Consider the following 112621-nt stretch of genomic DNA (forward strand, 5'->3'; position numbering starts at 1 on the left):
ACACCTCGTTCAACGAGATGTCCCGCATGCAGTTCGACGGTGAGAAGTCCTCCGTGAACGTCGGCGTGACCCAGACCTACGACGAGATCACCCGGCGTCCGCAGACGACCACCGTCAACCGGGCGACCCAGATCGGATCGCAGCTGACCAACCGGACCTACGGTTACGACCCGGCGGGCAACGTCACGAAGATCTCCGACACCCCGTCAGGCGCGCCGGCCGACACCCAATGCTTCGAGTACGACTACCAGCGGCGGATGACCGAAGCGTGGACTCCGTCTTCGAGCGACTGCGCGACGGCCAAGTCGGCTTCCGCGCTCGGCGGCGCCGCGCCGTACTGGAAGTCGTACTCCTTCGACAAGACCGGAAACCGCACCAAGGAGGTCGACCACAAGTCGACCGGTGACGTGACCAGTACCTCCACCTATCCGGCAGCCGGGCCGACCGCCGTCAAGCCGCACGCTTTGCAGAAGGTGGACACGAGCGGCCCGAACGGAACCTCGACGAGCAGCTACACCTACGACCAAGCCGGTTCGATGCTGACGCGGAACGTCGGCGGCGACACGCAGACGTTCACCTACGACCACGAAGGAAGGACCGAAGGCGTCACATCGCCGACGGGGGAGAGCAAGTACATCTACGACGCCGGCGGCAACCGGCTCGTCACCCGCGCACCGACCGGGACCACGCTGACGATCGGCGACCTCGAGCTGGTCACCACCACCGGCACGACCGGTGTTTCGGCGACCCGTTTCTACTCGCACGGCGGAGCACAGGTCGCGGTGCGAGTCGGCGGCTCCGCCCTCAAGTGGATGCTCGGCGATCTCCACGGCACGAACGGCCTGGCGATCTCCGCGGGGACGCTCACTCCCACCCAGCGCTACATGGATCCCTTCGGCAACCCTCGCGGCCCTGCTCCGTCCACCTGGCCGGACAAGCACGGTTTCGTCGGCGGCTACCAGGACGCGACCGGCCTGACCCACCTCGGCGCACGCGAATACGACCCGGCGCTCGGCCGGTTCACCAAGACCGACCCGGTGCTGGATCCAGCGGTCCCGCAGCTGTGGAACCCGTACTCCTACGCGAACAACTCCCCGGCGACGATGACGGACCCGTCCGGCCTGTCGGCCTGCTTCCACATGGGCGAGGACGGCCTGTTCTGCCATGAAGGCACCGAGCAAGCGGCCAAGTGCACGGGTAGTTGCACGGTGATGGCCAGCTCCCCGTCGTCGCCGCAGGGCAGGAAATACGCGGCCGAGCAGCAGGAGAAGGCCAAGCGGGGCTACAACGAGAAGTCTTACAGAGAAGCGCAAGCCGTTGTGAAGAAGTCCAAATGGGACGTCTTCATAGACGCGGCCGGTGAGCTGATCAAGAGCCTCATCGGCTGGGACGACATCATGGGCTGCATCGAGGGCTCGGTCGGCTCGTGCATCAGCACCCTCCTCAACTTCATCCCCTGGGGCAAGATCCTGAAGGTCGGCGAGATCGTCGCCAGCTTCTGGAAGGGCGCGCGGGCACTGGCGACCTTCGGCCGTGAAGTGGAGAAGGCCCAGAAGGTCATCGCCGACACCGAGCGCATCCTGGCCGACGCCGAGATGGCGGCGAACGCGGTGCAAGTAGTCGTCGCCGTAAGCGAGGGTGAGGGCGTCGTCGGTGCGGCCGCCGCGGCCATGGGCGGTGCTGCCGCGGCGAGCGACTCGGGCTGCAACAGCTTCGTCCCCGGTACCCAGGTCCTGATGTCGGATGGCACGACGAAGCCGATCGAAGAGGTGACGCTCGGCGATCAGGTGCAGGCCACAGACCCGGTGACCGGTGAGACCACGGCTCGGAAGGTCGTTGCCACGATCATCGGGCAAGGTCAGAAACATCTGGTCGAGATCGGCATCGCCGGCGGGGCGCCGATCGTGGCCACCGACGGCCACCCGTTCTGGGTCCCCGACCTGCGGAAGTGGGTCCCCGCCGACGAGTTGACGGTCGGAAGCTGGCTACAGACCAGCAGCGGTACCTGGGTACAGGTCACCACGCTTCGCACCTTTGACGCCGTTGCTCGCGTCCACAACCTCACCGTCGACGACGTCCACACGTACTCTGTGCTGGCCGGGCCTACGCCGGTCCTCACGCACAACTGCAACGACTTGGGAAGCTATGCGGACAGGGTTCGCAACAGGCCGGGGGTGAAGTTTGCCGCCGAGTACACATCTCCTTCAGGCGGGAAGTACCGCGGACACAATAGGCACGGCCTTCCGGCAACAGGGCCGTTGGCGGATGCACTCGGACAGACAGGTCATCATGGAGGGTGCGCGGAGGTGCACTGTCTGATCAAGGCGCAGAAGGATGAGGGGCCAGGCGCCATCAGGGGTGGAACCATGCGAACGGTAAAGACGCGGAATAACTCCATGCCGACATCGAATACGGCTGGGCACGGTGACCCGGCTCACCCTTGCGGCCGTTGTGGTCGATTACTGGAATACCTAGGGATCAACTGATGTCCATGATTCGATTCGACTCGCTCAGCAAGGATTTGCTTAGAGCGCTTGCTTTGTCCGGATGGAGCACCGGCAGGAAAGTCGATGCCGGCCAGTGGGTGAAGCCGTTGGAGGATGAAGGGTACCGGGCACACCCCTTGGCTGAAGAAATCCTCGCTGCAGTGGGAGGGCTCTCGGTCGAGCCGGTCAATCGAGTCGGCCCGAACTTTGGCAATGACGAGCCTTATAATTTTGATCCCCTTGCCGCTGGATCAGGGCAACGCGATCTGACGGAAGAAGTAGAGAGTGTCCTCGGCGGGAACTATTTCCCAATCGGTGAATGGCTCAGTTACTCAAGCGTATTCATCGAGGCTGAGGGGAGGGTGGTTGCCGCTGGTATGGGCTGGATTTGGGAGCTCGGTTCCAGTTTTGAGCACTCCCTGGAGCTGGCGGTCTGTGCGAATCGCCCGCTTGTTTGCCTGCACTCTGATCCGGGACTCGATCCTTGGCCGAGGCCCGTTTCTTGTTAGCGAATCTCGGCCGCTTCGAGCATTGTCTGACGGGTTCCTGGTCGGGTTGGCGGCAGCAGGTGACGGCACCGGTGGCCGACACTGACTTTCAAAGAGTTGGGTGCTCGGCGGGCAAGGTGAAGATTCCTTCGGCGACATTGCGGTGTTTGTCAAACAGAACCTCGAACTGTGTAGAGGAATTCCGATCGACAAGAGGCGGCTGATCTGCTGAATCGCAACCTTCCTTGAGTAGCTGTACTCAAGACACTGCGGGGTCCTCAGCGCGACCGTGGTACGCATGACGAAAACTTCCGCAGCGCCTCCCACCACCGTCGCGTTCTTCGTCCAGGCCGCCCTCTCGTTCGGCCTGGCGCTGGTCGCGGTCGTCGTCGGCATCTGGTACCTGCCGGTCGACGGCTGGGTCCGCGGCTTCCTCGCCCTCGGCATGCTCTTCCTGACCACGTCGGCGTTCACGCTCGCCAAGTGCATCCGTGACCGGCAGGACGAGAACGCCGTCGTCAGCAGGGTCGACCAAGCGCGGGTCGACAAGCTCCTGTCCGAGCACGACCCCTTCAAAGCGCCCGCGCTCTAGTCGGGCAAGCGGCGCGGCTACATTCTCGACCATGGTCTTGACCAGGGGGATTCGCCGCGTCCAGGTGAACACATGGGTCCTGCTCGGGGTGGCGGTCGTCTGGCTCGCCTTCAACGTCCGGTGGATCATCAGCTACCGCCAGGGCCAGGTGCTGGAAATCGACGAGGCCGGCTATATCGGCATGGCGCTCAACGACCACTACGCGGCCGTACGTGACGGCGTGCTCGGCTGGATCCAGGCTGTCGAGGCGCCGGGAATCCAGGCTCCTGTCACTCCGGCGTTGACGTCACTGCAGTTCTTCGTGACGGGGACGAGCGTCGTCGCCGCCTTCGCCGTGCCGATGCTGGCCGGTCTGTCGATCATCTTGCTGACGCACGCGGTCGCGAACCGGGTGGCGGGCAGGCCGTTCGCGTGGCTCGCCACGGCGCTGGTCGCCACGATGCCCGGCGTGATCGTCGAGGCCAGGGCCTATCACTTCGGCGCGCCCGCGGCCGCCGTGACGCTGGCGGCCGTCTACTTCCTCATCCGTTCCGAGGGGCTGACGAAGATCAAGCCGACGATCGCCTTCGGTGTCTTCGTCGGGCTGATGCCGCTCACCAGGACGATGATCATCGCGTTCGTGCCCGCGTTGGTGCTCGCCGCGTTCGTCCAGGCCGTACTGGCTCCGGACCGCAAGAAGCGGCTGATCGGGTTCGGGATCGCCGCGGTCGCGGCTGTCGCGGTGGCCGCGATCTGGCTGATCCCCAACGGCGCGCAGGTCTACCGCTATCTGACCGGCTTCGGCTACGGGCCGCAGTCCGCCGAGTACGGGACCGAGGCGGGGATCTTCAACCCCGCAGCCTGGGCGTACCGGCTGCATCTGCTGACCCTTGAGCAGTATCTGCCGCACGTCCTCTTCATCTGTGTCGGGCTCGTCGTTGCCGTCTTCGTCGCGATCCGCAAGCTGCGGGGCGGGCAAGCAAAGGAGACGGCGAAGGCGATGGTCGCTTCGCCGTTGTTCCCGCCCGCGGTGCTCGTGCTGGAAGGCGTGACGGCCTTCGTGACGTCCAAGACCACCGGGAACGGGTTCACGCTCCCGCTGGCCCCGTCGATGACGTTGGTGGCGTTGTGGGGTCTGTATCGCGTGCATGTCCGGCTTCGCAAGGCGCTGCCGGTGGTGGTCGCGGTGATCAGCGTGGTGGCGCTGGTCCCGCAGTTGGACCTGCGGGCGCCGACGGCGCGGCTGTGGGAGGCGGAGCTACCGGTGGTCGGGCGGGTGACCATCACCGACGGCCGGGGTGTTCCGCAGAAGTTCGCGGGACTCGGGGTCGAGTCCGTCGATCCGCAGCCGGTGAGCGCGGAGGACGCGAAGCAGTGGATCGTCGCCGCGGATTGGGCGGCGCAGCAGATCGTCGACCGGCACGCGATCCGCGGCGTGACGGCGTTCGGTTTCCGTGACCGGATCTTCAATACGAACACGGTCCAGCTGGCCGTGCTCCGGAAGCTGGGTTACGGCGTGGCCGTGCCGCAGATCCGGCCGGTCGAGGCGGGGAACTCACGACCGGATTACGAGCGCTGGCTGACGCGATACCAGGACAGCATTTCCGGGGACGCGAGCACCGCCTGCCTGTTGTTCACCGCGACCGGGTTGAACAACGAGTTCCTGCCGAAGGTGGATCCGCCCGCCATGGCCGAGGCGGCCGCCGCCACGGGGTTCACCCCGGTCGCGACGCAGCCCCTACCGAACGGTCGGCTGGTGACCCTTTGGCAGCGGCCGCAGCCGGCCTGCATGCCGTCCTGAGCACGAGGGCGCACCGGCTTCGGCCGGTGCGCCCTCGCCCCACATATGCACAAATCCGAATTACTACGGTCGTGTGACTCCGCTCACCGAACCTGTAGCACTTAGTAACCATCAAGATCAGAGACCAAAGCGAAGAAACCCGAAAAACCCCATGTGCTCCATGCCCACCCGAAAGGTGAGGCACAGGCTCCGTGGGGTTCCAGGGGGCTCGGCCCCCCCCCGGGAATTATGGCGAGAACGCTGCGGCGCAGGCTTTCCCTGCGCACGCGGTGCCCGCGTGCGAGCGGATGACGGGATTCGAACCCGCGACCCTCACCTTGGCAAGGTGATGCGCTACCAGCTGCGCTACATCCGCATGTGACTCACTGGCTTCAACACTCGTTTGAAGCAGTGGGGAAACCATACACCGACCGTCTGTAGCTATTTTGACCCACCCCTACAGGTGCTTCGGCGTCACAGCTGGCGTACAAGGGGTGACGACGGCTGCATACCTCCGTATGGTGTCCCCATTCGACCGAATGGTGAGTCCTTCGGGGAGGAGGTGCCTGGCCGGATGACCGAGCAGGGCACGGTGCCGCTTCAGGCGGCCTCGGAATCCGACGAGCAGGCATTGCTCCAGCGGCTCCGTCATGGGGAGGACGCCGCCTTCGGGGAGCTTTTCGAACTTCACGCCGCGGCGGTGCGGCGGCTGGCGCGCAGTCTCGCCTCCGATCGGTCGGAGGCGGAGGACATCACGGCCGAGACCTTCTTCCGGGTGCTTCAGGCGTTGCGCCGGGGGGCCGGGCCGCGGGACTACGTGCGGGCCTACCTGCTGACGGTGGCTCGACGGGTCTCGTGGGAGTGGCACGGGGCGCGTCGTGACGTGCCGGTGAGCGACGACGAGCTGACCTTCCGGGCCGGGGCGGGGGCGGACACGCACGCCCGTACGGCCGAGCATTCGCTGATCACGACCGCCTTCACGAGCTTGCCCGAGCGCTGGCGTTCGGTGCTGTGGCAGACCGAGGTCGAGGGCGAGCAGCCCGCGATGGTCGCGCCGCATTTCGGGTTGAGCGCGAACGCGACGGCGGCGTTGGCTCGACGGGCGCGGCAGGGGCTGCGTGCGGCGTATCTGCAGGCGCATCTGTCGGTGAACCGCGGGCCGGATTCGTGCCGGGCGGTGGTGGAGAAGCTGGGCGGGTTCACCGCGGGCAGTGTCACCGGGGCCGAGGCGCGCCGGATCAAGACCCACCTGATCGGGTGCCAGTCCTGCCGGGCGACGCACGACGAGCTGCGTGACGTCTGTTCCTCGCTGCGGGCGCACGCCGGTGTGGTGGCGCTGCTGGTGCCGGCGGCCGCCGGTGCCCACGCGAGCGGGGCGCTGTCGGGGCTCGCCGCGTCGGTCAAGGGACTTCTGCTCGGGTCGAAGGTGAAGGTCGGTCTGGCGGTGGCGTCGACGGCCGCCGCGGGCGCTGTCGGCATCGTCGCAGGTCCGGCCGTGTTCGGTACCGACGTCACGCACACGGTCGGGCTGTCCGGGGGTGGGCTGCCGGAGCTGGCGCTGCTGCCGGCGCAGGTCGCCCCGCCCGCCAACGACCAGCCGGTGCAGATCCCGCCGCAGCGGATCGCCGAGGACCGGCTGCACGGCAAGGGTTCCGAGCCGGTCGTGACCGGCCGTGGGCCGAGCGCCGAGCTCGGCGTGGCCGATGTGCCGAGCCTGCCGGGGGTGGGCACGTCGCGGAAGGAGCTGGGCGGCGGTGACGTCGTGCTGCCACCGTCGGAGGGGAAGCCGCTGCAGGAGACCTCGCCGCGGAACGAGGTCCCGGAAACCGGCACGAACCAGACCACCTCGAAGCGGGACGACATCCCGCCGGGGGGATCGCTCAATCCCACCGAAGAGTCGCTGAGCCCGACCACGACGACCTCAAGGGACTCCACGAAGCCTTTGGAGTCGAACACGCCGGAGTCGACGACTGACCCGGAAGGGTCTTCTTCGCCGGTGACAGGCACTCCCGAAAGCACGACAGGGACGCCGTCCGGTGAACCTTCGGAAAACGAACCGAGCCCGGTCAAGCCGACTTCTCACTATCCGGAACCAGGTGTCGACTACCCGACGTGCCCATAACGCCCGAGCGGGCATATCGCCTCCGAACTCTCGCGAATCCGGCCGCCATCACGGTACGGTGGAACTCGCTCACGACGAGCGAGCGGCCGCGCGGGAGGCGACTGAATGAACCGGCTGGTGCACGGCGAGGACGGCCGTGACTGGGTGGTCCGAGCCCAGATGGAATGGCGTGCTCCCGCGACAGCGGACGATTTCGAGCACGATGTGGCGGGCAGCTACGGCCCGGGTATCGCGATGATCGCCGTGACGGCGCTGCTCGCGATCGTGCTCATCATGTGGACACCCGCCGACGTGATGATCCCGTCCTGGGTCCCGCTGGCGCTCTTGCTGATCGTGTTGTTCTTCCCGCTGCGGTGGATTCTGCGCCGCCCGTGGACCGTAGTCGCCGAGACCGAGGGCGATCTGGCGGGGGACAGGCCGTCCGAGCGCTGGGTGGGCACCATCCGCGGCATGTTCACCGTGCGCGGCGAGGTCTCGAAGATCACCAAGACCATCCAGAAGCACTCGCTGCCGGATTTCGACGGCCCGTTGCATCCGGTGGAGTAGTCGCGGCGGCCTGAACGCGCGAGACTGGGACCATGCCCGAGTTACCCGAGGTCGAAGCGCTCGCTCACCACCTGCGTGAACACGCGGTGGGCAAGACGGTCTTCCGTGTCGACGTGTCGTCCCTCAGCGTGCTGAAGACGGCGACACCACCCCTGCCCGAATTGCACGGCCGGGAGGTCACCGGAGCCGGCCGCTTCGGCAAACACCTGGATCTCGTCGCCGGGGATCTCCATCTGGTCGTCCACCTGGCGAGGGCAGGTTGGCTGCGCTGGTCCGACGCGTTGTCGCCGACGCCGCTCAAACCCGGCAAGGGGCCGATCTCGCTGCGCGTCCACCTCGACGCGGCCGCCGGGCCGGGTTTCGACCTCACCGAGGCCGGCACGAAGAAGGGGCTGGCCGTCTGGATCGTGCGTGATCCGGAGAAGGAGGTCGCCAGTATCGCGCGGCTCGGGCCGGACGCGCTCTCGCTGGACCGCGCGGGGCTCGAGAAGCTGTTCGCAGGGCGCACCGAGCGGTTGAAGACGGCGCTGACCGATCAGTCGCTGCTCGCCGGGATCGGCAACGCCTACTCCGACGAGATCATGCATATGGCGAAGCTTTCTCCTTACGCCACAACCGGAAAGCTGTCCGAAGGAGCGCTCGACGGGCTTTCGGAGGCCATCCGCGAGGTGCTGACCAGCGCCGTGACGCGCTCTGTCGGCCAGTCCGCGGCCCGGCTCAAGGGCGAGAAGCGGTCCGGGTTGCGGGTGCACGCGAGGACCGGGCTGCCGTGCCCGGTCTGCGGCGACACGATCCGCGAGATCTCGTTCGCGGACAAGTCGTTCCAGTACTGCCCGACCTGCCAGACCGGCGGGAAGCCCCTCGCCGACCGGCGGATGTCGCGCCTGCTCAAGTGACCCGCCGCCGCGGGGATCAACACAGCGCTGCGGCGACCGCCGGAAGAGGGCTGCTCGGCAGCGGAGCCTCGTGCGCCACGTCCTTGGCCAGGTCGTACACGTTCAGCGCCAGCACGATCTGCTTCGAGCCGTCTTCGGTGCTCATCGAGACGCTGTAGAACCCCGGCCCGGCCCCGGTGTTGCCCCAGACCGTCTTCGTCCCGCCAGGACAGGGCAGGTTGAGCGTCTCGACGCCTGCGCCGTACGCGCCGAACTCGCCGTGCGGCACGAGCTTCTCGAGTTCGGCCTGTTGCGCGGGTTTCAGCAACCGCCCCGCCAGCAGCGCGCGATGGAACGTCGCGAGATCGTCGACGGTCGAGACCATCGCGCCCGCGGTCCAGTCGTACGACGGGCTGAACACGGTCATGTCCTTCGCCGGTTCGCTCAGGTCGTATCCGCGCAGATGCGGTCCGCGCAGGAACGGCGACCGGAGCGGGAAATACGTCTGCCCGAGGCCGAGCGGGTCGAGGATCCGCCGCTGGATCTCCTCGCGGACGTCGTTGCGGGTGACCTTCTCAATCACCTTGCCCAGCAACAGATATCCCGTGTTCGAGTACTCCGTCTTCGCGCCGGGCGTGAACGTGGGCGGGTCGACGAGCGACCGCCGGATCACCTCCGACGGCGTATAGACGTGCGCCCGGTTCCCCTCGACGAGGTACGGGTCGAAGAAGTGCGGATCCAGCGGATCGTGCACGCCGCTCGTGTGGTTCAGCAGCATGCGCAAGGTGATCTTTTCCGGCTCGTAGCCCGGTCCGCGGACGGCACCGGGCAGCCGCCGCTCCACCGGATCGTCGAGGGAAAGCGCGCCTTCGCCCGCCAGCCGCAGCACCACCGTGGCGACGAACGCCTTGGTGTTGCTGGCGATCCGGAAACGGTGGTGCGGCCCCGCGGGCTCCCGCGTGACCGGGTTCGCGTACCCGGCGCCGAAGCGCGAGACCGCCTCACCGTTCCGGATCCAGGCGACCGCGCCCGGGAAACCCCCTTCGGCGACCAGGTGACCGACAGCCGCGCGCACCGGATCCCCGGCCGCGGCCGCCGTCCCCGCCGACGCGCTCGCCAGCAGGACCCCTGCCAGCACACCCGCCGCGAGTTTCCCCGATCCGCGCATTGTGTTCCTCTCCCGGAAGCGATTGCCTGCGGACAGTCTTTCCCGTGCCACGGGGAGTGACCATGGGGGGAACACCCCCGTCTTGGGTAGGGTCGACCCCACCCTCGGTTGTCACAACTCAACGGAAAGTGGGGAGTAAGCCTTGCACCCGGTTGGTCGAGCGCAGAGCATGGACGCCGTGTCCGGGCTCGAGATCGCGCAGATCATCCCTTGGGGTGTGGCGCTGCTGCTCGCGATCCTCGTCGTCGTCCTGCTGATCAAGCTGAGGCGGCCCGCGAGCATCGTGGAGAACGCGGTGCTGCAGGCCGTCCACCGGATGTCGAAGGCGACACCGGACCTCCGCGAGGGGCTCGACGAGCAGGTCGCCGACAAGATCACCAGCCAGCTGCTGGAGATGCTCGACTGTGTCGCCGTCGGCATCACCGACAGCGAAGGCACGCTGCTGTCCTGGGACGGCGAGGCCAACGACCACTACGTCGACCTCGTCGACGCCATCGGCAACGCGATCCGCAAGCACCGCCGCGAGGTCGTCGCACACGACAAGATGCCGTGCAACCACCGCGGCACCTGCCGGATGCGGACAGCGGTGATCGTGCCGCTGATCGTCGAGGGTGAGACCGAGGCGGCGCTGCTGGTCGTCGGGCGCACGCGCGGGCGGCTGGTGCAGATGGCCGACGCGGTCGCGCAGTTCGTCTGCACCCAGTTCGAGCTGGCGCGCCTGGACGAATCGAAGAACCAGCTCCAGCAGGCGGAGATCAAGGCGCTGCGCGCGCAGATCTCGCCGCACTTCGTCTACAACGCGCTCAACACCATCTCGTCGCTGATCCGGACGGACCCGGAGGAAGCGCGAGAGCTGCTTCAGGACTTCGCGGACTTCACGCGCTACTCGTTCAGGACGTCCGGCATGTTCACTTCGCTCGCCGAAGAACTCCGCAACATCGACCGGTACCTGACCATCGAGAACGCCCGCTTCGGCGGACGCCTCGAAGTGCGGATGAAGATCGCGCCCGAGGTGCTTTCGGTGGTCGTCCCGTTCCTGATCATCCAGCCGCTGGTGGAGAACGCCGTCAAACACGGTCTCGCGTCGAAGCCCTCGGGCGGCTGCGTCACGGTGATCGCCGAGGACTACGGCGCCGAGGCGCTGATCAGCGTCGAGGACGACGGCATCGGCATGGAGCCCGCCAAACTCGCCGACCTCCGCAGCCAGCACCGCACGGGCGCGCACGTCGGCCTCGGCAACATCAACCAGCGGATGCAGCAGGTGTTCGGCCGCGACTACGCGCTCATGGTCGAGACTGCGCCCGGCGCCGGCATGAAGGTGACCCTGCGGGTCCCGAAGTTCATGCCCGGCGTGCGGCCGAACCTGCCGGACTTCTCCGCCGACAGCGCCGCCGTCCCGCCGCAGGGCGGTCCGAACGAAGCCAGCGGGGTGACCGGTTCGCGCAGCGGCGTGCTGCCGTCCTGAACGTCGGTAACCTGGCGGTATGAGCGTTGCGGACAAGCTGGCCTCCCGTCTCCCGATGATCGGCGACAGGGGTGAGCGCAAGGACATCGTCGCCGTGGTCAAGCTGCACGGGGTGATCACGCCGACCCCGTCACCCTTGGCCAGAGGGTCGATCAACCTCGCCGCCGTCGAGTCCGCGCTGACCCGCGCTTTCGCGCACGACCGGTTGAAGGCCGTCGCGCTGCAGATCAACTCGCCGGGCGGCGCCCCGACGCAGTCGGGCCTCGTCGCCGAACGGATCCGCCAGCTCGCCGACGAGAAGAACGTGCCGGTCCTGGCCTTCGCCGAGGACGTCGCCGCGTCCGGCGGGTACTGGCTGGCCTGCGCGGCCGACGAGATCTACGCGCACCGGACGTCGATGGTCGGTTCGATCGGCGTGATCAGCGGCGGGTTCGGGTTCACCGGCCTGCTGGAGCGGTTCGGCATCGAGCGGCGGCTGCACACCGCGGGGACGAACAAGTCCCGGCTCGACCCGTTCAGCCCGGAGAAGCCGGAAGACGTCGAGTGGCTGAAGAAGATGCACGGCCAGCTCCACGAGCTGTTCGTCGACTGGGTCACCGAGCGCCGCGGAGACCGGCTGTCCGGCTCCGACGACCTGTTCAACGGCGACGTCTGGCTGGGCGCCCGCGCGGTCGAGCTCGGCCTCGTCGACGGCGTCGGCAGCCTCCGCCAGGTGATCACCGAGCGGTACCCGGACGCCGAGATCGCGATCGCCGAACCGAAGAAGCCGCTGCTGGCGCGGCTCGGCATCGGTGCCCCGGCCGCGGCGAGCGCGCTGCTGGACGCCGTCCAGAGCAAGGCCGCTTGGAGCCGCTTCGGCCTCTGACCCGCGTGAGATGAAAGGGACTTTCATCGCAAAATTTGCGATGAAAGTCCCTTTCATTGCGTCCGGGGCCGGGAGGGATTCACCCGAACGGTGGTAGGCGTAAGTGGTTCAGACCAGGTCTCATATCGGACATACCGATTTGTTGTGAACGGCAACAAACCCTCGACAGTGTTGACGAGGAGGTCCGATGTCCGTTACTTCTTCCCGCCGGGGCCGTTGGAAGGCCGTGCTCGCCGCGGCGCTGATCGCGATCCCGCCGGCCGGCCCGGCGTCCGCCGCCGTCCCGCCCCTGCCGTCCGGCTGGACCACCGTGTTCGCCGACGACTTCACCGGCGCCGCGGGTTCGCTCCCGTCGAACGAGAACTGGATCGTCGACACCGGCCACGGCTACCCCGGCGGCCCGGGCAACTGGGGCACCGGCGAGATCCAGAACTACACGGCCGACCCCGCCAACCTCGCCCAGGACGGTTCCGGCAACCTGCGGATCACGCCGCTGCGTGACGGCGCGGGCAACTGGACGTCGGCACGGATCGAGACACAGCGCACGAACTTCAAGCCGCCGCAGGGTGGCGCGCTGCGGATCGAAGGCCGCATCCAGATGCCGAACGTCACCGGCGCCGCCGCGCTCGGCTACTGGCCCGCCTTCTGGGCGCTGGGTTCGCCGTATCGCGGCAACTACTGGAACTGGCCCGCCGTCGGCGAATTCGACATCATGGAGAACGTCAACGGGATCGACTCGGTCTGGGGCGTCCTGCACTGCGGCGTCAACCCCGGCGGCCCGTGCGACGAGACCACCGGTCTCGTCGGCAGCCGGGCCTGCCCCGGCGCGAGCTGCCAGAGCGCGTTCCACACTTACGCCTTCGAATGGGACACGAGCGTCAGCCCCAACGTTTTCCGCTGGCTGGTGGACGGTCAGCAGTTCCATTCGGTCGCCCAGAACCAGGTCGACGCGACCACCTGGGCGAACATGACCAACCACGCGGGCTACTTCGTGCTGCTCAACCTCGCGATCGGCGGCGCGTTCCCGAACAACAACTCCGGCACCACGACCCCCGGACCAGGGATCGTGCCGGGACACCCGATGCTCGTCGACTACGTCACGGTCCTGACCCGCGGCGCCTGAGCATCGACCTCCAGATGTGACACGGCTAGGCGGTTCGTGTCACCGGAAAAAGATGACGGCACCGGCCACCCCGGGCGCGGGGGTGCCGGTGCCGTCCTTTTCGTTCGACTTTCGTGAAGCGGGCTGGACAAGGAACCCGGCAATGGGCAGGATGCGTCTCACTGTGAGTGCTCACGATGACACCCGGAAGCTCATTGTCCTGGCGGTGGACGATGAGCCCAAAGGGCTAGACGAACTCGTCCACTGTCTCCGGAACAGCCCGCACGTCGCCCTCGTCTATCCGGCGATAGACGCTTCGGAGGCGCTGCGCCTGCTGTCCGCCGACGATCCGAGGCTGGCCGACCGCAAGGCACGGGGCCTGCCGATCGTGGACGCGGTGTTCGCCGACATCGACATGCCCGGTCTGTCCGGCATGGAGATGTCGCGCGTGTTCGCCGCGCTGCGCCCGTCGCCCGCCCTGGTGTTCGTGACCGGGCACGCGGAAGAGGCGGTCAACGCCTTCGACCTCGGCGCACTCGACTACGTGCTGAAGCCGTACCAGCAGGATCGGCTCGACCGCGCGATCACCCGCGTGATCGACAAACTCGCCGCCAACGCCGCCCCGCAGTACGGCCCGGAGGGCGGTCCGGGGCTGGTCAAGAACGACGACGAGGTCATCCCGGTCGAGCTCGCGGGCACCACCAAGCTGATCCCGCGGTCTTCGGTCCGCTGGGTCGAGGCGCAGGGTGACTACGCCCGGTTGTTCACCAACGACGGCAGCCACCTGGTCCGCATCCCGCTCGCGCAGCTCGAAGAACGCTGGGAGAAGGCGGGTTTCGTCCGGATCCACCGGTCGTTCCTGGTCTCGCTGCCGCTGATCACCGAGCTGCGCATGGGCCAGGGCGGCTACCAGGTCGTCATCGGCAACGAGGAGAAGGTGCTGCCGGTGAGCCGCCGCCACACGCGCGCGCTCAAGGACCGGTTGGTCGGCGCCAACCGGTCGACGTAGCAGCGGGACATGACCGACGACTACTACCGGCGGGTCAACGGGGTTCGCGAACCGGACCCGACCCTCGGCAAGGGCAGGAACAGGAAACCGGCGCCGCCCGAGGGGGCCGCCGTCGAGCCGGTGCCCGGCGCGCCCGCCGGTCCGAAGCACGAGCAGGGCAAACCCGAGCACCACGCGAAACCCAAGCGGCAGCGGGTGATCCTCGCCGATCCGCGGCAGGCCACGAGCACCTTGCGGGCCCGGGTCGAACTCGAAGAACAGACCAGCTGGGGAAAACTCCTGGTCCGGGACCTGGTGAAGATCCAGCTGCGGACGGCCTCCCTGCTGGCGCTACTGGTGATGGTCACGCTGTGTTCGCTTCCGGTGCTCTTCTACCTGATCCCGTCATTCGGACGGGTGATCGTCGTGGGCATTCCGTTGCCCTGGTTGATCCTCGGGGTGGCACCTTTTCCCTTCCTGTTCGGCATCGGGCTCTGGTACAACCGGCTTGCCGAACGTCATGAACGCGACTTCGTCGACATGATCGAGAACTGATTGCGGAGCCGCACGTGCGAGGATCGCTGCTGTGCAGCTGAATCCGTGGGCCATGGCCGGCATAGTGCTGGTGGCGGTCCTGACCTTTTACCTGGGGCATCGCTCCTCGAGGTCGGCGGTCAGCACGCACGACTTCCTCGTCGCCCGGCGCACCGTGCGGTCCCGCCGCAACGCCGCGGCGATCTCCGGTGAGTACCTGTCCGCCGCGTCGTTCATGGGCGTCGCCGGCATCGTGCTCAAGGACGGCGCCGACGCGCTGTGGTTCCCGATCGGCTTCACAGCGGGCTATCTCGCGCTGATGCTCTTCGTCGCCGCGCCGCTGCGGCGGTCCGGCGCGTACACGCTGCCGGACTTCGTCGAGATGCGGCTGGGTTCGACGATGCTGCGCCGGGTTTCGACGGCGTTCGTGGTGTTCATCGGGATCCTCTACATGGTCCCGCAGCTCCAGGGCGCCGGCCTGACGCTGGCGACGATCCTGCCCGTCCCCTCCTGGGCGGGCGCGATCCTGGTGACCTGCGTGGTCGGGTTCAACGTTATCGCGGGCGGCATGCGCGCGATAACCGTCGTCCAGGCCTTCCAGTACTGGCTGAAACTGTTCGCCATCGCGGTGCCGACGTTCATCCTGTGCATCGTGTTCCTCGGCGCCGGCCCGCCGGGCAGCGCGCGCCCGCTGGGGCAGCCCGCCCCGCCGACGTTCCCCGAGAACACCACGGTCTCGGTGCAGGCCGATGTCACGCTGAAGGTCACCTCGGTGACCGTGCTCGAGGCGTACGGGCAGGTGGAAGGCGCGCGCGCCAACGGTTTCGCGGTCTGGACGCCGGAGGCCGGGCACAAGGTCGCCAAGGGCACGACGCTGAAGTTCACCGCGGGCACCCCGGTCCCGGTGGTCAGCGACGCGCCTCCGTCCAACGGCGACTGGCTGCGGCCGAGTTCGGGCAGTCTCACCGATCTGCTGCAGGTCTACTCGCTGATCCTCGCGACGTTCCTCGGCACCATGGGCCTGCCGCATGTCCTGGTCCGCTTCTACACCAACCCCGACGGCAAGGCCGCGCGCCGCACGACGGTGCACGTTCTCCTGCTGCTCGGGCTGTTCTACCTGTTCCCGACACTGTTGGGCGCGCTGTCGCGGATGTACGTCCCGGAACTGCTGGTGACCGGGAAGACCGACGCCGCCGTCCTGCTGCTGCCGTCCGCGGTCCTGCCCGGTCTCTGGGGGCAGATCCTGGGCGCGGTGACCGCGGCCGGCGCCTTCGCGGCGTTCCTGTCGAGTTCGTCCGGGCTGCTGGTGAGCGTGGCCGGGGTCGTGTCCACCGACGTGCTGCCCGGCAGGGTCCGCGACTTCCGGGTGGCGACGGCGATCGTGGCGCTGATCCCGTTCGTGCTGGCGATCCTGCTGCCGTCGGAAGACCTCTCGCTTTCGGTCGGGATGTCGTTCGCGCTGGCCGCTTCGACGTTCAGCCCGCTGCTGCTGCTCGGGGTCTGGTGGCGCAAGCTCAGCTGGCCCGGCGCGCTGGCCGGGATGCTCGTCGGCGGCGGCCTGGTGCTGACCGCGCTGGTGGTCAACATCGTCAGCAAGTACACCGGTGGCTGGGCGCCGTGGTTCTCGAACCAGCCCGCGCTGATCACCGTGCCGGCGGCGTTCCTGACCACCTACGTGGTGAGCCGCGCGACCGGCTACGGGCGGCCGGACGACGTCCACGGCGTGATGCTGCGGCTGCACGCGCCCGATCCGCTCGGGTTCATGCGCGATCGCGCGGTCGCCCGGTTCGGGCAGGCCGAAGAGAAGACGCGGACCGCCGGCAAGGGACGCCACCGCAAGTAAACTCACTCTTTCGAGTCGTGACGCTCTACGCAGAGTCGCACCGTTCACTCAAATGGATTGCCCCTCTCGCGCCCCAAGAGGGGCATGATCTTCCGTGACATCGAAATCACCGAATGGTTGAGGTAGATGGGAGGTCCGAAGTGAGTGATACCGAGCAAGGCCTCGGGTCCGATCCGGAATCCGACTGGGAAAAGGTGCAGGCGAGCCCGGAATTCACCGAGCTGCGACGACGGCTCCGGGTATTCGTTTTCCCGGTCTCGGTCCTGTTCCTGCTCTGGTATCTGCTTTACGTGCTCCTCGCCGACTACGCGACCGCGTTCATGGGCACCAAGCTCTTCGGCAACATCACCGTCGGCCTGGTCTTCGGCTTGCTGCAGTTCGTGTCCACCTTCGTCATCACCGGGCTTTATGTCCGGTACGCGAACCGGAAACTCGATCCGCTCGCCGACAAGATCCGGCACGAGGTCGAAGGGACCGAACGGTGAAAACGCTGGCAGCGGGCGTCCAAGGCAGCAATCCGGCGCTCAACATCACCATTTTCGCGGTGTTCGTCGCGATCACACTGGTGATCGTTTTCCGGGCGAGCAGGAATACGAAGACCGCGTCCGACTACTACGCCGCGGGGCGCGCTTTCACCGGCCCGCAGAACGGGATCGCGATCTCGGGCGACTATCTTTCCGCGGCGTCGTTCCTGGGTATCGCCGGGGCGATCGCGATCAACGGGTACGACGGATTCCTCTATTCGATCGGATTCCTCGTCGCCTGGCTGGTGGCGTTGCTGCTGGTCGCGGAACTGCTGCGCAACACCGGCAAGTTCACCATGGGTGACGTCCTGGCGTTCCGGATGAGGCAGCGCCCGGTGCGGGCCGCGGCCGCGATCTCCACCCTCGCCGTCTCGTTCTTCTACCTGCTCGCGCAGATGGCCGGGGCGGGCGGTCTGGTGAACCTGCTGCTCGGCATCGAGGGGAACCTCGGCCAGGACCTGGTGATCGCCGTCGTCGGCGTGATCATGATCCTGTACGTGCTGATCGGCGGGATGAAGGGCACCACCTGGGTCCAGATCATCAAGGCCGTCCTGCTCATCGCGGGCGCGTTCGCGATGACGCTGTGGGTGCTCGGGAAGTACGGCTTCAACCTCTCCGACCTGTTCCAGGCCGCCGTCGACAAGGGCGGCAAGGCCGGGGAAGCGCTGCTCGGACCGGGCAAGCAGTACGGCAAGACCGGCACGACGAAACTCGACTTCCTGTCGCTCGGTATCGCGCTGGTCCTCGGGACCGCGGGCCTGCCGCACGTGCTCATGCGCTTCTACACGGTGCCGACAGCGAAGGACGCGCGTCGTTCGGTGGTGTGGGCGATCGCGCTGATCGGCATCTTCTACCTGTTCACGCTGGTGCTCGGCTACGGCGCGGGCGCGCTCGTCGGCCCGGACGTGATCGCGAAGGCGCCGGGGACGACCAACTCGGCGGCGCCGCTGCTGGCACTCGAACTGGGTGGCCCGGTCCTGCTCGGGTTCATCGCGGCGGTGGCGTTCGCGACGATCCTCGCGGTGGTCGCGGGACTGACGATCACCGCATCGGCGTCCTTCGCGCACGACGTCTACGCCAACGTGATCAAGAAGGGCAAGACCGGCCCGGACAGCGAAGTCCGCGTCGCGCGGATCACCGCACTGGTGATCGGCGCGGTCGCGATCGTCGGCGGCATCCTCGCGAAGAACCAGAACGTGGCGTTCCTGGTGGCGCTCGCGTTCGCGGTGGCGGCGTCGGCGAACCTGCCGACGATCCTCTACTCGCTGTTCTGGAAGCGGTTCAACACCCAGGGCGCGCTCTGGAGCATCTACGGCGGGCTGATCGTGTGCGTCATCTTGATCGTCTTCTCGCCGGCTGTTTCGGGTAAGCCAGTCGATGCGAAGACGGGGAAGAGTGCGTCGATGATCCAGGGCGTCGACTTCCACTGGTTCCCGCTCGACAACCCCGGCATCGTCTCGATCCCGATCGCCTTCTTCCTCGGCTGGCTTGGGACGGTGCTGTCCAAGGAACACAACCAGAAGAAGTACGCCGAGATGGAGGTCCGCTCCCTCACCGGTGCGGGCGCCGAAAAGGCCACCCAACACTGATGTTGTTCTTCACGCGCGCGCAACGGGACGGGATGCGAGGATGGCAGGGTGGTGAGCCCTGCTGACATCCCGACCGTCGCCGTCCGTGACCTGCCCAAGGACGGCGTCGCGCTGCTCGACGTCCGCGAGGACGACGAGTGGGCCGCCGGGCACGTCCCGGGCGCCAAGCACATCCCGATGGGTGAACTGCCCGCGCGCGTGGGCGAACTCGACGATCTGCCCGACGACCAGCCGGTCTACGTGATCTGCCGCAGCGGCGGCCGGTCCGCCCGCGCCGCCGCGTGGCTCAACGCGAGCGGCTGGGACGCGGTGAACGTCGCCGGCGGGATGGGATCCTGGAAGCAGGAGGGGCGCCCGATGGTCGGCGACCATCCCGGCGTCGACCCCGAAGTGCTGTAACCGTGCAGCCAGGCCACTACCCGCCGAGGACCCCGGTACCGCCGGTGCGTCCGGCGCCGATGCAGCAGCCGAGGCCCCAGCCGGCTCGTTATCGCGTCCGCTGGGTCGCTTCGCCGCCTCCCGGTGCCTGGCCGCAGCGGCGCGAACCCGTGGCCGAGCGCTACTCCGGTCCGCCGTCCTATCCGGTCCCGCCGCGCTGGGGCTTCCCGAACCTGGTCTGGCGCCGTCCGACCGCGGTCCCCGGGACGGCGTCCGGCGAAGTCACCGCCGGGGAGCGGCTGCGGGTGATCACGCGCAGCCTCCTGCCGGTGCTGTGGACCTTCGCCGCGCTCGCCGTCGTCGCGGCGGCCTCGGAGATCTGGCGCTACGTGCTGCTCGTGCAGAGCCGTGACTCCGCGTTGTCGACGTCCGTCGTCTCGGTGTCCGACAGCTTCGTGATCACCGCGGGCCTGCTCACGACGATCCTTTCGCTGCTGCCGTCCGGGCTCACCGTGTGGTGGCTGCTCGTGGCCAGGCACGCCGCCGCGGACGCCTCCGGCGAGGTGCCGCCGAGGCCGCTGTGGCAGGTGCTGGTGTTCACGCTGGTGCCGGTGGTGAACCTGGTCATGGTGCTGCCGATCGTCGCCGAACTCGAACACGCCGTCCTGCGCCGGACCCGGGAAACGCGGCCGAAGCCGTCGCGGCTCGTGCTGGTCTGGTGGGGTGTCTGGGCGCTCAACTGGCTGCTGCTCGGGCTCGTCATCGTCTGGCGGTTCCGTGACGGCGTCCAGGCGCTGGCCGACGGGGTCGTGCTGGTCGCGCTGACCGATCTGGCCGCGGCCGGGCTGGCGGTGGTGACGGCGCTGCTCGTGAAGCGCATGTCCGGCCTGCTCGCGCCTGTGGCGGAGAAGCGGCTTCGCCTGCTTCGCGTGCTGAAGGTGGACGGCGCCCCGGACCCGGAACGCCGCGAACGCCCCGCCGCTTCCGTGCGCTGACCTGCTTTGCCACCAACTGTCGAATGCGGATCCACGCACCCTGCCGAAGGCCGATCGGTCGGTAACATGGAGGTATGAACAGCGAGCAGCAGGAGTGTGACCTGCCGGCCGGGGAGACCCGCCGGGCCAGGCCTGCTGTGCTCGGTCTGTACAAGCCGTCCGCCACGAAGGCTGTCACGGGGCGTTTTCACCTGGGGTGAAAACAAGGCTCACCGGTCATGGAATCCGGAGGCCTGGGCCGGTCACGGACGAGACACCGAAGACCTACTCGTTGCCATCGTTCCTGGGGATGCTCGATCTTCCCGCTGACGCGTCCGAGAACGTGAAGGCCACCGCGGAAAGGCTGAAGACGGTCGAGGTGGCCACGGTGGACCGGCGGCATTTCGAGCACATCAAGCCGGTGCACGTCTCCCACTTCACGCTCTACCCCGAAACTGCCGACTGACCTGCTCCAAGTACGTGAAGGACCCCTTCACAGCGCTAGGCGCAATGAAGGGCCCCTTCACGTACCTCAAGCAAACGGGCCCCGGAACCGAGCAGGTCCAGCCTCGTGAGTGGCTAGGGCGGTTAGAACCGTCCTAGCCACTCACGAGGCTTTCAGCGCGTGGTGACGGGGAGCGAGTGCAGGCCTCGGATCACGAACTCCGGCCGCCGTTCCGGTGTCTCCGCGAGCTCCAGACCAGGCAGCTTCGTGGCAAGCGAGGTCAGCGCGGCCGCGATCTCCACCCGCGCGAGCGGGGCCCCGACGCAGTAGTGGATGCCCATGCCGAAGCCGAGATGCGCGTTCGGCGTGCGGCCGATGTCGAGGGTGTCGGGCCGGTCGAACACCTTCGGGTCCCGTGCGGCGGCGCCGAGGAGCGCGCCGATCTTCTCGCCCTCGGCCACCCGGAACCCGGCGATCTCGACGTCGGCGGTCGCCGTCCGCTCGAAGAGCTGCAGCGGCGCGTCGAAGCGGATCAGTTCCTCGACGCACGGCTCCATGAGCTCCGGGGAGGCCACCAGCCGCTCCCACTGGTCCCGATGGGTCAGCAGCGCGCTGACGCCGTTCCCGATCACGTTCACCGTCGCCTCGTGCCCGGCCATCAGCAGCAGGACCGCGGTCGCGACCAGTTCGTCCTCGGTGAGTTCGCTGCGCAGGAGATCGCTGACGATGTCTTCGCCGGGGGAGTTCGCGCGCTGCTTCGCGACGCCACGCAGGTACTCGACGAACTCCGAGGCCGCGGCTTCGGCGGCGTCGCGCTTGTCCTCGGCTAGCCCGTACTCGTACATCTTGACGATGTGGTTCGACAGGGTGACCATGCGCGGCCCGTCCTCGATCGGGACGCCCAGGAGCTCCGCGATGACCGCGACCGGCAGCGGCTGCGCGAGGTGCGCCAGCAGATCGGCCGAGCCGGTCTCGGCGATCTCGGCGGCGAGGCCGTCGACCATGCCGTCCGCGAGTTCGCCGACCATCGGCCGCAGCCGCTGGACGTGCCCGCGCCCGAAAGCGCCCGCGATCACGCGCCGCAGCCGGGTGTGGGCGGGCGGCTCGTTCTCCAGCAGCGAGTTGCGGTGCAGCAGGTTGAACGACGCGAACCGCTCCACCGGCAGCGCGTCCTGCCAGATCCGGCCCAGCCCCCGGTGCCTCAGGACGGCGGCCGACGCCGCGTGCGACACCGCCACGGCGATACCGAGGCCGTCGTGCCGGTGGACTTCGCCGCGCTCGCGGAGTTCGGCGAAGTACGGATACGGATTCGCGAGGAAGGCCGGGTCGGCGAGGTCGAACACGTCCCGACTGTAGCCGCGCCGCGCCGGGAGCCCGTCCCGGCGCGGCGCGAGGGTCACAGATGCAGCCAGAGGCCCAGGTGCAGGCCGATGCCGTGGTGGTGGTGCCCGTGGTGGCCGACGCACAGCAGCAGGCAGTGGCGCGCCTGGTCGGTCGATTCGGACTGTGGCGCGGCCGATGCCGTACCCACGGCGGGCCCGGCCAGCATCAGCCCGAGTGCCACGGGAAACGCGGCCAACGCGGCCCGGCGTTTCGAGGTGCTCATCTGTGATCCCTTCTCCGCACGACGACGCCGGATGGCGCCGAGATCGAGTATTCGGGGAGGTAGGGGGAAAACGGCAGGCTGATCACCCGCGATTAGATCGTCCGGATGATGACAACCATTTTCAGTCACGTTTGCGTGATACACGATCGGCCGCTGAAACCGGCCGATCCGGTCAACCCGGCGGCCGGTGGGGTGTTCATCCGCGATGGTTTCGTTACCAACCCCGCTGAACCTCGGACAGGGCATGGCGTCTCTAGGAATGTCGGAACGCGGTAGCGCGGGACGGCAAGGGGGACTGCCGTGGCCGTCTGGTCCGGAAGTGAAACGAACTCATTCGAACTGGGGTATTTCCATGCGTATTCGTCATGCCGTTTTCGCCGGGGTCACCGCCGCCGCGCTCGCGCTGCTGCCCGCGACCGCTTTCGCCACCGAAGCACCGGTCGAGATGCCGGAGAAGCCGAAGGGCACCAAGTTCTGGGTGTCGCCGAAGACCGTCGAGGTGGGCGGAAAGGTGACCGCGCAGGGCCGCTGCGTCACGCCGCACGGCTTCTCGATCGTCGCGCCGGACGGGTTCACGCAGGTCGCCGACAAGTCGGTCAAGCGTGCCGGTGGCACCGACGTCAAGGTGACCTTCCAGCTGCGGCCGAGCGTCAAGCCCGGCGATCACCTGTTCGTCCTGCTGTGCGACACCGTCGAGCCCGCCGCGACGGTGAAGGTCGTCCCGGCGACGAAGAAGGAGCCGGTCAAGAAGGAAGCACCGAAGCAGGTTTCGAAGGTTCCCGCCGGTGCGCCGCAGACCGGTGGCGGGCCCGTCGACGAGCCGTCTTCGGCCGGTTGGCTGATCGCCGGGCTGGCCGGAGCGGGGGTGGCGGGCGCCGGTGGCGCGGTCCTGATGCGCCGTCGTCCGGCCTCGCGGTCCTGATCGCGCGCGGGAAGGGCGGGGGCCTTACGAGGCGCACGCCCTTCCCGCGATAGCGTTCCGAACCGAGCTTGAGGAGGCTGACGTGGGCAAGGGTTCGCGCAAGAAGGGTCCCAAGACGACCTCGGATCGCAAGCCGAAGGTGCGCGACGTCTTCGTCGGCCAGCCCTTCGAGGGACTCGCGGCGGAGACCGAACTGATCGCGCTGCGCGAGTTCGTCCCGTCGGCGACGGCCGCGCTCACGCTGAAGGGCTCCGGCGAGAAGGTCACCCTCGGCACGGTGCTGCCGATGGCGGCGGCCGCGTTCGTCCGGTCCGACGGCGAGCGCTACGTCGGGATGCAGGTGCAGACCCGGTCCTCGGACATCAGCCGCGACCTCGGCCGCGCGCTCCAGTGGGTGCTCGACGCCAAGGAGGGTGACGTCCTGTCCGTGCCGGACACCACGACGCCGCCCACCGCCGAAGAGAAGGCCCGCCTGCAGGACCTGCTCGAAACGAGCGTCGAACTCGACGCCACGCTCTACAACGACTTCGCCTGGTGGCTGCCCGAGGACGCCGACGCGAGCGGCGACGTCGCGCTGTCCCTCGAGCGCGCGAACGCGGCGATCATGCCGACCGAGCGTCTCGGCGCGGGTGCCTACTGGGTGCTCGCCGGCGAGAAGGCGCACCTGCGCTGGGTCCGCCCCGAACCGGAGAACCTGCTGCTGCAAGCGCTTGCGCGGCTGTCCGCGGCCGGTGAGCTGGGCCTCGGCGAAGGCTCCCGCTACGCCGGTTCGTTCCGCGCGCACGGGCTGCTCGTCCCGGTGTGGGACCTCGACCCCGAGGCCCACGCCCGCGAGTGGGCCGACGCGAAGGACCAGCTCGGCGTCCGGCTCGACGCCGCGCTGAAGTCCCTCGACACCGAGCCGCTCAACGCCACCGAGCGCCGCTCGCGCGACGGCCTGATCGGCCGCCAGCTCACCATCCGCTGACCCGTTCCCCGCGTTTCGTCCTCTGAACGCGGTAGTCGCACGCGCGACCACCGCGTTCAGAGGACGAAGTGCGCGAGGATGGTCGCGTGATTCTTCATATCTGCACCGAGGGCGAGTGGGCCGCCGTGCCCGAAGGCGGCGTCTACACCGCCGCGTCGCTCGACTCCGACGGCTTCATCCACTGCTCGGACCCGGGAACGGCGCATATCCCGGCCAACGCCGTGTTCCCCGGTCGCACCGACCTGGTGCTGCTGGAGATCGACCCGGCGCTCGTCGGCGCGCCCGTCGTCTGGGAGGACGGCGACCCGCCGCATCCGGCGGGTATCCAGTTCCCCCATGTGTACGGTCCGATACCGCGTAACGCCGTGGTGGCCGTGCACGAATTCCCTGTTCAGAGGGATGGTTCGTTCAGAATTCCCGAGTCCGTGTCGAGACGTTGACGACGGCAACGCCTCGGGGGGACGGACGTCTCTCGAACTGGTTCGCGGCAAGAGACAACCTGTGGGGGCGGTCATGCGTTTCGGGAGAGGTGAGCCAGGTGGACCTGGCCGTGTGACCCCGGGAGGAGGCGATACGGTGACCGCTGCCGCGACGGTCATCCCGGGGACGGACGTCTGGGGGGCCGGCGAAAGCCGAGGGAGAGAAGTGCCGGGCGAGCTCACCGACTTCGGCGACTTCGTGCAGGCCAGCCTTCCGGGCCTGCTGAGGTACGGCCACGCCCTCACCGGGAACCCGCACGACGCCGCCGACCTGGTCCAGACCGTGCTGGAGAAGATCGGCTCCCGCTGGTCCTACGTCCAGCACAAGACCGGTGACCCGATGGCCTACATCCGCCGTTCGATGGCCAACGCGCACATCAGCCGCTGGCGCCGGACCAAACGGGAGAGCCTGGTCGCCGACCTGCCGGACACCCAGCCGTACAGTCCGGCGGACCCGTTCGAGCACGAGCCGCTGTGGCAGGCGTTACGGGCGCTGCCGCCGAGGCAACGCGCGGTGATGGTCCTGCGTTACTACGAAGGGCTGTCCGAAGCGGAGATCGCGGATTCGCTCGGCGTCAGCCAGGGCACCGTCAAAAGCCAGGCGAGCAAGGCGATCGCGTCGCTGCGCACGAAGCTCGCCCTGTTCGAGCCCAAGGACGAAGGGAGGGAAGCGGGATGAACATGTCCGAAGAGGACGTGCAGCAGAAGCTGCGCGACCTGTTCTCTGATGAACGGCTGGGCGCGTCTTCCACGCTGAATCCCGAGACGATCGTCGCGGGCGCCCGTCGCCGCCGCCGTCGCCGTCAGCTGATGCAGACGACGAGCGGGATGGCCGCCGCGGTGGTCATGCTGGGCGGCGGACTCACGGTCTTCACGATCCACGACACGGACAACGGCGCGGCCTTCCCCGGCGACCAGCTCACCATGGGAGCGGCCTCGTCGAGCCTGGTGCGGCCGGGACCGGGGACCGCGGTGCCACCGCCGTCCTCGGCGGCGGAGCCACCGGACCCGACGACCGTGCCGCCGCATTCGACGGTCTCCGATGGGCCCGTCAAGCCACCGAAGAGCACCGCCGCCACGAAGCCGCCCGCACCGGGCAAGGTGACCACTGGCGCGCTGCTGACCTCCGCCGGCTTCGGCAAGCTCCGGCTCGGGATGAGCGAGCCCGAGGCGGAAGCCACGGCCGGTCCGCTGCGGGCGAAAGAGGTCCGGGGCGCCTGTACGTACGGCTACGCGGAAGGGGCCGCCGTTCCGGGGCCGACGTCGGTGTCGCTGACCGAGGCCGACGGGATCACCGTCATCAACCCGGCGGGCACGGTGCACACCCCGGAGGGGATCGGCGTCGGCTCGACCGAGGCGGACATCCTCGCCGCCTATCCCGGCAGCACCAAGGACGGCGGCGCCTACGTCGCGCCTGTCAGCGCTGTGAGCGCGTACCGGATCTTCGTGGCCAAGGACGGGTCGGCCGTCAGCATCCTGCTGACCAGCATCAACCAGGACTGCCAGTTCAGCTGAGGCCGAAGTGGCCGCGCGCAAGAGAAAACCCGGGCTGCTCCAAGGGGGAGAGCCCGGGTTTTCCCTGTGGTGGGAGCGTTGGTCAGTGCGTCAGAGCGCGCCGCCCGCGACGGGGGGCATGCTCGAGTCGACGCCGCCGTCACCGATGGATTCGCGGTGCAGGTGGTTCTCCACCTCGAACAGATTGCCGTCGGCGCGCTTGACGATGTTGAGCAGCGTGGACATCTGGGAGATCTCTTCGACCTGCTCCTTGAGGAACCACTGCGTGAACTGCTCGCCGATGTAGTCCTCTTCGGCGCGGGCGGCCTTGGCCAGCTGCTGGATGTCGGTCGCGACGTCCTTCTCCTGCTGCAGCGCGAGCTCGATGAGCTCACGGACGTCGGAGAAGTCGTTGCGCACGTCGCCGGTGCCGGGGATCTCCACGTGGTGGTCGGTGTCCAGCATGTACTGGATCAGCGCCATCCCGTGGTTCCGCTCTTCGACGGACTGCTTGTAGAAGTGCTTCGCGAGCTGCGGCAGGTCCTCGGCGTCGAACCAGACCGCCAGCGCGATGTACTGCTGGGAGGCGTTGAACTCGTTGTGGATCTGCGCCTGCAGCAGTTCGTAGAACTTCGAGCGCGGTTGCTTCTTAGTGAGGGCCATGTGTTCGACGATACGTCATGTCCCTATTCGATTTCCACTTTTACCTGGTGATCTGCCCCCTATTAGGTTACCATTCCCAATACATAGGCCCACCTCAATTAAGTAAGCCTTCCCTAATCAATGGCAATCGATTAGGGAAGGCTTACTTAATTTCTGTTTCAGATGCTTTCGCGCCGGATCGGGCACGACATGCAGCGCGGCCCGCCGCGGCCGGAGCCCAGCTCGGAGCCGGTGATGGCCAGTACCTCGATCCCGGCTTCCGCCAGGCGCGCGTTGGTTTCCACATTACGTTCGTACCCGACGACGACGCCGGGGGCGAGCGCGAGAGTGTTGTTGCCGTCGTCCCATTGCTCGCGTTCCGCGGTGATCGGGTCGAGTCCGGTGTCGATGACGCGAAGCCGCTCGATTCCCATTGCTTCGGCGGCGGCGGTGAGGAATGGGGCCGGGCCTTCCACCTTCACGGAACCGTCGTCGGTGGGCCGCATGGTGAACGCGGTCAGTGAATCGCGGGAAAGCGGGTACATAACTACGGCGTCGGCCGCGACCATCGTGCAGACGGTGTCCAGATGCATCGTCGCGCGGGTCTGCTGGATCGGGACGGCGAGCACGGTGTGCGCGATCCCGTCGGCGAACACCGAACGCGCCAGCGACTCCGCGCCCGCCGCGGTGGTCCGCTCGCCGACGCCGATCGCCAGGACACCCGGCGAGAGCAGCATGACGTCGCCGCCCTCGATCGGCGCCGAATGCGCGCCGTACGCGCGGGACGCGTGGCGGAACCACGGGTGGTAGGCGTAGATCAGGTCCAGCACAGCGGTCTCGCGGACACGGGCGGGCATGGTGAGAGAGGAGACCGCGACCCGGTTGCCGATCCACGCCGACGAGTCGCGGGTGAACAGCAGGTTCGGCAGCGGATCGACGGCGAAGTCGTTCGGGTGGTTCATCAGCCGGACCAGCGAGGCGCCCTCGGCGGCGGGCAGTTCCTCGAAGGTCATCCCCGCCATCAGGACCTCGGCCAGCACCGCGGGCGAGACGCTCGACAGGTGGGAACGGAGCGAATCGGCCAGGTCGGGCCCGAGCCGCCGCTCGTCGACGGCCGCGTGCACGCCGGCCGCGTGGGCACGGGTGTCGCCGAGCGCCGTGCGCAGCGCGTCGGCCAGCAGCAGCACCTCGACACCGCGGCCGCGCAGCACCTCGGCGAACGCGTCGTGCTCCTCCTGCGCGCGGTCCACCCAAGGGATGGAATCGAACAGGAGCTGGTCGTTGTTGCGAGGCGTGAGCCTTTTGAGCTCGTTGCCGGGCCGGTGCAGCAGTACCGCGCGCAGGGGGCCGACTTCGCTGTCAACTCGGGGTGGAGTCGTCTCGTCAATCACGGGTTCACAGTAGCTAGGGAAGCCAGGAAACTCGCCCCTTGAGCAGCGCGTATCCGACGAAGGAAACGAAATCCAGCGCGGTGTGCGCGGCGATCAGCGGCCACAGCCGGTTCGTCTTCTGCCACAGCCTGCCGAACACCAGGCCCATCACCACGTTGCCGACGAAACCGCCGAATCCCTGATACAGGTGATAAGACCCGCGAAGTACGGACGACGCGACCAGTGAGGTGTTCTCGCGCAGCCCGAGCTGCCGCAGCCGGGTCAGCAGATACGCGACGACGAGCACCTCTTCGGCGAACGCGTTCCCGAAGGCCGACAACGTCAGCGTGATCGGGCGCCACCACGTTTCGCCCAAAGTGGACGGTTGTACCGACAGGCTGAACCCGAGGCCGTAGGAGAGGAAGTACAGCCCCAGCCCCGGAATCCCGATCACCGCCGCGAGCAGGAGCCCGTGCAGGACGTCGCGGCCGGGACGTCGCCTGTCGAGCCCGACCTCCGCGAGCTTCATCCCGCCGCGCCACAACAGGTACAGCCCGAGCGCGCCCCAGCCGACCAGCTGGCCCACGCTCAGGAGCTGCTTGAGCAGGTCGACCAGGCTCAGCGTCGCCTGGGGGACGTTGAGCTGGGCCTGTTGCTGCGCCAGCGGGACAGGCTGCAGCAGTGAGTCCACAAGGGACAGCAGGCTGCGCAGCCCGGACAGGCCGAGGGTGATGCCGAAGACGACGACCAGTTCGATGACGATCGCGCGGCGGCGCGCCGGGTCTTCCACGAACTCCGGCAGCGCCGGGCGTTCGGGACGCAGCCAGCTCATCCCGCACAAGCTACCGTCGGGTCATGCCCAGGAGTATCGCGACCAACGAAAACGTCGACCGTGCCGAGCTCGTCGACTTCCTGACCACCCGTCACCGCGCCATCCTGATGACCACCAAGGCCGACGGCGGCCCGCAGCTCTCCCCGGTGACCTGCGGCGTCGACGGCGAAGGCCGTCTCGTCATCGCCACGTACCCGAAGCGCGCGAAGGTCGTCAACGTGCGACGCGAGCCGAAGGTGTCCGCCTGCGTCCTGTCCGACGAGTGGAACGGCCAGTGGGTCCAGTTGAACGGCACCGCCGAGGTGCTCGACCTCCCCGACTCGGTCGAGCCGCTGGTCGACTACTTCCGCGCGATCTCGGGTGAGCACCCCGACTGGGACGAGTACCGCGAAGCGATGGTGAAGCAGGGCAAGAGCATCATCCGCGTCACCATCGACTCGTGGGGGCCGATCGCCAAGGGCGGTTTCCCGGCGGAGCTGGCCTAGCGAGACACAACGAGGTCTCCCCAAGGGCGCCCTGCGCCCGACGGAGACTTCAGTGCGCGTCGAAAGAATACGGGCAGCCGACCAGGCGGCGGATCTCGCCGCTCAGCTGCTGCGGCCCTTCGACCGGACGCGAGAACGCGAGCCGGACGTCGTGGTCGCCGGAGTCAGCCTCGACCCGCAACCGAAGGCCGTAGCGGTCCAGCCCGAGCGGCCGGATCCAGCCGCCGCGCAGTTCGGTGGGCACGTGCTTGGCGAGCTGCTGGACGACGTCGGCGTGGTCGGTCTCCAGATGCCGCAGCCACGCGGCTTCGTAGTCGTGGAACGGGTCCGGCGGCGCGGCGCTGAACATATGCGGCCGGAGCGAGTGCGTGCCCTCGGCGTCCGCGAGCACCAAAGACGCCGGGGTCAGCCTCAGCAGCGTCAGGCCGTGCCCGACGTCCAGCAGCCGCTCGTCCGGCCGGGTTTCGGCGATGGAGACCGCGCGGGCGCGCGCCGAGACCTCGGAGAGCGGGCGAAGCCAGCCGGTGATCCACAGCAGCCCGCGGATGGGTTCACGCAGGTCGACCGGCGCCTGATCGGTCAGTTCGACCATCACCGCGAGTTCGCCGCGTTGCGCTTCGTGCGCGCGTTTCACCAGGTGGTGCTCGTCGGGCAGCAGGATGCTGACGCTGCCGCTCGTGTGCACGTGGTGCAGTTCGGGGATGACGCGGCCGTACTGTCCTGGCTGGTCACGCTGTTCGGCGGTCGGCATGAGCGTCGCCGGCCCGTTGCGGGTGGCGATCGTCTTCGCGCGCTCCGCGGGGTTCGGCGCCGGCGGGCGGCGAATGGACGTGGGTGTGGTCACGGCTCACCTCCTAAGTTAGGTGAGCCTAACCTGATTTACGCGCCGAGCGGAAGTAGCTTCGATCACTTCACCCCGGGCGCGTATACGTTGACCAGGTGGAAGACCACAGAATCCAGGTGCTCGAACCACCCAAAGGGGTTCCGGCGGCGAACATGCCGGCCCTGGTGCCCCTGCTCGACCGTCTCACCGTGACGTACGGAACGACGGGCTTCGCGTCCGGGATGCTCGTCGTGCTGGGCGTCTTCCTGGCGTTTTCGGGACGGTACGGGGTCGCCGTGCCCACCTTCCTGATCACCTTCATGGCAGCGGTCTCGCTCTACTCCGGCTATGTCGTGCTGGCCGGATCTTCGCCGATGCGGAAGCTCACCGCCAACCCGTTCCGCCTGGTGAGCGGGTTGGACGGCGCCGTCGTCGCCGGTTCGCGGGTGAGCGTCCCGCTCGACGGCCGATGGCTCGTCGTCCGGCTGCCCGCCCCGCTCCGCGCGCAACTCGCGGCCCAGCGGCGGCTGTGGGTACTCGGCCCGTTCTTCATGCTTCCCGGGGTCATCGGTCCCCGGCGCGGCAAATTCCGGGACGCCCCCGCGAAGGGCTCGGCGCCGCTGACGGCCGAGCCGGTCACGCCGGGGCGGATGCTCACCTTGCAGCGACGGCTCCTGGCCTCGTACTACTTGCTCGGCGCCGGTCTCACCCTGGTGGCGGCCGCCTTCTCGATCTGGGTCGCCGCCGACTTCCCGGACCGCCACGGCGGTCTCGTGGCGGAAGCGCGGGTAGTGGCCGCCCTGTGCGTCCTCGCGACGCTCGGGCTCGCCATCACGGCACTCGTGGTCGCCCGGCCGTCCCCGGAGCCGCGGTGGACCGAACTCGCCGTCGTCTCCGGACCGGCGTCGGTCAACCTCTTCGGCATGGTCACCGTGAAGGGCCGGACGGTGCTGCCCGACGGCCGTGAGGTCACCGTCCAGGCCGGTGGTTCGGACCCGTCACTGGCCGCCGGCATCGCCGCGACCGGACGGCTCTGGGTGCTCGGTGTGCCGAGGGCGGGGAAGGCGGCGAAGGCCGGAGTGCCCGGTCATGCGGTTTTCGGGCCGGTCAAGTTCAGCTGAGTGAGCGTCGCGTCGCCTCCTCGGTCTCCACGACACCCCGCCGGATCCCTTCCAGCTGCTCACCCAGCTCGCCGATCGTGGTGGTGTCGAGCAGCGAATCGCCCGTGGCGGCCGACAATTCGGCCGCCCTGGCGACCAGACCGTCGAGGCCGAGCGCGCCGGATCGCAGCTGCGCCAACAGCTTCCGTTGCGCGCTCGTAAGCCGCGCGTGCACGTCTTCCTGGGCCTGCACGGCTTCGAGCGACTGCGTCAGGTCGCCGCGGATGTCGTCGTCGGCGGTCTTCAGTTCCTTCCGCAGCCGGGCCTTCTCGGCGGACACCGCGCCGACGTCCACCCGTTTCAACGCCTTCCCGGTGGCGGACGCCCGACCGGCCAGCCGCCGGAGGGTGTCGACGGTTTCCCGCACCACCGGTTCCATGTCGGCCACCCGGTCGGCGAGCGGGCCGGCGTCGAGCGAACCGGAAATCGACCGGAACCCGTCGGCCGCGGCCTCCGCACGCCGCAGCCAGTCCGCCTCGGGGGAGCCCGGTTCGACGTCGGGGAGAGCCCGCTCTTCGGGCTCTGGCGCGGGTTTCGCCCGCGTTGCGGCGGCGACCCCGGCGCGGGCGGCGAGCACGGTCACGCCGATGCCGAGCGCGGCGACCACTGGCAGCTGCACAGCCCAGGCCGCACCCGCCGAAGTCGCCGCGAGGAGCATTCCCCACGGTTCGGCTAGCTCACGGACGAAACGCATATCCGAGGATCTCAGAAATTCGAGATCACGGCGGTGAAGACCTGGTCGATCGAGTCCGGTTTGGATGAGTCGTACCCCACGCCCTGAGTGGTCTCGGCGATCTCCTTGAGCACGTTCAGATCCGCGTCGGAGCCGTAGGCGATGGTGAACATCCGCACCGCCTCACCGCCGCCCTCGGTCCGCAACTGCCCGACGAGGTTCGGCAGATCGATCCCGCCCGGATCCTCGTTGCGGCCGTCCGTGAGCACGACGACGGCGTTGATCGCGTTCGGGTCCAGGTGCTGCTTCATGTACTCGTAGGCCGCGAGCGACGAATCGTAGAGCCCGGTCCCGTTCTGCGGGGTCAGCCCGTTCAGCCGCGACGCCAGCTCCTGCCTGCCCGGTTCACCGCCGATCGGCGAAACCGGCCGGAGTTCGAAGTAGTCCTTGTCGCCGTTCAGTTTCGTCGAGAACATCCACAGCCCGACCTTGTCCGCGTCGCTGAACTGCGGCAACGACGCCACGGCAGCCTGTTTCGCGAGATCCATCTTGTTCTTCCCTGTCCCGCTGACCCCGTCGCCCATCGAACCGGAGACGTCGACGACCAGCAGCACGTTCGCCTTCTTCCGCAGGTCCTTCCACGACTTCAGCACCTCGGTCAGCACCGGCGGGCTCGGCGGGCGGATCAGGTTGAGCTTCGCGTCCGGCTGGGCGCCGTTCTCCGTCGTGGTCTGCGAGCCGGGCTTCCCGTCGAACGTGCGGAAGCCGATGTCGCTGAACTTCTGCTGCGCCTCGGCGCCGCGCAGATGCGCGAGGAAATCCGCCGCGACCTGCTTGTGGAGGTCGTCGGCCCAGTTCAGCACGGTGAACGGGTGATCGGAGTTGAGCGTGCCGTCGCTCGGGTAGATCCCGACGAGCGGCACCTTCGGCGGCGCGTGCTGGCCGCGTTTCGCCGGGTCGTTGGTGGGATTGCCCTGGTTGTAGCCGACGAGCGAGTTCTCCTCGACCGTCACCGCCGAGATGTACGACAGCGCGGCACCGCGATCGTCGGCCTTCTGCAGGTTCGTCAGGAACGTCAGCGTGTTGTCGCCGTAGTGGACGATGGCCTGCTCGACGTTCTGCACGAACGTGCGCGCCTCCGGCTTCGCGAGCGCGTTCGCGGTGAGGTCCGAAGACGTGCCCGTCGCCGCGTAGTAGGCGCCGATGGTGGCGTTGAGGCCGGACGTCGAGATGTTCGGATTCGTCTTGCCCAGCCGGAACTTCCCCCACTCCGGGTGGCCGTACTTCGCCCAGCCCTGCGGATCCGTGGCGAGCGCGGCGAGGTCCTTCCAGCCGATGCCCTTGCCCGGCCAGCCGAGCGCCTCGGCCATCGGTTTCGGCATGGCGACGACCAGCGGCGCGTTCGCGACCGATTCCGGGTCGCCCTCGGGCACCAGCGCGGGGTGGTCGGTGCCGGTGAGGTTCTGGCGCAGCAGGTTCACCCAGCCGGACGCGGCGGGCGTCCAGACGTCCGGCCGCGGGCCGTCCACCGCCTCGTTCCAGCCGCGGGACAGCGCCTGCATCGCGGTTCCGGAGGACTTCGACTGCACGAGCACGTCGACGCAGCGTCCGGCCACCGTGCGGCCGCTGTAGCCCTTGGCGATCTCGGTGACCACCCCGGCCTTCTCCGGTGACGACGACACCTGCAGCTTGACCGCGTCGCCCGTCGTGCACTTCGCTTCCGCGGCCTCCTCGCCGGAGTCGCTCGTGATCGCGCGCAACCCGATGATCAGGCCGATGGCGACCACCGCCGCGGCCACGAACGCCAGGACCTTGCGGCCGCCGCGGGACTGCTGAGGATTCACGACCATGGAGAACCTCCGCCGGTGGGAACACCGATTATCCGGAGGTTTCGCCTCGGCAGGGTCGGCGTTGCCGAACCGTTGCGGCCGTGGCGGTAGTTATCCCGCCACGGCCGCGACGAGGGAAATCAAGCTCCCGGGCCCCGGCCGGACCAGGTCCACGCGTAGCCCGGATCCTCCGAAGCGTCGGCCGCCTCGCCAAGGTCCAGCGGCGCGAAGGTGTCCACCATGACAGCGGTCTCGTCGAAGAACTGGGCCCCGATCGACGCCTCCGCAGCCCCGGGCTGCGGCCCGTGCGTGAAGCCGGACGGGTGCAGCGAAAGCGAGCCGACCTCGATCCCGGAACCCTTGCGCGCCTCGTAGTTCCCACGGACGTAGAACATCAGCTCGTCGGAGTCGACGTTCGCGTGGTTGTACGGCACCGGGATCGACTCGGGGTGGTAATCGACCTTGCGCGGGCAGAACGAGCAGACCACGAAGTTCGGCCCCTCGAACGTCTGGTGCACGGGCGGCGGCTGGTGCACGCGGCCGGTGATCGGCTCGAAGTCGTCGATGTTGAACACCCACGGGTACAGGCAGCCGTCCCAGCCGACGACGTCGAACGGGTGCGTCGCGTAGGTGTAGCGCGTCAGCCCGGAGCGGTGCCGCACGAGGACCTCGACGTCGGTGCCGTCGACGACCAGCGGCTCCGACGGGCCGCGGATGTCGCGTTCGCAGTACGGCGAGTGCTCCAGGAACTGGCCCTTCGCCGACAGGTACCGCTTCGGCGGGCCGATGTGGCCGCGCGCCTCGATGGTCAGCAGCTTGACCCCGCCGCCGTCGTCGTGCGGGAGCACGCGATAGGTGCACGACGTCGGGATGACGAGGTAGTCGCCGTCGCCGATCTCCAGCGAGCCGTAGATCGTCTCGACGGTCGCGCTGCCGCCCTGGACGTAGAAGAGCTCGTCGCCCGCCGCGTTGCGGTACAGCGGCGAAGGGCGCGTCGCGTGGACGAAGCCGATGGTGACATCGGCGTTGCCGAACAACCGACGCCGGTCGGTGACCGCGTCGGCGTCGCCGAACTCGAGGTCGTGGGTCTTGAACGCGCGGGGCTTGAGCGGGTGGTTCGGGGCGATCGGGCCACGCTCGTCCTCGATCGCGACGGCGTCGACGATCGCGGTGGGCAGGCCGCGGTGATAGAGCAGGGCCGAGTCCGCCGAGAAGCCCTCGACACCCATCAGTTCCTCGGCGTACAGGCCCCCGTCGGGCTTGCGGAACGCCGTGTGGCGCTTGTGCGGGATCTCGCCTACCTGCCGGTAGTAAGGCATCGGAATCTCCCCGGAACGTGTCCGTTGTGCGAACGATTTTGTCCTGATGTCGTACGCTACTAGCGTGTCAGTCGTGTCAAGCGCTGTGGAACTCACGCCACCCGGCCCCCGAGGAATTCCTCCCCTGTTCGCGCGGCTCGTCGACGACTCGGCGTTGTTCCCGCCCGGCGAGGCGTCCATGCCCGAAGCGCTGCGTGCGCACTTCGCGTCGAGGTCCGGTGAGCACTCCGGCGTCCTCGGTGTGTTCCTGTGCCAGGCGTCGAGGCTGCCCGAGCTCATCACCGAACTCATCAAGATCAAACCCAAGGAACCGCTGCCGCTGTCGCTGATCATCGACACCGGCCTCGGCGGGGTTCCGAAGGCGATCTCGATCGTCGAGTCGCGCAGCGAGATCCTCGCGCTGCGGATGGTGGAGATGCCGGCGCCGTCGGACGTCGACGAGGTCTGGCTGGAGCGCGTCTCCGAGTTCGTGCCCGAGGACGTCATCCGCGTCGTCGAGCCGCGGCGCGGCGTCGGCTGGCTGGACGGCGTGCGGAAGGTGATCGAGCACGGCAGCTGGCCGAAGATCCGCTGCGGCGGCAAGGCGGGCGAGAACTTCCCCAGCGTCGACGAGGTCGCCGACTTCCTCGCGGTGGTCAGCGGCTCGTCAGGGGCGTCGTTCAAGGCGACGAACAGCCTGCACCGCGCCGTCCGCCACACGGACGAGACCAGCGGCTTCACCCACCACGGCTTTTTGAACCTCATCGTCGCGTCGGCACGCTGCCTCTCGGGCGGCGACGTGCGCGCCGCCCTGGAGTCGACCGACAGCGACGCGCTGGCCGACGAAGCCAAGGGGATGTCGGAGCCGGCCGCGAAGGCCGTTCGCGGGCTCTTCGCGTCCTACGCGGCGGCCTCGTTCGACGAGCCCGTCGCCGACCTGGGAGAACTGGGGTTGCTGTGACCCGCGAAGGGTCGCTGACCCTGGACAGAGGTCTGGCGCTGCTGCAGGCCGTGGCGGACGCCGGTGGTGAGGCGGCGACGATCTCCGAGCTCGCCGTCGCCATCGGCGCGAGCCGGGCCGCCGTCTACCGGCTGCTCGTCCCGCTGTCCGAACGCGGCCTGGTGTGGCGCGACGGGAACAAGGTGCGGCTGGGCGTCGGCCTGCTCCGGCTCGCCGGGCAGGTCCTGCCGCAGCTGCGCGAGGCGGCCAGGCCGGTCCTGCGGGAGCTGGCGGAGAAGGTCGGCGCGACGGCGCACCTGTCGGTCGCGCAGGGAGACCAGGCGCAGGCCGTCGCGGTCGTCGAGCCGTCCTGGACGAGCTTCCACGTCGCGTACCGGGTCGGCACACGCCATCCGCTGTCCTCCGGCGCGGCGGGCAAGGCGATGACGCTGCGCCCCGGCGGCGGCGAAGGCTGGGTGGTCTCGTCCGGGGAACTGGAGGCGGGCGCGTCCGGGGTCGCCGCGCCCGTGCGCGGGGTGCCTGGTTTGAAGGCCAGCCTCGGCGTCGTGTCACTGGAGCCGCTGGACGCCTCTGTGGTCGGCCCCGCTGTCGTGGGGGCCGCCGCCAGGCTGGCCGAGGTGCTGAAGCAGCCCGAGTAGCGCCTCAGCGGGTGCTGAGCAGCGGGCGCACCATGGTCGCCAGCAGGGTGAGGTCGACGGCGAACAGCAGCCGCTCGAACAGCCCGAGCGTGACCTCCTGGTGCGACGGCCCGGTGAGCATCGTCCAGACGAACCCGCCGAGCACGATCACCACGGCGGCGAAACTGGCCACCGAAAGCCGCCGGATCGTCGTGCGGCGCGGCTCCCACGGGCAGCGCGCCCGGCCGGGGCGAGTCAGCACCCAGGCGGCGGCGGGAAGCGCGAGGAAGGCCGTCAGCGCGGCGTAGTTGTGGATCTGCCCGGCCAGCGACCGGGCCTGGCCCTCGGGGTCGACGGGGACCAGCGCGAGGACGAACAGCCCGGCGCACCACACCCCGAGCAGGACGAGCACGGATTCGTACCCGCTGCGGTGCGCCTTCGCGATACCGCCGAGCAGGGCGAGCGAGCCGAACCCCAGCGCCAGGCACATCGCGCCGAACAGCGGCGCCGCCGTCGAACCGGGCGAGAGATAGCCGTAGACGTACTCCGACAGCGTCTGCCAGATCGGGCTGACCTGGCTGGACAGCCTCAGGTGCAGGTCGATCGAGATGGCGACGGCGACGGCCATGCCCAAGATCGCGAGCCTGCCGTGCAGTGGGGAGACGGCACGGGCCGTGAGGATCTTGGGCGAGGTCACGACCGGTTTCTCCAGGCACGTCGGGGCGGGTGTTCACCTTTTCGTTCCCGAAAGGTTACCCGGCGAACCTGTGAAAAAGCCGTGCGCCTCAGAAGGCGAGCTGGGCCAGCGCGAACAGCGAGAACCCGGCGAAGACGAAGCCCGCCACCCGCTGGATGAGCTTCGGGCGGATCCGGCTCCGGACCTTCGCGCCGATGAAGACGGCGAGCCCGGCGACGGCGACCAGCGCGACGAAGGAGCCGAGCGCGACCGCGAACGGGTTGCCGAAGCGGGCCGTGAGACTGGCCGTCGCGAGCTGTGAGGCGTCACCCCACTCCGCGGCGAACAGCACGCCGAACGACGTCAGCGCGGAGCGGAGGAAGGTCGCGGGACCCACTCCGGAGCGCGACGCGTCTTCGCCGCCATCCTGGCCGGGACTGAACCCTTCGCGAAGGAGCATGTACGCGCCGATACCGAACATCGTGGCGACGATCGCGGTCACCAGCGTCCCCGGAAGCAAAGTGAGCACACTGCCGAAGATGGCGGCGATCGCGCATTGCACCGCGAAGGCCGCGGTGACCCCGGCGAATACCGGCCAGGCGCGGAAACGGGTGGTGAGAACCAGGGTGGCGACGAGGGTCTTGTCCGGCAGCTCCACGGCCAGTACCAGGCCGAACGCGCTGATCAGCGCCAGCATCGAGTCAGACATGATGATTTGCCACCCCTTTCACTGCAACGATAAAGGGGTGATTCAGATAAAGGCAAGCTGATCGCATTTCCGAATCGCACGGCAGGCCGGGGCGAATTGTTTTTCCAGGCCGGGCACAAAGGAGGTTTCGGCGAACCGAATTCTTTTTTCCGGCGCGCTGGTAGCGTCCGCGAACATGGACGAGAGAGCGCGGATCGAGGACGTGTGCAGGCGGCTGAAGGACCACTACGTGTTCCCCGACGTCGCCGAGAAGCTGACGGTGTTCCTGCGGGCGAGGCTGGGCGACGGCGCTTACGCGGGGCTGGACGACCAGGCGTTCGCCGTCGCGGTCACCCAGGACCTGCAGTCGGTCAACGGGGACAAGCATCTGCGGCTGCGCCACCATGTCGACCCGCTGCCCGAGGTGGACGGCCAGTCCTTCGATCCCGAGCAGTTCCGGCGCGAGGCGGAACTGAACGGGCACGGCATCGCGGCGGCGCGGCGACTGCCCGGGAACGTCGGCTACCTGGAGACGAAGCTGCTCTACGGGCCGGACATCGCCGGTGAGGCGCTGGCCGCGGCGATGACACTGCTCGCGACCACCGACGCGCTGATCATCGACGTCCGGGAGAACCGGGGCGGCGACCCGATGGCGGTCGCGCTGCTGATCAGCTACCTGGTCGGCGAGCCAACGCACTACAACAGCATTTACCTGCGCGACGGCGACGTGACGAACCAGTTCTGGACGCTGCCGTACGTCCCGGGCCGCAAGTTCGGGGCGGACAAGCCGGTGTGGGTGCTGACCGGTCCGACGACGTTCTCCGGTGCCGAGGACCTGAGCTACTCGTTGCAGCAGCTGGGGCGGGCGAAGACGGTCGGCGCGGTCACCGGTGGCGGGGCGAACCCGCGGCAACAGTACAAAGTGGACACCCATTTGGATGTCACCGTCCCGGGTGGACGGGCCGTGAACCCGGTCACGGGGACCAACTGGGAAGGCGTCGGGGTCCAGCCCGATATCGCCGCCGACGTCGAGGCCGCTTTCGACGCCGCGTACGCGTTGGCGCTGGACCACGTGCTGACACTGGGGGATTCGGGTGTGCGGCGGCAGGTCGCCGACGAGGCCAGGCTCACACTCGCCAGTCTCGGCTGAACCAGGGCCTGGGACCTACGTCCTGCCGAGAACGGGACCACTTGAACTGGCGGGCTCACCGGGCGTTGAGCAGGCTTGAGGCGTGGAGGTTCTCGATCTCGCTAGGTGGCAGTTCGGCATAACCACCGTCTATCACTTCCTGATGGTCCCGCTGACCATCGGGCTTTCGGTCCTGGTCGCCGGGATGCAGACGGCCTGGGTCCGCACGGGTGACCGGCGCTATCTGAAGATGACCAAGTTCTGGGGGAAACTCCTGCTGGTCAACTTCGCGATGGGCGTGGTCACCGGGATCGTGCAGGAGTTCCAGTTCGGGATGAACTGGAGCGCGTACTCACGGTTCGTCGGTGACGTGTTCGGCGCGCCACTGGCGATGGAAGGGCTCGTCGCGTTCTTCGTCGAGTCGACCTTCCTGGGGTTGTGGATCTTCGGCTGGGACAAGCTGCCGAAGAAGGTCCACCTGGCGTGCGCGTGGGCGTACTCGCTGGCGACCGTGGCGTCCGCCTACTTCATCCTGGCGGCGAACTCGTGGATGCAGCATCCGGTCGGGGTCGAGTTCGTCGACGGGAAGCCGACGATGAACTCGATCTGGGCGGTGCTGACGAACAACACCGCGCTGGCCGCTATCCCGCACACGCTCGCGGGCGCCTTCTCGGTGGCGGCTGCGTTCCTGGTCGGTGTCGCGGGCTGGCAGTTGTGGCGCAAGCGTTCGGAGGACGACGAGCACCGCGCGGTGTGGCGTTCGTCGTTGCGTCTCGGCGGCTGGACCGGCGTGGTGGCTTTCGCGGTGCTGGCGATCACCGGCGACATGCAGGGCAAGCTGATGTTCGAGCAGCAGCCGATGAAGATGGCGTCGGCGGAAGCGTTGTGTCACACGGAGAAACCGGCGAGCTTCTCGATCATCGCGATCGGGGACGTGAGCGGCTCGAACTGTGAGGACGTCAAGACGTTCAACGTGCCCGCGTTGCTCTCGTTCTTGGCGCACAACGACTTCTCGACCGAGGTCAAGGGCGTCGAGAACCTGGTGACCGAGTACCAGGCGAAATACGGCACGAACTACCCGGACGACCCGCAGCTCGGTTCGCTCGCGGGCAAGCCGATCGACTACGTGCCGAACCTGCCGGTGACCTACTGGGGTTTCCGCGCGATGATCGGCTTCGGCGCGATCTCGGCCGGGATCGGCCTGCTCGCGCTGTGGCTGACCAGGCGAGGACGGATCCCCGGGCAACGCTGGTTCCCGTGGCTCGTGCTCGGCGGGATCGCGACGCCGTTCATCGGCAACAGCGCCGGCTGGATCTTCACCGAGATGGGCCGCCAGCCCTTCGTGGTGGTGCCGAACCCGACCGGTGTCGACGGGGTGTGGATGTTCACCGCGCAGGCGGTCTCGAAGTTGTCCACAGGCGAGGTCTGGACGTCGCTGATCGCTCTGACGACCGTTTACGCGGCTCTCGGCGTTGTCGAGGTCTTCCTGATGCGCAAGTACGTGCGCGGCGGCGTCGACGCCGTCATGCCACCCCAAAAACCGACCTCGACCAGCAAGAACAGCGATTCCGAAGGCGGTGACGGCGATGACGACGCGCTGGCCTTCGCCTACTGATCGCCTCTTGACGTCACTTACCCAGCCCCCCGCCCTTCCCGGGGGACGGCCCCGCACCCAGCGTATCGGGGGTATCGCTCGGGTGGGTTACCCACAGCCAATCTGTGGACAACTCGGGTGGTTGTGGATAACTCAGGGCGAGCAGGGGTGGAAGCGTCGGATCGGGCGGGCCGGCGTGGTAGCGGTGCGTTGCGAAAGCCACTTTCGCAACGTCCGGAGCGGGTACGTGACCGGGCTGGCGACCCGGAAGCGGGCAGGGAGGGCTGAAGGGGCCCTTCACCGCGTCGCATGTGGCGAAAGCGTCCTTCAGCCCACGAGGCCCACGAGGCCCGCGAGGTCCACGAAAGGGAGCGCCCGATGACCCTCGAAACGGTCTGGTTCTGCGTCATCGCCCTGTTCTGGCTCGGCTACCTCTTCCTCGAAGGGTTCGACTTCGGCGTCGGCATGCTCATGCCCGCGCTCGCGAAGGACAACACCGAGCGCCGCGTCATGGTCAACACGATCGGCCCGGTCTGGGACGGCAACGAGGTCTGGCTGATCGTCGCCGGCGGCGCGATGTTCGCCGCCTTCCCCGGCTGGTACGCGTCGCTGTTCTCGGCCGCGTACCTGCCGCTCCTGGTCGTCCTGCTCGCGCTCATCGGCCGCGGCGTCGCGTTCGAATACCGCGGCAAGGTCGACACCGACCGTTGGCGCCGCAACTGGGACCGCGTCATCGGGATCGGCTCGTGGATCCCGCCGTTCGGTGTCGGCCTGCTCCTCGCGACCACCGTCCTCGGCCTCCCGCTCGACGCCGACGGCAACCGGGTCGGCGGCGCGTTCGCCGCCGTCCGCTTCGAAACGCTGCTCGGCGCGCTCGCCGTCGTCGGATTCTCGCTGGTCCACGGCGCCGCGTTCCTCGCCCTCAAGACCGAGGGCGGCCTCCGGCACCGCGCGCGGAAGCTGGCCACACGCCTGCTCCCGGTCGCGCTCCTGCCGTTGCTCGCGTTCCTCATCGTCGTGCAACTGCGCTCGGGTGATCTCTGGACGCTGCTGCTCATCGGCATCGCCGTCGTCTCGGCCGCCGTCGCGTGGTTCCGGATCCGCGCGGGCCGGGAAGGGCAGGCGTTCGCCGCGCTCGGCGGGGTCATCGCCGCCTCGGCTGTCGCGATCTTCGTCGCGCTGTACCCGAACGTCCTTCCGTCCACCTTGGACCCGGCGAACACGCTCACCATCGCGGGCGAGGCGTCGAGCCCGTACACGTTGACCGTGATGACCTGGGTCGCGCTCTTCGGCGCCCCCGCCGTCCTGATCTACCAAGGCTGGACGTACTGGGTGTTCCGCAAGCGCATCGGCACCCGGCACATCCCGCCGGTGCACGCACCATGACCGAACTTCCCGGCCGCGACACCCTTTCCGCCACGGAGTCCACAATGGACCCAGCGCGACCGGGAAAGGGTCCGCTCGGCGCGCTCGCTCCGCTTTCGGCAACGGCGCGCCGGGCGTTGATCCTCAGCGCCATCCTGTCCTTCGTCAACGCCGTACTGCTGGTGGGACAAGCGTTCCTGCTGGCCGACGTCCTCTCCGCGGTCGTCCGCGGAACCATGGGGGACCGCACCGCCGGACTGTCCGTGCTGCTCGCGCTCGTCGCAGGGCGCGCGTTGACCGGCTGGGCGGTGCGGGTCGTCTCCGCTCGCGCGGCAGCCCGCGCGAAGGAGGAACTGCGCGCCAAGGCCCTCGACCACGCTTTGAAACTCGGCCCGGAGTGGATCGCGCGCCGCGGTCACGGCGAGCTGACATCGTTGACCACCAAGGGGCTGGACGCGCTCGACGCCTACTTCACCCAGTACCTCCCGGCGCTGGTGACCGCCGCGATCGTGCCCCTCGCCGCCGGTGCCGCGATCCTGTTCGCCGACTGGCCGTCGGCCGCGCTCGTCGTGATCACCGTGCCGCTGGTGCCGCTGTTCGCCATCCTGATCGGCAAACACACCGCCGAGCGGGTCGCCGAGGCCGCCGACGCCGAACAACGGTTGTCGGGACATCTGCTGGAACTCGTCCGCGCGCTCCCGATCCTCAGCGCCTTCCGCCGCGCCGAGGCGCAGGCCGAGACGGTGCGGAAGATCTCCGAACGTCATCGCCGCGCGACGCTCAAGACCCTGAAGGTCGCGTTCGCGTCGGCGTTCGCGCTGGAACTGATCGCGACGCTTTCGGTCGCGCTGGTCGCGGTCGTCATCGGGGTCCGGCTGGTCTCCGGCGACTTACCGCTGGCCATCGGGCTCGGCGTCCTGATCCTCGTACCGGAGTGCTACCAGCCGCTGCGCGCGGTCGGCGCCGCGTTCCACGCCAGCGAAGACGGCGTCGAGGCCGTGCGCCGGGTCGCGGACGTGCTCGCGGAGCCCTTGCCGCCCAACGGTTCCGAGACGCCGGCCAAGGGCGAGGTCCACGTCGGCGGGCTGCGCGTCGCAAGGCGCGGCGGATTCGCTCCGGACGGCGAGACGTTCTCCGTCCGGCCTGGTGAGATGACCTGGCTGCGCGCGCCCAGCGGCGGCGGCAAGTCGACGACGCTCGCCGCGCTGCTCGGTTTCGTGCAGGTCCACGACGGGTCGATCACCGTCGGCGGCACCAGGCTCGCCGACGCCGATCTGGAGCGCTGGCGCGAGAGCGTCGCCTGGGTGCCGCAGTCGCCGGTCTTCGGCGGGGGCACGGTCCGCGACGAGGCCGGCGCCGAAGACATCCTCGGCGAACTCGGGCTCGCTGGACTGGCCGAACGGCCGGTTTCGAAGCTGTCGCAGGGACAACGCCAACGTGTCGCGGTCGCGCGGGCGCTGGTGCGAGTTCGGTCGGGCGCGTGGCTGCTCCTGCTCGACGAGCCCACCGCCCACCTCGACGAGGTCAACGCCGGACTCGTCATGGCCGCTGTCCGCAAGGCCGTCGACAACGGCGCCGCCGCGATCATCGCCGCGCACGAACGCACTTCCGGTGTCGACATGTCGGCCGACACGGTGAAGGAAGTCGTCACGACGGAGGAGCGGACGGCGACCAGGCCGGTCCCGTGGCGCGACCTGCTGCAGCCGAGGTTCTTCGGCGGGGCGCTGCTCGGTGCCGCAGCCTTGCTCGCCGGGGTCGCGCTGACCGCCCTTTCGGGCTGGCTGATCGCCAAGGCGTCGCAGCAGCCGCCGATCCTGACCCTGACGGTGATGATCGTCGGCGTGCGGACGTTCGGCCTCGGCCGCGCGGGCCTGCGCTACCTCGAACGGCTGGTCACGCACGACGCCGCGTTCCGGATCGCCGGGAGCCTGCGGGTCCGGCTGTGGGAGTCGCTGGTGCGGCTCGGGCCGGCACGGGCGCTTCGGGCCGGGGAGGAGCAGCGACGGCTGGTCGGCGACACCGACACCGTGCGCGATCTGCTGCCCCGGGTGATCACGCCGCTGATCGTGGTCGCGATGGTGGCCGCGGGCGCTGTCGCGGTCCAAGCCTCGGTGCTGCCCGAAGCCGGACTCGCGCTGGCCGTGGCCGTCGTGGTGAGCGCGTTCGCGCCGCTGCTCGCGCTCCGGGCGGAACGCCGCGCGACCAGCGCCCTGGCTGCCGGACGGCGTTCGGTGTCGGCGCAGGTGCTGGGCCTGTTCGAAGCGGCGGCCGAGCTGATCGCGTACGGGGCCGACAAGGAGCGACGTCGACGGATCGCCACGGCCGACGCCGCGCTGACCGCCGAAGCGCGACGACAGGCTTTCGGCGCCGGCGCGGCCGAGGCCCTGATCATCCTGGCGACGGGGGCCGCCACCGTCGTGAGCACCGGGTTCGCCGTGCGCGCCGTCGCCGCCGGCGCGCTGGACCCGGTTCTCGCGCCGGTGGTCGCCCTGGTGCCGCTCGCGCTGGCGGAAGTCCTCTCCCTTCTTCCGCCCGCCGCGCAGCACTGGGACACCCTGCGCCAGGCCCGTCTGCGCCTCGCCGCGTGTCATGAAAGGGTCGTTCAGGACGAAAAACGTCAGGAACGACCCTTTCATGACACCGGCGGGGTGCGGATCCGGAACGCCGACCTCGGCTGGCCCGGCACGGCGCACCCGGTCCTCACCGGTGTCGACCTCGACATCGCGCCCGGGACGCACGTCGCCGTCATCGGCCCGAGCGGCGCCGGGAAGTCGACGCTCGTCGCGGCCCTGCTCGGTTTCCTCAAGCCGAGCAAGGGTGACGTCGCCGCTCCCGAGAACGTCGCGTGGGCGCCGCAGGAGCCGATGCTCGTCTCGACCACCGTCGCCGAGAACCTGCGCCTCGCGCGGCCGACGGCGTCCGAGGACGACCTGCGGAAAGCCTTGTACCAGGCCGTTCTCGAAGACGTCGAGCTCACCACGATGCTCGACAGCGCGGGTGCCGGACTGTCGGGCGGGCAGGCGCAGCGGGTCGCGCTGGCGCGGGCCGTGCTCGGCGCCGCGCACGCCGATCTCGTCCTGCTCGACGAACCGACAGCGCATCTCGACGAACCGACGGCGAGGGCCGTCCGCGAACGGCTCGTCGAGGCGCTCGCCGGGAAAACCGTCGTCCACGTCACGCACAACGCCGCCGAAGCCGCCGGAGCCGACGTGATCCTGGAGGTCCGAGAGGGCCGCGTCACCACGCGAGCACTGGCCGGAGCGGACTAATGTCGGCAGCACTCATGGATCCCACGCTTGCCGCGCGCGCCTTGTCCGCAGCCACCGAGATCACCGGCACCGCCCTGTCCGGCGACGACCCGGGCGACCTGCTGGAGACCGTGGTCGCCCGCGCCGTCGAACTGGCCGAGGCCGACCTCGGTCTCGTCATGGTGCGCGCGGACGACGGACAGGTGGTCGTCGAGGCCGTGCACGGGGATACCACCCCAGGTCTGCGCGGGCTGGCCTTCGCCGCCGATTCCGCGGCCGGACAGGTCGCCCGGGGCGGGGAACCCGTCGTCAGCGAGGATTTCACCGTCGATCCCCGCACGGCGCCGTTCGTTCCGCCGGAGCTTCGGGGCTTCGGGCCATTCGCGGCGTCGGCGTTCGGCGCGGGCGGGCGCGTCCTGGGCGCGCTCACCGTCTACCGCCGCCATGGCGGGGCTCCGTTCTCCGCCAGCACTGTCGAGGTGCTCACCGCCTTCGCGGCGCAGGCGGGCGTGGTGCTCGCCTTGGCGGAAGGCGCCAACGCCCGGCACCGCGTGACGCTTTACCAAGAGCGCGAACGGATAGCGCGCGAACTCCACGACGTCATCGTCCAGCGGCTCTACGGTGCCGGGATGCAGCTCGACCGGGTCCGCAAGAACATGCGGAAACGGTTCGCGCAGGCCGACGGCGCGCGGCTGTCCGAGGCGATCGACCAGCTCGACCAGACCATCGAGGAGATCCGCGGCACCGTGCGCGCCCTGCGCAGCCCGGAACCCGCGAACGAGACCGTCACCGCCACCGACCTCGCCGAGTCCGCGCGGGGCGAGGTGCGCATCGCGGGCGAGCTGCTCGGCTACCCGCCGACCCTCGAACTGTCGGGAGAGCTCGCCGACATCCCCGCCGAGCAGGCGGACCACATCCGCGCCGCGCTCCGCGAGGCACTGTCCAATGTGGTCAGACATTCCGGGGCGAGCGAAACCCGCGTGACGCTCAGCCGTGACGAGGAAGGCGTCAAACTTCGCGTGCGGGACAACGGATCCGGTGTGCCGCAAGGGGTCGCGAAACGCGGTCTCCGCCATCTCTCCGAACGCGCGACGACGTCCGGCGGGCGTTTTTCGATCAATTCGTCGCCGAGCCTGGGGACTTTGGTCGCTTTCGACGTTCCACTCGATCAAGCCGTGTGAAATTAACGGTCTTTTGCGTTCATTCGAGTGACGATTCGGGTTTTCGGATTAATCCGTAACGACCGGGGCCACCACACGATTGTAAAGGAAATCAGCGCGCTCGGAGCGCGGATTCCCAGCGAAAGGACCCCACATGTCCTCGGTTCGTCGCGTCCTCGGCACGGCCGCGATACTCGCCGGTTTCACCATGTTCGGTCCGGTTTCCGTAGCGTACGCGCTGGAGCTGCCCGCTGTCGCCGAGCAGAACTGCGAGGGCTTCCAGTTCGACGGAATCGCTTGCGAAAACCTTCCCCAGCGCGGAACGACGCCGACGAAAACGAGTACGCCCAGCCTTCCGTCGATCACCACGGAAACGCGGTCCGTGCCCTTCGTCGACAAGGACTGCGCCGATTTCCCCTCGCAGGCCGCCGCACAGGCCGAGCTCAAGAAGAACCCGCGTGATCCGCACAAGCTCGACGGTGATCACGACGGATACGCCTGCGAATCCCGGTTCGGCGAACCCGCGAGGACCGGCCAGGTGAAGGTCAAGCCCGTCGGCGGCGTCGCGACCGGTGGCGGGGAACCCGTCGAACCCAACGGCGGTCTCCTGGAGATCGGCGTGGTCGCGCTGACCGGCGCCGCCCTCTTGGCCGTGTCGGCCACGGGTGCGTCCCTGCTGCTCCGGCGGCGTGCCGAACGATGATCCGGCCTTCCTGGTGCCGATGGCCGTTTCCGCTGGTCATCGGCACGTTCATCGGAGTGGGGCTGGCGGTCGCGCTGACCGCGTGCGCCGCCGGTCCGACGGGCAGGATCGCGTCACCGGCGGCGCCTTCCACGGTGACCGCGGTGGCGCCCTCGCCCACCGCCACCGCCCCTTCGCTCGCGTCCGCGAAACCGGTGAAGCTCGAAATCCCGGCGATCGGGGTCCGCACCGGCGAGATCGTCGACCTCGGCCTGACCGGTGACGGCAGCCTGCAGGTCCCGCGCGACGCGATCACCACCGGCTGGTTCACCGGCGGCCCGGCACCCGGCGAGGTCGGGCCCGCCGTCCTCGCGGGGCACGTCGACTACAAGAAGGTCCCCGGGATCTTCGGCAGACTCAAGGAACTCAAGACCGGCGACGAAGCCCTCGTCCACCGCGAGGACGGGGTCACCGCGGTGTTCACCGTGTACGCCGTCGAGCGGCACCCGAAGACGTCCTTCCCCACGGAGAAGGTCTACGGCGACACGACCGGTCCGGAGCTGCGCCTGATCACCTGCGGCGGGGATTTCGACTCCTCGACAGGCAACTACCTCGACAACGTCGTCGCCTTCGCGAAACTGGTCCGCGCGTAGATTCGCCGGATGCGCACCGTCTACGTCGTCACGCATCCGGAGGCCACCCATCACGTCGATCGCCTGGTGGGCGGCTGGTTCGACTCCGCACTCACACCCGACGGCGAGCGCGCGGCCGCCGCCGTCGCCGAGTCGCTGCGCGCGAAGGTGCCGGACGACGTCGAGCTGTACTCGTCGGACCTGCGCCGCACCGCGCGGACGGCGGAGGTGATCGGCGCACGGCTCGGCGTGACCCCGATCCTGGACCGGCGGCTGCGCGAGAAGTCGTACGGGGAAGCCGGGGGCAAGCCGCAGGAGTGGCTGGACAGCCGGTTCGTCCCGCCGCCCGCCGTCGGCGAGCGGCTGGGGCACGACGAGGGGATCCCCGGCGCCGAGACCAAGGGCGCGATGGCCGCGAGGGTGTACGCGGCGATGGAGTCGATCCTGGAAAGCCGCTGTGCGCACCAGATCGTCGTGACGCACGGCGGCGCGCTCACCTTCGTCATCGCGGCGTGGATCCGGATGCCGCTCGAATCGGCCGGGTACGTCGACTTCCGCGCTTCACCCGGCAGCGTCACGATGCTCCGTGAGGACGACTACTTTCACAACCGGCAGGTCGTGACTCTCGCCGGAAAATGACAGGATCTCCCCGAACTGTCGACGAAGACGTGGGGAGATGACATGCCGAGGTTCCTGCGAGCCGTGGCCCTTGCCGCCGCCGTGGCGGTCGTACCGGTGGCGCTGCCCGGCACGTCCGCCGCTTCGGTCACAGCGCGTTGCCCGCAGCTGCGGCTGGCCGACCACTGGTACGGCGGCAACGCGGCGAAGATCCAGCAGGTCATCGACGAACGCGGCCGCTGCGGCGCGAAGCACGGCGAGCGGCCGGTCGCGGTGTTCGACTGGGACAACACGGTCATCAAGAACGACATCTCCGACCAGACCGTCTTCTGGATGATCCGGCACGACAAGGTCCTGCAGCCGAGGAACAAGGACTGGCGGACGACCAGCCGGTTCATGACCGACGCCGGCGCGAACGCGCTCAGCAAGGCGTGCGGCACCGCCACCCCGGCCGGGAAACCGCTCTCGACCAGCAAGAACCTCACTTGCGCCGACGAGCTCCTCTCGGTGCGGAAGAACGCGAAGACGACTATCGGCGAAGAGGTCTTCGCGGGGAACAACCGGCGCTACATGGAGGCGGCCTACGCCTGGGTCGCGCAGATCAACGCCGGATACCGGCCGGACGAGGTCCGCGCGATCGCCCGGCAGGCCAGGGCGGCGGCGCTGCTGGCCCCGATCGGGGCGACCCAGAAGGTCGGTTCGAGCACCCAGGTCGCGTGGATCCGGTACTACCCCGAGATCAAGGACCTGGTCGCGACGCTGAACAAGGCCGGCTTCTCGACCTGGGTCGTTTCCGCCTCGCCCAAGGAGTTCGCCGACGTCTGGGGCTCCGCGATCGGCATCCCGCCGAGCCGCACGCTCGGGATCTACTCGCAGACCACGAACGGCCGCATCAACGGGCACCTCGAAGGCTGCGGCGGCCACGCCGACGGCGCCGACGAGATCATGACCTACATCGACGGCAAACGCTGCTTCATCAACGAAAGGATCCTCGGGATCCGCGGCGCGAAGGCGATGGAAGCGGCACCGGCGGACAAGCGGCAGGCGCTCGCCGGCGGCGACGCGACCACCGACGTCACGATGCTGCGCGACGCCACCGGAGTCCGCGTCACGCTCAACCGCAACAAGGACGAACTGATGTGCCGCGCCTACGACAACGCGGACGGCAAGTGGGCGGTGAACCCGATGTTCATCGAGCCCTTCCCGGCGTTGAACCGCACCTACCCGTGCTCGACGACGGCGTACGAGAACGCCGACGGCACCCACGGTCCGGTGCTGCGCGACGACGGCACGGTCATCCCGGACCAGCGGGACACCGTGCATCCCTGAGCGGGTTCACGATGCGTGACGCTCGGTCGCCCCGCTGCTACCGTGGCGTTCTTGGCTGAGTGAGGGGGAGGCCGTGGTTGACCTGTTGCAGGTCGTCGTCGACGAAGCCGCGAAGGCGGCCGCCGCCTCGGCGGTGGGGACGGTCTCCACGGCGACCCGGAACGTGGTGTCGCTGCTCAAGGAACGGCTCGGTACCGGCAAATCCGGCAAGGACGCGCTGAGTTCCCGGGCGCTGGCCGCCGCCCGCGCGGACAGGGAATGGGCGGAGCGCCTGATCGAAGCGGTGTCCGTGCTCCACGCGGAAGACACCTCGACGGCCGCGGCGGGCATCGAGAACTTCCGCAACCACCTCGCCATCCTCGCCGACCCGCCGCGGGCCGGACTGAAGCTGATCGTCGGCCAGGGCGGTTCGGGTAAGACCGAACTCGCCCGCCAGCTCGCCGACAGGGTCCAGGAGGACTTCCCGTCGGGCCGGGTCGAAGTGCCGCTCGCCCGGTACCGCGAAGGCGACGGATTCGACGCCGCCGCGGTGAAACGGTATGTGCTCCAGGAGTTCGGGATTCCGCACGGCGAGATCCCGGTCGACGACGAACAGCTGGACAGGCAGTTCCTGTCGGTGCTGGTCACCCGATCGTTCGTGCTGATCCTGGACGACGTCGAGCTGGCCGCCGAGCTGGCCTTGTTCACCCGGTTCCGCACCAGCCTGGTGCTGGCGACGGCCTCGGTGTACAGCCGCGAGCTGAAAGCGTGTGATCCCACCGCCATCGAACTGCGGGGGCTCGACGTCGATGGCGCTCGCCAGCTGCTCACGGATTTCTGCGGCAAGGTCCGGCCGCAGGACGAACCCGTCGAGGCTGACAGGCTGATCGCGCTCTGCGACCGGATGCCTTTCGCGCTCCGCGAGGTCGGGGTCACCCTCGCCGGTCGCGCCGGGGAAGCCCGGCCGGTGGCGACGCTACTCGACGAGTACCACGCGACGGGTGTCGTCGATGCCGAAGGAGTCATCCAGGATTCCTTGCGGCGGACGTTCGCGCGGCTTTCGGATGCCGCTGTCGAGGCCTGCGCCCTGCTGGCCGAGCATCCCGGCGGCTTCTTCACGAGGGCGACAGCGGCGGCGATGACCGGCGACCCGAAGGTCCTCGACGAGCTGATCGCCGCGCGCCTGACCCAGCAGGTCGGCGACTGGTATTCGCTCACGATCCTCGTCGGCCAGTACGCGCGCACTCTGTCCGCAGACCGGGAGGCGGGCTTCGATCGGTTGCTCGGGTATGTCCGGGACACGGCTGTCGCGGCGGACTTCCGCGAGAACCCCCAGCGTCTGCGCACTTATGTCGTTCCGTCGAATCCGGTCTGGGAACTGCGTGTCGATCACATCGACTGGCTGGAGTGGCATCGGTCGCTGATCGGTGAGCTGGTGAAGCTCGCCTGCCTGCGCCGCCGCTACAAGGAAACCCTGCAGCTGGCCGGATCCTTCGAGACGCTCGTGAACAAACGTTGGTACTGGCGCGAGTTCGTCGAGATCAGCGACTGGGCGGTGAAAGCCGCCGAAGCGGACGCGAAACCCGCGCAGCTCGCGCGGGCTTTGATGATGCGGGGCAAGGCTCGCTACATGGCCCGCTGGTTCCCGGCCGCGCTGGAGGATCTCGACAGGGCGGCGGAGATCCTGGCCGGTCCGGCGGCGGGCATCACGGAAAGCCGATGGCGCAAGCTGCGGGCGTCGCTGGCGGAATTCCGGGGACGCTTCCACGAGGAGCGCGCGGACCTGCTCGCCCACCGTCAGGCCGGGAACGCGGAAATCACGCGAGAGCTCACGGAGGCCGTCCGTCAGCTCCGGGTCGCGTGCGCGCTCAGCACAGCGGAAGCCGATGGCCCCGCGCTCGCCATCCACCCCCGGATGCTCGCGAACGTCCTGATCAAATCCGGCGAACCGGCCGAGGCGATCGCCGTCCTCGGCACGATGACAGCGCGGGGACGAAACCAAGCCCGGATCGAGATGGTCTACGCCAACGCGTACTTGGCGCTCGGCGAATTCGCCGAAGCACGGGCGCGCTTCGACTCGGCCTGGAATCAGATGGCGGCCCAGCGAGCCACCCAATACGTCTGGGAACTCAGGGAACTGCAGGCACGGCTGTTGACCGCTGAAGGTGACCCCGGCGCGATCGAGGTCTGGGGACGGCTCGCCTACGACGCCACGCGGATCGGCCATCCCCGCGCCGACCGGTACTTCACCGCACTCGAATCGTCACCGGCCGATCGCCGACCTTGACCACCTCGGTCGGCGACAACCGGCCCAGGTAAGCCAGCGAAGCGGCGATCAGCGGGTCGAGCGAAGTGCTCGCCAAGGTCAGTTCGTACCGGGCGCCGTCACGGGTCCGGACCAGACAGGTGCTCCTGTCGACCGTCGCCGCGGCCACCTCGGCGTCCGGCCACTGGCGGAGGATCTCCTCCGACCAGCTAGGAAACCGGTCCTGCTCTTCCAGGCGGCGGTAGACGATCGCCGCGCCGGAAAGCTGCCGCAGTGTCGCCCGGGTTTCGTGCGCCACCAGGTGTTTGCCCGCCAGATCGTGGCGACGGCCGGTGCTCGGGAACCGCACGATCCTGATCGCGGGCCCGTCCTCCTCCGCGCCGACGACGAAGGTGGCGACCTCCTGCGGTTCGACGTCGGGCACCTCGTGGGGCGGGAAGGACGCTTCGGTGGCGGGTTCGGGAAGCTTCATCAGCCGGTACAGCCACGGCCGCAGCAGCCCGGCCGAAAGGTCCGCGGCGCCGACGGCCTGTTTGACGACGGCCGCGTGGTCGCCGGGGCTGTGCCGGTGGATCGCGAGATCGATCTGCGGTCCCAGCGCGTCGTCCGGATCGAGTCGCGCGGTCTGTTCGGCGAGCGCTGCGATGGGTGAACCGGGAACCATGGTTTCGCCGCCGTCGCCGACCAGGAGCACCGGCCGGTCCACGGCGGCGGCGTACAGCGCCAGCGAACCGAAGTCCGAGATGACGCACGAAGCGGCGGTGAGCGCGGCCTGCCAACCGGCCTCGGGCGGGAGCACCCGCAAGCCCGCTTGCCGCGCCTCGGAGAGCCACGCGTCGACCTGCCAAGGACTGTGGGCCGCGGTGATCCCCGGATGGAGCACGGCGCAGCAGCGATAGCCGTCGTACTCGAGTTCGGACACCAGCCGCAGCGGAAGATCGGGCACGGTCCCCAGCAGGGAACCGGGCCCCCAGGTGGAGGCGACGACCACCAGCTTGTGGTCGGGCGCCCCGAGGGCCGCGCGGTAGGCGGACGCGCGATGGATCCCCGCGCGCAGGCGGTCGTGGCACGGATCCCCGACCATCACCGCACGCGCCGCCGCCTCCGGGCCCGCGTCCCGCAGGTGGGCGCGTTGCTCGGCGTGGGAGAGCGCGACCATCGCGGGGACGACCCGGCCGTCGCGGACGAGCCGGGCCGGATTCATCCCGGCGACCGTCCGGCTCCGCGGGTAGAACTTCTGGTAGCCGATCCCGTGGGGCACCAGGACGATCGGCGCGTCGAAGAGATGCAGGTCGTCGTTCTCGCTCGCCGCGATCACCAGGTCGAAGCGGCTTTGGAGGGCTTGCCGCCACGGGACGACGGAAGCGCGCAGCGTGCCGAGGAACTCGGGGACACCGGCGCCGAAGATCGCGGTGCTGTCCGCGTCGTAGGTGAAGACCAGCTGGAGGCGGCGATCGTTTTCGATCAGCGACAGGATGTCCAGCAACCTGGTCAGCGTCGTGACCGTGCGGACGACGACCAGGACCTTGCGCTCGACACCGATGGTGAGCCACTGATCGAAATCGGGATCAACCGGGACTTTCGCCCAAAACGACGGGGGGGGGTAGCCGTTTTCGCGCACTACCTGTCCCGGCGCGCGATCCATGCCGCGGCCTGGGTGCGCCGTTGCATGCCCAGCTTCGCGAGGACGGACGTCACGTAGTTCTTCACCGTCTTCTCGGCGAGGAACAGGCGTTCCGCGATCTCGCGGTTGGACATGCCCTGCCCGATCAGGTCCAGCACCTCGCGCTCGCGTTCGGTGAGGGAGCCGAGTTCGTCCTCCGGCGGATGCCGCAGCTTGTCGAGCACCCGCGCCGTCGACAGCGGGTCGAGCAGCGACCGGCCCGCCGCGACCTCACGGACCGCGTTGACGACGTCCTGCCCGCGGACCTGTTTCAGCAGGTACCCGGCAGCGCCCGCCATGATCGCGCCGACCATGGCCTCCTCGTCGTCGAACGCGGTCAGCATCAGGCACTGCGGCGGGTTCGCCTTCGAGCGCAGTTCGCGGCAGAGCGCGATGCCGTCGCCGTCACCGAGCCGCACGTCGACCACCGCGACGTCCGGCTCCACGTGCATCGCCACGGCGAGGGCCTCGTCGACCCCGCTCGCCTCGGCGACGACCTCGATGTCGGGCTCGTCGGTGAGGAGGTCGCGCAGACCGCGCCTCACCACCTCGTGGTCGTCGATGAGCAGCACCTGGATCGGCATACCCCCACGTTACTTCGTCGCCTTGACGACCATCCCTTCCACCAGCGGAGACGGCAGCCCGGCCCGCTCGCCGAGCCACCGCACCCACTTCGGCAGCAACGCCTGGGCGACGGGGCGATGAGGGTGATCCCGCCAGTCGCCGATCACGTCCTGGTAGTAGCGGATCCGGTCGGGGGACGCCGAGAACCGGGTGTCCGGGACGAGGCCGCCCATCCATTCCTCGGCGAGATCCTCGACGATCACCGGATCGGGCTCGTTCCCGTACCGCTCGATGTGCCAGGCGGCGAACGGGCGGGCCATTTCGGCAGGGTCGGCGTCGTCGAAGAAACTCCGGAGCGGCGGGAGCGGCGTCTTCCGCTTCTTCAGTGCCGCTTCGAGGTCTTCGAACCGGCGTTGCGCGCGGTACCAGTTGTCCAGCGCGGCCGGTGATTCGTCGCCGATCACCATGAAATCGCAGCCGACCAGGCCGATCAGCCGTCCGACGTCGGTCACGGCTCGCGGCGCGGCATCGACGGCCTCGTCACCGATCTTCTTCCGCCACGCTGCGAAAGCTTGCTCGACGTCGTCGTAGACGCCGCCGTCGGCCACGGCGCAGAGCCCGGACATGTCGACGTCGAACAGATAGACGCCGGGGTAGCTGTAGGCCGCGATCACGGCGAGGCGGGTGCCGTAGACGTCGCGGGTTTCCCAGACCTCACCGGTCGCCTCGATGTTCTGCAGGGTGGTCGGCCATTCCGACAGGCTCGCCGGCCCCGATGCCGCTTTGACGCGGGTGATCGAGGACCGCAGCATCGGCATGACACCGGGTGCCGAGATCGCGAGCAGACCGTGAAGAAACCGCCACAGCGCTTCCGAGGGCTCAGTCTTCGACAGAACGGACACGTCACCGACGAGGGCGGCGAAGAACAGGTCGAAGTCGAGACCGTCGTACTCCTCGTCGAGGACGCGTTTCAGTTCGGCGCCCAGCAAGGCACAGGTCGCCTGTTCGAGGTCGCGCGCCGTCTCACAGGCCAGCAGTCCGCTGATGCTGTTGAAGATGTTCTCGATGGCTTCGTCGAACCAGTGCGGGAAGGACACCGGTTCGCCGGCGAGCGGAGACTTCGGCTTCTTGGCCTTCTTGTGCTTTTTGGGCTTCCGGCCACGGGACACGGGCATGCCCCGAACCGTAGCCGTTCAGCGCGCACGGCATCGCCACGGTTTCGTCCAGCCGATGCGAAAGCTGCTCAGCGTTCGGGCGCCGGGAACCGGTGCTCGTTCCGGTCGATCTTGGCGTTGGCCGCGTCGACCAGATCCACCCCGAGGCTGTTCGCCAGCTGGAGGAGGTACAGCGTGACGTCGGCGATTTCGTCGACGACGTTGTGCGCCAGCTCAGGGTCGGAACGCCACTTCTCGGACTCCTCCGGGGTGAGCCACTGGAACAGCGAAGTCAGCTCGCCGACTTCGCCGGACAGTGCCATGACGAGGTTCTTCGGGGTGTGGAAGGGCTCCCAGTCCCGTGCGGCGGCGAAGTCGCGGAGGCGCTGGTTCAGGTTCTCGAGAGTCACGTGCCGTGCCTACCAGATCGTCACGGTGCGCTAACGGCCGTATGGCGGACGAGCGTTGACGGGCAAATCGCGATTTCCCTAACGTCGCTCCGCGTCGGGAAACCGATCCGGAAGGAAAGTCTTGACGTACCAGCGAAGCCTTCGCTCTCGCATGCTCTCAATCGCCTTCGTACCGAGCGCGGCCCTGCTGCTCGTCGCGTTGTTCATCGGCGGATTCCTCGTCCAGCAGGCCATCCAAGACCGGGACGACGCCGAAAACGGAGCGGTCACCATGGCCGAGGCCAGCCGGGGGATCGCGGCACTGCAGCGGGACCGGGCGGTCGCGCTGCGGGCACCGGGCAGCCGATCCGCCACCTACACCGCGTACGCCGATCGCATCGACGCCTCGCTTTCCTCGCTGCGCGAGATCGCGAGGTCGGCGCCCGACGCTGAGGTCGGCTACCAGCAGACGATCGCCGTCGAACTGCTCGCCGTCGTCGAAGGGATGGACCGCAGCGATTCCCTCGCGGTCGCCGGGATCGACGACGAGGGGCGCCGCGACTACGCCGCGGACGTCGGCGCCTACCGGTCGAGGCTCGACGCGGTCGCCGGAAAACTGACGGAAAGTAACCGCCAGGCCTACCGGAATCTCGTCGCGAGTGTGGACTGGAGCCGGTTCGGCGCGGTCGAAACCGCGTTGAGCGCGGCCACACCGCCGCCCGTCGGCCAGGACGCCTGGCGCGCCGCGGCCGGCGTCGTCGGCCGCTCCCTCGGCAACCTCGCCGCTCGTCAGATCGAGTACTCGGCGCAGCTCGCGGTCGACGGCGGACGCCGGGTGCTGAGCGGCGCCCTCGCCGCCGCCACGTCGATCGCGCTGCTCGCGGGGGTGGTGATGGCGATCGTCCTGCAACTCGCGCGGCGGCTCCCGATCCCGGTCATCCGCTGCCCTTCGCGCGTCGAAGCGACGCCGCAGGCCTGGTCACACCTGGTGAGCGACTACGCCGAAAAGAGCACGCTGTTGGCCCACACGCGTCGGTGAAGGGGTCGGGCAGACTGTTCCGGGTGAGTCCCACGACGGATCTGCGCCCCTACCTGCGCACCTTGGACGCGGAGACGCTGGCGGACCTGCTGTACGCCCAGGCCGAGCGTGACCCTGTGTTACGCCAGGCCCTGGAGAGTCGCTTCGCCACCCAGGGGAGTGACCTCGCCGAGGCGCACCGTCTCCTCGACACCGCCGTGATGGCGGGCAACGTCGAGTACGCCGCGAAGGTCGGCTCGGTCCTCGACACGCTCCAGCGTCTCCTCGACGCCGGCAGCCGGGCCGATCTCGCCCCGCTCGCCCGCCGGACGGTGGACGACATCAGCGAGATGCTGGAGCAGATCGACGACACCTCGGGCGAGGTCGCGGACAGGCTGGACCGCGCCGTCGAGCTGTACGCGCGGGCCTGCGTCGCGCGTCCGCCGGATCCGGAGATCCTGGCGGGCTGGATCCTCGAAGTGGAGTTCGACGGACCCGGCTGGCCGGCCATCGAGCTGGCCGACTTCGCCTCCGCGCTGGGGGACAAGGGAATCGCCCGGATCAAGTCCACTGTGGACAGCGTGCTCGCGGAGCAGCCGTCCGGGGCGAAACGCGAGACGGCCGAGCGGTTGCGCGAGGAGCTGGCGGAGGTGTCCGGCGACGTCGACGCGCTCGTCGCGATCCTCGCCGCCAAGCCGCCGCGGGTCGACGTCAGCCTCAAGATCGTGCGCGTGCTGCGCGCGGCGGGACGGCACAGCGAGGCGATCGCGCACGCGGCGAGGGCGCTTACGCACGACAAGAAGGAGGAGCCGCCCCCGCGCGAAGAGGAGCCGGTTTCCCCGTCGCGCAAGGACTTCGACGAGAAACCCGGCGCCGCTACCTATCTCGCCCTGCGGGAGGAGTCGCTCGAAACGGGCCGGTGGGTCGCGCAGCGCAAGACCGCGCTGGCCCGGTTGCGGGAACTCGCCGCCGGGAGCACGGAGGCCGCCGACGAACTCGTCCGCGCGTTGCTCGGCGAGGATCGCCTGGACGAGGCCTGGCGGGCCGCGGTGCGTTTCGAAGCTTCTTTACCGGTGCGCGTCGAACTCGCGGATTCGCGTTCGATCGCCCATCCGGCCGAAACCATTCCCGTGTATCGGGACCATGTCGAAGAATTGATCACGCACAAAGATCCGAACTCCTATCGCGAGGCGGCCCGGCAGCTGCGCAAACTCCGCGCGGTGCACAAAAAGGCCGGTACCGCTGAAGAATTCAGCTCGTACCTGGGCACCTTGGTGGAAATACACAAACGCAAGACGCGGCTGATCGCCGAGGTCAAGGCGGCGAGAATCGCGATTCCGAAACCGGTCAGGGCGTAACCGCTCCCGTCGTCGGTCGTTATTCGAAGTGAAACCGAGGAAAACCCGGCGAAAAAGGTCGAGCCACGCTGGCGGGCCAGTGAAGTCGCGGTGGTCCGGAACCGGTGTCCGCCCGCGCCCTCCCCGCGACCGGGACCCCGTGTTTCGCGCCCAGGACCACCGCGACGCGCCCGATCGGGTCCGCGTGAAAACATGTCGCCATGAGTCCGGTCAGTCGTGCCCGCAAGAAGGCAGCCCAGCCCTCCACCCCGAGTGTGACGGGCCTCTTCAAGGACGTCCTCCGGGACTTCTCGACCCTCGGCGCCGAACCCGAGGTGCTCGACGTCGAGCTGCTGACCTCCGAGGTGCTCGGCCAGTGGTGGGACATCGAGGTCGAGGAGGGCGAACAGCCGCTGGGCCTGGAGCTCATCGCGTTCGCCGAGCGGAAGATCACCCCCGCCGCGGCCGCGCTGCTCGCCGGGATGCGGGTCTTCGCCGAGACCGAAGAGGAGCGCGAGGCGGCCGCCTCGGCGCTGAACACCGTGCTGGGCCGCGGGATCCCCGAGCCGGACTGGGTGGCGGACCTGGCCGCGGTGACCGTCGGGGACTGCTGGCGGACCGGTGACGTCTTCGGCGACGAGTCCTCCCTGCTCTGCGTCTTCTCCCGCGGCGGTGTCGAACACGGTCTGCTCGCGCTGGTCGATTTCACCGAAGGCGGCCGCATCCGCGACGTCGTCGTGGTCGACAAGCCGCAGGACGTCCTGGCCGAGATGCGGCAGCAGGCCGCGGACGACCCCGAGCTGGTCACGCTGGAGCGGGTGCTGCCCGAGCGCGCGCACCAGCTGCTCGCGGACGGACTGGCCGCGACGGACGTCGTCGAGGAGCCCGACGTCAGCGAGGACTACGCGCGGTTCCACGCGCTCGCACTGGCCTGGATCCGGTCGCTTCCCGAGCCCGAACCGTCGCCCGAGATCACCGAATGGCCCGCGCAGGTCCGCGAAGAGGTCGTCGCCGACTTCATCGGGTCCGGGCTCGTGGAGGACACGGAGGCGACGCGGTTCTACGCGCGCCTGCTCGTCGACTACGGCTGCGAGACCGAGCCGGGCAGCCCGCTGCGGGTCGGGCCCGAGAAGCTCGCCCGGTTCCTGGAGTCGCTGCTGGACGGCGAGTTCGAGGTCGACGAGGAGTACGAGGACGCGCTGGAGCCCGCCCTGCTGGGCTGGGTCGGCTGGGCCACCGACCGCGCCGGGCTCCCCGAGGCCGCGCGGGTGGCGCTGCTGGAGAGCGCGACCGAGTTCCTCGAGGAGTTCGCGCAGGACGAGGACTCCACGCTCGACGTCTACTTCGACGGTTCCGAGGGGATCGAAGACCCGGCGGAACTCGCGGAGGCGCTCGAGCGCCGGATGTTCGCCGTCCCGACGGTCTACACGGAGATCGGCGACGAGGAGCTGGAACTCGAGCCCGCCGACCCCGAACAGCGCCGGCTGCTGGTGATCGGCGAGCACCCCGAGTACCACGAGGCGCTGGCCGAGGAGACCTTCGACGGCGAGCCGAGGATGCGGCTCGCGCTCAAGACCACGATCGTCGACCAGCTCTGGGACGACGAGCCCGCCGAGGTCTGGCAGGCCGTGCGGCGGCTGAGCGAGACCGGGCAGGAGCGCGAAGAGATCTTCGACCGCCTCGTCGACGCGTTGGCCGCGCAGCTGACCGAGTCGGGCGAACACGAGATGGACTACGACGTCGACGACTACCGGAAGGCGCTCGGCGACCTCGCCTGACAAACCCCGTTTCCCCCGGTCACCACCTTCAACCTTGCCAACCCCACCCATTCCATCTAGTCTGTCTAGATGGAAGCAGCAACCTGGCAAGTGCAGGACGCCAAACAGCGGCTGAGCGAGCTGCTGCGCCGGGCCGCGGCCGAGGGGCCGCAGTTCGTCACCAAACATGGGGAAGAGGTGGCCGTGGTGCTGGACATCATGGATTACCGGCGGCTGGCCGGAGGCGGTGAAGCCGTCGATTTCAAACTCGTGCTCTCCGGTGAGCATCACCATCCCGAATACGGGGAGGCGCTGGCCGACGTGCTGGAGGAGATCGCCGCCGAACGCGCGGAGGATCTGCCCAGAGATGTCGTGGAGGTGAGCGGGTGAGCTTTCTGCTGGACACGAACATCGTGTCCGAAGCTCGGCGCCGCACCCAGAACCCGGGTTTCGCCCGGTGGTGGGGTGGGGTGTCGTCGAGCAGGCTCTATTTGAGCGCGCTGACCGTAGGAGAGATCGAGAGGGGGATAAGCAAACTCAGGCACCGAGGAGACCAGGAGACGGAGCGCGCGGACGCGCTGGCGGACTGGCTGGCCGGGCTCACCGCGCAGTTCGCGGAACGGATCCTTCCGGTGACCGCCGAGATCGCGGCCGAATGGGGCAGGCAGTACGCGCCCCGGAAAGTGCCGTCCGTCGACGGGCTGATCGCCGCGACCGCCCGGGTCCACGAGCTGACCCTGGTCACCCGGAACCTCGCCGACATGGCCGGGCTCGGGGCGTCGGTGCACAACCCGTTCGACTGAGTTCCAGTCCCGGCTTCAGGCTCCGCCGTCACGCTTTTCGAGAAACGGATCAAGACGTCCGGACGCCTTGATCGGCCATGCCCAGCTCGGCTCAGTTCAGCCCAGCTCGGGTCAGCCCAGTTCAGCTCAGTTCAGCCCAGCGGTGCCGCGGGAGTGCCCTTGCTCTCCGTGACTTGCGACTTCTTCCGGCGACGGTCCCCGCGGGCGTCGTCGAAGTCGACGACGAAGGCGCCGGCGGCCATGGCCACCAGGAGTGCGAGTCCGAGGATCGAGCCGACCCAGGTCAGGATGATCGAGAACATCGTGAGCCTCCTCCCTGCTCAAGGTCCTTTTTCGAGACCTCTTGAACCCCTGACACAAGGGTCGCCTCGGGGGGCTGTAGCCGGTATCGGCCAACCGGTTACACGTACGGAGCGTGGATCGGCCGATCGGCCGAGGAATGCCGCTCACCGGTAGCGGTGCGCGACACACCGGCGACCGAGGCTCGCCGGTCGTGCAAAGGCTGGTCCTTGTGAGGGAAAGCCCGGAATTCGCCCGTGTGATCGGCTTCCGGCGAAGTGATCTTGAATGACGTCGTGAATACTCGCCGTGAGTAGAGATTCCGTACGTGCCCGGCTACTTAGCGTCCCCGGTGGCGGCCGTCGTCTCAGGTGGTCAGAAGCCGCAAACCCGAGTTCCGGATCCGATCACGTGAGTTCCGCCTTCAATCACGCGAGTTCGCCGTCTGATCACGCGAGTCACGCCTCCGGCCTGGCCGCGCAGCGTCGAACGAGCCGGACTCCGCCGGGCAGAGGCGTCGCGACACGTCTGCCCGGCACTCGCCACCACGCTCTGTAAGTCAAGGCTCGGTCACCCACGGCCGACGTCTTTGCGGAGGACGAGGGTCGCGCGGGGCCGCGTCGCTTTGATGTTCTCCATCAGGTTCGGCTCGTTGATCGTGCGCTGGCGGCCTTCGTCTCGGGTGGTCAGCGGCCGCAAACCCGAGTTCCGGATCCGATCACGTGAGTTCCGCCTTCAATCACGCGAGTTCGCCGTCTGATCACGCGAGTCACGCCTTCGCCCTGGCCGCGCACCGTCGAACGAGCCGGACTCCGCCGGGCTGCCGCTCAAGAGAATCGACCGTTCCGTTTCAGAGCTTGCGGAGCCGGACCCGGTTGATCGCGTGGTCGGCGTCCTTGCGGAGGACGAGGGTCGCGCGGGGCCGCGTCGGCTTGATGTTCTCCATCAGGTTCGGCTCGTTGATCGTGCGCCACAGGTGGCGCGCCTCGGCCCGTGCCTCGTCGTCCGGGAGGCCGGCGAAGTGGTGGAAGTGTGACGCGGGGTCCGCGAAGGCGGTGTGCCGCAGCTTGAGGAAGCGCTCGACGTACCAGCGTTCGATGTCGGTCGTCGCCGCGTCCACATAGATCGAGAAGTCGAACAGATCGGAGACGCTGAGGCGAGGTCCGGGCTGGAGGACGTTCAGTCCTTCGAGGATGAGGATGTCGGGTTGCCCGACGACCTGTTCCTCGTCGGGAAGGATGTCGTAGGCGAGGTGCGAGTATACCGGCGCGCTGACCCGTTCCGCCCCGGACTTCACCTCGGTGACGAACCGCAGCAGGGCCCGCCGGTCGTAGCTCTCCGGGAAACCCTTGCGGTGCATGATCCCGCGTCGCACCAGTTCCGCCCGCGGGTGGAGGAACCCGTCGGTGGTGACCAGGTCGACCCTGGGGTGATCCGGCCAGCGGGCGAGGAGGGTGCGCAGGATGCGCGCGGTGGTCGACTTGCCGACGGCGACGCTGCCGGCGATCCCGATGATGTACGGCACCTTGGTGCCCCGACTGTCTTCACCGAGAAAGGTGGTGGTGGCTTCGTACAACCGTTGCCGGGCGGCGACCTGGAGATTGATCAGCCGGGAGAGCGGCAGGTAGACCTCGGCGACCTCGGCCAGGTCGACCTGTTCGCCGAGACCGCGCAGCCGCAGCAGTTCCGCGGCTGTCAGCGGCAGGGGAGTCGACCTGCGCAGCTCGCGCCACTGCTCACGGTGCAGCTCGACGTAGGGACTGAGCTCACGGACCCGCGGCATCGCACACTCCTCGCCCGTCGCCTGCGCTGGCGCCGTACAAAACCGTGTTGACGAGTTCTCGGCGGAGGAACGTGCCGCGAACCGGATGAAGCCGCTTTAACGGTAGGGCTTACAGCTCGTGAACGCGCTGCGATGTGATGTACCCCGCTTCGGGGCGTTACCGTCCGTTACGAGGGCGGCCGGGGGCGAAGACCTCGTCCCACGCCGCGGCGACCTGCCGGGCGCAGGAGGCGGGAGCGACCCCGCCGACGCCGGTACCGAGTCCGGGCATCGCGATCGTGTGCACCAGATCGCGGATCCGGCCCTGGTCGAGGCTGCCGTCGCGCCATTGCCGGAACACCGCCCTGGCGGCCAGGTACGGGTGCACGGTGTCGCGGGGGAGGCTCTCGCCGGGCTCCCGCATCGTCGGCGCGCTGATCAGCCAGGCGGGCTCCGCCTCGCCGGTGGGCACGATCACCGCTTCGCCGATCGGGAGTTCCCCGCCGTGGAAGGCGAGGACGGCGCTGCGCACGTTCTGCTCGACACCGGGATAGGCGCGGGCGTAGACGGCGTCGATACCGCCGCGCATCCAGCCGTAGGAGTTCGCGGGGCTGACCACGGCCTGGGCGACGACGTCGAGCACGGACCCGCGGTGCACGAAGATCCGGCCGTCCACAGTGTCCGCGACGGTGGCCCAGGCTTGCGCGAGCAGGTCATCGACGGCGCACAGCACCAGCTCCGGCGTGGGACGGTCCGGCAGGGGAGCGAAAGACGAGCCGGCGTCCTCGCGGCCGGTGTGCGTGCCCGGTTCTGCGGTCACGCCCTAAGCATGGCAAAAAAAGCCACCCGGCGTAACCGGTGCGCGTACCGGCTGTCCGAGTGAAAGTCACCACCCGCGGCGTGCGTAATCTGGCGGGGTGTCACGGATCGCCTACTTCGGCCCCCAGGGAACCTTCACCGAACAGGCCGCGCGGCGGCTCGCTCCCGGCGAGGAGCTGATCCCCGCCGAGACCATCCCGGCGGCACTGGCCGCGGTGCGCTCGGGCGCGGCCGACGCGGCCTGCGTCCCGATCGAGAACTCCGTGGAGGGCGCTGTCACCGCCACCCTCGACAGCCTGAGCGAAGCCGAGCCGCTCATCGCGGTGGCGGAGGTGCTGCTGCCGGTCCACTTCAGCGTGCTGACCCGGCCGGGCACGACCGAGATCCGCACCGTGGCGAGCCATCCGCACGCGCTGGCTCAGGTCCGGCACTGGGTCGAGGCGAACCTGCCCGGCGCGCGTCCGGTCGCGACGTCGTCCACCGCCGCGGCCGCTGTCGCGGTCGACGCGGGCGACTTCGACGCCGCCGTCACCGCGCCGGTCGCCGCCGAGCACTACCCGCTGGAGGTGCTGGCCACTGAAGTCGCCGACGTCCGCGACGCCAAGACCCGGTTCCTGCTGGTCCGCGCGCCCGGTGAGCTGCCGGAGCCGACCGGGGCCGACCGCACGTCGATCGTCGCCGCCGCGACGAACCGGACCGGGGCCCTGGCGGAACTGCTCACCGAACTGGCGGTCCGCGGGATCAACCTGACCAAACTGGACGCCCGCCCGACCAGGAACAACTTCGGCGAGTACCGCTTCTTCATCGACTTCGAGGGCCACGTGTCCGAGCCCCGGATCGGCGACGTGCTGGCCGCGTTGCGCCGCCGGTGCCGCAACGTGCGGTTCCTCGGCTCCCACCCGCGCGCGGACAACGGCACGACCGAGATCGAGCCCGGCGCCGCCAACGAGGATTTCACCGACGCGATCGCCTGGGTCGAGTCGGTACGGAAGGGAGCTCAGGCGTGAAACTTCTCCTCGTCCGCCACGGCCAGACCGACGGCAACGTGCGGGGCGCGCTCGACACCGCGCTTCCCGGCCCGCCGCTCACCGAACTGGGCCGTGAGCAGGCCCAGGACCTCGCGACGCGGCTCGACGGCGAGCCGATCGTCGCGGTCTACGCCTCGCAGGCCGTCCGCGCCCAGCAGACGGCCGCGCCGCTGGCCGCCAAGCTCGGCTTCGACGTCCAGGTCGTCGACGGCGTGCACGAGGTCGCCGCCGGTGACCTCGAAGGCAAGACCGACAAGGACTCGATCACGACGTACATGAGCGTCGTGCGCCGGTGGACGCTCGGGGAGCTCGACCCGCCGATCCCCGGCGGCGAGACCGGCGCGCAGGTCCGCGCCCGGATGCTCGACGCGGTCGCCCGGCTGCGCGCCAAGCACGAGCAGGCCGACCCCGACGGCACAGTCGTCCTGGTGAGCCACGGCGGCGCGATCCGGCTGGGCGGCGAATGGCTCGCCGGGAACGTGACCGCCGAGGTCGCCAACCAGGGCCTCATCCCGAACACCGGCATCGTGGAACTCGTCGCGACCCAGGCCGGCTGGACCTGCCTCACCTGGGCGGAAGCCCCCGTCGAACGCTGACCAGGGACGTTTGCCTCCGCTCCCGCCGGGGTATGCACCCCACAAGATCGATTAACACCTTGTGGGGAATTAACCGGGAGAGCGCAACCCGCGCCGTGGACAACACGTCTACTTCAGTAGTGGGTCACCCGGCTACAGGGAGGCGAATGACCATGGTTCGTTCGAAGATGATCTCCATCGGCGGTCTCGTCGCGGGCACCGCCGGGCTCCTGCTGTTCAGCGCCTGCGGCTCGGAAAGCGCACCCGTCGCGCAGAGCCAGTCCGTGCCGCCGTCCAGTTCGGCGCCGGACACCTCGGCCGCGCCCAGTGCGAGCTCGTCGAGCCCGGCACCGGCCTCGCAGCCCGCTCAGGCCCCCGCCCCGGCGCCGAAGAACGACGGGCTCTGCAAGGCGGGCGACGTCAAGCTGTCCGTCGGGGGCGGTGACGCCGCCGCGGGCACGGTGTACCGGCAGCTCGTCATCACCAACACGAGCGGGCACCCGTGCACCGTCCAGGGCTTCCCCGGCGTCTCCTACGTGACCGGCGCCGACGGCCACCAGGTCGGCGAGGCCGCGTTCCGCGACGGTGACAAGGGCGGGCCAGTCCAGCTGAACAACGGCGAGCGGGCGATCGCCGACCTCGGCTTCGTGAACGTCCGCAACTACGACGAGGCGGCCTGCAAGCCGACCGAGACCCGGGGGCTGCGGGTGTACCTGCCGCAGGAGACGGCGTCGAACTTCGTGGCGGTGCAGGGACTCGGCTGCTCGGGGAAGATCCCGGGCAACCAGCTGACCGTGAAGACGCTCCACAAGGGCTAGAGCTGGGTGCAGAGCTGTTCGGCCTGCGCCAGATGCCGCTGACCGGCGATCTCGTTGAAGTGCAGGCTGAACACCATCCTGCTGACGCCGTCGATGTGTTCGGCCAGCGGCCGGTAGGTGTCGCTGGCGGCGGCCGCCGCGGCGGAGAGTTCGCGCGCGGCCGTCATCCGGTGCAGGATCTCGGGGGCCAGGACGGCCACGGTCCGGTCGCCGGGGGAGTCGGTGGTGTCCGGGATCGTGCCGACCCTGGCCAGTGCCGAACACGCGTCTTGCGCGTCTTCGAGCGCCCCCGCGTTGACGCCCGAGAGCGCCCACAGCATGCCGATCACGCCGCCGCCGATCACGAACCCGGCGACGGCGGTGACCACTTGCGGACGTCTGGAAGGTTCTGTCGTCCCCACGCCGGCCTCCGGCACCAGTGTCTGCTGCATCGCGGACCTTCTCCCGTCACCAGCTGGGCGGTGATGGGCTATTCCAGCACCAAAGGCCCTCGTTTTCACCGGTCTTGGTGGAGAACCCGCACGTCCGTGGCCGATTCGTCATCGAAGGCACCTCGCCGTAACGAGACGAACGCGAAACCGGCAACGCCGAACAGCAGGAGCCCGGACGTCAGGAACGTCCGGGCCGGGGAACCGAGGGCGTGGGTGAGGACTCCGCCGAGCAGCGCTCCGATCGGGATCGCCCCCCAGACGACGGTGCGCCACACGCCGAGGACCCGGCCGAGCAGTTCGCCGGGGACGAGCTTGTGTCGTGCCGTCCCCAGCACGATGTTCACCGCGACGACGGCCGCCGCGAACAGGCCGAACAGTGCCGCGCCCGCCACCGGCGAGCTCGTCAGGCCCATGCCGGTGAACGCCACGCCGGAGCAGGCGGTGCCCCCGATGAGCACCGCGCGGCGACTGGACGCCTTCACCAGCCGCGGAGCCACCCCTGCACCTAGCAGGCCCCCGATGCCGCCGACGAACGCGAAGAGCCCGAAGGCCGCTTCGCTGAGGCGCAGGTAATCGATCGCATACAGCACCAGCTGTGCCTGCGCGAGCTCGCTGACCAGGCTGATCAGCCCGGCGACGACGACCAGCCGCAGCACCAGCCGGTTGTGCTTCAGCCAGCGGAAACCCTCCGCCAGCTCGGCGCGAAGCGCGGTGCGCGAGTTCTCGGAGGCCGTGGTCGAAGGACGAGCCCGGTAGCTCCCGGCGAGGCCGATCAGCACGGCCGCCGCGATCGCGAAGCCGACCGAGTTGAGCAGGAACGGGAACGTCGCGAAGAGCGCGAAGGTGGCGCTGCCGACCGGCCCGCCGAGGAAGGTCTGACCGACGATCTCGCAGGCCTGGAGCTTGCTGTTCGCGCTGTCGAGCGAACCCTCGCCGACGACGGCCGGGATGAGCACGTTCGCGGCGCTGTCGGCGACCACTTCCGCGACGCCGATGAGCAGGGCGGCGGCGTAGACCACCCAGATCGTCACCCCGCCGGCCGCGACCAGGGCGGCCGTCCCGCCGACGACGACCGCGCGGGCGGCGTTCGCGAAGATCATCGCGCGCCGCCGGTCGATCCGGTCCAGGAGCGCGCCCGCCGGGAGCGCGAACAGCAGCCACGGCAGGAACTGGGTCGCCGAAAGACCGGCGATGAGCAGCGGGTCGCGGGTCAGGGTGACCGCGAGCAGCGGGAACGCGACCTTGCCGATCCCGTCGCCGAGATTCGACGCCGCGCTGGACGCGAGCAGCCAGCGCAACCGCCGGTCACCCCGCCTGCGCACCGTCGACTCGGCCATGCACCGCCTCCCCAGGCATTCGCCGGCGGCGGCCGGCGACAACGTGTCGAAAAAGTTTAGCGGGGCTGTCGCCCAAAGTGGTGGGGTTGTTACACCCAGTTAAGAATCCGGAGGTTTCGTAGTGCTCAACGCACAAAAATCACCGACCGTGCCCCCTTCGGCGCGGAATCCGCCGGGATGGGAGCAAGGGACCTTTGCTATCGCCTGTCCGGCGGCTCAGCCCCAGCCGAGTTCGTGCAGCCGCGCGTCGTCGATGCCGAAATGGTGGCCGACCTCGTGGACCACCGTGATCAGCACCTCTTCGACGACGTCTTCCTCGGTGTCGCACATCTGCAGCAGCGGCCGCCGGTAGATCGAGATCCGGTCCGGCAGCACCCCGCCGTACTCGTGGGTCCGCTCCGTCAGCGCGACACCGTGGTAGAGCCCGAGGATCGTGGGCGACTCCTCGTTGAACTCCTCGACGAGGACCACGACGTTGTCCATGGCGTCCGCGAATTCGGGCGGGAGCTCGTCCAGCGCCTCCGAAACCAGCTCTTCGAAGCGCTGCTGGGTCATCTCGACGGGCACGGGATCACCCGCCGGTCTTCGGCGCGGAGGAAGACGACGGCGGCGGGCCGCCACCGTCGGAGGGCGGGGCGTCGCCGTTGCCACCGCCGTTGCCGACCTTGACGCTCCCGGTGACCGGCGCGAGCCCCTTGTTGTCCGGCAGGACCGCCGCCACCTTGCAGTTCACCAGCGTCGACCCGGCGTCCCAGCTCTCCTGCTCGCGGACGTCCCAGCTGCCGATGAGCTTCTTCGCCGCGAGGTCCGCGTTGCCGGTGTACTCCTGCGCGGCCGTCGAGCATTCGGTGTCCAGCCAGGTGTTCTGCTGCTCCTGCGACGGGTAGCCGTCCTTGAACTTCGTCTTGAGGTCGAGCGTCGCGATCATCTCGTACGAATGCGGCTGGGCGCAGTCGACGGGGTCGCCGAAGCTGTTGTTGAGCAGCGCGAGGCAGGTGCCCGGCTCCCACACCGCCGACTGGTTCTGCTCCTTCGCCGGGCCCTTGGTCGGCTGCAGTTTGCCGCCCTGACCTGCCCATTGCAGCCCGCACCGCAACTGCCTGTCGCCGTCTTCCCACTGCGCGGGCGTCGGCCGGAGCAGGTTCATGCTCAGCTTGCCGTAGGGATCCAGCGTGCGGCCGAGGTACGGCTTGACGTCGACGGTGCAGCGTGACCGGGAGATCTCCTGCCACTGCTCCAGGTTCGGGCTCGGCACCCCGGCGGGGTACTGCGCGCCGATGTCGACGATGCTGGTGACCTCGAACAAGTGGGACTCCGCGCACGACACGCGCTTCGCGTCGTTGGCGTCCGGGTTGTTCCAGGTCAGGCAGGTGCCTGGGGGAGACTGGAACGCTTCGACCGCGGCGGGCGACAGTTTGGGGGCGCCGCCGCCCGCACCGCCCTCCGGGCCGACGTTCCACGAGAAAGCCACACTCAGCGAAAGCGCGATGATCGCGCCCACGAACACACCGGCCATGACGAGCCGGGTGCGCAGGGTGCTCAGCGCGTTTCGCGGATCACGGAACCGCTCGGCCTGTTGAGACATCCACTCCATGATGCCCGCGCCGCACGTAAGGTGCGCGTACCGGGTGGTTAGTGTTGGACACGGGTTCGGGCCGGCGGGCGATTACGGAGCTTCGATGACGCAGGATGACAACCAGGGGGCACAGCCGCCCCAGGAGCCGCCAAAGCGCGGTTCGATGCGATTCCAGGACGACAGCACGCAGGCGCGGCAACCGTCGTTGGCCGAGCAGCGGGCACGGCAGCAGGCGCTGGCGGAGCAGGAGCGCCAGGAGGTGCTCGACGCCGAAGCGGCTCGCGCCGCCGAGAAGAAGTCTTCGACCAAGAAGAAACTCCTGATCGGCACCGGTGTGACCGTCGGGCTGGTCGGCTTGATCGCGACGTTCTACACCGTCGCGAAGCCGGAGAACGTCACGGCGACCTGCACGCACGACGACATCGTCGACAACGACCAGAACTGTGACGAGAACTACGTACGGTCGCACGGCGGTCACGTCAGCGGCGGGTTCTTCTTCATCCCGATCGTCGGTGGCGGCTTCAACAGCTACAGGTACAACTACGGCGGCACCGGCGCCATCGGGCAGCGGGTCTCCGGCGGCTCGTACACCGCGCCGCCGAACGCGAACGTCAGCACCAAATCTGGCAAGTCCGTCCAGCGCGGCGGGTTCGGCATCAGCGGCAAGAGCGGTACCTCCGGCGGTACCGGCAAGAGCGGGGGCTCGTAGTTGTATCGGGATTCCAAGCCGCCCCGGCGGGACTGGCAGAACATCGTCGAGGAACAGGGCCTGGTCTTCGGCACTCCCGCCCGTGACGGTGCCGGCAAGTCCAGGCCGTACTGGGACGAGTCGGTCCACTACGTCTTCGAGATGGACGAGATCCTGTCCGTCGAGGCGGACGTCGAACTGCTGCACTCGATGTGCCTCGAAGCGGTCGACAATGTGATCACCACCGAGCAGTACCACCGCTTCGGCATCCCCGAGTGGGTCTGGCCGCATATCGCGGAGTCGTGGAAGCGGCAGGATCCGCACGTCTACGGCCGCTTCGACCTGCGCTACGACGGCAAGAGCCCGGCGAAGCTGCTCGAGTACAACGCGGACACCCCGACCTCGCTGCTCGAGGCCGCGGTGCTGCAGTGGCACTGGAAGACCGCGGTCTTCCCGGAGGCCGACCAGTGGAACTCGATCCACGAGAAGCTGGTCGAGCGCTGGGGCGAGCTCGCCGACAAGCTGCCTTCGAACGAGCTGCACTTCACCTGGTCGTCCGCCGATCCGTCCGGTGAGGACCACGTGACGACGGCGTACCTGCAGGAGACCGCGGCCGAGGCCGGGCTCGACACCGTCGGCCTGTCGATCGAGGAGATCGGCTGGGACCCGGTGCTCAAGCGGTTCGTCGACCTCGAAGAGTCGCAGATGGCGACAGTGGTGAAGCTCTACCCGTGGGAATGGGTGGTCGACGAGGAGTTCGGCCGCTTCGCCGTCGAGACCATGCCGCGCACGCTGTGGGTCGAGCCGCTGTGGAAGATGATCCTCTCCAACAAGACGCTGCTCGCGATCCTGTGGGAGAACTACCCGGGGCACCCGAACCTGCTGCCCGCCTTCGCCGACGACCCCGGTCTGCTGACCGAGTACGTCCGCAAGCCGAAACTCGGCCGCGAGGGCGCGAACGTGCAGATCGTCGCCACCGGGTACGAGACGCAGACCGACGGCGTCTACGGCGCGGAAGGGTACGTCTACCAGGCGTTCGACCCGCTGCCGGAGTTCCAGGGGTACCGGCCCGCGCTGGGTGCGTGGATCGTCGGGGACCAGGCCGCCGGCCTCGGGATCCGGGAGACCGCGGGACTCGTCACAGACGACGGTGCGGCGTTCGTCCCGCACCGCATCGTCGAGTCGTGATAGAAGCAACCGCACAAACCTGACATTCTCGACCTGCATCTCTGGGAGCACCCTGTGACGACCACCCTTGCGCTGTCCGACACGTTCGGCTCCGACCTCGTGCGAGGGATCGGCGCGATCCTCCTGTACGGCGTCGTCGGCCTGCTGATGATGTTCGCCGGGTTCTGGGCGATCGACTGGACCACGCCCGGCAAGCTGTCCCAACTGGTCACCCGCGGCCTGCCGAACGCGGTCATCGTCACCGCTTCGGGCCTGCTGTCGATGGCGTTCATCATCGTCGTGGCGATCGCGAACTCCGCCAGCGACCTGACCGAGGGTCTCGTCACCTCGCTGGTCTACGGCCTGCTCGGCATCATCGTGCAGGTGCTCGCGGTCCGGCTGCTGGAGTGGGCGACCCGCATCGACATCCGCTCGACCATCGAAAGCGACAAGTTCGCCCCGGCCAGCGTCGTGGTGGCCTCGGCGCACCTGGCCCTCGGCCTGATCGTCGCCGCCGCCATTTCGTGATCTTTTGACATCCTGAAACCGGCATAGGCGCACGATTCCCACTAACGTGGGTGTCGTGCGCCTTTTGAGGACTCCGGACGACCGGTTCTCGGACCTGCCCGATTTTGACTTCGAACCGCGCTACGCGGAACTCGTCGACCTTCACGGCGGCGTGATCAGAGTGGGTTACGTGGAGGCCGGACCCGAGGACGGGCCACCCGTCCTCCTGCTGCACGGCGAGCCGACCTGGTCCTACCTCTACCGCAAGGTCATCCCGGTGCTCGCCGACGCCGGACTGCGCGCCATCGCGCCGGACCTGGTCGGCTTCGGCCGCTCCGACAAACCCGGCGACATGGTCGACCACACCTACCAGCGGCACGTCGAGTGGATGCGCGCGTTCGCCTTCGACGTGCTCGACCTGACCGACGTCACCCTGGTCGGCCAGGACTGGGGCGGCCTGATCGGCCTGCGCCTGGTCGCCGAGAACCCCGACCGGTTCGCCCGGGTCGTCGCGGCCAACACCGGCCTCCCGACCGGCGACACCGACATGCCGGAGATGTGGCACAAGTTCCGCGACACCATGGAGAACGCGCAGGTCATCGACGTCGGGCGGTTCGTCCAGTCGGGCTGCCAGACCCGGCTGTCCGAGGAGGTCCGCGCCGCCTACGACGCGCCCTTCCCGAACGAGATGTACAAGGCCGCGCCGCGCGCGATGCCGTCGCTCGTGCCGATCACCCCGGACGATCCGGCCTCGGCCGCCAACCGGGCCGCGTTGAAGGGGCTTGCGGAACTGGACAAGCCGTTCCTGGTCTCGTTCTCCGACGGCGACCCGATCACCGCGCCGTGGGGCCTCGAACTGCGGGGCGCGATGCGCGGCGCCCGCGAACTCGAGCATCCGACGATCACCGGCGCCGGTCACTTCCTGCAGGAGGACGCCGGTGTGCGGCTGGGCGAGGTCATCGCGCGCTTCGTGACTTCCTAAGTGAGATGAACGGGACTTTCATCTCAAAATTTGCCATGAAAGTCCCGTTCATCTCACGCGTCAGGAGATCGCGGCCAGGGAGTCCACGACGATCCCCAGGCCCTCCGCCGCCTCATCGGCGGTGAGCGTCATCGGCGGCGCGATCCGCAGCACGTTGCCGTGCAGCCCGCCCTTGCCGATCAGCAGCCCGCGCGCCTTGGTCTCCTCCATCATCCGCGTCGCGGCGCCCGGATCCGGCTCCATGCCGCCCGGCTTCACCAGTTCGACGCCGATCATCAGGCCCTTGCCGCGGACGTCCCCGAGCAGCGGGTTCCCCGTCGCGCGCAGGCCGTCGAGCAGCTCGTTGCCCCGCGCGAGCGCGTTGGCCTGCAGATCGTGGTCGGCGATGTGGTCGAGTACCGCGGCCGCGCCCGCCATCGCGACCGGGTTGCCGCCGAAGGTCGAGATCGAGTTCGCGGCCAGGCAGTCGACCAGGTCGCCGCGAGCGACGAGGCCGCCGATCGCGAGACCATTGCCGAGGCCCTTCGCGAAGGTCATCGCGTCGGGGACGACGTCGTGCGCCTGGATCCCCCAGTAGTGCTCCCCGGTCCGGCCCCAGCCGGTCTGCACCTCGTCGGAGATGAACAGGATCCCGTACTGGTCGAGGACCTCCTTCATCGCCTTGAACAGGCCGTCCGGCGGTGAGCTGAACCCGCCGACGCCCTGGATCGGCTCGGCGATCATGCAGGCGACGTCGCCCGAAGTGCCCGTCTCCAGCACGTCGACCAGGTCCGCGACGCACGCGTCGATGTACTCCGTGTCCGAAAGCGCCCGGAACGGGCTGCGGTACCGGTAGCCGCCGTGCACGTAGCTCACCTTCACCGGGCTGAGCGACGACGCCGACCAGCCGCGGTTGCCCGTGACGCCGACCGTCGCGAACGACCGCCCGTGGTACGAGTTCCGCATCGCCAGCACCTGGTTGCTGCGCCGGTACTGGGTGGCGAGCATCAGCGCGGTGTCGTTGGCTTCGGTCCCGGAGTTGGTGAAGAACACTTTCGCGTCCGGGATGCCGGAGAGCTTCGCGATCCGCTCGGCCAGTTCGACCTGCGAGCGGATCAGGTACAGCGTCGAGGTGTGCAGGATCCCGGTGTCGAGTTGCTTGCGCACGGCGTCGCTGATCGCCGAGACGTCGTAGCCCATCGAGTTCGTCAGGATACCCGCGAAGAAGTCGAGGTAGCTCCGCCCGGTCGAGTCGATGACCCGGCGGTCCTGCGCGTGCACGATCTCGATCGGCTCGTCGTAGTAGAGCGCCAGCCACGACGGCAGTACCGCCTTGTGCCGCGCCAGCAGGTCCGCATCGGTCATCGGGTTTCTCCGTCCGCAGCAGGAGATTTCAGTATGGGGACGGCCGGAAACGGGCGACAACGATCAGACTGTCGGGTTCTCCGCGGCGGCCCGCACAGTCTGTTCGGGGAAACTGCCTCGAAGCGCCGTCAGACCTAGTACTAACCTCAGTTCTCGTGATTGACCCCAGGACTCTGCGCGATGACCCGGACGTCGTGCGCGCTTCGCAGCGCGCCCGTGGCGAGGACGAAGGAGTGGTCGACAAGCTGCTCTCTCTCGACTCCCGCCGCCGGTCTTCGATCGCCGCCGCCAACACGCTGCGCGCCGAGCAGAAATCGCTGGGCAAGCTCGTCCCGAAGGCACAGGGCGAAGAACGGGCCGCGCTGCTCGCCAAGGCGAAGGACCTCGCCGCCCAGGTCAAGGCCGCCGAGGTCGAGCAGACCGAGGCGTCGGAGGAGTTCGAGCAGCTGCACCGCGTGGTGCCGAACCTGGTCCACCCCGAAGCGCCCGAAGGCGGCGAGGACGACTACGTCGTGCTCAAGCACGTCGGCGAGCCGAAGAAGTTCGACTTCAAGCCGAAGGACCACCTCGAACTCTGTGAGGGTCTCGGCGCGCTCGACATGGAGCGCGGCGCGAAGGTCTCGGGCTCGCGGTTCTACTTCCTCACCGGCATCGGCGCCCAGCTGCAGCTCGGCCTGCTGAACATGGCGATCGCCCAGGCGACCGCGAACGGCTTCACGCCGATGATCACGCCGACCCTGGTCCGGCCGGAGATCATGGCGGGCACCGGCTTCCTCGGCGCGCACTCGTCGGAGGTCTACCGGCTGCGCGACGACGACCTGTACCTCGTCGGCACCTCCGAGGTCCCGCTCGCCGGCTACCACGCCGACGAGATCCTCGACCTGCGCAAGGGCGCGAAGCGCTACGCGGGCTGGTCGTCCTGCTACCGCCGCGAGGCCGGTTCGTACGGCAAGGACACCCGCGGCATCATCCGCGTCCACCAGTTCGACAAGGTCGAGATGTTCGTCTACACGCGTCCCGAGGACGCCGAAGCCGAGCACGCGCGCCTGCTGGACTGGGAAGAGCAGATGCTCGCCAAGATCGAGGTCCCGTACCGGGTGATCGACACCGCCACCGGCGACCTCGGCACGTCGGCGTACCGGAAGTTCGACTGCGAGGCGTGGGTGCCGTCGCAGGACACCTACCGCGAGCTGACCTCGACGTCGAACTGCACGACGTTCCAGGCCCGCCGCCTCGGCATCCGCTACCGCGACGACGACGGCCGCCCTCAGACCGTCGCCACGCTGAACGGCACGCTCGCCACCACCAGGTGGATCGTCGCGATCCTGGAGAACCACCAGCTCGAAGATGGTTCCGTCCGGGTCCCGGAAGCGCTTCGTCCCTTCCTCGGCGGAACCGAGGTGCTCACGCCGACATCGAAGTAGGGTCCGCGCCGAGGAGGGACCCCGCATGAACCGCCGCAGCAAGCCGATCACCGCGCTCTTCGCGGCGGTCCTCCTGCTCGGCGGGTGTTCCGAGACGATCTCGGGGACGGCGTCGCCGGTGCCCGGCCAGGGGCCGGTGCTCACCAAGGCGGCGCCGTGCTCGTTGCTCACCCCGGAACGCGACGATTCGCCGCACGGCGTGACCCTTTCGATCACGCAAAGCGTCGACGTCGCCGGGCTCGACGGCACCCCCGAGGAGGCCGACCTCGGTGGTCGCAAGTGGACGGTCCGGTCCAACGCCTCCCTGAAGTACCGCACGGCCGCGCTGCCGATCACCGGGACGTCCACCGTGGAGGTCTCCAGCGGCCACTGGGACGACCAGGCGAAGGCCTGTGACCTGCTGCGGGCCGCGCTGCCGACGGTGAGCGCGGCGCTGCCCGCCGGTTCGTGAACGGCGGCCGCGCACAAGTAGTGTGCGAGCCGATGAGGAGGGGACGCATGCGGTTTCGGAATTCGCTCGCGCTCGGGCTGGCGGTGCTGACGCTCGGCGGCTGCACGTCGACGATCGGCGGTACGGCCTCGCCGGTGCCCGGACAGGGACCGGTGATCACGAAGGCCGAGCCGTGCAAGCTGCTCACGCAGGAGCAGGCTGAAGCCCTGGGAGTCACCTTCCCCGGGAAGGAGCGCCCGGCGGACAAGGCGCGGAAGATCCCCGGGACCTGCCGGTATCCGGAGCTGGACGACGCGCCCGACGGGGTCGCGCTCGAGGTTTCGCAAAGCTTCGACCTCTCCCAGGCCGACTACTCCAACGGCGCCGTCCCGGGGGAGAAGTTCGGCATCGGCGGCTTCACGTGGACCAGGTACGCGACCATCCTCGGCCCGAGCTACTGCTCGCTGATCACCGAGCTGGACCCGAAGACCTTCGTCGAGATCACGAGTGACGCCCCCGGCGATGACAACGCCAAGGCCTGCGACATGGCGAAGGCCGCGGCTCCCGCTGTCGCCTCCCACCTGCCGGGGGGACAGCCGAGCCCGCCGCTCACCCCGCCCCCGGGCCAGAAGCCGATCGAAGCCTCCGGACCGCTCGTGGCCGTCGATCCGTGTTCCCTGCTCAAGCCGGAGCAGGTGACGCCGCTCAACCTCGCGGCCGCGAGGCCGATGAACGGTTCGTCGAACGATCCCAAGAACGGCTGCCAATGGGACGACACCGACGGCGACAAGGGCAAGAAGGCGCTCGACCTGTGGGTCTACACGGCGACGAAACTCGAGGACGTCCCCGGTCTCGAAGGCACCCCTGTCGAGCAGGTGGTGGCTGGCAAGAAGTGGGTCGTCTACTCGAGCCCGAACAGCCCGATCTGCGTCGCGATGCTGCCGGTCACGGAGACCTCCTCGGTCAAGCTCGACACCGGTGACCTCACCGACAACGCCAAGGCCTGCGAGATCCCGCAAGCCGCGATGCCGCTGGTGACAGCGAACCTGCCCGCTTCTTAGACACTCACCTCGTCGGCGATGTACTTCGCGATCTCCAGCGCGCTGGTCGCCGCCGGCGAGGGCGCGTTGAGGACGTGCACCTGGTTCGGCGCGGTCTCGATCAGGAAGTCGTCGACGAGTGAGCCGTCCGGGCGCAGCGCCTGAGCCCGGACGCCGGAGCCGTGCCGCACGATGTCGTCCTCGGTGACGGCGGGCACGAGCCGGGCCAGGCTTTCGGCGAAGCGGCGGCGGGAGAACGACCGGCGGACCTCGCCGAGCCCGGTCGGGTACGCGTACTTGCGCGCGAGCCGCCAGACACCGGGGAAGCGGGCGACCTCGGCGAGGTCCTTCGCGGAGACGTCGCGCCAGGTGTAGCCCTCGCGGCGCAGCGCGAGCACGGCGTTGGGGCCGGCGTGCACGCTGCCGTCGAGCATGCGGGTCAGGTGCACGCCGAGGAACGGCAGCGACGCGTCCGGGACCGGGTAGATCAGGCCGCGCACCAGATGGCGGCGTTCGGGCTTCAGTTCGTAGTACTCGCCGCGGAACGGCACGATCCGCGCGCTCGGGGTGAGCCCGGCGAGCCGCGCGACGCGGTCCGCGTGCAGGCCCGCGCAGTTGACGAGCGCGTCCGCGTGGATCACGTCGTCGCCGGTCGCCACCTCGACGCCGCCGGTGCGGCCCTGGCGGATCCCCAGCGCTGGCGTGCCGAGCCGCAGGTCGGCGTCGGACTCGTCGAGCAGCCGCACCAGCGCGGTGCAGACGGCGGGGAAGTCGATGATGCCGGTGGACTCCACGCGCAGCGCGGCCACGCAGGAGACCTCGGGTTCGTACTCGCGGGCCTCGCTCGGGGTGATCAGCTTGGCCGGGACGCCGTTGGCTTCGGCTCGTTCGGCGAGCACCTTCAGTGCCGGAAGCTCCGCTTCGGAGGTGGCGACGACCAGTTTGCCGCACACCTGGACCGGCACCCCGTACTGCCGCGCGAAGTCCACAATGGACCGGTTGCCCGCGGTGGACATCCTCGCCTTGAAGGAACCCGGCTTGTAGTAGAGCCCCGCGTGCACGACGTTCGAGTTGTGCCCGGTCTGGTGGGCCGCCCAGTGGTCCTCCTTTTCGAGCACCGTGACGTCCAGACCACGTTTGGTCAGTTCCCAGGCTGTGGCGAGACCGACGATCCCGCCCCCGATGACTACGACTGTGCGCACGATCGACCAGGTTACCCGGACCGCTACCTGACAGGCGTCAGGTTAACTGGTAGCGTACCTGACCGATGTCAGGTAAACGGTTGAGCAAGGACGAACGCCGGGAGCGGATCCTGGCCGCGGCGGCGCGGGTGTTCGCCGCGTCCGGATACGACGCGGCCGGGATGCGCGAGGTCGCGACGGCCGCCGGGATCAGCACACCCGTGCTCTACGACCATTTCCCGTCCAAGGCGCGGTTGTACGCCGGCCTGCTGGAGTCCGAAGTGGACAGTCTGCTGGCGGGCTGGGAAGGGCTGCCGCCGTCGGAGACCGCGGAGGAACTGCTGCGGGCCAGGGTGGCGGCGATCTTCGCCTGGATGGAGACGAACGAACGCGGCTGGCGGATGATCTTCGCCGAGACGCCGTCCGACGAGGGCGTCGCCGAGGTGCACCGGCGCGGGCAGGCCAGGGCCACCGGACAGCTGACCGAGGTGTTCGCGCAGGTCCCCGGCCTGGCGCTGACCGCGGACCTGCCGCGCGACCGCGCGAACGAAGCGCTCGCCGAAGCGGCGAAGAGCGCACTGAACGCCATCGCCACCTGGTGGTGGAGCAACCGCGACATCCCGCGGGACCAAGTCGTCGCGCTCACGACGGATCTGTTGTGGCGCGGTCTGGGGAATCTGATCCAGGAGGACATATGAGCACCGACAGCACCGACACCACAGAGCGGTACCGCCGGGGACTCGAGACCCGGGACGTCGAACTCGCGCTGAGCGCCTTCGCGCCGGACGCGGTCATCCACTCGCCGCTGACCAGCCGGGTCCGGTTCACCGGGCATGCCGAGCTCAAGCCGCTGCTGGAAGTCGCCTACACACATCTGCGCGACGTGCGGTTCCACACCGACACCGGCGACGAGTCGACACGCGTCGTCGTCTACAGCGCGCGCATCGGCGACGAGGAGCTCGAAGAGGCGGCGGTGCTGAAGCTCGGCGAGGACGGGCTCATCACCGAGGTGACGCTGTTCGTGCGGCCGCTGCCCGGCATCGTCACGCTGATGAACGCCTTCGGCCCGGACATCGCGCGCCGCAACGGGCGCACCTTCGCGGCCCGGCTGCTCTCGGTGGCCACGAAACCCTTGCTGGCCATGGTGCGGTCGGGTGACAAGCGGGCGGTCCCGCTCGCCGGACCCCGCTGACGAGTGTCATGCCGCCGCAGCGACCGGTGTAGCAGGCGAAGCCTCTTCAGGGTCTTCAAGCACCTTCGGTACTCCGCGCAGCGTGAACAGCGCGCTCACCGCCAGCAGCGCCATCAGCCCCGCCGCGCACAGCATCGTCAGCTGCAACCCGTCGACGAACGCCGTCTTCGCCGTGGTGAGGACCACGGCTCCCTGCTCGGGCGGTAGCTGTGCCGCGACCTGGACAGCGCCGCCGAGCGTGTCCGAGATCGCCCCGGCGGACTCCGGCGGCACGCCCGCCGGGATGACGAGTTCGCTCCGGTACAGCGCGCCGAGCACGCTGCCGAGGACGGCGATCCCCAGCGCCCCGCCGAGTTCGGTCGCCGTCTCGGAGATCGCCGACGCCGCGCCCGCCCTGGCCTTCGGCACGACGCCGAGCACCGTGTCCGTCGCGACCGCGAGGATCAGCGAAAGCCCGACCCCGAAGACGATCATCGCGAACAGCAGGTCCGGGTAGACGATCGTCACACCGACACCGGAGTACAGCGCGAACCCGACGGCCGACAGCGCGCAGCCCAGCGCGATGGTGACGGCCCGCCCGAGGGCCTTGATCGCCAGTGGCGCGAGGACGCCGCCGAGGATCGCGCCGCCCATCCCCGGCAGCCCGGCGAGCCCGGATTTCAGCGGCGACCAGCCCGCCACCAGCTGCAGGTACTGCGCGAACATCAGCGACACCGCGAGCTGCGCGAACATCGCCAGGATGGTGGTCCCGACGGTCGCCGAGAACGCCCGCTGCGCGAACAGCTTCAGATCCATCAGCGGTTCGGCGAGCCGCGGCTGCCGCAGGACGAACGCCAGCAGGCAGCCGAGCCCGAGCACCGCCGCGAGAGCGATGTCCCAGTGCCCCCAGCCCTTGTACGCGACTTCCTTGATCGTGTAGACGATCCCGACCATGCCGGCGACGGACAGCAGCACGCTGGGCACGTCGATCCGGTGGGAGACCGGGTTCTTCGACTCGGGCAGGATCAGCGCGCCGGCGATCACCATGACCACCACCACCGGCACGTTGACCAGGAACACCGAACCCCACCAGAAATGGTCGAGCAGGAAACCGCCGACGAGCGGCCCCATGCCGAAACCGAGGATCGTCAGCCCGCTGGACACCCCGATCACGGCCGCGCGTTCCTTGCCGGTGAACACGTTCCGCACGATCGACAGCGTCGACGGCATCAGCGTCGCGGCGGCGACCCCGAGCAGCGCGCGGGCGGCGATCAGCAGTTCCGCCGTCGGCGCGTACGCCGTGATCACCGAAGCGACGCCGAACAGCGACGCCCCGATCAGCAGCAGTTTCTTCCGGCCGATGCGGTCGCCGATGTTCCCCATCGTGATCAGCAGCCCGGCGAGCGCGAAGCCGTACGCGTCGGCGATCCACAGCTGTTCCGTCGTCGACGGGTGCAGCTGCTCCGAAAGCGACGGCAGCACCAGGTGCAGCACGGTCAGGTCGATCGCGATCAGCAGCTGTGCCAGCACGCAGACCGCGACCGTGCCGATCTTGCGGCCCTTGCCGATGGTCACCGGGAGATCCCGAAGGTGAGTTCCGGCGAGTGCCGCGCGGTGCCGTTCGCGCCGTCGCCGAGGTAGAACCGCGTGCTCATGGTGCGGGCCGCCGGGTCGAGGACGGTGCGCCACAACGTCCGCCACGGCGCGCCCGGCTCGATCGCGACGGACACCGCGTCGAGCGCGTCGCGCGGCCCGGCCTCCGCCTCCTTGGTGAGGGTGCGCAGCCGCTGGTAGGTGAGCATGGTCTCCGGGGTGTCCTCCGGCAGCGCGTCGATGTCCGGGTAGCGGTGCAGCGGATGGTTCGTGACGCACAGCGGCCCGTCGGCGACCTCGACGAAGTACTCGATGTCGTGCGCCCCGCGCTCGTAGACGAAGCCGCGGCCGGAGGCGTCGGCGACGATGTAGTGACACGGCGCGCCGTGCGCGTACTGCTTGGCGAGCATCAGCGCTTCCTTGGCCTCGTCGACGTTTTCGCAGGTGTCCAGCAGGTACCGGCAGACCTGGGGTACCGAGAGACCCGCCTGCGGGCCGGGATCGTGCTCCAGCGGTGTGGCCGCTTCGAGGTCGGCCATCAGCAGCGCGACGACGAGCCCGGCCTCGTTCACGCCCTCCATCGCACCGTCCACTGTGGACATGGTGAGCGACGTCGAGGCGAGGCCGTCGTCGGGGATCGTGGTCAGGACGTAGGGCCGTGACGCCATCGGCACGGTCCCGTCGTCGACGGGTTCCGCGCCCGCCATCACCGCGCCCAGCTGGGTCCAGCTCAAGGTGAAGAAGTCGTAGTTCCGGCCGAGCGTGCTCCCGGTCCACAGCGCCGAACAGCCCGAGCCGGCGGGCAGGGCGGAGGCGTTGTCGAAGGACACGGCCGCGTCGGCCGAGAGCCCGTACGCCTCGGCGAACCCGGCCGTGCGTTCGGCGTACTGCGGCCAGTTCCGCGCGAACCAGGTGCGGCGCGCCCTGGCGGCGAGCGGGTCGATCGTCGGCGGCGCCCAGTCCGAGCGCGCCTTCGTTTCGGCGCCGAGGGCGTGGCCGATCTCGGCCTGGGTGCCGCGCAGTGTCAGGTGCCGCACGGCCAGGAAGTCTTCGGGAGATCCCGCGAGGTAGGTCATGCCGGGAAGCGTGTCCGCCGCCGCTGACCGTCCGCGCACCACGCGCTGACGGCTTGTCATCCGAATGTCATGTGCCCCGCGCGAAAGTGTTCTCACCAAGGCAAACGACAAGCGAGGGAACCATGCTGAGCAACAAGGTGTACATGATCGCCGGGGGCGTGCTGTGCGTCCTCTTCGTCGCGCTCGCGATGGTCGAGTTCTCCACCGGTTACCCCGATGACGGCCTGCAGGACCTGCTCTACGCCGTCTTGAGCGCCGGTGCCGGCACGCTGCTGTACGTCCTCGACCGCCGTCAGCGCGAGCGCCGCGCGGCCGCCGCGCCACAGCGTGACGCCCGATGAGGAACATCGACGGCGGTTTCCTCGCCGCGCCGGACCAGGCCGCGCTCGACCGCCGGGAACGGGAGGTGCGCAAGGGCAAGGGCGCGCTGCTCCTGACCGTCGCGGGCGGGTTCGTCGCACTGATCGCCGGCTACAACGTCCTCGTCGACTTCTCCCCGGTCTCGCTGGCGGTGACGCTGATCGCGCTGGCCGTCGCGGTCGGCGGCGGCGTGCTGACCAAGCACCTGATGCGTGCCGTGCGGTTCCGGGTGCACAAGCCGAACGCGGGCCTCGTCGGCGCCGCGAAGCTGACCGGGCTCCTGGTGGCCTTCTTCGGCATCGCCGCCCTGCTCGGTTCGATCGGGGCGCCCGGTCCGCTGCGGATCGTCCTGATCGCGGGCGGTGTCGGCACCATCGCCTACGTGAGGTCGCTACACGACCAGCAGTGGGTGCTCTTCGAACTGGACGCGGTGGGCGTCCGGATCGAGCGGACGGTCGTGCCCTGGCGTGACGTCACCCGGCTCACCACCGACCCGGTCGGCCCCGGCATGACCCGGCTCGGCGCGGTCGGAGTCAACGCGGAACCGCTGTACGTCGCCGTCCAGGACAGCGAACTCGATCCGCGTCTCCTGACCGAGGCCATCGGCCGCTTCGCGCCGCAGGGGATCCGGCTGACCCGCGCTCAGGACTCCCTGGGCAACCCGGCCGGCTGAGCGGCGCCGCGGACGCCGAGCCCTCGGCGGTAGGCCCGGTCGAAGTCGTCGCCGAGCCGCTTCCGCGCGGACGTCCGGAGCAGGGCGGCGTCCAGATCGACGGCGAACGGGGTGCCCCGGATGGTCACCGCGGCGCCGATCAGGACCGCCGCCCGCTCGGGGTCGTCGCGGAGCAGCGCGATCCCGGCGAGGCCTTCGACGGCGCAGGCCAAGGTGGTGCTGTCGTTCCACTGGTCCGCCGATTCGAGCGCCTGCCGGTGCAGTTCCTCGGCCTGGTCGATGTCGCCCTCGGCGGCCGCGACCCAGCCGAGTGAGATCCGCGCCCCGGAGCGGCCCCCTTCGGACGTGAAAGAGCCACCGGAGCACTCCGAAAGCGCGAGTTCGCTCAACGCGCGAGCCGTGGCCAGATCGCCTCCGTGTCGCGAGAGGGTGGCGAGGCCGACGTACCCGAATGCCCGGCTTTCGGGCATCCCGGCGCGGCGCGCGATCTCGATGGCGAGGTCGAAGTCCGCCCGCGCTCCCGCCGCGTCGCCGTGGAGCAGCTTGCTGGTGCCACGGCGGCACAGCAGGTCCGCGTTGTCGTCGGAGGCGCCGAGTTCCCGCATCAGCCGGAGCGCCTCGTCCATCATTTCCAGGGCTTCGGCCTGCCGGTTCGTCCAGATCAGGATCTGCGACAGGTGGTCGAGCGTCATCGAAAGGCCCCAGCGTTCCCCGATCGCGCGGAACGCGGCCTCCCCTTCGCGCAGAAGTCCTTCCGCCATGTCGAGTTCGCCTTGCATCAGCATGCGCAACCCGTATCCGGTCGGCACCAGCGCGAGGCTCCACGCGTCACTGTGCGCCAAGAGGGCCTGACCGCGTTTGAGCAGCTCGTCGTCGTCGCCGGGCGGCCCGGTCACCACCCCCATCAGCATCAGCAGCGCCGGGTTCCTCGGCGCGCTGACCATGTTCCGCACGAGGCCGTCCACCTCGGGAAAGTGACGGACGAGGGCTTCATGTTCAACACCGCCGCGGAGTCCGGCGGCGGCGCTGAGCACGCAGAGCTGGTACTCCTCTTCGAGGCTGTCCGGTGGCTTCGGGCCGAGGTTCTTGACCACTTCCAGGCACAGCGTCGAACCTTCGAACCGGCGGCCGCGCATCCACCAGTACGTCACCAGCGACGCCGAGAGCCGGAGCGCGATCCGTACGTCGGCTTCGGTGGCCCAGTGCAATGCGGCCAGGAGGTCGTCGTAGGCGGCGTCGAGACGGTCGAGCCAGACCAGCTGATCCCCGGTGCGCAGAAGCGGGTCCGCTTCCTCGGCGAGGGCGAGGAAGTGCTCCGCGTGCGTACGCCGCAGCTGCTCGGCCTCGCCCGCTTCGGCGAGCTTCCCGGCGAAGAAGGCTCGGATGGTTTCGAGCATCCGATACCGATCGCCACCGCGTTCGACGAGTGATCTGTCCACAAGGGACGGAAGCAGCTCCGCGGTGTCCGCCACGGCGCAGACCGCTTCGGCGTCGGCGAGGGTCGTGCCGCCCGCGAAGACGGTCAGCCGCCTGCCGAGCAGGCGTTCGTCCTCTTCCAGGAGGTCCCAGCTCCATTCGACGACGCCGCGCAGGGTGCGATGCCGGTCCTCGGCGACCCGGCTGCCGCGCGAGAGCAGCTTGAAGCGGTCGTCCAAGCGGGAGGCGATCTCCCCGGCAGGCAGCGTCCGGACGCGGGCGGCGGCGAGTTCGATGGCCAGCGGCAGCCCGTCGAGCGCGGCACAGATGCGCTGGACGTCGCCCGCCGTGGTGTCGTCGACGGCGAAGCCCGGGTCGTTTGAACGCGCGCGATCGGCGAACAGCCGGACGGCGGCGAACTCCAGCGACCGCGCGGGCGGTGTGCCCGGCGGCGGCACGGCGAGCCGGGGCACGGGGGAGACGACCTCGCCGGTGATGCCCAGCGGTTCCCGGCTGGTGGCGAGCACACGCAGCGCCGCGGCCGCGCCGAGCAGCCGGGCGACCAGCTTCGCCGCGGCCTCGACCAGGTGCTCGCAGTTGTCGAGTACCAGCAGCACCGCGCGGTCGGCCAGCGCGTCGATCAGCCGCTCCAGCGGCGCGTGCTCCACCGGAGCGGTGGCCGCCCCGAGCGGGACAGCCCGCAGGCCGAGCGCTGTCAGCACGGCATGGGCGACGTCGGCGTCCTCGCTGTAGGGCGCGAGCTCGACCAAGACAGCCGGAAGATCCGACGCGGCGGCGGTCTCGACGGCCAGTCGGGTCTTGCCCGCTCCGCCGGGGCCGGTCAGCGTCACCAGCCGCGAGCGGTCCAGCTGGCCGAGCACGTGCCGAAGGTCGCCTTCGCGGCCGATGAAGCTGGTGAGCTGCGCGGGGAGCGGCGACGTCGTGGTCTTGACGGGCGGCGTCTCGCCGCGAAGCACGGCCAGATGCGCGGCGGTGAGGTCCGGTCCGGGGTCGGCGCCGAGTTCGTCGGCCAGGACGCGCCGGGCGTCCTCGAACGCGGTGAGAGCGTCGGCCTGACGTCCGGCGGCGTGCAGCGCGCGGATCAGCAGCGCGCGTGGCCGTTCCCGCAGCGGCTGCTCGTCGATGACCTGGCGAAGCCCGGCGAGGACGTCTTCGTGTCTCCCCAGCTTGAGTTCGGCCTCGGCACGGTCTTCGATCGCCGACGTCTTCAGCTCGTTCAGCCTCGTGACCTGCGGATCGCGGAACGGCGCGTCGGTGATGTCCGCGAACGCCGGGCCACGCCAGAGACCGAGAGCTTCGCGAAGCAGTTCTGCCGCCTTCGTGGCGTCTCCCGCGGCGAGAGTGCGACGGCCTTCGGCAGCGAGCCGCTCGAAGCGGTGCACGTCGACGTCGCCGGGGTCCACGGCCAGCCGGTAGCCCGCCGGGCTGAACTCGACGGGCGCGAGGTCCTTCAGCGCCCCGCGCAGCCGCGAGACCTGCGATTGCAGCGCGTTCGCCACCCCTTCGGGCGGTTGCTCGCCGTAGAGGCCGTCGATGAGCCGCTCCGCCGGGACGACCCGGCCCGCCTCCAGCGCGAGCAGCGCGAACAGCGTCCGGACCCGGGGCCCGCCGACTCCGACGGTGGTGCCGTCCTCGCGGCGCACCTCCGTCGCCCCCAGAACGCCGAATCGCATGAGGGCAAGCCTAACGGTGTCCGGGTGTTGACCTGGGTGGATCCAGCCCGCCCGAGAACCGCCGAATGGCGTCTATACACTTCGCCGGGTCCCCACGCAATGGGAGAGGTATGTCTGAGCAGGAACAGGTGGTCCTCGGTCAGCCGACCGTCGGCGACGAAGAACTCGCCGCCGTGGCGGAGGTGTTCCGGTCCGGCTGGCTGGCCGGCGCCGGCCCCGCGTGCCGCCGTTTCGAGGAACGCTTCGCGAAGACCGTCGGCACCGCGCACGCCCTGACCACCAGCAACTGTGGGTCGGCACTCTTCCTCGGGCTCCGTGTGCTCGGCGTGAAGCCGGGCGACGAGGTCATCGTCGGTGACTACACCTTCCCCGCCACCGGCCACGCCGTGCTCCAAGCGGGCGCGACGCCGGTGTTCGCGGACATCCGCCCGGACGTGTGGAGCGCCGACCCGGCGTCGATCGAAGCCCTGATCACCCCGCGCACCGTCGGCATCCTCGCCGTCGACGTCGCCGGGCAGCCGGGCGACTTCGACGAGTACCGCGCCATCGCCGACAAGCACGGCCTGTGGCTCTTCGAGGACGCCGCCTGCGCCGCGGGCGCGACCTACAAGACCCGCCCGGCCGGCAGCCTCGCCGACCTGGCCGCGTTCTCCTTCCACGGCCGCAAGGGCATCACCGCGGGCGAAGGCGGCGCGCTGGTCTCGGACCGCGAAGACCTCATGGCGCACGCGCGCAAGCTGCACACCTACGGCATCGAGCCCGCCATCACCCGCGAGGGTTCCGGCGCCCTGCCGATCCCGGAGTTCCACGAGCTGGGCTACAACTTCCGGCTCTCGGACGTGCAGGCCGCGATCATGAACGTGCAGCTGGACCGCCTCCCGGACCTGCTCTCGGCCCGCCGTTCGGTGGCCAAGCGCTACCACGAGGCTTTCGAGAACCTGCCCGGTCTCGACGTCCCGGTGGAACTGCCGGACCGCGAACACCCGTGGCAGGCCTACATCCTCACCGTGGCCCCGGAGATCGACCGCGATGCGCTCGCGCTGCGGATCCGTGAGCAGGGCGTGCAGTGCAACTTCGGCACCTACGCTTCGCACCTGCAGCCCATCTACGGCAAGAAGCAGACCTTGCCGGTGTCGGCGGACCTCTTCGCCCGTCATCTCGCCATCCCGATGCACGCCAACCTCACCGATGCCCAGGTCGACAGGGTCATCGGGACCGTCAGCGCCGCACTGCCGAGCTAGGAGAGAAATGCCCGACAAGAAGGTCTTCTTCACCGGGGGCGGCGGTTTCATCGCCGCGCACGTCATCCCGATGCTGATCGAGGGTGGCTACACCGTCCGCGTCTTCGACAACATGACCCGCGGCGACCGCGCCCGGATCAACGAGTTCGTCGCCACCGGCAAGGTCGAACTGGTCGAGAAGGACGTCCGCTACGGCGGCGCCGTGCGCGAGGCCATGCGCGGCTGCACGCACGTCATCCACTTCGCGACCGTGTCGATCAACAAGTCCGTCGCGGACCCGCACGAGTCGATCGACATCAACATGGTCGGCAACCACAACGTCTTCGCCGCCGCGGCGGACGAGGGTGTCGAGCGGGTCGTGTTCGCCTCGACCGCGTCCGTCTACGGCGAACCGAAGCGCCTGCCGATGCACGAGGACGACGAGCTCAAGCCGCTCACGCCGTACTGCATCTCGAAGCGCGCGGGCGAAGACATGCTCGGCTTCTACGAGCGCACCAAGGGCCTGTCCTGGAACGCGCTGAGGTTCTTCAACGTGTACGGCCCCGGCCAGAAGATCGAGGCCTACTACACGTCGGTGATCAACCACTTCATCCAGCGCCTGCGCGCCGGCCAGCCGCCGATCATCGACGGCCGCGGCGACCAGTCGATGGACTTCGTGCACGTCACGGACCTGGCCCGCTCGGTCGTCGCGGCGCTCGAGTCGGAGCAGTCAGGAGTGCCGATCAACATCGGCACCGGGATCGACACCTCGATCGCGACGCTGGCGAAGATCCTCATCGACGCCGTCGGCGTCAACGTCGAGCCGCTGTTCAACGAGCGCGACGTGCTCGTTTCGCGGCGCGCCGCGGACATCACCCGTGCCCGCGAGGTCCTCGGCTGGGAGCCGAAGATCTCCGTGGAAGAGGGCATGCACGAACTGGTGAAGGCCTCCGAGTGAGTGCCGGGCCAGGGGAGAGCCGCCCCATGCGTATCGCCGTGGTGAACAATTTCTTCCCGCCGAGGGTGGGCGGAAGCGCGCACATGGCGGCGTCCCTGGCCGAGCAGTACGCGGCGCGCGGGCACGAGGTGCTCGCGATCACCGCGGCCTACGCCGACGCCCCGGCCGACGAGACGAAGGACGGCTACCGCGTCGTCCGCCTGCCCGCGGTGAAGATGCCGCAGCTGGGCCTGTCGATCGACTTCGACATGAGCTTCGCCTCGCTGCGGCCGGGGAACTGGCGGCGGCTGCGGGCCCTGCTGGACGAGTTCAAACCGGACGCGATCCACCTGCACGGGCAGTTCTTCGACCTGTCGTGGCTGGCCGGGCGGTACGCGCGGCGGCACAAGCTGCCGATGCTGCTGACCATCCACACCCTGCTGATCAGCGACAACAAGCTGTACGGTGGTGTCTTCCGGTTCCTGGACACCGTGCTGGTGAACCCGATCCTGCGCTACCTCAAGCCGCGGTACGTCATCCTCGACAAGCTCGGGGTCGACTACTGCGTCGAGCGCTACGGCACCAGCGACGACAACTCGGACTACTTCCCGATCGCCGTCGACACCGGGAACTTCGAGAAGCCGCTCACCAAGGACGTGCGGGCGGAGCACAACCTGGGCGACGGTCCGGTGATCGTCTCGCTCGGGCACGTGATCCCGCTGCGCAACCGGCTTCCGCTGGTCGAGGCGCTGCCGTCCATTTTGGACAAGCACCCCGGCGTGAAGGTGGTCGTCGTCGGCCGCGTCTATCACGACGTCTTCCTGAAGCGGGCGGAAGAACTCGGTGTCGCGGACGCCATCATCGTCACCGGCGCCGTCCCGAAGGCGGACGTGCCCGCGTACTTCGCCGCCGCAGACATCGTCACGCACGACCTCAACGGCGGCTGCGGCACCGCGTCGCTGGAGGCGATGCTCTCGGGTACCGCGACCATCGCTTCGGTGACCGAGGACAACTACCCCGGCATCGAACTCCGCAACGGCGAGAACATCCTGCTGGTGCGCCCGGACGACAGCGAGGCGGTGGCGAACACCGTCATCGAACTGCTCGACGACCCGGAGAAGCGGGCTTTGGTGGCACAGCGCGAAAGCGCGATGGTACGGGCCAACTTCGGCCTCGACGTCGTCGCCGAAGAACACCTGCGCACCTTCGAGAAACTGGTGACCGAGGCCGATGTTCTTCGATGACGAGCGCAGCAACCGCCTGCGCCCGCAGATCCTGACCGAACTCGTTTCGCAGTACATGAACGACGCCGAGCGCGCCCGTTTCTACGGGCTGCCGGAGTCGACGAGGGTGCGCGAACGCGTCAAGATCATCAGCCCGGAGAACCTGACGATCGGCGAACACTGCTGGATCGGCGAAGGCGCCGCGCTCGACGCGAGCGGTGGGCTGGAGATCGGCGAGCACACCAGCATCGGCCTGAACACGCTGATCTTCACCCATTCCAGCTGGCTCGCGAACATGACGCTGCAGAACCACTCCGGCAGCGACCTCATCGAACGCAAGCCCGTGAAGATCGGCAAAGGCTGCTTCATCGGCGGCCTCGTGGTGATCATGGCGGGCGTGACGATCGGCGATTTCGCCACCGTGCAGCCGAACTCCGTGGTCGCCAAGGACGTCCCGCCGCGCAGCCTCGTGGCGGGCAACCCCGCGCGGGTGTTCCAGCGCTACGACGACGAGTACATCCAGTCCGAAGTGGAGCGTGTGCGTGGCGAGAACGCGCGGCGGCGTGCGCTGGCTGAGGAGCGGGGGGACACTTCTTCGTCCTGGGGTGCTCCGGCAGGCGACTTCACGGAGTCGTGAGTGTTTTGGGTCGTTCTAACGACACTGATCACTCACGACAGGTGACTCTCGACGTCTGGGCGGCCATGCCCCAGAACCGGGTCGAAGTGTCCGGCGGAGTCCTGGTCGCGGCACCATCCCTGGACACCCGGCACCAACTGGCGGTGACGCGGCTCGCGTACTTGCTGGATGAGCGGCTCGCGGGTCTGGCAGCCTTCGCCGGAGTCGAACCTTTGCTCGCCGACGAGCCGTTGACCATTCGCGTACCGGATGTTCTGGTCACGAGCCGCCCCGACCTCGACGCGCTGACCACCCGCCACGCGCGACGCCCCTGATCACGCGAGTCACGTCTCTGATCACGCGAGTTACGCCTCAATCCTCAGTCTGACGGGAACCACCACCCCGCCAGAGCCGACTATTAGGCTCAGCGTGCGAGTTCCCCGGCGAGGAGGGTGGCAGATGAGGTTAAAGCGGTTCGCCGCGTCGTTGCTGGTCACCGGGTTGGCCCTGCTGGGCGCCGCGACCCCGGCGCTGGCCCATTCGGAGCTGAAGAGCAGCGACCCGGCGAGGGGCGCTTCGCTCGCGACGCCGCCGACGCAGATCAAGCTGACCTTCACCGGCCCGGTCACTCTCCCCGAGAACCCGATCCAGATCACCGGCCCCGAGAACGCCTCGTGGACGGTCGGCCGGGCGGAGGTCGCCGGCATGGTCGTCACCGCGCCGGTCCAGGCCGTCGGACCCGCGGGCGAGTACACCCTCCGCTACAAGGTGACCTTCGAGGACTCGCACGTCGCGAGCGGCTCGGTGAAGTTCAACCTCAGCGCCCCAGTCCAGAGCAGCCAGGCCCCGACCAGCCAACCCCCAGCGAACAGCCAGCCCCCGGCGAGCAGCCAAGCCCCGACACCGCCGGCCGGCGAGACCACTCCCGAAGGCCTGCTGCCGACCTGGGTGTGGATCGTCCTCGCGGTCGCCGTGGTCGCCGCCGGTCTCGTCGTCGCGCTCCGGTTCACTCGACGGAAGGACTGAGCCTTCACGGAACGGCAGCGGTTGAGGCAACCTTTCAGGTGGTCAACCGTCGAACGGAGATGAGGACCAGGGTGGCTCGCGGCGATGACGAGTTCGTCGAGTTCGTGCGGAACTCGTCGACCCGTCTTCAGCATGCGGCCTACCTGCTGACCAGCGACCGCCATCAGGCCGAGGACGCCGCCCAGACGGCGCTCGCCAAGACGTACGCGGCCTGGTCGCGGGTGCGTCGCAAGGACGCCTACGCCTACGCGCGGCAGGTCCTCGTCAACCATGTCATCGACGGCTGGCGGCGCCCTATCCGCGAGAACGCCACCGAGGAGATCCCCGAGCGGCCGAGCGGGCTGGACGTCGCCGGGGCCGTTGTCCAGCGGAAATGGCTCCTTGACGCGTTGCGTACGCTCACAGACCGGGAGAGAGCCGTAGTGGTGCTCCGGCACTTCTTCGACTTGAAGGAATCCGATGTGGCGGGTGAGCTGGGTGTCTCGGTGGGCACCGTGAAGAGCACCAACTCCCGCGCCCTGACCAAGCTGCGGATCACCGCGGAGGACGGAACGGAACTGATCGGGGGGCTGGGACGATGACCGACCTCGAGACGCTGCGCTCGGCTTTGCGGGAACCGCCTGCCGAGGAGTTCACCGAGCCCGACCTCGGCGCGATCATGGCGAAGGGCGGCCGTATCCGCCGCCGTCGCCGTCTCGCGACCGGCGCGGGCGGGGTCGCCGCCACCGTGGTGACGGTGCTGGTCATCGTCGGCGCGGTCGCGCTGAGGGAGCCGGCGCCCGCCCAGCGACCGCTTCCGCCGGCCGCGAGCGCTCCGTCGTCGTCGCCGTCGCCGTCGCTGCTGCCGACGCCCGCACCGCGGCCGACGATCACCAGCGCCTCGCCGAGCCCGGCGCCGCTGGGCAACGTCATCTCACTCGAGACCAAGGGCGATGGCGGCCGGGAGATGGTGCTCTACGCTTCCGCGCTCGACGAGCCCGCCCTGCCGGAGGTCGAGTTCGCCCTGCGGGTCGCGTACCGGAACGACGACGGTACCTACGAAGACCTGATGACCAGCAACGAGTACAAGAAAACCGACCGGTCGTTCGGCTTCCACGCGGTGGACGGCGGGGATCTGGTCCAGGGCGCGTTCGTCCCCGTGTTCGGCTACTTCTCCGGCTCGGCGGCGCGGATCACCAGCACGGTCCGGGGGAAGCCGGTCGAGGCGAAGGTGGTCCCCTGGAGCGAAGACCCGACGGTCGCCATCTTCTGGTTCGACGCTTCCCAGGTGGAGTCGGCGGGCGTCCTGACCCCCCTCATCGCCTACGACGCGAGGGGCCAGCGCCTCACGAAGTGAACGACTGATCTCCACCGGAGCCGAGGCGCGGTCGCCGGATTTCGGCGAAATAGGCGTTGACCGGGGACCGGTGCAACCCGACGATGCCGAACACGGTCGCCGTGAAAACGAGCATGTTGATCACGATGAGGGCGATCCCCAGGCCCGGCACCTGTACTTCGCCGCCCAGCTCGGAGGCGCGCTCGGTCGCGTCCACATAGCCGACCACCGCGAGGATCACGGTGGTCAGCAGGATGAGGCTCATGAAGCACGCCGAAACGGTGAGGGCCACCCGTGCCCAATTCCGGCCCGCCCTGGTCACCACGCACAGCGCCATGTGGACGACGCCGAGCACGAGGAACCAGATGATGGCCGACGAACCCGAATCCTCCCGACGGAAGCGGGACATGCCTTCCGGAACTTCGGTGTCCACGGCTTGCGCGGCGGCGAGGATCGAGAGCAGCCCCGTGGTGATCATCCACGTCAACGCCGCCAGGGCCAGAACGGTCGTCGCGCGCTTGAGGGTCTTGGGCACCCGCGGACGTTAGCCGTGCCCGGCGGGGACAGGTCCCTGACGTCAGGCCGCGGCCTGCGTCAGCACCTGGTCGACGACGGAGTGCGAGGGCAGGATCAGGTCGCGCTCGGTGTCGGCGTCGATCTTGCCTTCGAGCAGCTCCAGGAAACGGTCCAACTGGGTCGCGAGGGGTTCGCGCGCGGTGACCAGTTCCGGGATCTCGATGACGGTCTGCTGCCGGTAGCCGAGGCCGTCCTCGGTGACCGAGTCGTGCGAGACGTGCCGGTAGATGGTGACGTCGCGGCGCAGCAGGTCGATCTCGATCATGCGGTCCAGCTCGGACACCCAGAGCGAACGGACCTTGCGCTGCCCGAGGCGGGACGCGGAAACCGTGGCGAGCCCGGATTCGAACGACAGCACCGTCTCGATGGTGTCTTCGGCGCCTTCGACCGAGTTCGGGTGGAAGTAGCCGGCGCCGGAGGCGACCCGCTGCGGGGTCGCGCCGCCGAAGAACTGGATCGCCAGGTCGACGTCGTGCACCAGCAGGTCCCACGCGACACCGGTCTTGATGCGCGGCGCGTAGGGGCCGTGGCGGCGGGCCATCAGGTGGATCGGCTCGTTGACCAGCGCCCGCGCGGTCATCACGGCCGGGTTGTAGCGCTCCAGGAGCCCGCACATCAGCGGGACGTCCTTCTTCGCCGAAAGCCCGACGATCTCCTTGGAGAATTCCAGGCTGTTGCACACCGGCTTCTCGACCAGCAACGGCTTGCCCTGGCCCAGGATCTCCTGCGCCAGCTCGTAATGCGCCTCGGTGGCCGAAGCGAGTACGACGGCGTCCACATCGGACAGTGAGCCGATTTCGGGCGTCCACTGGGTTTCGTAGCGCTCGGCGACCTTGCGGCCCGCCTCTTCACGCGGGTCGATCACGCGGACGAGGTCCACGCGCTCGTTCGCGGCGAGCACACGGGCGTGCAGCGAACCCATGTTCCCGGTGCCGATGAGGGCGATCTTGTGCGTCGTCATGCGCCGAGTACCTCGCGAACCGTTTCGATGATGGTGTCCAGATCGGACTCGGAAAGGTGCGGGTGCACCGGCAGCGAAAGCGCCTGCGCGGCGACGGAAGCGGCCACCGGGAAGTCTCCGACCTTGGCGTCGGGGATCAGCGGGTTGTTCCGGTAGCAGTCGTAGTCGAACACGATCTTCGGGTAGTAGATCCCGTTGCCGATGCCCTTTTCGGTGAGGGCGGCGGCGAGTTCGTCGCGCGAGAGGAAGGCGTGCGGGCCGACCAGCACGGTGTACTGGTGCCACACGTGTTCGCGGCCCGGCAGGACCTGCGGGATGTCCAGGCCCGGCGTGCCGGCGAGGCCTTCGGAAAGGCGCTTCGCGTTGGCCTGGCGGGCGGCGGTGAGCTGGTCCAGCTTCTCCAGCTGCGGGATGCCGACGGCGGCGTGCAGGTCGGTCATCCGGTAGTTGTGCCCGGCGACCTCGTACTGATACCGGGCGCGCATGCCCTGGTTGCGCAGCACGCGCAGCGCGTCGGCCAGCTTGTCGTCATCCGTGGTGATGACCCCGCCCTCGGCGGTGGTGATGTTCTTGGTGGCGTACAAGGAGAAACAGCCGATCCCGAAGGATCCGGCCTGCTTGCCCTCGAACGACGCGCCGACGGCCTGCGCCGAGTCTTCGATGATCTTGAGACCGTGCTCGGCGGCCAGCGGCGCGAGCTTGCCCATGTCCGCTGTCTGCCCGTAGAGGTGCACGGGCATCAGGACCTTGGTGCGGTCGGTGATCGCGGCGGCCACGGCGTCCGTGTCGATCGCGAAGTCGTCGCGCCGGATGTCGGCGAAGCGCACTGTCGCGCCCGCTTCCAGGATCGCGTTCAGCGTCGCCACGAAGGTGAACGGCGAGGTGACGACCTCGTCGCCTGGCTTGAGGTCGAGCGCCTGGATGGCGGCGACCAGCGCGGTGGTGCCGTTGTTGACGGCGATCGCGTGCTTCGTGCCGGAAACGCTCGCGAACGCGTCCTCGAAGCGCTTGACCATCGGTCCCTGTGCGATGGCGCCGGATCGCAGCACCTCGACGACGAGGTCCTCCGCGTCACGGACGTCGACCACGGTAATGGGGATCATCTGCAAGTCTCTCTCGACTGGGCGTTCTGGTGCGTCCGGTACAGTGAGCCGCCGGTTCTGCGCCCCGGCCGCCCTCTCTGGCGCGGGCCACACGTTACCGGGACCGCCGAAGCGCCCATTACCCCAGGCTGCCTCCCAGCCACGACGAACGGATCTCACGTGGTGAACCGCATCCACCCGACAGCGATCATCGGCGAGGGTGTCGAGCTCGGCGACGACAACGTCATCGGACCGTTCACCGTCATCGTGGGCCCCGCGCGCATCGGCGACGGCAACTGGATCGGCCCGCACGTGACCATCGGGACCCCGGGCGAGGACCGCGGCCGCGAACACCCCGCCGCCTGGGAATCCGCGCCGAACGGTGATCCCGATCACGACGGCCACGGCGTCGTCATCGGCAGCCGCAACCGGATCCGCGAGTACGTCAGCGTCCACCAGGGCACCTGGCGCACGACCACCGTCGGCGACGGCGGCTACTTCCTCCGTGGCTCCCACATCGCCCACGACTGCCTGGTCGAGGACGCCGTCACGGTCGCCTCGAACGTCATCACCGGCGGCCACTGCCACATCTGGGCCGGGGCGAACCTGGGCATGGGCGCGATCCTGCACCAGCGGGTCGTCATCGGCCCCGGCGCGATGGTCGGGATGAGCTCCGCGGTCCGCAAGGAGGTGGGCGCGTTCACCATCGCCGTCGGCAACCCCGCACGGGTGACAGGCGTCAATACGGTGGGCCTGTCCCGCCGGGGCCTGGACGAGGCCACCATCGAGGCACTGGGACCGTGGCTGAAGGGTAAGGCCGGTCTCCCTGACGACGGGCTGGCCGACCGGCTGCCCGGCGACCTCTCTACCTTGGTGAAGGCGTGGGACGCCCGTCCGCGCGAGTGAGTGCTAGGAGTCACAAAATGGCGGAAGTCGCCGGCAAGCTGCGTGAGGTCTTCGTCGAGGCGCTGGACCTCGATGGCGAGGTCGACGTCGAAAACCTCAAGTACCGCGACATCGAGGCCTGGGACTCGGTCGGTCACATGGCGCTGGTCGCGGCCATCGAGGACGAGTTCGATGTGGAATTCGACACCGACCAGGTGATCGACATGTCCAGCTTCAAGGTCGCCGTCGACATGGTCACCGACCTCCAGTCCAAGTGATGCTCGAAGGCAGGATCGCCCTGGTCACCGGCGGAACCCGAGGTATCGGGCTCGCCACCGCGCGGGCGCTCGCCGAGGCGGGCGCCACCGTGGTGCTGACAGGCCGCGACGAGGCCAAGGCCAAGGAAGCGGCGGCCGCCGCGGGCGCCGCGAGCGGCCTCGCGCTGGACGTGACCGACGCCAAGGCCGTGTCGACGGTGGTCCGCGGCGTGGCCAAGGAGCACGGCAAGCTCGACATCGTGGTCGCCAACGCCGGGATCATGGAAGACGCGCTCCTCGGCATGATCCGCGAAGAGCTCGTCGACACCACGCTGAGCACGAACGTCGCCGGCACGCTGCACACCGTCCAGGCCGCGGCCAGGGCGATGATGCGCAAGAAGACCGGAGCCATCGTGGTGCTGGCTTCGATCGTCGGCGAGCACGGAAGCGCCGGTCAGACGGTGTACGCGGCTTCGAAGGCGGCGGTGGCGAACATCGCGCGTTCGGCCGCGAAGGAACTCGGCCGCTCCGGGATCCGGGTCAACGCGGTGGCGCCCGGCGTCATCGACACCGACCTGACCTCGGGCCTGACGGAGGACGCGAAGGCCGAGAACATCGGCAAGACGCCCCTCGGACGGCTCGGGACGCCCGAGGACGTGGCGAACGCGATCCGGTTCCTCGTCAGTGATGACGCCTCGTTCATCACCGGCCAGGTGCTGGGCATCGACGGAGGACTTGTTCTGTAATGACCTTGTTGGGTGTGGGCGCACGACTGATCGACGTCACGAGCGGCAAGACGCTCGCGGGCGAGGAGCTCGACACCGAGGTCGCCCGCGTGGGGGCCGCGCTGGGGCTGCTGCCGCCGGGCGCGCTGTTCGCGCGGATGTCCGTGGACCTCGAAAGCGTGCTGAACTACCTCGGCGCCTTCGAAGCGGGCCGGGCGATCGCGCTGATCGACCCGGCGCTGGACGCCGACGTCCTGGCGGGGCTCATCGAGCGCTTCCGTCCGGCCGCCGTGCTGTCCGCGCCGGACGCGCCCGCGCCCGAGGGGTACGGCGTCTCGGACGGGCACTGGGTCCGCGAGTCCGCCGAAGGTGTCGAGCCGCATCCCCACCTGGCGATCCTGCTGCCGACCAGCGGTTCCACCGGCAACCCGAAGCTGGTCCGGCTCTCGCGCGGCGCGGTGTTCGCCAACGCCGACGCGATCGCGCAAGTGCTCGGCATCGACCGGCACGAGATCGCGCCGACCAGCCTCCCGCTGCACTACAGCTACGGCCTGTCCGTGCTGAACTCCCACCTCGTCCGCGGCGCGACCGTGGTCATCGAGCCCTCCGGCGTGCTCGGACGCGGGTTCTGGGACGCGGTCAACGAACACAAGGTCACCTCGCTCGCGGGTGTGCCGTACCACTACGAGATGCTGCGGCGCCTCAAGTTCGACCCGGCGAAGTACCCGACACTGCGCACGCTGACGCAGGCGGGCGGCAAACTCCGCGACGACCTCGTCGCCCAGTTCAACGACAAGATCCGCGAGGTCGGCGGGCGGATGTTCGTCATGTACGGGCAGACCGAGGCCGCGCCGCGGATGACCACCGTCCCGGCGGAGCGCCTCGCGGAGAAGCTCGGTTCCGCCGGGCCCGCGCTGCCCGGCGGCTCGTTCGCCATCCGGCGCGAGGACGGCTCCGAGACCAAGCACCCGAAGATCGTCGGCGAGGTCGTCTACCGCGGCCCCAACGTGATGATGGGCTACGCCGACGACGAGGCCGGGCTGGCCGCGGGCGACGAATGGGGCGGCGTGCTGCCCACCGGCGACCTCGGCTACCTCGACGAGGACGGGTTCCTCTACATCACCGGACGGCTCAAGCGGATCGGCAAGGTCTTCGGCAACCGGGTCAGCCTGGATGATCTCGAGCACGCCGTGCGTTCTGCTTCGGTGGGGATCGACGTCGTGGCCGCCGTCGCGGCCGGGGACAAGGTCGTCCTGTTCGCCGAAGGCGCCGACAAGGACATCTGCAAGGACGCGTCGAAGGCGCTGTCCGAACGGCTGCACCTGCACACCAGCGGGTTCGACGTCCGCGCATGCGACACCGTGCCGCTGCTGGCCAGCGGCAAGATCGACTACCGGTCGCTGGAGGCCCAGGTATGAGCGTCTTTACGTTGTCTCAGGCCGAGCGTGAGAAGCACTTGCTTCCGCAGCTCGCCGAGCTGACCGCGCACCATCGCGAGAACTCCGAAGGCTACGAACGCATCCTCTCGTCGCTCGGCATCGCGCGGGACGCTTCGTTCGCCTCAATCGCGGACCTGCCGTGGCTGCCGGTGCGGATGTTCAAGACGCACGACCTGCGGTCCATTCCGGAGTCCGAAATCTTCAAGACGCTGACGTCCTCGGGCACCACCGGCGCGGGCGCGTCCCGGATCTACCTGGACAAGGCCGCCGCCGGCGCGCAGACCAAGCAGCTCGGCGCCACGCTGCAAGAGGTCCTCGGCAACGAGCGCCTGCCGATGCTGATGGTCGACACGATCGGCATCATCAAGAACCGCCGCTCCTTCTCCGCGCGCGGCGCGGGCGTGCTGGGCATGGCGAACTTCGGCCGCAAGCACACCTACGTGCTCGACGAGAACGACCAGCCGGACGTCGAGGCCGTCAAGACCTTCCTCGCGACCTACGGCGACAAGCCGTTCCTGATCTTCGGCTTCACCTTCATGGTGTGGCAGTACCTCTACGAGGTCGCGCGTGAGCACAAGCTCGATCTGTCCAACGGGATCCTGATCCACTCCGGCGGCTGGAAGAAGCTGATCGACCGCGCGGTCGACAACACCGAGTTCCGCCGTCGCTTCAAAGAGGACACCGGCCTGACCCGGATCCACAACTACTACGGGATGATCGAGCAGATCGGCACCGTGTTCCTCGAAGGCCCTTCCGGGAACTCGCTGTACTGCCCCGATTTCGCGGACGTGGTGATCCGGAACCCGGAAACCTGGGAAGAGCAGCCGGTCGGCGAGCCGGGCGTGATCGAGGTCGTCAGCACGCTGCCGCATTCGTACCCGGGGCAAGTTCTGCTCACCGAAGACCTCGGTGTCTACAACGGGATCGACGACGGCGACTGGCCGGGCAAGCACTTCTCCGTCATGGGCAGGCTGCCCAAGGCCGAGGCCCGCGGTTGCTCGGACACCTTCCAGGGGGCGGCGGCATGACTCTCAACCAGCGTTTTCCGGTTTCGGACGCGATCGAGGTCGACAAGCTCGTCGAAGAGCTGCGGGCCGAGCCCGTCGGCGGACGGCTGCGTGTCGGTGACCCGCGCGTCGTCGAGTTCCTGACGAAGTTCGCGCGCAAGCTGCTCGCGCCCGCGACGGCTCGCCGCTTCCCGGAGCTCGCATCGCTTGGTTTCTTCCTGCGCAAGGGAGAGATCGCCAAAGCACTGTCCACTTTGGAGACTTCGGCTGCTTCAGAGAATTCCACTGCTGCCCTGCGCTTCCCGCGCGGACTCGTCTTCCACGTCCCGCCCGCCAACGTCGACACGATTTTCGTGTACTCGTGGGCACTTTCGGCGCTGGCGGGCAACCACAACGTCGTCCGCGTGTCCTCCCGTTCGGCCGGTGCGGCCGAGACGGTGCTGGAGGCGCTGAACGCCGCACTGTCCGAAGTGGACGCCGACACCGCCGCCGCGATCACCGCGACGCAGCGCATGGTCACCTACGACCGCAGCGACGCGATCAGCGGCGCGCTGTCGGTCGCCGCGGACCTGCGGGTCATCTGGGGCGGAGACACCTCGGTCGCGGCGCTGCGCAAGTACCCGCTGGCTCCGCACGCACGCGACCTGACCTTCCCGGACAGGTCGTCGTTCGCGGTCGCGTCGGTGCGCGGCTGGCAGAACGCCTCCGAGACCGAGCGCCGCGGCGCGGCCGAGGGCTTCTACAACGACTCGTACTGGTTCGACCAGGCCGCCTGCTCGTCACCGCGTGCGGTGTTCTGGGTCGGCGAGGAAGCCGGGGCGAAGGAAGCCGGGCAGGAGTTCCGGAAGCTGCTCGCCGAGGTGCTGGCGACGAAACAGCACGTCACCGAGCCCGCGATGGCCGTGCAGAAGCGGGTTTCGGCGTACGGCGCGGCCGTCGACGGACTCGTCAGCGGCATCGAGTTCCAGGGCAACGGCCTCGCGACGCTCGAACTCGCCGACCCCGCGATCCTGCCGCGCGAATGGCTCGGCGCGGGCACTTTCGCCAACGCGCGGGTGGAAACGCTTTCCGACCTCGTCCCGATCGTGCTCCGCAAAGATCAAACCGTCGGTCAATTCGGCTTCAGCAAAGAAGAATTGACGCAATTCGTGACGGAATTGGCGGGCCGCGGCGTCGACCGTGTCGTTCCCTTCGGATCGGCCCTGACGTTCTCCGCGATTTGGGACGGCTACGATCTGCTGACCGAGTTCAGCCGCTTGGTGACCGTACAGGCCTGACCTGCGGCGACAGAGGTACAGCAGAGGAGGTTCAGTGACGACTGTCGAAACGCCCGAAGAGGACACTTCGGTAAGTGTTAAACAGCCGAAATCCACCAAGGCGAAGATCCTCGACGTCGTCCGCTGGGTCGCGATCCTGTTGGTCGTCGCTTTCGCGGCGAAGACACTTGTCACCAATTGGGGTGAATTCTGGCGGACCTTGTCCGAGGTCGCGTGGGAATCCTCCACGTTGAGCCTGCTCGCGCTCATCGCCGCGATCATGGTGTCGACCTACGGCTGGCAGATCATGGTCGACGACCTCGGCAAGCCGATCGGCTACGCCCGCGGCGCGCAGATCTGCCTCGTCGGCTCGCTCGGAAAATACGTGCCGGGTTCGGTGTGGGCGTACCTGCTGCAGATGGAACTGGGCCGCAAGGCCGGGCTCGCCAGGGCCCGGATCTTCACCGGTTCGCTGATCCAGCTCGGCGTCGGCGTGGTGTCCGCGCTGGTCGTCTCGCTGCTCGCGGCGCCCGCGGTGTTCAGCAACAGCCCGCGGGCCATGTGGCTGTTCGTGCTCATCCCGGTCGGCCTCGCGATGCTGCACCCGAAGGTGCTGACCTGGGGCACGTCGCTGGTGCTGCGCATCCTGCGCCGCCCGCCGCTGGATCACCGGCTGAGCTGGTCGGTCGTCGGGAAGGTCTTCGGCTCGTCGACGGCCGCGTGGGCGCTGCAGGGCGTGCACCTGTGGCTGCTGGCGAACTCCGTCGGCACGCCTGGCTTCAGCGGCTTCGTGCTGTGCGTCGGCGCGATGGCCGTCGCGATGACCGTCGGGACGTTCGCGTTCATCCTGCCCAGCGGGGTCGGTGTCCGCGAGGTCGCGCAGGTCGCCGTGCTCACCGCGTCGGGCCTCACCGTCGGCCAAGCGACGGCTTTCGCCATCGCTTCGCGCGTCATGTTCACCGTCGCCGACCTGATCACGGCCGGCGCCGCCGCCCTCTCGGCCCGCCTCGTGACCGCCCGCGTTTAGTCGACTAAATGCGGGGCGTGCGGGCCCGGGCGTCAGGGGGTCAGCCGGTAGATCACCGCGTCCGCGTTCCGGTACACCTCGGTCACGAAGTTCAGCCCGTCCAGATCGCGCAGCCCGGCCTGGCGCGGGGCGCCCGTCGGGTAGCCGTACTGCCCGAGGATCACCCACCGAACGTTCAGCCGCGCCGCCGCCGCCCGCACGTCGGCGTTCGACGGGTACTCGCGGAAGTGCCACTCCAGCAGCCGCGCGTCCGACGGCGACAGCGTCTCGTCGAAATGCCCGGAAGTCGTGCGGACGCCGGAGAGCGCGTAGGTCCACACCGTCCCGTCCAGACGGTCGTTCACCGCGCGCTCACCGGGCTTCGCGAACTCGGCGAGCTTCTCCATCGCGACGACCTCGTCCGGGCTCACCGGCAGCTTGTGCGGGTTGATCCCCGGCGTGTTCGCGTAGCCGGACGCGACCTTCTCCGCGTTGGACCGCGCGTAGAAACCGTTGCTCAGGAAGGCGAACCCGCCGAACACCAGCACCGCGACGACGAACGCGGGCACCTTCCGGTGCGCCACGGTGTCCCGCAGCCACGCCTGCGTCTCGGCGAGTCCGTGCGCGGCGATGATCGACAGCGGGATCGCCGCCATCGACATGAACCGGTACGGGTCGTTCCACCACGGCCGGGACAGTGCCAGCACGACAGGCTGCTCCGACGACGTCACCGCGATGTAGGCGAGCCCCGTGACCAGCGCCGTCACGCCGATCCACCGCAGCGCGCCCGCCCGCGAGAAGAAGATGAAGCCCAGCAGCAACGTGGCCGAAAGCCAGATCTGCGGAAAGGGCTCGTGGTGCTGGAAGCCCAGTAGCGCGCCGAGCGCCGTCGAGGCCCGCCATTCGACCGGCCAGCTGCGGTAGGGCACCTCGCCGTTCGCGAGGCCGATCGCGCCGAACAGCTGCAGTCCCGCCACGACGACCGCGAGGGCGCCGACGATCGCCAGCGCGCGCAGGTCCCGGCCGATCCGCTGCCACCGCTCACCGGGCGCGACCCAGCGTTGCAGCAGCAGCGGGCCGGCGAACAGGATCGCGCCGAACAACGCCGACGAGTGCACGCACAGCAGGCCGACCGCGCCGAGCAACAGCACGAAGCCGGTGTCGGGCGCGGGGCGGTCGAGGTACCGCTTCACCGCGACGGCGGCCAGCGGGGTCAGCGCGAGACCGAGCAGGAACGGGAGCAAAGGTCCCCTGCTCATCGATTCGTACAGTCCCATCACCGGCGCGATGGAAACGAGTGCGGCCGCGCCCGCGAACACCGCGCGCCCCCGGAACACGCGCACCATCGTGACCAGCGACAACGCCAGCAACGCGGGCAGCAGCGCGGTGTTCACGTCCAGCGCCAGCGGGATGCTCGCCGGGCTGAGCAGGTACACCACGGACGCGAGCAGGTGGTACGCGTTGGGGTAGAAGACCGGCGCCGCGTCGCCGTACCAGTTGACCTCGCCGGTGCCGAACAGGCTGCCGTCGCCGGTTTCGGCGATCTGCCGGACGCCGTTCGCGTGGTACACGGCGTCGAACCCCTGCGGGATGGCGTCCAGCCTGCCCATCCCGCGCACCACCGCGTACATCCCGACGGCGGCCGCGAGCAGCAGGCACGCCCCGACGGCGAGATGTCCGGACCGTCCCCACAGCGGTTCCTCCGGTGCGGGCGGCCAACGGCGCAGAGTGAGCCTTCGCAGGCCGTATGCGACTCCGGCGAACAAGGCCGTCGCCACCGCGTACGTCACCGGGTCGAACGGGAGGCCGAGCGCGGAAGTCCACGGCCCGGCGAGACCGCCGATGGCGTAGCTCAGCAAGGGCGTCATCCCCGCGAGGACCCAGCCGCGCAGGCCGGCGGCGAGACCGGTGAGCAGACCGGGAAGGCCGATGACGAGCAGCGCGACGCAGACCGTGAGGACGTCGGTCAGCATGGAGGTCTGGGTGGGCACAAGGCTTCCTCAGCGTCTGAAAGCGGAGTGGGGAATCCGCACGGAACCCCGAGGCGCGGGACGGAATGGGAAGCCAGATTAACGGCACTGGGCCGTTACCCGAAGGAGTCACATCCCGACGGGGAATTCGGCGGAACCTCGCCTACTCCATGCGCACCTAATTCCCCCATTCGTGTCAATTGACTGCGCCGAAAGAAACACCTCGGCGCGGCGATCGATACTTGACCGTAGTCTTTCGTCAGGGGAGTGGCTCGGCCCGGAAGGGTGGGGATCAGGTGGTGCTCGCGCTCGTCGTCGCCTGGTTCGTGGTCGCGGTCTTCGTCGTGGTGGCCTGGCCCAAGATCAACGCGGACAAGAACTGGCGGGCCGCCGCGCTGCTGCTGACCCTCGGTTTCTCCGTGGTGCACCAGCTGGCGTTTTCGACCATCGCGGAAGACGCGTACATCACTTTCCGCTACGCGCAGAACATCGTCGACGGCAATGGTCCGGTGTTCAACACCGGCGAGCGGATCGAGGGCTACGCGAATTTCCTTTGGATGATCTTGATCGCGTTGCCGAAGGCCGCTTTCGGGGCCGATATCGAAACCTCCGCGATCGTGCTCGGCGTCCTCTCCGCCCTCGGCACCGTCCTGCTCGCGCACGTGACGGTGAACCGGGTGGTCGGGCGGGCCGCGGGGGAGCCGCGCCCGGCCGCCGGGGTGGCCGCCGCGGTCCTCGTCGCGGGCGCGGGCGGGCTCGCCGCGTACGGCGGATCCGGCACCGAGACGCCGTTGTTCGTGCTGCTCGTTTTCGGCGTCTTCGCCTCGCTCGCGGCCCGGCGCCCGGTCGTCGCGGGCGTGCTCGTCGCCTTCGCCATGATGACGCGCCCGGCGGGACTCCTGCTCGCGGTGCTCGTCGGGAGCTGGCTGGTCATCGCCGCCCTGCGCGGCCGCTGCACCTGGTGGGCGCCGGCGGGCTGGCTGCTCGGCGGGCTCGTCTTCGCGGCGCCGTGGACGGCGTGGCGGGTGACCTACTACGACCACGTCCTGCCGACGTCGGTCGTCATCCCGGTCGACCTCGCCGTCCCGGATCGGATCGACCGCGGTTGGCAGTACCTCTCGGGCTTTTCGGTGGTCCACCAGGGGTTCCTGCTGCTCGGCCTGGTCGCGGCGGTGGCGCTGCTCCTGCGCCGCACCGGCCGGACGCCGCACGAGGCCGAGGCCAGGTCGCTGACCTGGCTGATGCTCGTCACCGCCGTCGCGCTCACCGGGTTCGTGGTCTTCTTCGGCGGCGACGCGAGGCCCGCCTGGCGGCTGCTGGCGCCGATCCCGCCGCTGCTGGCGGTGGCGGCCGTGTCGGTCTACGGCGTGCTCACCGCGGCCGCTGCCGCGAAACCGAGCCCACGGCCGCGGGCGCCGGTCCAGCGGCTGATGCCCGCCGCCGCGGTGGTGTTGTCCGGGCTCGCGGTGCTGGTCTCGGTGTTCAGCCCGGAGATGCTGGCCCGCGTGCGCGCCTGGCACGACCACGGCGCGCAGCTGGAGGAGATCGGCCGCTGGCTCGACGCGTACCTGCCGCCCGGTTCGGTCGTGAGCACCTCCGCCCCCGGTGTGCTGTCGTACCACGCCGGGACGCAACTGCAGATCGTCGGAGTCCGCGGTCAGACCGAAGAAGGGGGCGAGGCCGTCGTCTCCCGGCGGCGTCCGACGGTCGCGGTCATCACCGACACCGGTTACGCGTCGAAACAGTCGTGCGTGATCGACCCGGCGTACGCGGCGAGATACCGCGTCGCGACCTTCGCGCGCGAAGGAACGTCGTCCTGGCTCACCGTGTTCCTGCGGGCAGACGTCGAGCGCTCGGTGAGGTCGGCCCTCGACTTTTCACCCGATTTCCGCCACGTACCGTGCCCTTCGTGAGTGTCGACGAACGCGTTTCCCCCAGCCGGCCGGCCGTGCTTGAAGCATCTTCGCGCCTGTTCGGCCTCGGCGTGTTCGCCGCCGCGCTCCTCGTGCTGCTCGTCCGCTTCCTCGTGCCGAGGCCGGTCGGGATGTCCGACAACGGCGACGGCTTCCGCGTGCTGTGCGGCGCGGGTATCCCCTGGAAGGGCAAGCCGGAGCAGTTCGTGCACCTCGCCTACACCGCGCCGGCGGGTGAATGCGACGCCACGTATCTGCTGACCCAGAGCTGGTTCGCGCGGATCGCGCGGTCGATCGGCGGGCTGCTCGGCCTCGAATCGACGCTCAGCCTGGTCGTGCTCGGCGTGCTCACCAGCGTCCTCGCCGCCGCCGCGGTCGCGCTGATCGTCGTCGGCCTGCCGTACTCGCGTCGCGTTCGCGGCTTCGCGGCTGTGGGACTGCTGCTGGTCGTCGCGGACTCCGCTTTCTTCGGCTACTTCGCTTCCGTGCTCGGCGAAGGTGCCGCGTTCCTCGGCCTCCTGCTCGCCGTCGGCGGTCTCCTGGTGTCCGCACGACCCGGATGGTGGCGCTACGCGGGACTGGCCGTGCTGCTCTTCGGCGGTGTCGTCGCTGTCAACGCCAAGGTCCAGACGTTGATGATCCTGCCGCTGCTCGCGCTCGCCGCGCTGCTCGTCCGCCCGGACGGCGTCCGCGGCCTGAAGCGCTGGCTCCCCGTGGTGTTCGTCATCGGCGCGCTCGCCGGAGGCACGGCCTACGCGCAGCAGACCGTCGAACCGGCGAAGCTGCCCGACGGCTCCCTGGCCGCGCGCCCCGGCGACGATTCACGCGAGATCAACATGTTCAACACGATCTTCTTGACCATTGTGGACGGTCGCCACGACACCGCGGCCGACCTCGCCGCACTGGGCCTGCCCGCCTCGTTCGGCCAGTACGCGGGCAACGGCTGGTGGCATCCCAAGCCCGCGACGACGGATCCCGAATACCCGAAGTACCGCGAACAGATCAGCAGGCGCAACGTCATCGAGTACTTCGCGACGCATCCCTTGCGCACCTTCGGGATCCTGGACCGCGCGGCGGGCGATCTGCTCACCGCGCGGCCGCCCTACCTCGGCAGCTTCGACCAGTCGGCCGGTTTCGCCCCGGAGGCACAGGAACACCGCGTCCCGGTGGCGTCGGCCATCACGAAACTCTTGGCGCCACTGGGTTTCTTCGCCCTGCTGCCGATCTGGTGCCTGCTCGCCTGGCGCGGCTGGAAGACCCGGCGCGACGCGGTGGGCATCGCGCTGGGCTTCCTGCTCGCCGTCGCCGCCGGCCAGTTCGCGCTGGCCGCGCTGGGCGACGGTTTGGAGAACGTCAAGCACCAGGTGATCGCCTTGTACTGCACACTGCTCGGCGTCGTCCTGGCGCTGGTGACCTTCGCGCGTCAGGAGAGCTTGTCGTCCCCGACGTCCAAGGTCCCTTGATGCGGCCGGAAGCCGTTGAAGCCCTTGGTCCGTGCCCACCGCGGTGTCGTCGGGAACGACACCAACGCGGCGAAGATGAGTAGTGCGACGGCGTCGACCCAGAACACCGCCGCGCCGCCGACGAACCGCAGGTTCACGGCGATGTAGAGGAAGAACAGCGCGCCGACCCAGAGCCGCCGTCCCTCACTCCGTTGCTGGTCCAGCACGACCGCGGTGAGCGCGACGATCAGCGGCGCCAGCATCACGAACACCCGCGGGGTGTCGGTCGCGACGAGCCGTCCGGCCAGGCAGCAGGCGAACAGCCAGACACTGGCGATCAGGAGTTCCGCGCGCAGGCCGTAGCGGCGGTACTGCTGGTAGAGGCCGTAGCCGAAGATCAGCCAGAAGAAATGGAACGTGGTGAACAGCTCGACCTGGCCGGTGCCCTTGCTCGCGTTGAGCGCGAAGCGGATGTTGTCGAGCAGGCCGTTGTTGGCCTGGCCCGCGCCGAAGCCGTAGTCGCCGCCGATGAGGTTCTGCGCCCAGATCCGGTAGCCGACGTAGATCCCGACGGCGACCACGAACACGCCGATGCCCCCCAGGACATCGCGATCGCGGAACGAGCGGCCGCGTGTCCACGCGATCAGCGGGTACAGCGGGGCCAGGAGGAGCGTCGTCTCCTTGTTGATCGCGCCGAGCACGATGACGATCGCGAACGGGATCAGCTTGCGCTTGAGGATGAACCAGATCGCCAGCAGGTAGAGCAGGTTGTTGAGCGGGTCGACCAGCCACGGGTTGCTGAAGACGTACGGCGCGTACCAGAACGTGCAGGCCAGCGCGACGGAGGCGAGCACCGAGGTGAACAGCTGCAGCTTCAGGTACGAGCGCAGGAATTCGAAGAAGACGATTACCGTGGCGAGCGTGACCACGAAGGTGAAGGCCACCCAGAGGACGTCGAGGGAGAGCCCGGTCAGCAGATTGCCCCGGTGGACGATCCACGGGCTCAGCATCCGCAACGCGAAGGGGTTCTCGACGGCGGCGCCGGTCTGCTCGGACATGCGGTAGTAGTTCACCGCGTCGCCCCAGGCCGCTTCGTGCGGTTTGGGGAACTTCGGCATGAAGGAGATCAGGTTGATCAGGGAAATCGTGCCCAGCGCGAGATAAGCCCAGAGGCGCTGGGCACCGGGTCTGCCTCTCGGCAGCAAGGTGATTTCGGCGGTTTCGTGCGTCACCTGTGCATTTTAGGGCAGTGACCAGCAACGATGTCGTGAAACCCGGCATGTGACCTACGCGACCGTAGGTTGGTTACCCTACGGTAGCGTAACCTGAACGAATGGCCGATCTCGTTTACCCGCCCGTCATCATGGCGGCGAAGCTCATGTTCCGGGTGCTGGACAACCGCATCCGGGTGGAGGGGACCGAGCACATCCCGGCCACGGGCGGGGCGGTCATCGCCTGCAACCACGTGAGCTACCTCGACTTCATCTTCTGCGGGCTCGGCGCTCAGCCGGCGAAACGCCTGGTCAGGTTCATGGCGAAGAAGGAGATCTTCAGCAACCGCGTCGCCGGGCCGCTCATGCGCGGCATGCACCACATCTCCGTCGATCGCGGCGCGGGTCTCGCGTCGTACCGCGAAGCCGTCGAGCGCCTCAAGGCCGGAGAGGTCGTCGGGGTGTTCCCCGAAGCCACGATCAGCCGGTCGTTCACCGTGAAGGAGATCAAGTCCGGCGCCGTCCGGATGGCCGCCGAAGCGGGCGTCCCGGTGGTGCCGATGGCGCTGTGGGGCACGCAGCGGCTGTGGACCAAGGGCCGCCCGAAGGACCTCACCAAGCGGCACGTCCCGATCTCGATCCTCGCCGGCGAGCCGATGCACCCGAAGGCCGACGAAGACGCCGAAGTCCTTTCGAAGGACCTTCGCGTGCGGATGTCCGCGCTCGTGGAGCGCGTCCAGGCCGGCTACCCGGAGAAGCCGTCCACCGACGACGAGCGCTGGTGGCTGCCCGCGCACCTCGGCGGCACCGCGCCGACGCCGGAAGAGGCCACCAAGCTCGACCGCGAAGGCCGCTAGAACCAGCGTTCGAGCACCTGCGCGACACCGTCCTCGGAGTTCGGCGCCGTCACCTCGTCGGCGACGTCCAAGACGTAGCGGTGCCCGTTCGCCATCGCCACGCCGTGCCCGGCCCAGCCCAGCATCTCGACGTCGTTGGGCATGTCGCCGAACGCGATCACCCGCTCGTCCGGGACGCCCAGCCGCTCGGCGACCTCGGCCAGCCCGGTCGCCTTCGTGATGCCGCGGGCGGAGACCTCGATCAGGCCGTTGTCGGTCGAGTAGGTGATGTCGACCGCGCCGTCGAGCACCTCGCGCGCCGCCCGCGCCATCTCGTCGGAGGTCATCCCGCGCCTGCTGATCAGCAGTTTGATCGCGGGATGCCCGAGCACCTCGGCCCGCGGCGCCTGCGCGCCCTCGTTGTCGCCCCAGGGGTTGTGGTAGTCCGGTTCGATCACGAAATTGCGCGTGTGCGGGTCCTGCGCGGTCTCGCCGACCCGCTCCGCGGCGTACCGGCAGCCGGGAAGAGCGTGATCAAGAGCACTCGCGGCGTCGTGCAGGAGCTGGGGTTCCAGCAGACCGTGGACGGCCACGATCCGGTCCGTCCCGATCTCGTACAGCACCGCGCCGTTCGCGCAGACCGCGTATCCGGTCAGGTCCAGCGGGTTCGCGATCGGCGCGATCCAGCGCGGCGGACGGCCGCTGACCAGCACGAACGGGACTCCGCTCTCGGTGACGCGCCGGACGATGCCGATCGTGCGTTCGGTCAGGGTCTCCAACGGACCGAGCAGGGTGCCGTCGACATCGGAGGCGATCAAGAGAGGTTTTTCCACCGGCACATTGTCCCCGAAGATCCGCCCATCGGGCGAAGTGTCGGTCTGGACCAGTACCTTCCCGATGTGCGCGTAGGCATCGTGATCCTTCCGGAAGATCGTTGGTGGGCGGCCGAGCCGAAATGGCGGGCCGCCGAGGAATACGGCTTCGACCACGCTTGGACGTACGACCACCTCGGCTGGCGGACTCTCGTCGACGGCCCGTGGTTCAGTGCGATGCCAACGTTGACGGCGGCCGCGATGGTGACGTCGCGAATCAGACTGGGCACCTTCGTCGCGTCGCCCGTCGCGCGGCATCCCGTCCCGTTCACCCGGGAGCTGACCACCCTCGACGACATCTCCGACGGCCGGTTCATCCTCGGCGTGGGCGCCGGCGTCCCGCATTCCAACTACGACGCCGCCGTCCTCGACGGCCCGGAGCTGTCGGCCAAGGAACGCACGGACCGCTTCACCGAGTTCGTCGAAGCGCTCGACGGGCTGCTGATGACCGACGGCTTCGACTTCGAGGGTGAGTACTACCGGGCCAAGGGCGCCCGGAACCTGCCCGGCTGCGTGCAGCGGCCCCGGCTGCCGTTCCTGGTGGCCGCGAACGGCCCGCGCACGATGACGCTCGCCGCGCGGTTCGGCGCGGGCTGGGCCACCACCGGCATCAAGTCGGACACCCAGGACGAGTGGTGGAAGGGCGTCGCGGAACTCTCGAAGACCTTTGACGAGCGCCTCGAAGCCGTCGGCCGGGACAAGGCGGGCGTGCAGCGCTTCCTGAGCCTCGACTCGGCGCCGGTCTTCTCCCTCTCCAGCGTCGGCGCCTTCACCGACGCCGCCGGGCGGGCCGGTGAACTCGGGTTCACCGACATCGTCACGCACTGGCCGCGCTCCGGAGACCACTACGTCGGCCGTGAGTCGACGCTCGAAGAGGTCGTCAGCGACGTACTCCCGGTACTCCAGGGAAGAAACTCCTAGGCCGATCGGGTGACATTGGCGGGTTTGCTCAACCGGTTCCGCCTAACGGTCGTCTGAGGGATGAGTACAGCGAGTGGGTGCGGCCGGTGACGGCTGCCCCTCATGGGTCACCCCGGGGGTGAATGGGGGACGGAGGCTCGCGTGGTCGCGGCGGGGGCAGTCCGCGACCACGCGAGCCGGTTTGTTTTTGCCTCTGCGACTACCGTATTCAGAGGACGAAATGCGGAAGCCGGCGGGCGGACAGCAGGCAGAGCTGCGGCCGACCTCGTGAGTGGCTGGGACGGTTAGAGCCAAGGATGTCTTAGGTACCTACTGGATTCTGGCTGCGGTCGAGCGCTGGCCCCGGTCCGTGAAGGCCTCCTTCCCCAAGTACGTGAAGGACCCCTTCATTGCGCTAGGCGCAATGAAGGGGTCCTTCACGTACCTCAAGCAGCCAAAGCAGCGGTGACGCGTCGGGCCAGGTGGTCGTGAGTGGCGTTTCGGGTTAGAACCGTCCCAGCCACTCACGAGGCTCTGAGCAGGTCAGGAGCCCAGCAGGTCAGGAGCACAGCAGGTCAGGGGTACAGCGGGTCAGGGGTACAGCGGGTCGGGAGCCGTCAGCGGGTCAGCGTGTAGATCGAAGCGCCCGCGTTCCCGAAGTCCTTCCGCAGGAAGTTCAGCCCGTCCAGATCCCGCAGCCCCGGCGCCGGCGGCTCACCGATCTTGATCGGCGTGCTCCCGATCAGCACGTGCTTGATGTTCAGCCGCTTCACCGCGGCCTGCACCTCGGGATCGGTGTCGTAGTCGCGGAAGTGCAGCGACAGGTACTTCGCGTCCGGCGGCGGCACGCCCGGGTCGTAGTGCCCGGCGACCGGGTGGATACCGGTGATCGCGTACAGCCAGGCCGTCCCGTCGAAGCGCTCGTTGAGCACCTTCTCGTCCGGTCCGATGTTCATCTTGGTCAGCTCGTTCATCGCGGCCAGCTCGTCGGCGCTGACCGGCGGCGTGACCTCGCCCTCGGGCCCGTTGTAGTAGAGGAACGACACCGCGTGCGCGTTCGACTCGGTGTAGAAGCCCTTGGTCAGCACGGCCGACGCGGCCACGACGAACACGGCGGTCGCCAGCCCGAGCCGGGCGGGCAGCGCGGGACGGCTCTTCACCCAGGAACGCCCGCTCGCCCACTTCGCGAACCAGCGCTGCAGCTCCGCCATCCCGTGCCCGGCCAGCAGGCAGAGCGGGATCGCGGCGAGCGCCATCAGGCGGTACCGGTCGTTCCACCACGGACGCGACAGCGAGATCACCCACGGTTCCGCGCCGAACGAGGCGACCAGCACGAACAGCGCCGAGAACCCGATCGCCGAGAGCCCCAGCCAGCGCATCCGGCCGAGCCGGAACAGGCTCAGGACGCCGATCGCCAGCAGTACCGTCAGCCACACCTGCGGGGCGCTCAGCACCTGCCGGAAGGTCACCAGCAGCCCCAGCGACTTCAGCACCGGCAGCTGCGAGCCCCACGCGTAATAAGGGTAGGAACCCGAAGTGAACTTCAAGGCGCCCAGGATGTGCGGCGCCGCGAGCAGCGCGCTCCCCGCCATCACCGGCACCATCTTGACGACGTCGCCGCCG

The 112621-nt window shown here is 69.0% G+C and carries 110 protein-coding genes and 1 tRNA gene (2 of these 111 cut by a window edge); 75 read left to right on the forward strand and 36 right to left on the reverse strand.

Going from position 1 to position 112621, the window contains the following annotated elements:
* The 4 genes from ACZ6YV_RS04695 to ACZ6YV_RS04710 form a co-directional block, all read left to right on the forward strand.
* Positions 1 to 2486: the end of an RHS repeat-associated core domain-containing protein gene (locus tag ACZ6YV_RS04695; protein ID WP_465508308.1), read on the forward strand. 4414 nt of this gene lie to the left of the window's left edge; only the last 2486 of its 6900 coding nucleotides appear in the window; its start codon lies beyond the left edge, outside the window; the stop codon is at positions 2484 to 2486.
* Positions 2486 to 2995: an SUKH-3 domain-containing protein gene (locus ACZ6YV_RS04700; RefSeq protein WP_465508309.1), complete on the forward strand. Its 510-nt coding sequence runs from the start codon at positions 2486 to 2488 to the stop codon at positions 2993 to 2995. The genes ACZ6YV_RS04695 and ACZ6YV_RS04700 overlap by 1 nt, the downstream gene beginning before the upstream one ends.
* Before the next feature lie 277 nt (positions 2996 to 3272).
* Entirely contained in the window at positions 3273 to 3566 is a 294-nt protein-coding gene (locus tag ACZ6YV_RS04705; RefSeq protein ID WP_465508310.1) for a YiaA/YiaB family inner membrane protein, read from the forward strand.
* 31 nt (positions 3567 to 3597) lie between these two features.
* Complete coding sequence (locus ACZ6YV_RS04710) at positions 3598 to 5346, forward strand: ArnT family glycosyltransferase (protein ID WP_465508311.1); 1749 nt, start codon at positions 3598 to 3600, stop codon at positions 5344 to 5346.
* 282 nt (positions 5347 to 5628) lie between these two features.
* Here ACZ6YV_RS04710 and ACZ6YV_RS04715 read toward each other — a convergent pair.
* A tRNA-Gly gene (locus ACZ6YV_RS04715) sits at positions 5629 to 5701 on the reverse strand.
* Positions 5702 to 5899: 198 nt separating this feature from the next.
* Here ACZ6YV_RS04715 and ACZ6YV_RS04720 point away from each other — a divergent pair.
* The 3 genes from ACZ6YV_RS04720 to ACZ6YV_RS04730 all read left to right on the forward strand — a co-directional run bounded on the left by ACZ6YV_RS04720 (position 5900) and on the right by ACZ6YV_RS04730 (position 8889).
* The gene (locus tag ACZ6YV_RS04720) at positions 5900 to 7447 is read left to right on the forward strand and encodes a sigma-70 family RNA polymerase sigma factor (protein WP_465508312.1); all 1548 of its coding nucleotides are present in this window, start codon (positions 5900 to 5902) and stop codon (positions 7445 to 7447) included.
* 105 nt (positions 7448 to 7552) lie between these two features.
* A complete protein-coding gene (locus tag ACZ6YV_RS04725) occupies positions 7553 to 7993 on the forward strand; it encodes a DUF983 domain-containing protein (RefSeq protein WP_465508313.1) in 441 nt (146 codons plus the stop codon).
* A gap of 32 nt (positions 7994 to 8025) precedes the next feature.
* On the forward strand, positions 8026 to 8889 hold the full coding sequence (locus ACZ6YV_RS04730) for an Fpg/Nei family DNA glycosylase (protein WP_465508314.1): 864 nt from the start codon (positions 8026 to 8028) through the stop codon (positions 8887 to 8889).
* 16 nt (positions 8890 to 8905) lie between these two features.
* On the opposite strand, the gene ACZ6YV_RS04735 is transcribed toward ACZ6YV_RS04730, so the two are convergent.
* A complete protein-coding gene (locus tag ACZ6YV_RS04735; protein WP_465508315.1) occupies positions 8906 to 10036 on the reverse strand; it encodes a serine hydrolase domain-containing protein in 1131 nt (376 codons plus the stop codon).
* A 169-nt stretch (positions 10037 to 10205) separates the two neighbouring features.
* Here ACZ6YV_RS04735 and ACZ6YV_RS04740 point away from each other — a divergent pair, with 169 nt between their 5' ends.
* The 11 genes from ACZ6YV_RS04740 to ACZ6YV_RS04790 all read left to right on the forward strand — a co-directional run bounded on the left by ACZ6YV_RS04740 (position 10206) and on the right by ACZ6YV_RS04790 (position 20764).
* Positions 10206 to 11501, forward strand: a complete 1296-nt coding sequence (locus ACZ6YV_RS04740) for a histidine kinase (protein WP_076163972.1) — start codon at positions 10206 to 10208, stop codon at positions 11499 to 11501.
* 19 nt (positions 11502 to 11520) lie between these two features.
* Complete coding sequence (locus tag ACZ6YV_RS04745) at positions 11521 to 12366, forward strand: S49 family peptidase (RefSeq protein ID WP_465508316.1); 846 nt, start codon at positions 11521 to 11523, stop codon at positions 12364 to 12366.
* A gap of 187 nt (positions 12367 to 12553) precedes the next feature.
* Positions 12554 to 13489, forward strand: a complete 936-nt coding sequence (locus ACZ6YV_RS04750) for a glycoside hydrolase family 16 protein (RefSeq protein WP_465508317.1) — start codon at positions 12554 to 12556, stop codon at positions 13487 to 13489.
* A gap of 151 nt (positions 13490 to 13640) precedes the next feature.
* Positions 13641 to 14477 carry a LytR/AlgR family response regulator transcription factor gene (locus tag ACZ6YV_RS04755; RefSeq protein ID WP_465508540.1) on the forward strand — a complete coding sequence of 279 codons (837 nt, stop codon included), beginning with the start codon at positions 13641 to 13643 and terminating at the stop codon, positions 14475 to 14477.
* 9 nt (positions 14478 to 14486) lie between these two features.
* Positions 14487 to 15011, forward strand: a complete 525-nt coding sequence (locus ACZ6YV_RS04760) for a hypothetical protein (RefSeq protein ID WP_465508318.1) — start codon at positions 14487 to 14489, stop codon at positions 15009 to 15011.
* A 31-nt stretch (positions 15012 to 15042) separates the two neighbouring features.
* The gene (locus tag ACZ6YV_RS04765; protein WP_465508319.1) at positions 15043 to 16833 is read left to right on the forward strand and encodes a sodium/solute symporter; all 1791 of its coding nucleotides are present in this window, start codon (positions 15043 to 15045) and stop codon (positions 16831 to 16833) included.
* A 140-nt stretch (positions 16834 to 16973) separates the two neighbouring features.
* The gene (locus ACZ6YV_RS04770) at positions 16974 to 17318 is read left to right on the forward strand and encodes a DUF485 domain-containing protein (protein WP_465508320.1); all 345 of its coding nucleotides are present in this window, start codon (positions 16974 to 16976) and stop codon (positions 17316 to 17318) included.
* Positions 17315 to 18946 (forward strand): solute symporter family protein, encoded by a 1632-nt coding sequence (locus ACZ6YV_RS04775; RefSeq protein WP_465508321.1) that lies wholly within the window; start codon positions 17315 to 17317, stop codon positions 18944 to 18946. The genes ACZ6YV_RS04770 and ACZ6YV_RS04775 overlap by 4 nt, the downstream gene beginning before the upstream one ends.
* 48 nt (positions 18947 to 18994) lie before the next feature.
* Positions 18995 to 19345 carry a rhodanese-like domain-containing protein gene (locus tag ACZ6YV_RS04780; RefSeq protein ID WP_465508322.1) on the forward strand — a complete coding sequence of 117 codons (351 nt, stop codon included), beginning with the start codon at positions 18995 to 18997 and terminating at the stop codon, positions 19343 to 19345.
* 59 nt (positions 19346 to 19404) lie between these two features.
* Positions 19405 to 20319: a DUF4328 domain-containing protein gene (locus ACZ6YV_RS04785; protein WP_465508541.1), complete on the forward strand. Its 915-nt coding sequence runs from the start codon at positions 19405 to 19407 to the stop codon at positions 20317 to 20319.
* Between the two features lie 289 nt (positions 20320 to 20608).
* Positions 20609 to 20764 (forward strand): hypothetical protein, encoded by a 156-nt coding sequence (locus ACZ6YV_RS04790; RefSeq protein WP_465508323.1) that lies wholly within the window; start codon positions 20609 to 20611, stop codon positions 20762 to 20764.
* 152 nt (positions 20765 to 20916) lie between these two features.
* On the opposite strand, the gene ACZ6YV_RS04795 is transcribed toward ACZ6YV_RS04790, so the two are convergent.
* Together ACZ6YV_RS04795 and ACZ6YV_RS04800 are read right to left on the reverse strand one after the other, a co-directional pair.
* Positions 20917 to 22086 (reverse strand): cytochrome P450, encoded by a 1170-nt coding sequence (locus ACZ6YV_RS04795; RefSeq protein WP_465508324.1) that lies wholly within the window; start codon positions 22084 to 22086, stop codon positions 20917 to 20919.
* A 53-nt stretch (positions 22087 to 22139) separates the two neighbouring features.
* Entirely contained in the window at positions 22140 to 22349 is a 210-nt protein-coding gene (locus ACZ6YV_RS04800) for a hypothetical protein (protein WP_465508325.1), read from the reverse strand.
* Between the two features lie 352 nt (positions 22350 to 22701).
* Here ACZ6YV_RS04800 and ACZ6YV_RS04805 point away from each other — a divergent pair, with 352 nt between their 5' ends.
* From ACZ6YV_RS04805 to ACZ6YV_RS04825, 5 genes are all read left to right on the forward strand, one after another.
* Positions 22702 to 23271: a hypothetical protein gene (locus tag ACZ6YV_RS04805; protein ID WP_465508326.1), complete on the forward strand. Its 570-nt coding sequence runs from the start codon at positions 22702 to 22704 to the stop codon at positions 23269 to 23271.
* 82 nt (positions 23272 to 23353) lie between these two features.
* On the forward strand, positions 23354 to 24238 hold the full coding sequence (locus tag ACZ6YV_RS04810; protein WP_465508327.1) for a DUF5926 family protein: 885 nt from the start codon (positions 23354 to 23356) through the stop codon (positions 24236 to 24238).
* Positions 24239 to 24324: 86 nt separating this feature from the next.
* Positions 24325 to 24678, forward strand: coding sequence for a DUF952 domain-containing protein (locus ACZ6YV_RS04815; protein WP_465508328.1), 354 nt, complete (start codon positions 24325 to 24327; stop codon positions 24676 to 24678).
* Between the two features lie 205 nt (positions 24679 to 24883).
* The gene (locus tag ACZ6YV_RS04820) at positions 24884 to 25396 is read left to right on the forward strand and encodes a SigE family RNA polymerase sigma factor (protein ID WP_465508542.1); all 513 of its coding nucleotides are present in this window, start codon (positions 24884 to 24886) and stop codon (positions 25394 to 25396) included.
* Positions 25393 to 26232, forward strand: a complete 840-nt coding sequence (locus ACZ6YV_RS04825) for a hypothetical protein (protein ID WP_465508329.1) — start codon at positions 25393 to 25395, stop codon at positions 26230 to 26232. The genes ACZ6YV_RS04820 and ACZ6YV_RS04825 overlap by 4 nt, the downstream gene beginning before the upstream one ends.
* Positions 26233 to 26322: 90 nt before the next feature.
* Here the strand turns inward: ACZ6YV_RS04825 and ACZ6YV_RS04830 are convergent, their stop codons facing one another.
* From ACZ6YV_RS04830 to ACZ6YV_RS04840, 3 genes are all read right to left on the reverse strand, one after another.
* Positions 26323 to 26874 (reverse strand): ferritin, encoded by a 552-nt coding sequence (locus ACZ6YV_RS04830; RefSeq protein ID WP_465508330.1) that lies wholly within the window; start codon positions 26872 to 26874, stop codon positions 26323 to 26325.
* A gap of 158 nt (positions 26875 to 27032) precedes the next feature.
* Positions 27033 to 28244 (reverse strand): arginine deiminase, encoded by a 1212-nt coding sequence (locus ACZ6YV_RS04835; RefSeq protein WP_465508331.1) that lies wholly within the window; start codon positions 28242 to 28244, stop codon positions 27033 to 27035.
* 13 nt (positions 28245 to 28257) lie between these two features.
* The gene (locus tag ACZ6YV_RS04840) at positions 28258 to 29055 is read right to left on the reverse strand and encodes a CPBP family intramembrane glutamic endopeptidase (protein WP_465508332.1); all 798 of its coding nucleotides are present in this window, start codon (positions 29053 to 29055) and stop codon (positions 28258 to 28260) included.
* Between the two features lie 23 nt (positions 29056 to 29078).
* On the opposite strand from ACZ6YV_RS04840, the gene ACZ6YV_RS04845 reads away from it, so the two are divergent.
* Complete coding sequence (locus ACZ6YV_RS04845) at positions 29079 to 29540, forward strand: PPOX class F420-dependent oxidoreductase (protein WP_465508333.1); 462 nt, start codon at positions 29079 to 29081, stop codon at positions 29538 to 29540.
* 49 nt (positions 29541 to 29589) lie between these two features.
* Here ACZ6YV_RS04845 and ACZ6YV_RS04850 read toward each other — a convergent pair whose 3' ends face one another.
* On the reverse strand, positions 29590 to 30384 hold the full coding sequence (locus ACZ6YV_RS04850) for a DUF2470 domain-containing protein (RefSeq protein ID WP_465508334.1): 795 nt from the start codon (positions 30382 to 30384) through the stop codon (positions 29590 to 29592).
* 95 nt (positions 30385 to 30479) lie between these two features.
* On the opposite strand from ACZ6YV_RS04850, the gene ACZ6YV_RS04855 reads away from it, so the two are divergent.
* Positions 30480 to 31484: a hypothetical protein gene (locus tag ACZ6YV_RS04855; RefSeq protein WP_465508335.1), complete on the forward strand. Its 1005-nt coding sequence runs from the start codon at positions 30480 to 30482 to the stop codon at positions 31482 to 31484.
* On the opposite strand, the gene ACZ6YV_RS04860 is transcribed toward ACZ6YV_RS04855, so the two are convergent.
* The 3 genes from ACZ6YV_RS04860 to ACZ6YV_RS04870 form a co-directional block, all read right to left on the reverse strand.
* A complete protein-coding gene (locus ACZ6YV_RS04860) occupies positions 31477 to 32217 on the reverse strand; it encodes a hypothetical protein (RefSeq protein ID WP_465508336.1) in 741 nt (246 codons plus the stop codon). The genes ACZ6YV_RS04855 and ACZ6YV_RS04860 overlap by 8 nt on opposite strands.
* Positions 32218 to 32228: 11 nt before the next feature.
* Positions 32229 to 34046, reverse strand: a complete 1818-nt coding sequence (locus tag ACZ6YV_RS04865; RefSeq protein WP_465508337.1) for a substrate-binding and vWA domain-containing protein — start codon at positions 34044 to 34046, stop codon at positions 32229 to 32231.
* A gap of 119 nt (positions 34047 to 34165) precedes the next feature.
* Positions 34166 to 35344, reverse strand: a complete 1179-nt coding sequence (locus ACZ6YV_RS04870; protein WP_465508338.1) for a homogentisate 1,2-dioxygenase domain-containing protein — start codon at positions 35342 to 35344, stop codon at positions 34166 to 34168.
* An 85-nt stretch (positions 35345 to 35429) separates the two neighbouring features.
* On the opposite strand from ACZ6YV_RS04870, the gene ACZ6YV_RS04875 reads away from it, so the two are divergent.
* Positions 35430 to 36284 (forward strand): hypothetical protein, encoded by an 855-nt coding sequence (locus ACZ6YV_RS04875; RefSeq protein ID WP_465508543.1) that lies wholly within the window; start codon positions 35430 to 35432, stop codon positions 36282 to 36284.
* Positions 36281 to 36922 (forward strand): IclR family transcriptional regulator, encoded by a 642-nt coding sequence (locus ACZ6YV_RS04880; protein WP_378238079.1) that lies wholly within the window; start codon positions 36281 to 36283, stop codon positions 36920 to 36922. The genes ACZ6YV_RS04875 and ACZ6YV_RS04880 overlap by 4 nt, the downstream gene beginning before the upstream one ends.
* 4 nt (positions 36923 to 36926) lie before the next feature.
* Here ACZ6YV_RS04880 and ACZ6YV_RS04885 read toward each other — a convergent pair whose 3' ends face one another.
* The gene (locus tag ACZ6YV_RS04885) at positions 36927 to 37598 is read right to left on the reverse strand and encodes a DUF998 domain-containing protein (protein ID WP_465508339.1); all 672 of its coding nucleotides are present in this window, start codon (positions 37596 to 37598) and stop codon (positions 36927 to 36929) included.
* Between the two features lie 88 nt (positions 37599 to 37686).
* Positions 37687 to 38274: a TMEM165/GDT1 family protein gene (locus tag ACZ6YV_RS04890; RefSeq protein ID WP_378238803.1), complete on the reverse strand. Its 588-nt coding sequence runs from the start codon at positions 38272 to 38274 to the stop codon at positions 37687 to 37689.
* A gap of 187 nt (positions 38275 to 38461) precedes the next feature.
* Here ACZ6YV_RS04890 and ACZ6YV_RS04895 point away from each other — a divergent pair, with 187 nt between their 5' ends.
* From ACZ6YV_RS04895 to ACZ6YV_RS04940, 10 genes are all read left to right on the forward strand, one after another.
* Positions 38462 to 39415, forward strand: coding sequence for a S41 family peptidase (locus ACZ6YV_RS04895; RefSeq protein ID WP_465508340.1), 954 nt, complete (start codon positions 38462 to 38464; stop codon positions 39413 to 39415).
* Positions 39416 to 39497: 82 nt separating this feature from the next.
* Positions 39498 to 41009: a cytochrome ubiquinol oxidase subunit I gene (locus ACZ6YV_RS04900; RefSeq protein WP_465508341.1), complete on the forward strand. Its 1512-nt coding sequence runs from the start codon at positions 39498 to 39500 to the stop codon at positions 41007 to 41009.
* 357 nt (positions 41010 to 41366) lie between these two features.
* Positions 41367 to 42374, forward strand: coding sequence for a cytochrome d ubiquinol oxidase subunit II (gene cydB / locus ACZ6YV_RS04905; RefSeq protein ID WP_465508342.1), 1008 nt, complete (start codon positions 41367 to 41369; stop codon positions 42372 to 42374).
* Positions 42371 to 45622, forward strand: coding sequence for a thiol reductant ABC exporter subunit CydD (gene cydD, locus ACZ6YV_RS04910; RefSeq protein ID WP_465508343.1), 3252 nt, complete (start codon positions 42371 to 42373; stop codon positions 45620 to 45622). The genes cydB and cydD overlap by 4 nt, the downstream gene beginning before the upstream one ends.
* Positions 45623 to 45636: 14 nt before the next feature.
* Positions 45637 to 46782 (forward strand): GAF domain-containing sensor histidine kinase, encoded by a 1146-nt coding sequence (locus tag ACZ6YV_RS04915; protein WP_465508344.1) that lies wholly within the window; start codon positions 45637 to 45639, stop codon positions 46780 to 46782.
* A gap of 133 nt (positions 46783 to 46915) precedes the next feature.
* Positions 46916 to 47464 (forward strand): excalibur calcium-binding domain-containing protein, encoded by a 549-nt coding sequence (locus ACZ6YV_RS04920; RefSeq protein WP_465508345.1) that lies wholly within the window; start codon positions 46916 to 46918, stop codon positions 47462 to 47464.
* Positions 47461 to 48096: a class F sortase gene (locus tag ACZ6YV_RS04925; RefSeq protein WP_465508346.1), complete on the forward strand. Its 636-nt coding sequence runs from the start codon at positions 47461 to 47463 to the stop codon at positions 48094 to 48096. Before ACZ6YV_RS04920 ends, ACZ6YV_RS04925 begins: the two co-directional genes overlap by 4 nt.
* Positions 48097 to 48105: 9 nt before the next feature.
* Positions 48106 to 48714 (forward strand): histidine phosphatase family protein, encoded by a 609-nt coding sequence (locus ACZ6YV_RS04930; protein ID WP_465508347.1) that lies wholly within the window; start codon positions 48106 to 48108, stop codon positions 48712 to 48714.
* A gap of 42 nt (positions 48715 to 48756) precedes the next feature.
* Entirely contained in the window at positions 48757 to 50022 is a 1266-nt protein-coding gene (locus tag ACZ6YV_RS04935) for an HAD family hydrolase (protein WP_465508348.1), read from the forward strand.
* A 73-nt stretch (positions 50023 to 50095) separates the two neighbouring features.
* Positions 50096 to 52288, forward strand: coding sequence for a tetratricopeptide repeat protein (locus ACZ6YV_RS04940; RefSeq protein ID WP_465508349.1), 2193 nt, complete (start codon positions 50096 to 50098; stop codon positions 52286 to 52288).
* On the opposite strand, the gene ACZ6YV_RS04945 is transcribed toward ACZ6YV_RS04940, so the two are convergent.
* The 4 genes from ACZ6YV_RS04945 to ACZ6YV_RS04960 all read right to left on the reverse strand — a co-directional run bounded on the left by ACZ6YV_RS04945 (position 52248) and on the right by ACZ6YV_RS04960 (position 56058).
* Entirely contained in the window at positions 52248 to 53888 is a 1641-nt protein-coding gene (locus ACZ6YV_RS04945; RefSeq protein WP_465508350.1) for a hypothetical protein, read from the reverse strand. The genes ACZ6YV_RS04940 and ACZ6YV_RS04945 overlap by 41 nt on opposite strands.
* A complete protein-coding gene (locus ACZ6YV_RS04950; RefSeq protein WP_020632829.1) occupies positions 53888 to 54514 on the reverse strand; it encodes a response regulator in 627 nt (208 codons plus the stop codon). Before ACZ6YV_RS04950 ends, ACZ6YV_RS04945 begins: the two co-directional genes overlap by 1 nt.
* 9 nt (positions 54515 to 54523) lie before the next feature.
* On the reverse strand, positions 54524 to 55669 hold the full coding sequence (locus tag ACZ6YV_RS04955; RefSeq protein ID WP_465508351.1) for a hypothetical protein: 1146 nt from the start codon (positions 55667 to 55669) through the stop codon (positions 54524 to 54526).
* 68 nt (positions 55670 to 55737) lie between these two features.
* Entirely contained in the window at positions 55738 to 56058 is a 321-nt protein-coding gene (locus ACZ6YV_RS04960) for a nucleotide pyrophosphohydrolase (protein WP_465508352.1), read from the reverse strand.
* Between the two features lie 151 nt (positions 56059 to 56209).
* Here ACZ6YV_RS04960 and ACZ6YV_RS04965 point away from each other — a divergent pair, with 151 nt between their 5' ends.
* The 5 genes from ACZ6YV_RS04965 (at position 56210) to ACZ6YV_RS04985 (ending at position 60952) form a co-directional block, all read left to right on the forward strand.
* Positions 56210 to 57076 carry a nitrate- and nitrite sensing domain-containing protein gene (locus tag ACZ6YV_RS04965; protein WP_465508353.1) on the forward strand — a complete coding sequence of 289 codons (867 nt, stop codon included), beginning with the start codon at positions 56210 to 56212 and terminating at the stop codon, positions 57074 to 57076.
* A gap of 23 nt (positions 57077 to 57099) precedes the next feature.
* A complete protein-coding gene (locus ACZ6YV_RS04970; protein ID WP_465508354.1) occupies positions 57100 to 58413 on the forward strand; it encodes a hypothetical protein in 1314 nt (437 codons plus the stop codon).
* Positions 58414 to 58613: 200 nt separating this feature from the next.
* The gene (locus ACZ6YV_RS04975) at positions 58614 to 60170 is read left to right on the forward strand and encodes a DUF1841 family protein (RefSeq protein WP_465508355.1); all 1557 of its coding nucleotides are present in this window, start codon (positions 58614 to 58616) and stop codon (positions 60168 to 60170) included.
* Between the two features lie 69 nt (positions 60171 to 60239).
* Entirely contained in the window at positions 60240 to 60539 is a 300-nt protein-coding gene (locus ACZ6YV_RS04980; RefSeq protein ID WP_378238098.1) for a type II toxin-antitoxin system Phd/YefM family antitoxin, read from the forward strand.
* Positions 60536 to 60952, forward strand: a complete 417-nt coding sequence (locus tag ACZ6YV_RS04985) for a PIN domain-containing protein (RefSeq protein WP_465508356.1) — start codon at positions 60536 to 60538, stop codon at positions 60950 to 60952. The genes ACZ6YV_RS04980 and ACZ6YV_RS04985 overlap by 4 nt, the downstream gene beginning before the upstream one ends.
* A 131-nt stretch (positions 60953 to 61083) precedes the next feature.
* Here the strand turns inward: ACZ6YV_RS04985 and ACZ6YV_RS04990 are convergent, their stop codons facing one another.
* The 3 genes from ACZ6YV_RS04990 to ACZ6YV_RS05000 form a co-directional block, all read right to left on the reverse strand.
* Positions 61084 to 61254, reverse strand: coding sequence for a hypothetical protein (locus tag ACZ6YV_RS04990; protein ID WP_465508357.1), 171 nt, complete (start codon positions 61252 to 61254; stop codon positions 61084 to 61086).
* 827 nt (positions 61255 to 62081) lie between these two features.
* Complete coding sequence (gene coaA / locus ACZ6YV_RS04995; RefSeq protein ID WP_465508358.1) at positions 62082 to 63014, reverse strand: type I pantothenate kinase; 933 nt, start codon at positions 63012 to 63014, stop codon at positions 62082 to 62084.
* Positions 63015 to 63171: 157 nt separating this feature from the next.
* Positions 63172 to 63813, reverse strand: a complete 642-nt coding sequence (locus ACZ6YV_RS05000; protein ID WP_465508359.1) for a macro domain-containing protein — start codon at positions 63811 to 63813, stop codon at positions 63172 to 63174.
* 97 nt (positions 63814 to 63910) lie between these two features.
* Here ACZ6YV_RS05000 and pheA point away from each other — a divergent pair, with 97 nt between their 5' ends.
* The 3 genes from pheA to ACZ6YV_RS05015 all read left to right on the forward strand — a co-directional run bounded on the left by pheA (position 63911) and on the right by ACZ6YV_RS05015 (position 66233).
* Entirely contained in the window at positions 63911 to 64819 is a 909-nt protein-coding gene (pheA, locus tag ACZ6YV_RS05005; protein ID WP_465508360.1) for a prephenate dehydratase, read from the forward strand.
* A complete protein-coding gene (locus ACZ6YV_RS05010; RefSeq protein ID WP_465508361.1) occupies positions 64816 to 65436 on the forward strand; it encodes a histidine phosphatase family protein in 621 nt (206 codons plus the stop codon). The genes pheA and ACZ6YV_RS05010 overlap by 4 nt, the downstream gene beginning before the upstream one ends.
* Before the next feature lie 146 nt (positions 65437 to 65582).
* Complete coding sequence (locus ACZ6YV_RS05015; RefSeq protein WP_465508362.1) at positions 65583 to 66233, forward strand: DUF4232 domain-containing protein; 651 nt, start codon at positions 65583 to 65585, stop codon at positions 66231 to 66233.
* Here the strand turns inward: ACZ6YV_RS05015 and ACZ6YV_RS05020 are convergent.
* The 4 genes from ACZ6YV_RS05020 to ACZ6YV_RS05035 all read right to left on the reverse strand — a co-directional run bounded on the left by ACZ6YV_RS05020 (position 66230) and on the right by ACZ6YV_RS05035 (position 69586).
* Entirely contained in the window at positions 66230 to 66664 is a 435-nt protein-coding gene (locus tag ACZ6YV_RS05020; protein ID WP_378238106.1) for a hypothetical protein, read from the reverse strand. The two genes, ACZ6YV_RS05015 and ACZ6YV_RS05020, sit on opposite strands and share 4 nt — an antisense overlap.
* A gap of 65 nt (positions 66665 to 66729) precedes the next feature.
* Positions 66730 to 68001, reverse strand: a complete 1272-nt coding sequence (locus ACZ6YV_RS05025) for an MFS transporter (RefSeq protein WP_465508363.1) — start codon at positions 67999 to 68001, stop codon at positions 66730 to 66732.
* A gap of 216 nt (positions 68002 to 68217) precedes the next feature.
* Positions 68218 to 68568 (reverse strand): metallopeptidase family protein, encoded by a 351-nt coding sequence (locus ACZ6YV_RS05030; RefSeq protein WP_007030570.1) that lies wholly within the window; start codon positions 68566 to 68568, stop codon positions 68218 to 68220.
* A gap of 4 nt (positions 68569 to 68572) precedes the next feature.
* Positions 68573 to 69586: a septum formation family protein gene (locus ACZ6YV_RS05035; RefSeq protein WP_465508364.1), complete on the reverse strand. Its 1014-nt coding sequence runs from the start codon at positions 69584 to 69586 to the stop codon at positions 68573 to 68575.
* A gap of 94 nt (positions 69587 to 69680) precedes the next feature.
* On the opposite strand from ACZ6YV_RS05035, the gene ACZ6YV_RS05040 reads away from it, so the two are divergent.
* From ACZ6YV_RS05040 to ACZ6YV_RS05055, 4 genes are read left to right on the forward strand one after another with little or no spacing between them, the layout of a single operon-like run.
* Positions 69681 to 70286 carry a hypothetical protein gene (locus ACZ6YV_RS05040; RefSeq protein WP_465508365.1) on the forward strand — a complete coding sequence of 202 codons (606 nt, stop codon included), beginning with the start codon at positions 69681 to 69683 and terminating at the stop codon, positions 70284 to 70286.
* Positions 70287 to 71453: a glutathionylspermidine synthase family protein gene (locus ACZ6YV_RS05045; protein WP_465508366.1), complete on the forward strand. Its 1167-nt coding sequence runs from the start codon at positions 70287 to 70289 to the stop codon at positions 71451 to 71453.
* Positions 71454 to 71507: 54 nt separating this feature from the next.
* Complete coding sequence (locus tag ACZ6YV_RS05050) at positions 71508 to 71960, forward strand: DUF350 domain-containing protein (protein ID WP_465508367.1); 453 nt, start codon at positions 71508 to 71510, stop codon at positions 71958 to 71960.
* A gap of 55 nt (positions 71961 to 72015) precedes the next feature.
* The gene (locus ACZ6YV_RS05055) at positions 72016 to 72921 is read left to right on the forward strand and encodes a haloalkane dehalogenase (protein ID WP_465508368.1); all 906 of its coding nucleotides are present in this window, start codon (positions 72016 to 72018) and stop codon (positions 72919 to 72921) included.
* 60 nt (positions 72922 to 72981) lie between these two features.
* Here the strand turns inward: ACZ6YV_RS05055 and ACZ6YV_RS05060 are convergent, their stop codons facing one another.
* Complete coding sequence (locus tag ACZ6YV_RS05060; RefSeq protein WP_465508369.1) at positions 72982 to 74265, reverse strand: aspartate aminotransferase family protein; 1284 nt, start codon at positions 74263 to 74265, stop codon at positions 72982 to 72984.
* Between the two features lie 155 nt (positions 74266 to 74420).
* Between ACZ6YV_RS05060 and serS the strand changes: the two genes are divergently transcribed.
* From serS to ACZ6YV_RS05075, 3 genes are read left to right on the forward strand one after another with little or no spacing between them, the layout of a single operon-like run.
* The gene (gene serS / locus ACZ6YV_RS05065; RefSeq protein ID WP_465508370.1) at positions 74421 to 75689 is read left to right on the forward strand and encodes a serine--tRNA ligase; all 1269 of its coding nucleotides are present in this window, start codon (positions 74421 to 74423) and stop codon (positions 75687 to 75689) included.
* A gap of 25 nt (positions 75690 to 75714) precedes the next feature.
* Positions 75715 to 76140: a hypothetical protein gene (locus ACZ6YV_RS05070; protein WP_465508371.1), complete on the forward strand. Its 426-nt coding sequence runs from the start codon at positions 75715 to 75717 to the stop codon at positions 76138 to 76140.
* Positions 76141 to 76187: 47 nt separating this feature from the next.
* The gene (locus ACZ6YV_RS05075; RefSeq protein WP_465508372.1) at positions 76188 to 77180 is read left to right on the forward strand and encodes a DUF3558 family protein; all 993 of its coding nucleotides are present in this window, start codon (positions 76188 to 76190) and stop codon (positions 77178 to 77180) included.
* Here ACZ6YV_RS05075 and lhgO read toward each other — a convergent pair.
* The gene (gene lhgO / locus ACZ6YV_RS05080; RefSeq protein WP_465508373.1) at positions 77177 to 78361 is read right to left on the reverse strand and encodes an L-2-hydroxyglutarate oxidase; all 1185 of its coding nucleotides are present in this window, start codon (positions 78359 to 78361) and stop codon (positions 77177 to 77179) included. The genes ACZ6YV_RS05075 and lhgO overlap by 4 nt on opposite strands.
* A gap of 80 nt (positions 78362 to 78441) precedes the next feature.
* Here lhgO and ACZ6YV_RS05085 point away from each other — a divergent pair, with 80 nt between their 5' ends.
* Positions 78442 to 79038, forward strand: a complete 597-nt coding sequence (locus ACZ6YV_RS05085) for a TetR/AcrR family transcriptional regulator (RefSeq protein ID WP_465508374.1) — start codon at positions 78442 to 78444, stop codon at positions 79036 to 79038.
* Complete coding sequence (locus ACZ6YV_RS05090) at positions 79035 to 79532, forward strand: nuclear transport factor 2 family protein (RefSeq protein WP_465508375.1); 498 nt, start codon at positions 79035 to 79037, stop codon at positions 79530 to 79532. Before ACZ6YV_RS05085 ends, ACZ6YV_RS05090 begins: the two co-directional genes overlap by 4 nt.
* Before the next feature lie 6 nt (positions 79533 to 79538).
* Here the strand turns inward: ACZ6YV_RS05090 and ACZ6YV_RS05095 are convergent, their stop codons facing one another.
* Both ACZ6YV_RS05095 and ACZ6YV_RS05100 read right to left on the reverse strand, forming a co-directional pair.
* Positions 79539 to 81086 (reverse strand): MFS transporter, encoded by a 1548-nt coding sequence (locus ACZ6YV_RS05095; RefSeq protein ID WP_465508376.1) that lies wholly within the window; start codon positions 81084 to 81086, stop codon positions 79539 to 79541.
* Positions 81083 to 82180, reverse strand: a complete 1098-nt coding sequence (locus ACZ6YV_RS05100; protein ID WP_465508377.1) for a C45 family autoproteolytic acyltransferase/hydolase — start codon at positions 82178 to 82180, stop codon at positions 81083 to 81085. The genes ACZ6YV_RS05095 and ACZ6YV_RS05100 overlap by 4 nt, the downstream gene beginning before the upstream one ends.
* A gap of 122 nt (positions 82181 to 82302) precedes the next feature.
* Here ACZ6YV_RS05100 and ACZ6YV_RS05105 point away from each other — a divergent pair, with 122 nt between their 5' ends.
* Together ACZ6YV_RS05105 and ACZ6YV_RS05110 are read left to right on the forward strand one after the other, a co-directional pair.
* Positions 82303 to 82521: a hypothetical protein gene (locus ACZ6YV_RS05105; protein ID WP_465508378.1), complete on the forward strand. Its 219-nt coding sequence runs from the start codon at positions 82303 to 82305 to the stop codon at positions 82519 to 82521.
* Complete coding sequence (locus ACZ6YV_RS05110; RefSeq protein ID WP_465508379.1) at positions 82518 to 83213, forward strand: hypothetical protein; 696 nt, start codon at positions 82518 to 82520, stop codon at positions 83211 to 83213. Before ACZ6YV_RS05105 ends, ACZ6YV_RS05110 begins: the two co-directional genes overlap by 4 nt.
* On the opposite strand, the gene ACZ6YV_RS05115 is transcribed toward ACZ6YV_RS05110, so the two are convergent.
* On the reverse strand, positions 83183 to 86323 hold the full coding sequence (locus ACZ6YV_RS05115; protein WP_465508380.1) for an AfsR/SARP family transcriptional regulator: 3141 nt from the start codon (positions 86321 to 86323) through the stop codon (positions 83183 to 83185). The two genes, ACZ6YV_RS05110 and ACZ6YV_RS05115, sit on opposite strands and share 31 nt — an antisense overlap.
* A gap of 110 nt (positions 86324 to 86433) precedes the next feature.
* On the opposite strand from ACZ6YV_RS05115, the gene ACZ6YV_RS05120 reads away from it, so the two are divergent.
* The 8 genes from ACZ6YV_RS05120 to ACZ6YV_RS05155 all read left to right on the forward strand — a co-directional run bounded on the left by ACZ6YV_RS05120 (position 86434) and on the right by ACZ6YV_RS05155 (position 92681).
* A complete protein-coding gene (locus tag ACZ6YV_RS05120) occupies positions 86434 to 87564 on the forward strand; it encodes a DegT/DnrJ/EryC1/StrS family aminotransferase (protein ID WP_465508381.1) in 1131 nt (376 codons plus the stop codon).
* A gap of 7 nt (positions 87565 to 87571) precedes the next feature.
* Positions 87572 to 88501, forward strand: a complete 930-nt coding sequence (locus ACZ6YV_RS05125; protein WP_465508382.1) for an NAD-dependent epimerase/dehydratase family protein — start codon at positions 87572 to 87574, stop codon at positions 88499 to 88501.
* 26 nt (positions 88502 to 88527) lie between these two features.
* Positions 88528 to 89724 (forward strand): glycosyltransferase family 4 protein, encoded by a 1197-nt coding sequence (locus ACZ6YV_RS05130; RefSeq protein WP_465508383.1) that lies wholly within the window; start codon positions 88528 to 88530, stop codon positions 89722 to 89724.
* A complete protein-coding gene (locus ACZ6YV_RS05135) occupies positions 89711 to 90340 on the forward strand; it encodes an acyltransferase (RefSeq protein WP_378238130.1) in 630 nt (209 codons plus the stop codon). Before ACZ6YV_RS05130 ends, ACZ6YV_RS05135 begins: the two co-directional genes overlap by 14 nt.
* Positions 90341 to 90381: 41 nt before the next feature.
* Positions 90382 to 90654 (forward strand): hypothetical protein, encoded by a 273-nt coding sequence (locus tag ACZ6YV_RS05140; RefSeq protein ID WP_465508384.1) that lies wholly within the window; start codon positions 90382 to 90384, stop codon positions 90652 to 90654.
* A gap of 124 nt (positions 90655 to 90778) precedes the next feature.
* On the forward strand, positions 90779 to 91345 hold the full coding sequence (locus ACZ6YV_RS05145) for a copper resistance CopC family protein (protein ID WP_465508385.1): 567 nt from the start codon (positions 90779 to 90781) through the stop codon (positions 91343 to 91345).
* Between the two features lie 71 nt (positions 91346 to 91416).
* Positions 91417 to 91926, forward strand: a complete 510-nt coding sequence (locus tag ACZ6YV_RS05150; protein ID WP_378238133.1) for a SigE family RNA polymerase sigma factor — start codon at positions 91417 to 91419, stop codon at positions 91924 to 91926.
* Entirely contained in the window at positions 91923 to 92681 is a 759-nt protein-coding gene (locus tag ACZ6YV_RS05155; RefSeq protein ID WP_465508386.1) for a hypothetical protein, read from the forward strand. The genes ACZ6YV_RS05150 and ACZ6YV_RS05155 overlap by 4 nt, the downstream gene beginning before the upstream one ends.
* Here the strand turns inward: ACZ6YV_RS05155 and ACZ6YV_RS05160 are convergent.
* From ACZ6YV_RS05160 to ACZ6YV_RS05170, 3 genes are read right to left on the reverse strand one after another with little or no spacing between them, the layout of a single operon-like run.
* Entirely contained in the window at positions 92671 to 93195 is a 525-nt protein-coding gene (locus ACZ6YV_RS05160) for a hypothetical protein (protein ID WP_465508387.1), read from the reverse strand. The two genes, ACZ6YV_RS05155 and ACZ6YV_RS05160, sit on opposite strands and share 11 nt — an antisense overlap.
* Before the next feature lie 42 nt (positions 93196 to 93237).
* Positions 93238 to 94197 carry a Gfo/Idh/MocA family protein gene (locus ACZ6YV_RS05165; RefSeq protein WP_465508388.1) on the reverse strand — a complete coding sequence of 320 codons (960 nt, stop codon included), beginning with the start codon at positions 94195 to 94197 and terminating at the stop codon, positions 93238 to 93240.
* Positions 94194 to 95300, reverse strand: a complete 1107-nt coding sequence (locus tag ACZ6YV_RS05170) for a DegT/DnrJ/EryC1/StrS family aminotransferase (RefSeq protein WP_465508389.1) — start codon at positions 95298 to 95300, stop codon at positions 94194 to 94196. The genes ACZ6YV_RS05165 and ACZ6YV_RS05170 overlap by 4 nt, the downstream gene beginning before the upstream one ends.
* A 159-nt stretch (positions 95301 to 95459) precedes the next feature.
* Here ACZ6YV_RS05170 and ACZ6YV_RS05175 point away from each other — a divergent pair, with 159 nt between their 5' ends.
* Genes ACZ6YV_RS05175 through ACZ6YV_RS05205 form a run of 7 tightly spaced genes read left to right on the forward strand, consistent with a single transcriptional unit; the run spans position 95460 to position 101875 of the window.
* The gene (locus tag ACZ6YV_RS05175; protein WP_465508390.1) at positions 95460 to 96185 is read left to right on the forward strand and encodes a UDP-N-acetylglucosamine acyltransferase; all 726 of its coding nucleotides are present in this window, start codon (positions 95460 to 95462) and stop codon (positions 96183 to 96185) included.
* A gap of 17 nt (positions 96186 to 96202) precedes the next feature.
* Positions 96203 to 96442: an acyl carrier protein gene (locus ACZ6YV_RS05180; protein ID WP_005149592.1), complete on the forward strand. Its 240-nt coding sequence runs from the start codon at positions 96203 to 96205 to the stop codon at positions 96440 to 96442.
* Positions 96442 to 97167: an SDR family NAD(P)-dependent oxidoreductase gene (locus tag ACZ6YV_RS05185; protein ID WP_465508391.1), complete on the forward strand. Its 726-nt coding sequence runs from the start codon at positions 96442 to 96444 to the stop codon at positions 97165 to 97167. Before ACZ6YV_RS05180 ends, ACZ6YV_RS05185 begins: the two co-directional genes overlap by 1 nt.
* A complete protein-coding gene (locus ACZ6YV_RS05190; RefSeq protein ID WP_465508392.1) occupies positions 97167 to 98564 on the forward strand; it encodes an AMP-binding protein in 1398 nt (465 codons plus the stop codon). Before ACZ6YV_RS05185 ends, ACZ6YV_RS05190 begins: the two co-directional genes overlap by 1 nt.
* The gene (locus ACZ6YV_RS05195) at positions 98561 to 99613 is read left to right on the forward strand and encodes a LuxE/PaaK family acyltransferase (RefSeq protein WP_465508393.1); all 1053 of its coding nucleotides are present in this window, start codon (positions 98561 to 98563) and stop codon (positions 99611 to 99613) included. Before ACZ6YV_RS05190 ends, ACZ6YV_RS05195 begins: the two co-directional genes overlap by 4 nt.
* Complete coding sequence (locus tag ACZ6YV_RS05200) at positions 99610 to 100869, forward strand: acyl-CoA reductase (protein WP_465508394.1); 1260 nt, start codon at positions 99610 to 99612, stop codon at positions 100867 to 100869. The genes ACZ6YV_RS05195 and ACZ6YV_RS05200 overlap by 4 nt, the downstream gene beginning before the upstream one ends.
* Positions 100870 to 100903: 34 nt before the next feature.
* A complete protein-coding gene (locus ACZ6YV_RS05205; RefSeq protein WP_465508395.1) occupies positions 100904 to 101875 on the forward strand; it encodes a lysylphosphatidylglycerol synthase transmembrane domain-containing protein in 972 nt (323 codons plus the stop codon).
* Between the two features lie 32 nt (positions 101876 to 101907).
* Here ACZ6YV_RS05205 and ACZ6YV_RS05210 read toward each other — a convergent pair whose 3' ends face one another.
* Positions 101908 to 103845: a DUF6541 family protein gene (locus ACZ6YV_RS05210; protein WP_465508396.1), complete on the reverse strand. Its 1938-nt coding sequence runs from the start codon at positions 103843 to 103845 to the stop codon at positions 101908 to 101910.
* A gap of 275 nt (positions 103846 to 104120) precedes the next feature.
* On the opposite strand from ACZ6YV_RS05210, the gene ACZ6YV_RS05215 reads away from it, so the two are divergent.
* Together ACZ6YV_RS05215 and wsfD are read left to right on the forward strand one after the other, a co-directional pair.
* Positions 104121 to 105737 (forward strand): hypothetical protein, encoded by a 1617-nt coding sequence (locus tag ACZ6YV_RS05215; RefSeq protein ID WP_465508397.1) that lies wholly within the window; start codon positions 104121 to 104123, stop codon positions 105735 to 105737.
* Entirely contained in the window at positions 105734 to 107200 is a 1467-nt protein-coding gene (gene wsfD, locus ACZ6YV_RS05220; RefSeq protein WP_465508398.1) for a glycan biosynthesis hexose transferase WsfD, read from the forward strand. The genes ACZ6YV_RS05215 and wsfD overlap by 4 nt, the downstream gene beginning before the upstream one ends.
* Here wsfD and ACZ6YV_RS05225 read toward each other — a convergent pair.
* Positions 107161 to 108411: a hypothetical protein gene (locus ACZ6YV_RS05225; RefSeq protein ID WP_465508399.1), complete on the reverse strand. Its 1251-nt coding sequence runs from the start codon at positions 108409 to 108411 to the stop codon at positions 107161 to 107163. The two genes, wsfD and ACZ6YV_RS05225, sit on opposite strands and share 40 nt — an antisense overlap.
* 101 nt (positions 108412 to 108512) lie before the next feature.
* Between ACZ6YV_RS05225 and ACZ6YV_RS05230 the strand changes: the two genes are divergently transcribed.
* Positions 108513 to 109247, forward strand: coding sequence for a lysophospholipid acyltransferase family protein (locus tag ACZ6YV_RS05230; RefSeq protein WP_378238148.1), 735 nt, complete (start codon positions 108513 to 108515; stop codon positions 109245 to 109247).
* Here ACZ6YV_RS05230 and ACZ6YV_RS05235 read toward each other — a convergent pair.
* On the reverse strand, positions 109244 to 110044 hold the full coding sequence (locus ACZ6YV_RS05235; RefSeq protein ID WP_465508544.1) for an HAD family hydrolase: 801 nt from the start codon (positions 110042 to 110044) through the stop codon (positions 109244 to 109246). The two genes, ACZ6YV_RS05230 and ACZ6YV_RS05235, sit on opposite strands and share 4 nt — an antisense overlap.
* Positions 110045 to 110125: 81 nt before the next feature.
* On the opposite strand from ACZ6YV_RS05235, the gene ACZ6YV_RS05240 reads away from it, so the two are divergent.
* Positions 110126 to 111019, forward strand: coding sequence for an LLM class flavin-dependent oxidoreductase (locus tag ACZ6YV_RS05240; protein ID WP_465508400.1), 894 nt, complete (start codon positions 110126 to 110128; stop codon positions 111017 to 111019).
* 596 nt (positions 111020 to 111615) lie between these two features.
* Here ACZ6YV_RS05240 and ACZ6YV_RS05245 read toward each other — a convergent pair.
* Positions 111616 to 112621 carry the 3' portion of a DUF6541 family protein gene (locus tag ACZ6YV_RS05245; protein WP_465508401.1) on the reverse strand. Its footprint extends 1004 nt past the window's final position, so only the last 1006 of its 2010 coding nucleotides appear in the window; its start codon lies off the right edge, out of view; the stop codon is at positions 111616 to 111618.

It is taken from the genome of Amycolatopsis sp. NPDC102522, from assembly GCF_055584485.1.

Excerpts from the sequence above, each read along its gene's own strand:
- ACZ6YV_RS04700 (WP_465508309.1), top strand. The coding sequence starts at position 2,486 with ATGTCCATGATTCGATTCGACTCGCTCAGCAAGGATTTGCTTAGAGCG.
- ACZ6YV_RS04705 (WP_465508310.1), top strand. The coding sequence starts at position 3,273 with ATGACGAAAACTTCCGCAGCGCCTCCCACCACCGTCGCGTTCTTCGTC.
- ACZ6YV_RS04710 (WP_465508311.1), top strand. The coding sequence starts at position 3,598 with ATGGTCTTGACCAGGGGGATTCGCCGCGTCCAGGTGAACACATGGGTC.
- ACZ6YV_RS04720 (WP_465508312.1), top strand. The coding sequence starts at position 5,900 with ATGACCGAGCAGGGCACGGTGCCGCTTCAGGCGGCCTCGGAATCCGAC.
- ACZ6YV_RS04725 (WP_465508313.1), top strand. The coding sequence starts at position 7,553 with ATGAACCGGCTGGTGCACGGCGAGGACGGCCGTGACTGGGTGGTCCGA.
- ACZ6YV_RS04730 (WP_465508314.1), top strand. The coding sequence starts at position 8,026 with ATGCCCGAGTTACCCGAGGTCGAAGCGCTCGCTCACCACCTGCGTGAA.
- ACZ6YV_RS04735 (WP_465508315.1), bottom strand. The coding sequence starts at position 10,036 with ATGCGCGGATCGGGGAAACTCGCGGCGGGTGTGCTGGCAGGGGTCCTG.
- ACZ6YV_RS04740 (WP_076163972.1), top strand. The coding sequence starts at position 10,206 with ATGGACGCCGTGTCCGGGCTCGAGATCGCGCAGATCATCCCTTGGGGT.
- ACZ6YV_RS04745 (WP_465508316.1), top strand. The coding sequence starts at position 11,521 with ATGAGCGTTGCGGACAAGCTGGCCTCCCGTCTCCCGATGATCGGCGAC.
- ACZ6YV_RS04750 (WP_465508317.1), top strand. The coding sequence starts at position 12,554 with ATGTCCGTTACTTCTTCCCGCCGGGGCCGTTGGAAGGCCGTGCTCGCC.
- ACZ6YV_RS04755 (WP_465508540.1), top strand. The coding sequence starts at position 13,641 with ATGCGTCTCACTGTGAGTGCTCACGATGACACCCGGAAGCTCATTGTC.
- ACZ6YV_RS04760 (WP_465508318.1), top strand. The coding sequence starts at position 14,487 with ATGACCGACGACTACTACCGGCGGGTCAACGGGGTTCGCGAACCGGAC.
- ACZ6YV_RS04785 (WP_465508541.1), top strand. The coding sequence starts at position 19,405 with ATGCAGCAGCCGAGGCCCCAGCCGGCTCGTTATCGCGTCCGCTGGGTC.
- ACZ6YV_RS04790 (WP_465508323.1), top strand. The coding sequence starts at position 20,609 with ATGCTCGATCTTCCCGCTGACGCGTCCGAGAACGTGAAGGCCACCGCG.
- ACZ6YV_RS04800 (WP_465508325.1), bottom strand. The coding sequence starts at position 22,349 with ATGAGCACCTCGAAACGCCGGGCCGCGTTGGCCGCGTTTCCCGTGGCA.
- ACZ6YV_RS04805 (WP_465508326.1), top strand. The coding sequence starts at position 22,702 with ATGCGTATTCGTCATGCCGTTTTCGCCGGGGTCACCGCCGCCGCGCTC.
- ACZ6YV_RS04825 (WP_465508329.1), top strand. The coding sequence starts at position 25,393 with ATGAACATGTCCGAAGAGGACGTGCAGCAGAAGCTGCGCGACCTGTTC.
- ACZ6YV_RS04830 (WP_465508330.1), bottom strand. The coding sequence starts at position 26,874 with ATGGCCCTCACTAAGAAGCAACCGCGCTCGAAGTTCTACGAACTGCTG.
- ACZ6YV_RS04840 (WP_465508332.1), bottom strand. The coding sequence starts at position 29,055 with ATGAGCTGGCTGCGTCCCGAACGCCCGGCGCTGCCGGAGTTCGTGGAA.
- ACZ6YV_RS04845 (WP_465508333.1), top strand. The coding sequence starts at position 29,079 with ATGCCCAGGAGTATCGCGACCAACGAAAACGTCGACCGTGCCGAGCTC.
- ACZ6YV_RS04860 (WP_465508336.1), bottom strand. The coding sequence starts at position 32,217 with ATGCGTTTCGTCCGTGAGCTAGCCGAACCGTGGGGAATGCTCCTCGCG.
- ACZ6YV_RS04865 (WP_465508337.1), bottom strand. The coding sequence starts at position 34,046 with ATGGTCGTGAATCCTCAGCAGTCCCGCGGCGGCCGCAAGGTCCTGGCG.
- ACZ6YV_RS04870 (WP_465508338.1), bottom strand. The coding sequence starts at position 35,344 with ATGCCTTACTACCGGCAGGTAGGCGAGATCCCGCACAAGCGCCACACG.
- ACZ6YV_RS04890 (WP_378238803.1), bottom strand. The coding sequence starts at position 38,274 with ATGCTGGCGCTGATCAGCGCGTTCGGCCTGGTACTGGCCGTGGAGCTG.
- ACZ6YV_RS04895 (WP_465508340.1), top strand. The coding sequence starts at position 38,462 with ATGGACGAGAGAGCGCGGATCGAGGACGTGTGCAGGCGGCTGAAGGAC.
- cydB (WP_465508342.1), top strand. The coding sequence starts at position 41,367 with ATGACCCTCGAAACGGTCTGGTTCTGCGTCATCGCCCTGTTCTGGCTC.
- cydD (WP_465508343.1), top strand. The coding sequence starts at position 42,371 with ATGACCGAACTTCCCGGCCGCGACACCCTTTCCGCCACGGAGTCCACA.
- ACZ6YV_RS04915 (WP_465508344.1), top strand. The coding sequence starts at position 45,637 with ATGGATCCCACGCTTGCCGCGCGCGCCTTGTCCGCAGCCACCGAGATC.
- ACZ6YV_RS04920 (WP_465508345.1), top strand. The coding sequence starts at position 46,916 with ATGTCCTCGGTTCGTCGCGTCCTCGGCACGGCCGCGATACTCGCCGGT.
- ACZ6YV_RS04925 (WP_465508346.1), top strand. The coding sequence starts at position 47,461 with ATGATCCGGCCTTCCTGGTGCCGATGGCCGTTTCCGCTGGTCATCGGC.
- ACZ6YV_RS04930 (WP_465508347.1), top strand. The coding sequence starts at position 48,106 with ATGCGCACCGTCTACGTCGTCACGCATCCGGAGGCCACCCATCACGTC.
- ACZ6YV_RS04935 (WP_465508348.1), top strand. The coding sequence starts at position 48,757 with ATGCCGAGGTTCCTGCGAGCCGTGGCCCTTGCCGCCGCCGTGGCGGTC.
- ACZ6YV_RS04950 (WP_020632829.1), bottom strand. The coding sequence starts at position 54,514 with ATGCCGATCCAGGTGCTGCTCATCGACGACCACGAGGTGGTGAGGCGC.
- ACZ6YV_RS04955 (WP_465508351.1), bottom strand. The coding sequence starts at position 55,669 with ATGCCCGTGTCCCGTGGCCGGAAGCCCAAAAAGCACAAGAAGGCCAAG.
- ACZ6YV_RS04965 (WP_465508353.1), top strand. The coding sequence starts at position 56,210 with ATGCTCTCAATCGCCTTCGTACCGAGCGCGGCCCTGCTGCTCGTCGCG.
- ACZ6YV_RS04975 (WP_465508355.1), top strand. The coding sequence starts at position 58,614 with ATGAGTCCGGTCAGTCGTGCCCGCAAGAAGGCAGCCCAGCCCTCCACC.
- ACZ6YV_RS04980 (WP_378238098.1), top strand. The coding sequence starts at position 60,240 with ATGGAAGCAGCAACCTGGCAAGTGCAGGACGCCAAACAGCGGCTGAGC.
- ACZ6YV_RS04990 (WP_465508357.1), bottom strand. The coding sequence starts at position 61,254 with ATGTTCTCGATCATCCTGACCTGGGTCGGCTCGATCCTCGGACTCGCA.
- coaA (WP_465508358.1), bottom strand. The coding sequence starts at position 63,014 with ATGCCGCGGGTCCGTGAGCTCAGTCCCTACGTCGAGCTGCACCGTGAG.
- ACZ6YV_RS05015 (WP_465508362.1), top strand. The coding sequence starts at position 65,583 with ATGACCATGGTTCGTTCGAAGATGATCTCCATCGGCGGTCTCGTCGCG.
- ACZ6YV_RS05020 (WP_378238106.1), bottom strand. The coding sequence starts at position 66,664 with ATGCAGCAGACACTGGTGCCGGAGGCCGGCGTGGGGACGACAGAACCT.
- ACZ6YV_RS05025 (WP_465508363.1), bottom strand. The coding sequence starts at position 68,001 with ATGGCCGAGTCGACGGTGCGCAGGCGGGGTGACCGGCGGTTGCGCTGG.
- ACZ6YV_RS05035 (WP_465508364.1), bottom strand. The coding sequence starts at position 69,586 with ATGTCTCAACAGGCCGAGCGGTTCCGTGATCCGCGAAACGCGCTGAGC.
- ACZ6YV_RS05040 (WP_465508365.1), top strand. The coding sequence starts at position 69,681 with ATGACGCAGGATGACAACCAGGGGGCACAGCCGCCCCAGGAGCCGCCA.
- ACZ6YV_RS05060 (WP_465508369.1), bottom strand. The coding sequence starts at position 74,265 with ATGACCGATGCGGACCTGCTGGCGCGGCACAAGGCGGTACTGCCGTCG.
- ACZ6YV_RS05070 (WP_465508371.1), top strand. The coding sequence starts at position 75,715 with ATGAACCGCCGCAGCAAGCCGATCACCGCGCTCTTCGCGGCGGTCCTC.
- ACZ6YV_RS05075 (WP_465508372.1), top strand. The coding sequence starts at position 76,188 with ATGCGGTTTCGGAATTCGCTCGCGCTCGGGCTGGCGGTGCTGACGCTC.
- ACZ6YV_RS05090 (WP_465508375.1), top strand. The coding sequence starts at position 79,035 with ATGAGCACCGACAGCACCGACACCACAGAGCGGTACCGCCGGGGACTC.
- ACZ6YV_RS05100 (WP_465508377.1), bottom strand. The coding sequence starts at position 82,180 with ATGACCTACCTCGCGGGATCTCCCGAAGACTTCCTGGCCGTGCGGCAC.
- ACZ6YV_RS05105 (WP_465508378.1), top strand. The coding sequence starts at position 82,303 with ATGCTGAGCAACAAGGTGTACATGATCGCCGGGGGCGTGCTGTGCGTC.
- ACZ6YV_RS05110 (WP_465508379.1), top strand. The coding sequence starts at position 82,518 with ATGAGGAACATCGACGGCGGTTTCCTCGCCGCGCCGGACCAGGCCGCG.
- ACZ6YV_RS05115 (WP_465508380.1), bottom strand. The coding sequence starts at position 86,323 with ATGCGATTCGGCGTTCTGGGGGCGACGGAGGTGCGCCGCGAGGACGGC.
- ACZ6YV_RS05120 (WP_465508381.1), top strand. The coding sequence starts at position 86,434 with ATGTCTGAGCAGGAACAGGTGGTCCTCGGTCAGCCGACCGTCGGCGAC.
- ACZ6YV_RS05125 (WP_465508382.1), top strand. The coding sequence starts at position 87,572 with ATGCCCGACAAGAAGGTCTTCTTCACCGGGGGCGGCGGTTTCATCGCC.
- ACZ6YV_RS05130 (WP_465508383.1), top strand. The coding sequence starts at position 88,528 with ATGCGTATCGCCGTGGTGAACAATTTCTTCCCGCCGAGGGTGGGCGGA.
- ACZ6YV_RS05135 (WP_378238130.1), top strand. The coding sequence starts at position 89,711 with ATGTTCTTCGATGACGAGCGCAGCAACCGCCTGCGCCCGCAGATCCTG.
- ACZ6YV_RS05145 (WP_465508385.1), top strand. The coding sequence starts at position 90,779 with ATGAGGTTAAAGCGGTTCGCCGCGTCGTTGCTGGTCACCGGGTTGGCC.
- ACZ6YV_RS05155 (WP_465508386.1), top strand. The coding sequence starts at position 91,923 with ATGACCGACCTCGAGACGCTGCGCTCGGCTTTGCGGGAACCGCCTGCC.
- ACZ6YV_RS05165 (WP_465508388.1), bottom strand. The coding sequence starts at position 94,197 with ATGACGACGCACAAGATCGCCCTCATCGGCACCGGGAACATGGGTTCG.
- ACZ6YV_RS05170 (WP_465508389.1), bottom strand. The coding sequence starts at position 95,300 with ATGATCCCCATTACCGTGGTCGACGTCCGTGACGCGGAGGACCTCGTC.
- ACZ6YV_RS05180 (WP_005149592.1), top strand. The coding sequence starts at position 96,203 with ATGGCGGAAGTCGCCGGCAAGCTGCGTGAGGTCTTCGTCGAGGCGCTG.
- ACZ6YV_RS05185 (WP_465508391.1), top strand. The coding sequence starts at position 96,442 with ATGCTCGAAGGCAGGATCGCCCTGGTCACCGGCGGAACCCGAGGTATC.
- ACZ6YV_RS05190 (WP_465508392.1), top strand. The coding sequence starts at position 97,167 with ATGACCTTGTTGGGTGTGGGCGCACGACTGATCGACGTCACGAGCGGC.
- ACZ6YV_RS05195 (WP_465508393.1), top strand. The coding sequence starts at position 98,561 with ATGAGCGTCTTTACGTTGTCTCAGGCCGAGCGTGAGAAGCACTTGCTT.
- ACZ6YV_RS05200 (WP_465508394.1), top strand. The coding sequence starts at position 99,610 with ATGACTCTCAACCAGCGTTTTCCGGTTTCGGACGCGATCGAGGTCGAC.
- ACZ6YV_RS05230 (WP_378238148.1), top strand. The coding sequence starts at position 108,513 with ATGGCCGATCTCGTTTACCCGCCCGTCATCATGGCGGCGAAGCTCATG.